The following is a 112942-nucleotide window of genomic DNA, read 5'->3' on the forward strand; positions in this document are numbered from 1 at the left end:
TGGCGCGGCCGCTCTCTTCATCTTGTTCGGCGTTTTCTTCGCGCTGATAGCGGCTTACGTCTGGGCTGCCGGCAGGTGGGGGGCGATCACTGCCGCGCTCATCTTTGCCGGAATATTCGTGGCGCTGGCGATCGTGACGGTCGTTTTCCAAAACGTCACCGCGAAAGCGCAGGCCCGCAGAATCGCCAGAAAGCGGGCCGTCGACACGAAAGCGCTCGCAGCAACCGCTGCGGTCGCAGCGTTGCCGGCGCTTCTGGCCAATCCCAGGTCGGCGGCGGCTTTGACAGTGCCGGTTCTGGGGGTCATCGGCTACCTGATCTTCAAGGAAAATACGGGATCGCGCGCAGCTCGCCGTCGCCCCCGCGATCACCTCAACAATCGATAGAAGGGCACTGGCCATGGACGACAAAGTCAAGGTTAACCCGACCGAGGCCCGACAGGGCCGCAAGGGTACCCATTTGCTCACGATCCTCATCGTCGCTCTCGTGCTTGCCGGCATCGTGGGCTGGGCGGTCGGCCTGTTCGGCGGGGCGATCGAGCCCGAGGACCCGGTCGGCGGCGCTCCCACGGAACAGCCGGTGGAAGCGCCCGGCGGCAACACGCCGGTCACTGAATAGGACGATCCTTGTGATCGTATCGATAAGAAAAGGGGGCGTCATCGACGCCCCCTTTTTATTTGTCCGGGTCGGGTATCGCAGGCCGCAAGACCTTAAGCGCGCCAGGGTGGATTTTCAGCTCCACCCTTTTTTCCAACTCGCACAGTTCGCCGTCGATGACGCAGCGAAACCGGCGATGCGCCGACAGGATTTCAAGGACAACCTCAGTCGTCTGGTAGATCGCGACCTGCTCGTTGCTGCGCCATTTTCCCATCGCCATCTTGGCCAGGAACGAAAACATTTCGCGGCGCGTGCGTGCCTTGGTGATGTAGATGCCGAGCACGCCTCCATCCGGCGTGTCGGTATAGGGTATGTGCCCTTCGCCATACAGATTGTTGGTGATGCCGATCGACGAGGTACGCGCCTCGATCTCGCTGCCGTCCGCCAGCTTCAGGTGCAACTTGATGCGCGGCGGATCGAGCACCGCGCGCAGCGCCGCCTGCGCCGACGCCCTGATTTTGCCCAGCCGCGATGCGAATTCGCGCTGTTCGCGCAGATGCACGAGTTTGGCGTGCATGCCAATGGAATATTGATGCACGAACGCACGCCCGTTCGCCGTTGCGATATCGACCTTTTCGACGGGCGCGGTCGCCAGCGCATCCAACGCCTCGGCAAGGTCGAGCGGGATGCGAAGGCTGCGGGCGAAAAGATTCATCGTGCCCGCCGGCAGCACTCCAAGGGCCTTGCCCGTGTCCATCAGCTTGCCCGCGGCACCCGACACACTGCCGTCACCGCCGCCGATCACGACCGCTTCCACATCCTTGTTCGCGACGGCACGGTCAAGTTCGGCTTCAAGCTCGCCGCCCTCCACCACCCTGATCTCGACGGAATGCCCGGCTGCCGCGAACCTGTCCCGGATATCGTTCGACAGTGCGTCGAGCTCGGTGGTGCGCAGCGTACCACCCTCGCCGTTCAAGATTACGCTGAAATTCACTGGACGCCCTTTTCCACAATCCGGCATGTGCCGACTGGATCAGGAAAGAGGCAACGCCTCCGCAAGTTCCGTTTGGCAACTCCGAAATCGACTGCAAGCAGCGATTTCAACGGAACCACTGCCAGAAAGTCGCGTTGTTTATCCGGAGGCCGCGACCCCGCCCTCTGCGAAAAGTTTGGTGTCGCGGCCGTGCACGGATGCACAAGGAGAGAATTACCATGATCCGCACCCTTTTGGCGACTACTGCAATCGCAGCTCTTTTGACGACGGGCGCAATGGCCCAGACGACGGCTCCGGCCGAACAGGATCCGGCCGCAGCGCCGATGACGGACACGGCCCCTGCCGAGGCTGTCGAGACACCCGGTCCCGAAGCGATCGAGGGCCATCTGGCTACCAACATCATCGGTGAAACCGTCTATAACGGCGTCGGCGACGATGCCGAAAACATCGGCACCATCAATGACATCGTCCTCGACACGGAAGGTCGTGCTGATCTGATCGTCGTCGGCGTCGGTGGCTTCCTTGGCCTCGGCCAGAAGGACGTCGCTCTCGAATATGCCGAGATCGAATGGGCGCAGCGCGATGATGGCTCCGTCTGGCTCGTCGTTCCGACGACCCGCGAACAGCTCGAGCAGCAGGAAGCGTTCGACCGCGATCTCTATGATCCGAGCGATCCGGCCAGCATGGCAGCAACTGGCGCAGCGGCAACCGCTCCGGCAGCAACTGACGACGCCGCGGCTCCGGCAGACGATGCCGCTGCAACGGATGGCATGGCCGCCGCTCCCGCTACGGATGACGCCGCCGGTGACGATGCTGCGACGGACAGCATGGCGACCGCTCCCGCCGAAGGGACCGAGACGGATGACATGGCTGCCGCGCCGACCACCGACGAAACGCAGACCGCAGCGATCGATCGTTCGACGCTCACTGAAGTCGATGCCGCAGGGCTCAGCGCCGACGAACTGATCGGCACAACGGTCTACGGTGCAAACGACGAGAATGTCGGCTCCATCAGCGATGTCATTCTCGATGGCGACGCCGTCGATGCGGTGACCATCGATGTTGGCGGCTTCCTCGGAATGGGAGCCAAGAACGTCGCTGTCGACATGGACAATCTGGCCTTCATGACGGACGAGGACGGCGAATACTATCTCTACACCTCGTTTACGGAAGAGCAGCTCGAAGCTCAGCCTGAATATGACGAGGCGACCTTCGCCGATCAGCGTGACGATCAGCTTCTGGTCAATCCGGCCAACTGATCGGTCGACATGATCTTCGAAAGGCCCGGGATTTTCCCGGGCCTTTTTCTTGGGCACGACATTTGTGTGAACAACATTATCGTATCGTTCACATATCGAGAACAGTGCATTCTGTGGAACGATCTTTCAATTCGTTGGGATGGTCTCAAATATGGACCATGGACAAGCGGACAAATCCGCGACGCAGAAAGGATTGGACATGATCGACCAGATCAAGGGACTCCACCACGTAACGGCGATGGCGCGCGATGCCCAGACGAATAATCGCTTCTATACGCACACGCTCGGACTTCGCCGCGTTAAGAAGACCGTCAATTTCGATGCGCCGGACGTCTACCACCTCTACTATGCCGACGGCGCGGGAACGCCCGGTACGGTGATGACCTATTTCCCGTTTCCCAATGCGGCGCGTGGTCGTCCAGGTACGGGTGAAGTCGGAACGACTGTCTTTTCGGTGCCGGAAGGTTCGCTCGGATTCTGGGAAAAGCGGTTTGCGGAACACGACGTCACAGGCGTGGCGAGATACGACCGTTTCGGGGAAAGCGGCCTGCGTTTCGAGGGGCCGGACGGGGACGGGCTCGCACTCGTCGAGACGGTCGATGATGCGCGCGCGCCATGGACAGGAAACGGCGTCGATGCCGATCATGCCATTCGCGGGTTCCGCTCGGTCGCCATGCGATTGCAGGACACCGAACGGCAGGCCGAATTGCTAGCCGCGATGGGCTACACCGAACACGGCAAGGAGGGAGCGGTTCGTCGCTTCAGGATTCACGGCGGCAACGATGCCAACATCGTTGACCTCGAAGCGCATCCCATGATGACGCATGCGCAGCAGGGCGCCGGCTCCGTCCACCATGTGGCGTTCGCCGTCGAGGATCGCGCCGCGCAGCTTGCGGTCCGCAAAGCCCTGCTGGAGACCGGACAGCAGATCACTCCGGTCATCGACCGCGATTATTTCTGGGCGATCTATTTCCGCACGCCGGGCGGCGTCCTGTTCGAGATCGCGACGAACGAACCGGGCTTTGCGCGCGATGAGGATGCGGCGCATCTGGGCGAAGCGCTCAAGCTGCCTTCGCAGCACGAGCATCTGCGCTCATATCTGGAGCAGAACCTGCAACCGATTACCGATTGAGGCCGTTCAATGTCCCTTCAAAGCTACAAATACCGGATCGACGAGGGTGGTGCCGGCGCGCCGCTTCTCTTCGCCTTTCACGGCACAGGCGGCGACGAGCATCAGTTCGCAGACCTCGCGCGCGAGTTGATGCCGTCGGCGACCATCGTGTCGCCGCGCGGGGACGTGTCGGAAGGCGGCGCGCTGCGCTTCTTTCGGCGAACCGCCGAAGGCGTCTACGACATGGACGACCTCGCCACGCGCACGCAGGCGATGGCCGGTTTCATCGAGACGCAGATCGCCGAGAGGAAGCCGTCCGCCGTGCTCGGCCTCGGCTATTCCAACGGCGCGAACATTCTTGCCTCGACGATCTTCGCACGCCCGACGCTCTTTGACGGTGCGGTTCTGATGCATCCCTTGATCCCCTTCCAGCCTGAAGTGGAGGGGTCGCTCGAGAAGACGGCAATCCTGATGACCGCCGGTCGCAAGGATCCGATCTGCCCGCCGCATCTGACCAACCGGCTCGAAAGCTATCTCGACGGTCTTGGCGCGGAACTGGAAACGGTTTGGCATGAGGGCGCGCACGAAGTCCGCCCGGTCGAAATCGACGCCGCGAGGCGTTTCCTGTCGCGATGGAACTGACCGTCAGGTTCTGACCAGGCGGGCCACCAATCGCGCGATCATCGGTCCCAGCAACAGAACGAACAGGAATCGCAACGCCTGCATGGTCATGACGAACGAGAGGTCGACGCTGTCGGTGGCCGCGGCGATGATGGCGATCGTATCCATTCCGCCGGGGCTCGTCGCCAGATAGGCGGTCAGCGGATCGATTCCCATCTCGTGCGCCAAAACGTATGCGATGCCGCCGCAAAATCCCATCAATACAAGGATCGACAGCACGACCTGCGGCAAGGCGCGCGCTGCGTGCCGCAGCGTGTCGCTCGTGAATTTCAGACCGATCGTCCAGCCCACCAGAGCAAAGGACAGCATCGTCAGCCAATGGGGAATTTGAAAATCCACCCCGAATCCCAGATGCACGACGGAGCCCAAAATGAAAGCGCCGAGGAAATAGGGAGAAGGAAGGCGGGTCAGAATTCCAAGTCCCGCGCCAAGGCCCGCAATGGCCAAGGTCATTGCGAATGAAGCCGTCTCGATCGGCGGGAACCACACAGGAGCCGGAAGATCGACGCCGCTCGTGTCGACCCATAGCCGAGCGACGAGCGCCGCGCCGATGCTGACCATGATCACCCGCAGATATTGCATAAAGGCGACGAGCCGCTGATCCGCTCCGAAAGCGCCTGCCATCAGGACCATGGCTGTCGAGGCACCGGGCGCCGAGCCCCACACGCCGACGGTTCCGGGCAGAACTTTCCATGTGCTGATGAGCCATCCAAGCGCACTGCTGGCGAAAATGGTCGCGAGCACCGAAAGCGCGAACAGGTGCCAGTTCGACACGAAGACCGGAAAGATCGCCGGTGTCAGCGAAGCGGCGATAAGGCAGCCGATGACCGCCTGCGCCCCGGCGAAAGCAACAGGGAGCACCGAAACATCGCCGCCCCGCACGCCGACGACGATGCCGGCGATCATGCAGCCGATCAGCATGGCCGCCGGCAGATCGGCAAATTCCATAAGAAGAAACAATGCGGCCGACAGCGCCAAAAGCGCGGTCCAGATGAAAAAGTGCTTCATCCGGCAGGGTGGGAAAGGATCATGCCTTCACTCCATCGTGGGCATCTTGCCCATGCCGCGATCCGGCCCGGTGCGATCATCCGCCTGACGCGTCAGGCATGGACCATCGAATTGGTGGTGATCCCGACTGGATTCGAACCAGTGACCCTCAGATTAGGAATCTGATGCTCTATCCTGCTGAGCTACGGGACCACGTCACGCGCAGACATAGACGCTTCGAAAGCCGGCGCCAAGTCCTTCATTCCCATTCGCATCAGGCCGCAAGCGCGGTTTCGGCAAGCCGCACCCAGTAGCTCACGCCGTGCGGAATGACCTCGTCGTTGAAGTCGTAGGCCGGGTTGTGAAGATTGGCCGAATCGCCGTTGCCGATGAAGATGAACGCGCCGGGGCGGGCCTCGAGCATGTAGGAGAAGTCCTCGCCGCCCATGACCGGGTTCACGTTGTCGTTGACATTGGGTTCGCCGGCAACGGCGCTTGCGATGCCAGTGGCGAACACGGTTTCCTCGGGATCGTTGAAGGTCACGGGGTAGTTCACGTCGATGTCGACATCGGCGACCGCGCCGCCGGCAAGCGCGAAGCCCTGGCATATCGCGCGCATGCGCTCGATCGCCTTGTCGGCCACTTCCCGTTTCAGCGTCCTGATCGTGCCGGCGAACTCGACCTCTTCGGGAATGACGTTGTAGGCGTCGCCGCCGTGGAACTTCGTCACCGACACGACGACCGATTCGATCGGATCGACCGAACGCGCGGCGATGGTCTGGAGGGCCATCACCATCTGGCTGGCGATGACGATCGGATCGACCGTGCCATGCGGCATGGCGGCGTGGCCGCCTTTGCCCTTGACCTTGATGGTGAATTCGGCCGTCGCCGCCATCAGCGGGCCGGGACGCAGCGCGAACTGGCCGACGGGAAGGCCCGGCATGTTGTGCATGCCGAAGACGCGCGAAATGTCGAAGCGCTCCATCATCCCGTCCTTGACCATTGCAAGCCCGCCGGCCCCGCCTTCCTCCGCCGGCTGGAAGATGACCGCGACCGAGCCCTTGAAATTGCGCGTGTCGGCCAGATATTTCGCCGCGCCGAGCAGCATCGCCGTGTGCCCGTCATGGCCGCAGGCATGCATCTTGCCCGCCACCTTGGACGCATAGGGCCGGCCGGTGATCTCGTCCAGCGGCAGCGCATCCATATCGGCGCGCATGCCGATCGTCGGCCCCTCGCCCAGATTGCCCTTGATAATGCCGACGACACCCGTCTGCCCGATACCGGTCGCGATTTCATCGACGCCGAACTCCTCGAGCCGTTCGGCAACGAATGAAGCGGTCTCGTGGCAATCGTAAAGCAGTTCCGGCCGGGCATGGATGTGACGCCGCCAGCCTGCGATCTCTTCCTGCATCTCGGCGGCTCGGTTCAGTATCGGCATTTTGATGGGTCCTTGTCCGCGCGGCCTGCCATTTTCGCGTCACATAGTCTAAATAGCTGAGAACGGCGCTGGCGGGCTCGCCGTTCCTTGATCCTGTCGGACAGGCGTTTCTTTACCCATCCGCCTGCAAGTTAATGAAGCGATGATGGCGACGGCAAGAGGCGAATTGGCTCGATGATGATGAACAGGCTTGTTCTTGCGACGATGTCGGCGGCGCTGACGGCACTGGTGGCTTTCCAACCGGATCATGCACGGGCCGGCCCAGCCATCCTGGTCGATCTGAATACCGGCCAGGTGCTTGCGCAGGAAGAGGCGTTCCAGCCCGTCTTTCCAGCTTCGCTGACCAAGCTGATGACGACCTATGTCGCGTTCCGGGCCGTCGAGGCGGGCGAGTTGCGGATGGACAGCCCGATCGAGATCACCAGCGAGGCGACCAAGGAACCGCCCTCGAAAATGGGCTATGCCGCCGGCTCGGTACTGACGCTCGACAACGCGATCAAGATTTTGATGGTGAAATCGGCCAATGACGTCGCCACCGCGATCGCCATCAATGTCGGCGGCTCCGAATCCGCATTCGCCGCGCGCATGAATGCGGAAGCGCAGCGCATCGGCATGACGCAGTCGCATTTCGTCAATGCCCACGGGTTGCACTCCGACCGGCAGCATACCTCGGCCCGCGACCTAGCCATCCTCGGCATCGCGCTGCGCCGCGATTTTCCGCAGCACGCCAGCTATTTCGAGCTCGACGCGCTCGCAGACGGCCAGAACATCATGGAAAACCACAATACGCTGATCGGCCGCTTCGAAGGCGCCGACGGCATGAAGACCGGCTACACATGCCCGTCCGGGTTCAATCTGGTTGCTACGGCGACGAAGCAGGGGCGCTCGCTGCTTGCCGTGGTGATCGGCGAGTTCTCGCCCGAAGAGCGCGCCGACAAGGCGGCCGATCTTCTCGGTAACGGCTTCCTGCACGCTGCCGGCGACGCACCACTTCTTGCGAACCTTCAGCCGGATGCAGCGGCGAACGCCGAACCGGCCAATCTGCGCCCGGTGGTCTGCACCGAGGAAGCATGGCGCGAACGCGCGAAGCGCCGCGACGAACAAGGCAATTCCATCTACGCGTCCCGGTTCATCACCGAGCGGACCAGCGATCCCGTCGCGATCGCGGTAAGCCTCGGCGGCGCGACCGGCCCGCGCTCGACGCAGCCCCGCTTTGCGAATGTTCCGGTGCCGACGCCCCGGCCCGATTATTCGCCGCAATCCATGCAGGCGCAGGGCGGCTAAGGCATATGCGCACTGAACCGATCGCGGTTTCGATCCTGACGGGCTTCCTCGGCTCCGGAAAGACGACGCTTCTCAACCGGCTTTTGAAAGACCCGGCGCTCAAGAACACGGCCGTGGTCATCAACGAGTTCGGGGAAGTCGGCATCGATCATCTCCTCGTCGAGCAATCCGGCGACGGCGTCATCGAGCTTTCCGACGGATGCCTGTGCTGCACGGTGCGCGGGGAACTCGTCGATACGCTCGCCGATCTGGTCGACCGGATGCAGACGGGCCGGATCGCCGCGCTCGACCGGATCGTCATCGAAACGACCGGCCTTGCCGATCCCGTGCCGGTGCTCCAGTCCGTCATGGGACACCCTGCCCTGATGCACGCATTGCGGCTGGACGGCGTGATCGCGCTCGTCGATGCGGTGAACGGCGCCGCGACGCTCACCGCGCATGAAGAAGCCCGCCGACAGGTCGCGGTCGCCGACCGGATCGTTTTGTCGAAGACCGACCTTTCGGACGACACGTCGGACCTTCTCGCACGCTTGCGCGCACTCAATCCCAATGCCGAAATCGTCGACGGCGCCGATCGCGCAAGCGCGAAACTCATCGCCTGCGGGCTTTACGATCCGGCGACGAAGACGGCCGATGTGGCGCGCTGGCTCGGACACGATCACCATGATCACCATCACGCGCATGATCATTCCCACGACCACGACCATTCGCATCACGATCCGCGCATCCGCACCTTCTCGCTCGTTCACGACAAGCCGGTCTCGTGGTCGACCATCGAGATGTTCCTGGATTTGTTGCGCTCGACGCAGGGCGAACAATTGTTGCGCATGAAGGGTATTATCGAAATCGCCGAGGATCCGGAGCGGCCGCTCGTCATCCACGGTGTCCAGAAGTTGCTCCACCCGCCAGCGCGCCTTCCTTCGTGGCCGGACGAGCAGCGCGGCACCCGGCTCGTGCTCATCACCTACGATCTGCCTGAAGACTACGTGCAGCGGCTCTTCGGCGCATTCGTCGGCAAGCCCGCGCTCGATGCGCCCGACCGGGCGGCGATGACCGAAAACCCGCTGGCGATTGCCGGGTTTCGGGCGCGGTAGGTCGTTTAAAGGGGTTTCGGGTCAAAGTACCATCGAGGCTTGGATTCCTGTGACAAGCACAGGAATGACGGTTTCGTAGATGCTCATGCCACAGTTACCGCTGACGGCTGGTTGTTTCACAATATGCCGTCATCTCTGTGCTCGCCTGCCCTCGTACTTGTTACGGGGTCACAGAGATTCATGTCTCTAAATATCCACTTCGAAAGTCTCAATACGTCGTGCGGCGTTCCTCGCTCGGCGGGCGGCCGAAGAGCTGGCGATAGCTTTGCGCGAAATAGGAATGCGAGGTGAAGCCGGTCGCGATCGCCACATCGAGGATCGGCAGATTGGTCTGGCGCAGGAGTTCGCGCGCGCGTTCCAGTCGAAGGCGCATGTAATAGCGGCCGGGCGTCACATTGAGATGGCGCAGGAACAGCCGCTCCACCTGACGGACCGAGAGCCCGGCCGATTTGGCGAGTTCCACCGCCGAAAAGGGTTCGTCCAGATTGTCGGCCATCAGCTCGACGATCTTCTTCAGCTTCGCCGACTTGCCCGTCAGATCCCGCTCGGGACCGATGCGCTGGCGGTCGCCGGCGGAGCGGATACGCTCATACTGGAACTGATTGGCGACCTCGTTGGCGAGGCCAGCACCGAAATCGGCACGGACGATCTCCAGCATCAGGTCGATCGACGTCGTCCCGCCCGCGCAGGTGAGCCGCTTGCGGTCGATCTCGAAGACGTTGCCGGTGCATTCGATCTCGGGAAACCGCTCCTGAAAGCCGGCCCGGTTTTCCCAATGGATGGTGCAGCGATGACCTTCGAGCTGGCCGGCTTCGGCCAGAAGATATGAGCCGACCGAGAGCGCGCCAAGCGTCGCGCCACGCCGGCCAAGGCTGCGAAGCGCCGCCAGCACCTTGCTCTTGCCGGAAAATTCCGTCGTCAGCCCGACGCAGACGAAGAAGATATCGGCCTGCGGCGCATCGGCGATGGCATAGTCGATCTTCAGCGGCAGACCGTTCGAGGCGATCACGGCTTCGCCATCGGCCGAGATCGTCGTCCACGAATAGAAGTCGTGTCCGACCAGGCGGTTTGCCGATCGCACCGTATCGATGGCCGCGGCAAGCGAAAACATCGAGAACTTGTCCACCAGCAGAAAGGCGAACTGGCGTCCGCCGGGCGACGGATCGGTCATCTGGTCAGAGCTTCGGCGGTTCGCGGCCTGCCGAGCGGCAGGCCGAGGCAAGCGTGTTGGCCATCAGCATGGCGATCGTCATCGGCCCGACGCCGCCGGGAACCGGCGTGATCGCGCCGGCATTTTGCTCCGCCTCCTCATAAGCGACGTCTCCGACGAGACGTGATTTGCCCTCGCCCTTTTCCGGCGCGGGAACGCGGTTGATGCCGACATCGACGACCGTCGCGCCATGCTTTACCCAGTCGCCCTTGACGATCTCGGGCCGGCCGACGGCGGCGACCAGAATATCGGCCGTCCTTGCCAGTGCGGCTATATCCCTGGTGCGGCTGTGAGCGATGGTCACCGTGCAGTTCGCCGCCAGAAGCAGGTTCGCCATCGGCTTGCCGACGATGTTCGACCGGCCGATCACCACCGCCGAAAGGCCCGACAGATCCTTGCCGCGCACGCGCTCGATCAGCAGCATCGAGCCGGCCGGCGTGCAGGGAACGAAGGCTGTGTCCAACTCGCCTGTGCCCAGCTTGCCGACATTGATGAAATGGAACCCGTCGACATCCTTTTCCGGTGCAATCGTCTGGATCACCTTGCCCGAGTCGATGTGAGCGGGAAGCGGAAGCTGGACGAGAATACCGTGGATGCGCTTATTGGCATTGAGTTTGGCGATCAGCGCCAGCAGATCGGCTTCGGAGGTGTCTTCCGGCAGCGTATGCTGATCTGAGAAAAAGCCGCACTCCTTCGCCTTTTTCGACTTCGAGGCGACATAAACCTGGCTTGCCGGGTCCTCGCCGACGATGACGACCGCAAGACCAGGCGTCACGCCGCTCTCGGCCAGAAGATCGGCGGCGCCCGCCTTCACCTTAGCCACGACATCCTCGGCGATCTGCTTGCCGTCGATTTTTTCGGCCATGCTCACTCCCATTCGCATTCTCGTTGCATCCGCATCGTCACCACCGGCGCGTGCGGTGCTTTCATAAGAGCGCCCTTCTTTGACGCGAAATGAGCAATCGCGCCAGCCTCTTGCCAAGCGGTTGCACGAAATCCGCAGCCGGTCCATGAGTCAACTCCAACGAACGGAGAGAGACGGCAATGGGTATAAGGGTCATTCTCGTCGGGTGCGGCAATATGGGCCATGCGATGCTTGTCGGCTGGCTGTCTTCCGGGCAGCTGAACGGCAGCGAAATCGCGGTCGTCGAACCCGACGCGGCATTGCGCGAGCGAGCGGCCAAGGCGGGCGTCGCAACGCACGAAACGGCAGAAGGGCCCGGTGCCGAAAAGCCCGATCTCGTGATCTTCGCGGTCAAGCCGCAGGTGATGGGCGACGTCGTGCCCGCCTATCGCCGCTTCGCGCCGAACGCGACGTTCCTTTCCGTCGCCGCAGGAACGCCGATCGCGACATTCGAAAAACTGCTTGGCACGGATGCGGCAATCGTGCGCTGCATGCCCAATACGCCCGCCGCCATCGGCAAGGGCATGATGGTGACCGTGGCGAACGGCAACGTGCCCGAAAAGACAAAAGCCTTCGTGGCGAACCTTCTTTCGGCGAGCGGCGAAGTCGCGGAAATTCCCGATGAAAACCTGATGGACGCGGTGACCGCCGTGTCGGGCTCGGGACCGGCCTATGTGTTCCACTTCATCGAATGTCTGGCGAAGGCGGGCGAAACGGCGGGGTTGCCGGTCGACGTTGCGAAGCTTCTCGCGATGCAGACCGTCTACGGTGCCGGATGTCTCGCGGCTGCGAGCGACGACGAGCCGGGCGAGTTGCGCCGGCAGGTGACCAGCCCGAACGGCACGACGGCGGCTGCGCTGTCTGTCTTCATGGATGAGGGCCGGCTGGAAACACTGGTGGCGGACGCCGTCGAAGCCGCTCGCGTGCGGTCGGCGGAGCTCGGGAAGGGCTAAAGCCCCGCGATCATCTCTTCCTGCTTCTTGCGCAGTGCCCACAGGCGGGTGGACGTGTCGGGTGCGGCGTTGTCGGCGGTAAGAAGTTCACCCTTCTTCACGGGCTTCAAAACCTTGCCGCCCTCCAGCAAGCCGACCGGAACGGCGCGGGCGGCAGCCGCCTCGCCAGCCGTCATCGTCCAGGAGCGATAGCAGGTCTCGCCGATGGCGTCGAAGGTCTCGCCCGGTGCCAGATCGCGCTTGGCCAGCGCGCAGACCTCCGCGACCGGGCGCGGCAGCGGCACCATGTCGGCCTTGCCATAGAGCACGGCGCGCGCGCAGGAGAGCGGCACTTCGAGGCTCGTCAGGTGATAGGGCCGGTGAAACGCGTAATACGGCCCCTTGCCGACATGGAGATCGTCCATGCGTTCGATGACGCGCGGATGCGTCGCCTCGACCACGACGAAGACGCCAGGTGCGACACCCTTGCCGATCGTGTAATCGACCACGCCCTTCTTCGACAGGACGCCGCCATCTGCGCGCGGAATGAGCACGCGGGCCAGATCGTCACGTCCGGCGTTCGGGCCGTGCATGCCCGGCCTGTCGGGCACGAGACCGGTGGCGTTGGCGATTGCCGCCATTTCGACCATGGTCTTCGAGCCGTCGACGAACTCGACCAGCATGCGCGGGTTCATGTTGCGCCGCTCGGCTTCCTCGCGCCAGTCGTCCGGCACGGCATCATGGTCGAGCGGATTGTTCTTGCCCTTGCCCGCAGACACGACCTTGAGGCCCAGCGCCGTCGCGAACTCGATCAGTTCCATGCAGGAGGACGGCTCGTCGCCCGCGCCGACCGTGTAGACGACGCCGAGCCGGTCGGCTTCGCGCTTCAGATACGCACCGATCGTCACGTCTGCCTCGACATTCATCATGACGAGATGCTTGCCGTGCTCCATCGCCATCAGATCGTAATCGGCCGCGACACCCGGCTTGCCGGTGGCGTCGATGATGACGTCGATCAGCGGGTTCGTCACCATGGTCTCGACGGAGGTGATCGCGATGCGGCCCGCCTCGATAGCGGTCGATACCTTCGACTGCGTGTCCGCTTCCGCCGCCCGGAACTCGTCGCCATAGGCGATGGAAATCGCCTGTCGCGCCGTCCAGGGACGCCGCGTCGCGATAGCCGCCACCTCGATGCCCGGCATCAGCATGCCCTGCGTGACGAGGTCGGTTCCCATCTCGCCCGAGCCGATGATCCCGATGCGCACCGGACGGCCAGCCTCGGCACGGTGCACGAGATCGCGGGCAAGCCCCGTCAGGGCGATATCAGTCATCGGGAAACCTCGGCCTTCAAAATCGCCGGCAGATAGAGCGGCTGGCCCATGGCTTGTCAATCGAACATGTCCTATCTACGGCCTGCCAACGAAAAGACGCGGGGAACGACGATGACGAAACCGGTGGTGCTGACGATCCTCGACGGCTGGGGCATCGCCCCCGACACCCACGGCAACGCGGTCACGCAGGCGAACACGCCGAATTTCGACCGGCTTTGGAGCGAATGGGGACACGCAACGCTCACCACCTTCGGCCCGAATGTCGGCCTGCCGGACGGGCAGATGGGCAATTCGGAAGTCGGCCATCTCAATATCGGTGCAGGCCGCATCGTCTTTCAGGATCTGCCGCGTATCAACAATGCCGCCGCAGACACCGAACTTGCCGAACGGGTTGCGGCCTCGGGCATCGTCGCCGCGCTGAAAGCATCGGGCGGCATCTGCCATCTGGCCGGCCTTCTATCGGATGGCGGCGTCCACGCGCATCAGGAACACGCGCTGGCCATCGCCCGCATCCTTGCCGATGCCGGCATTCCCGTCGCGCTCCACGCGTTCACCGACGGACGCGACACGGCGCCAAGTTCTGCCGCCGGTTTCCTGGCGGAGGTCGAGGCCCGGCTGCCGGCGAGCGCACAGATCGCCACGGTATCGGGGCGCTACTACGCCATGGACCGCGACCGTCGCTGGGAGCGGATCGAAAAAGCCTATGATGCGATGGTCGAGGCGACAGGCGAACATGCTGCGACCGTGCAGGACGCTGTGGCTGCGGCGTTGGCGCGTGGCGAAACGGACGAGTTCGTCCTGCCGACCGTCATTGGCGAATATTCGGGCATGAAGGACGGCGACGGGCTGCTCTTCTTCAACTTCCGATCCGACCGGGCGCGCGAAATTCTCACCGCGCTGGTCGATCCGGCTTTCGACGGGTTCCAGACAAGGCGGCGCGTTCAGTTCGCGAGCGCCGTCGGCATGGTGTCCTATGGCGATGCGCTCGACCCTTACCTTGCCAAACTGTTCGAGCCGCAGACGCTGGCGGACGGATTGAGCGAGACCGTCTCGAAAGCCGGGCTGCGTCAGGTGCATCTGGCCGAGACGGAGAAATATCCGCACGTCACCTATTTCCTCAACGGCGGCGAGGAAGCGCCCTTCCCCGGCGAGGACCGCGTCATGGTGCCATCGCCCAAGGTCGCGACCTACGATCTCAAGCCGGAGATGTCGGCGCCGGAACTGTGCGACAAGGTTCTGGAAGCGATCGCAAGCGACTTCTACGACCTCGTCGTCGTCAATTTCGCCAATCCGGACATGGTGGGGCATACGGGGATTCTCGAAGCAGCGATCGTAGCGGTCGAGACCGTGGACGCATCGCTCGGCCGCATCGCGGCATCCGTCGAAGCGCGGGGCGGCAGACTGATGGTCATCGCCGACCACGGCAATTGCGAAGAGATGATCGATCTCAAAACCGGCCTGCCGCACACCGCGCACACGACCAACCTCGTCCCGGTGATCGTCGGCCCCGGCATGTATCATGTTCGGGACGGCATCCTCGCGGACGTCGCGCCGACGCTTCTTCGATTGATGGAGCTTAAGCAGCACCCCGCGATGACCGGACAATCTCTCATCAAATGAATATAAGTAATTAGCCGCACATAGATTATATTTCTTCGAATGGCCAATGGGCTCCGGAGCATTGTCGAATTAACGTTACAATTCGTTTTTTTGTTTGATTGCCGGGAAAATTCGAATTTATTGACCTCAGAGCGTCGAACCCTATCGTTTCTCTCGCATCAGCCGAATGTACTGTCCAAGCGACTGGAGGTGGGACCGAATGCCGAAGATCATGACGCTGACCGGAAATGGGCGACAACCAGTTCGACGATCGGTGAATTGAGAATTCCCGATGCGCAGACCAACGAATTGCGCGCCGCCTATGTTCTGGAGCGCCCGGGCCCCGATACGATTCAGTCCGGCCGCCGGCTTCGTGTTCCCGAAGGCACGTTCAACCTGAAATGGCAGGGAACGACGATGTTGAGGGGTATCGAGAAATACCTTCCGGTGCCGTGGCTCCACAATGCGCAAGTCGCCGATAGCCGCTACATCTATATCCATAACGGAAACTATCCGCGGAATACCGATGGGTGCCTGCTCGTCGGCTCCTCGCGCAGCAAGGACATGGTCGGAAACAGTGGCGACACGCTGATCGCGCTGAAAGCCTATTTGAATCGTGTCGGCATCGAAAATGTTTTGCTGCGAATAGATTCCGCATATTCATAAGCGTTGCGAAAAACCCGCGGACAGAACGGAGCCCATGTCGGCATGAGACCATGTCTTCCCTTTCTCGGCTTTTTCGCCACCATTTACGCGCCGGTCGCCCTCGCGCAATCGAATGGCGACGTCAGCGTCGCCCTGCCGCCCGAAAGTCCTTTGACCTTCACACAGGAGACGGACGATCCGAACCGGGTTTCCTTCGAGGGGACCGTGCAACTCTCAGGGTTGCTGCTTGCATATTGGGAAGCGCAATCGTCCGCCGATGGCGAACCGGACCGCGAGATGAGCTTGCGTTTCTACCCCGACGCGCAATCGCGCGAGGCCCTGCCCCGTTTCGCATCCGACAATGACGACCCCGAACCGGCAGACCGCATCTTTCTTTATCGCGAACGCACGGCCGGATCGCCCTTCGATCGTTTCGAGACGATCTATTCGGCCGGTGAGACGGATGCGATCGAAGAAGCCCTTACAGGTTTCGAGACCGTGCCCGACGGATTTCTGGAGTACCAGGAAGGATATGCGATCCAGCCGGCGACAGTCACGCTCGACGGGCTCACAAGCTTCGTCGAAGGCAATGACCGCTTCCTCTACGCCCATGCCAGCAAAGTCGAGCCTGTGACGACTTCCGACTACCTCATCGAGCAAATTCCAGATTCAGACCCCGACCGCTACCTGGGCCGCCCATGGCTGGAAACCTTCCAGGTGGACGAAGCAGCAGAACTGCGCGCCGAACCCTCAGACAGCGCCAGAACAATCGCGCAGATCGAAGCTGGAACCATCGGCATCGAGAAAATCGCGACAGCTCCCGACGGCTGGACCGAAGTACTGGTTCGCGGCGAAGACGGCAACGAGACGGCGCGCGGTTTTATTCGAACTGCACAATTGATGAGCATCAATTAGGCGAGGCAGGCACGCTGTCTGCACGGCTCGTGATTCTCTGTCGCGCAAAGAGGGGAGAACTGGTGCTGCGAGAGAGGATTGAACTCTCGACCTCTCCCTTACCAAGGGAGTGCTCTACCACTGAGCTACCGCAGCTTCCGGATGCGGCGGACTTCTGCCATAGGAGGTTGGCGAGCGCAAGCACCCATCGGGGCTTTTCGAGACGCCGCTACGACAGGTGTTTCGCGATCCGGCGATGGAAGCTAAATTCGGCGACATGAACGACGAGACCAGACAGAATCCACCCGGGCGCGAGGCCGAGCGGCAGGCGCAAAGGCGCAAGGCGCGTCTTGCCGAGCGGCTGCGTGCCAATCTCCAGCGCCGCAAGGTCCAGTCGCGCGCGCGCCGGGCCGGGGACGAAGACCAGCGGCCCGAGGGACTGCTCAAGAACGACCCGTCCACTTGCGACGACGCGTGAGGCGGCGTTTCCTTGAACCTTGCCTCCCAATCGGATAAAGCCGCTCATCCCGTCGTCACACCGCCATCATTGAAGGCGATTGACGATTCTGCTCGGGCGCGGCGAACCTTCCTCATGCCTCGACCTGATTCGCGGACTTTCATGCCAACACCAGCCGCGTCCGGCCCCGGACCGGGAAAGAGAACAGAAGATGGATCGCATCCGCATCGTCGGCGGCAACGAACTTCGCGGCACCATTCCGATCTCCGGCGCCAAAAACGCCGCCCTCCCCCTGATGATCGCTTCACTCCTGACCGATGAGACGCTGATGCTGCACAACGTGCCGCATCTGGCCGATGTGGAGCAACTGATCCGCATCCTGGGCAATCACGGCGTCGATTATTCGGTGAACGGTCGTCGTTCCTCCCAGCAGGAAGGCTATTCACGCACGATCAATTTCACCGCCAAGGAAATCGTCGATACGACCGCGCCTTATGAACTCGTCTCCAAGATGCGGGCGAGCTTCTGGGTGATCGGGCCGCTTCTGGCGCGCATGGGCGAATGCCGCGTGTCGCTGCCGGGCGGCTGCGCGATCGGAACGCGGCCGGTCGATCTCTTTATCGATGGGTTGCGGGCACTTTCGGCCGAGATCGACATCGAGCAGGGCTATATCGTCGCCCGCGCGAAGAACGGCCTTGTCGGCGCGCGCTACGCATTCCCGAAAGTATCCGTCGGCGCGACGCATGTCCTGATGATGGCGGCGACGCTCGCAAAGGGTGAGACGATCCTCGAAAACGCCGCGCGCGAGCCGGAAGTCGTCAACCTTGCCGAATGTCTCAACGCGATGGGCGCGAAGGTTTCGGGTGCGGGCACCGGGACCATCGTGATCGAAGGCGTCGCGCGCTTGCACGGTGCGCGCGTCGAGGTCATTCCCGACCGCATCGAAACGGGCACCTATGCGATGGCCGTGGCGATGACCGGCGGCGACGTGATCCTCGAAGGCGCACGCGGCGATCTTCTGCAGAGTGCGCTGGATACGCTGGGTCTGGCCGGCGTCGAAATTTCCGAGACGAATTCGGGCCTGCGCGTTGCGCGCAACGGTGCCGGCATCGGGCCTGTGGAGGTGACGACGGAGCCCTTCCCCGGCTTCCCGACCGACCTTCAGGCCCAGTTGATGGGCCTCATGACGATGGCAAAGGGCCGCTCGAAGATCACCGAAACGATCTTCGAGAACCGCTTCATGCATGTTCAGGAACTCGCGCGACTCGGCGCGAACATTTCGCTGTCGGGCCAGTCGGCGATCATCGAGGGCGTCGACCGGTTGCGCGGTGCGCCCGTGATGGCGACGGACCTTCGTGCGTCCGTCTCTCTCGTCATTGCCGGCCTTGCGGCCGAGGGCGAGACGATCGTCAACCGGGTCTATCATCTCGATCGCGGTTTCGAGCGGCTTGAAACCAAGCTTTCGAATTGCGGCGCGGCGATCGAGCGGCTGTCGTCCTGATCGGAACCTGACTTGGCCTTTCCTGTTTTCGTTGCGCTGCAACTAAACTACTGTCTCCCGATACATCCGGAGACACAGGCAAAAATCGGGAAACGGAATGAGCGAATTGAGACTCGTGGCCTTCGACGAAGAGGACCTTAAGGTTCTCTCCGCCCATTGCCAGGACGCCGTCCTGAAGGCCAAGGATTTTTCTTTCGAGCCTGCACGCAAGCGGCTCGTCATCGCGATGAACCGTTTCGTGTGGGAAAAGAAGACGGGCTTCTTTCGCCGCAACTATGAGCGCCGCCGCGCGGTGCTGCATTTCGATGGCGTGACGTCCCTCAAGACAAGCGGCATCGACCGGGCGCGCTGCGAAGAGGTTCTAGAGCTTCTCACGATACGCTTCACGGCTGGCGACGCGCCGTCGGGAACCATTGAACTCGTCTTTGCCGGTCAGGCCGCGATCCGCCTCGATGTCGAATATGTCGAGGCCCGCCTTGCCGATCTCGGCGCGGCATGGGAAACGGGCGTGAGACCGCAGCACACGCTTTAGGACGCCTCGCCGACATGACCTTTCGCCTCGACACACGCGACACGGATTTCGAGAGCGCCTTTGCCGACTTCCTCGGCTCCAAGCGCGAAGCGTCGCAGGATGTCGACGACACCGTACGCGCCATCATCGCGGATGTGCGTGAGCGGGGCGACGCGGCGCTCATCGATTACACGAAGCAGTTCGACCGGACGGACGTCTCGGCCGGCGGCCTCGCCTTTTCGAAGGACGAGATCGAGGCGGCAATCGGCAAGGTCGATGCGCAGACGCTGGACGCGCTGCGGCTTGCGCATGACCGTATCGCCTCCCACCATAAGCGGCAATTGCCAAAGGACGACCGCTACACGGACCCCATCGGCGTCGAACTCGGTTCTCGCTGGACAGCGGTCGAATCGGTCGGCGTCTACGTGCCGGGCGGCATGGCGAGCTATCCAAGCTCAGTGCTTATGAACATCGTGCCGGCCCGCGTGGCGGGCGTGGAGCGCATCGCCATGGTGGTGCCGACGCCGGATGGCGCGATCAACCCGCTGGTACTGGCCGCCGCGCACATTGCGGGCGCGAGCGAAATCTACCGGGTCGGCGGATCGCAGGCGATAGCCGCCCTCGCCTATGGCACGGAAACCATTGCGCCGGTGGCGAAGATCGTCGGCCCGGGAAACGCTTATGTCGCGGCGGCTAAACGTCAGGTGTTCGGCACGGTCGGCATCGACATGATCGCCGGTCCGTCCGAGATTCTCGTCGTCGCCGATAGCGGCAACGATCCCGCGTGGATCGCGGCGGATCTCATCGCACAGGCCGAGCACGACACCGCCGCGCAGTCGATCCTGATCACGGACGACGCCGAATTCGGCGCGCGCGTGGAAACGGAAGTCGAACGGCAGATCGAGGCCCTCCCCCGCAGCGAGATCGCCGCGCAAAGCTGGCGCGATTTCGGTGCGATCATCCTCGTCAGCGATTTCGACGAAGCGGTTCCGCTCATCGACCGTATCGCCGCCGAGCATCTCGAACTCGCCGTCACTGACCCCGAAGCGCTTCTGTCGCGTATCCGCAATGCAGGCGCGGTCTTTCTTGGCCGGCACACGCCCGAGACCATCGGCGACTATGTCGGTGGCTCGAACCATGTCCTGCCGACCGCCCGCTCGGCACGGTTCTCGTCCGGCCTTTCGGTGCTGGAATTCATGAAGCGCACCTCGATCCTGAAATGCGGACCGGACCAGTTGCGCGCGCTCGGCCCCGCCGCCATCGCGCTTTCGGCCGCCGAAGGTCTCGAGGGCCATGGACGCGCCGTCTCCATCCGCCTCAACCTTTGAGCGATGCGATGGGCGAGGCTCCTTCCCACAACCGCCTGATCGACGTCGAACTCGACGAATCGATCGGCCGTTCGACACCGGATGTCGAACATGAACGCGCCGTCGCCATCTTCGACCTGATCGAAGACAATTCGTTTCGCCCGGTCGGCGACGACACCGGCGGCCCCTACAAGCTCAGGCTGTCGCTGGCCGAGGCGCGGCTCGTCTTTTCCATCGCGCGCGAAAGCGACGAGGCCGTGGTCACGCACATCCTCTCGCTGACGCCGTTCCGGCGGATCGTGAAGGATTATTTCCTGATCTGCGAAAGCTATTACGACGCGATCCGCACCTCCACGCCGAGCCAGATCGAGGCGATCGACATGGGACGGCGCGGCCTTCACAACGAGGGCTCGCAGACGCTGATGGACCGGCTCGCAGGCAAGATCGATGTCGATTTCGACACCGCGCGCCGTCTGTTCACGCTCGTCTGCGTGCTTCACTGGCGCGGCTAGGACCGATGGTGACGGGAGAACGCGCGCGCCCGAAGTCCATCCTCTTCCTGTGCGGGATGAACGCGATCCGCTCGCCGATGGCGGAGACGATCGCGCGCAAGATGCTGGACCGCGGCATTTTCGTTTCGTCGGCGGGCGTCAGGGCCGGCGAGCGCGATCCCTTCGTCGACGCGGTTCTGAACGAGGCCGGACTGCCCGAAGTTGCCCATGCGCCGCGCACGCTGGACGATCTGGAAGACGATTATTTCGACCTGATCGTGACGCTCGCGCCCGAGGCGCACCACGCAGCGCTTGAACTGACGCGCTCGATGTCCATTGACGTGGAATACTGGCCGACGGCCGATCCCTCCGTCGCAACCGGCACGCGTGAGCAGATCATGGCCGCCTATCGGGACGTGCGCGATCGTCTGGCGGCGCAAATCGGCAGAAGGTTCGGGAACGACGCGGATCACGGCGCATAATGCGTGTTCCCAAAATCGACAACTTCCTATAGGTTCCGCGCCGATCACGGCCTATATAGCCGAAACCAGCACAAACCAAAGGTTCCGAATGCCGAAGGAAGAAGTCCTCGAGTTCCCGGGCGTCGTCGTCGAATTGTTGCCGAATGCGATGTTCCGGGTCAAGCTTGAAAACGAACACGAGATCATCGCTCATACGGCGGGCCGCATGCGCAAGAACCGCATCCGCGTGCTCACCGGCGACAAGGTCCAGGTCGAAATGACGCCTTACGACCTGACCAAGGGTCGCATCACCTATCGCTTCAAGTAAACGCGCACCGCGCGGCGCAGGATTTCGATGAGCGTTCCCCAAAAGCTCGTGCTCGCATCGGGTTCGCCGCGGCGGATCGAGCTTCTCCAGCAGGCGGGGATCGAGCCCGACCGCGTCTTCGCCACCGACATCGACGAGACGCCCAACCGCGCCGAACACCCCCGCTCGCTCGCCAAACGGCTGGCGCAGACGAAGGCGGAGCGCGCGGCCGAAGGCCTGAAACGGCAGGGCGAGGAGCCGTCCTTCATCCTGGCGGCCGACACGGTCGTCGCCGTCGGGCGTCGCATCCTGCCGAAGGCGGAAACGCTCGAAGACGCGCAAGACTGCCTGAAGCTGCTCTCGGGCCGCGCGCACCGGGTCTATTCGGGTGTCTGCGTCATCACGCCGTCCGGCAAGAGCCGGATGCGGCTTGTCGAAACGCGCGTTCGCTTCAAGCGGCTGTCGCGCGCGGAGATCGACGCCTATCTCACCTCCGGGCAATGGCGCGGCAAGGCGGGCGGCTACGCCATCCAGGGCCTGGCGGGAATTTTTGTCGTCAAACTCGTCGGCTCCTACACCAACGTCGTCGGCCTGCCACTCTACGAGACGATCAGCCTTCTTGCCGGCGACGGCTTCAAGCCCGAATTGCAGTTTCAAACCGGAATGGCGGTCTGATGGCAATCGACGCCGAAAAAGTGACGCCCCTGCGCCCGCCGCGCCCCTGCCCCGAATGCGGCAAGCCCTCCCAGCGCGCGACATTTCCATTCTGTTCCGTGCGCTGCAAGAACGTCGATCTCAACCGGTGGCTGACCGGCTCTTACGTCATTCCGGCGACCGAAGACGAGGATGACGGCAGCGAGGACGAACGCCGCAGCGAGACGTGAAATTTTTCGCCGCCTTTCGCTGCGTCAGGCGCTGGACAGGGCGATTTCTCGTGTTATAACCCACGCGCTTCCGGCGGAAACCAAGCCCGCCAAGGCCTTGCGCCACATGCGAAGCAATTGCCTAGGTAGCTCAGTTGGTAGAGCATGCGACTGAAAATCGCAGTGTCGGCGGTTCGATCCCGTCCCTAGGCACCACTCTACCCTGCATTCACTTACCGAAATGGTGCCCGTCATGTGGCCAACCGCGTGCACTATTCAAATCGTTCGCCGGACAGGCTCGATCCGAAATTTCCTTGCGCCGTAAGGCATTGTTTCCGCTGCGGTACCGGATTGCCGCTTGCCCTTGGTTCTCCATTGCCCATAATCCGCTCACCCCGGTGGCGGGCAAAAAATATAAGGTGGAGAACAACAGATGATGCGTCACTTCGTGAATGCGGCGATGGTATCGACCGCGATCGTGCTGGCGGGAGGACTTGCGGCTTCGCAGGCCATGGCCCAGACCGTTTATAACCGCGGCAACGACACCGATCCCTCGACACTCGACCACCATTTGACCTCGACGGTGGCCGAAGGCCATCTGATGCGCGACCTTTATGAGAGCCTCGTCGTGCAGGACGCGAACGCGGAGATCGTGCCGGGCGTCGCCGAAAGCTGGGAAGTCTCCGACGATGGCCTCGTCTACACGTTCAAGCTGCGCGAGAACGCGCGCTGGTCGAACGGGGATCAGGTGAAGGCAAGCGATTTCGTCTTCGCCTATCGCCGCATCCAGAACCCGGAGACGGCCGCGCCCTACGCGAACATTCTTTACCCGATCAAGAATGCCGAGGCGATCAACACCGACGGCATGGCGCTTGAAGAGTTGGGAGCCGTTGCGATCGACGACACGACGCTCGAAATCACGCTCGAACAGTCGACACCCTATTTCCTCGAATTGCTCACCCACCAGACCGGCCTGCCGCTGCATGAGGCGTCCGTCACGGAGCATGGCGACCAGTTCACCCGTCCCGGCAACATGGTGACGAACGGCGCCTACATGCTGGAAAGCTTCACGCCGAACGACATGATCGTCATGCAGAAGAACCCCGAGTTCCATGACGCCGACAATGTCGCGATCGACACGGTGAACTACATCCCCTTTGAGGACCGGGCGACGTGCCTGCGCCGCTTCGAGGCGGGCGAGGTTCTGTCCTGTTCCGACGTTCCGCTGGAACAGATGTCCTACATGCAGGAAAATCTTGCCGACGAGCTGCACATCGTCCCGTATCTGGGAACCTACTATCTCCCCGTGAAGACAAACCGCGACGATGCGCTGGCTGACCCACGCGTGCGTCAGGCGATGTCCATGGTGATCGACCGTGACTTCCTCGCCGAGGAGATCTGGCAGGGCGCGATGGTGCCGACCTATTCCTTCGTGCCGGAAGGCATCGGCAATTACGGCGAGCCGGCGAAGCTGCCTTATGCGGGCGACGATTTGCTCGACCGCGAGGATGCGGCCCGCGAACTTCTGGAGGAAGCCGGTATCGAAGACGGCGAACTCACCGTGCGCCTTCTCTATAACACCTCGGAAAACAACCGGAACACGATGACCGCCATCGCCGACATGCTCGGCAATATCGGCATCAACGCCACGCCGGAGGAGATGGAAGGCGCGACCTATTTCAACTTCCTGCGCTCGGACGGCGATTACGACATGGCGCGCGCCGGCTGGATCGGCGATTATTCCGACCCGCAGAACTTCCTGTTTCTGCATGAGAGCGAAAATCTCGGCTTCAACTATTCGCGCTGGGCGAATGCCGACTACGATCAGTTGATGCGCAATGCCGCCGCCGAGAGCGACATCGACGCACGCGCCGAAATCCTGAAGCAGGCCGAAACGCTGCTTCTGGAGGAAGTACCGGTCATTCCGATCCTCTATTATACGGCCAACTCGCTCGTCTCGACCAAGCTGCAAGGCTGGGAGGACAATGTCATGAACGTCCATGGCACCCGCTGGATGTCCATTTCCGAATAATCGGAAGACACGTTTCCGGTGCGCGCGAATGCGCGCCGGATGCCGTGCGCTGCACGGCCCGGAGGGTTTTGACCGACATGCTTGGCTATGTTCTGCGCCGTCTCGCGGGCGCGATCCCGACGGTGTTCATCATCGTCACCATCGCCTTCTTCATGATCCGGCTGGCGCCGGGCGGACCGTTCGACCTCGAACGGCCGCTCGATCCGCTGATCATGGAAAACATCAACCGCGCCTACAATCTCGACAAGCCGCTTTGGCAGCAATATTTCCTCTATCTGGGGAATCTGGCGCAGGGCGACCTCGGGCCAAGCTTCACGCGGCGCGATTTCTCGGTCGTCGACCTTTTCCGTACCGGTCTTCCCGTCTCCATCCAGCTCGGCGGCACCGCGCTTGCCATCGCGCTTGTCGTCGGCGCGTTTCTCGGCGCGCTGGCCGCCCTTCGTCAAAACACATGGGTCGACTACATGGTGGTCGGCACGGCCACGCTCGGCATCACCATCCCGACCTTCGTCATCGCGCCGGTTCTTTCGCTGTTCTTCGGTGTCATGATGGGCTGGCTGCCGGCCGGCGGCTGGGGCGGCGGACGATGGCAATATCTCGTCCTGCCGGTCGCGACGCTCGCGCTGCCGCAGATCGCCATCATCGCGCGGCTGACGCGCGGGGCGACGATCGAGGCGCTGCGTTCCAACCATGTACGCACGGCCCGCGCCTACGGGCTGCCGTCCTACGTGGTGGTCGGCGTCCATGCTCTGCGCGCCGCGATCCTGCCCGTCGTCTCCTATCTCGGACCGACGGCTGCGGCGCTTCTGACCGGCTCGGTGGTGGTCGAGACCATCTTCGGCATACCCGGCATCGGCCGCTATTTCGTGCAAGGCGCTCTGGGCCGTGATTATACGCTCGTAATGGGAACGGTGATCGTGATCGCCATGTTCGTCATCCTTTTCAATTTGATCGTCGACATCCTCTATGCGGTGCTCGATCCGCGCGTTCGCTACGATTGAGGAAGGTGCGATGACCGATATCCCCGTCCCGGACAGCGACATCAGCAACATCGCCGGGCGCTCGCTCTGGCAGGATGCGTGGCTGCGCCTTCGCCGCAACCGCGCGGCCGTCGTCAGCGCAATGGTGCTCGTCGCGTTGGCGCTCGCCGGCATTTTCGGCCCTATGCTGTCTCAGCATCCCTATGACCGCATCTACCCGCAATATGTGCGCGCACCCGCAAGCCTCGAGGCTTATCCGCGCGCCGACGATATCGTGCCGGCCTTCGAGCGCGCAGTCACCAGAACGCGCGTCGAGGCTGGTGAGATCGAGGTGGACGGCCAGACCGTTCGCGTGCCGATTTCGTCGGACGAGCCGATCGATCCGCGCATCACGCGCTATATCGACCGCTCCGACCTGTTCTTCAACGCGCGCATCGAGGCGCTTTCGGCGGACGAATTGAGCGGGGAACTCGTCGCCAGCGTGAACCGCGTGAAATTCTATTTCGGCACCGACGCCAATGGCCGCGACGTGATGGCGCGCACCTTCATCGGCATCCGCATCTCGCTCGCGATCGGGCTGCTCGCCTCGATGATGGCGCTGGTGCTCGGCGTCACCTATGGCGCGCTGGCCGGCTATCTGGGCGGGCGTGTCGACAACGTCATGATGCGCGTCGTCGATATCCTCTATTCGCTGCCCTTCATCTTTTTCGTCATATTGCTCGTCGTCTTCTTCGGGCGAAGTTTCGTTTTGATCTTCATTGCCATCGGCATGACCGAATGGCTCGACATGGCGCGGATCGTGCGCGGACAGACACTGACGATCAAACGGCAGGAATATGTGGAAGCCGCTCAGGCGATGGGCGTGTCGAGCTGGGGCATTCTGCGCCGGCACGTCATCCCCAACACGCTCGGCCCAGTGATCGTGTTCGTTACGCTACTGGTGCCGAAGGCGATCCTTCTGGAAAGCCTTCTGTCCTTCCTCGGCCTTGGCGTGCAGGAACCGCTGACCTCGCTCGGCATGCTGATCTCGGACGGTGCGGCCAATATGCGCGGCGCTCCCTGGCTTCTGATCTTCCCCGCCGCGACGCTGACGGCGATCCTCTTCGCCCTCAATTTCCTGGGCGACGGCCTGCGCGACGCGCTCGACCCGAAGGACCGCTGACATGGCAGAAGAAACCATCCTCGCTGTCCGCGACCTTCATGTTGAATTCCAGACAAATGACGGCATGGTCAATGCCGTGAAGGGTATCGACCTTGACGTAAGGCGCGGCGAAACGGTCGCCATCGTGGGCGAATCCGGCTCGGGCAAGAGCCAGACCACAATGGCGATCATGGGGCTTCTGGCCTCCAACGGGCGCGCGCGCGGTTCGGCGACCTATCGGGGCCAGGAACTCGTCGGCCTGCCTGAGCGGCAACTGAACAGGATCCGCGGCAAGAAGATCACCATGATCTTTCAGGAGCCGATGACCTCGCTCGACCCGCTCTACAGGATCGGCCGGCAGATCGCCGAACCCTTGCGCTACCATGCCAGGATGTCTGGAAAGGCCGCACGCGCGCGCGTGATCGAGCTTCTCGATCTTGTCGGTATTCCAAATCCCGCAGAGCGCGTGGACGCCTACCCGCACGAGCTTTCAGGCGGCCAGCGTCAGCGCGTCATGATCGCCATGGCGCTCGCCAACGATCCCGACATGCTGATCGCGGACGAGCCGACCACCGCTCTCGACGTGACGATCCAGGCACAAATCCTCGCGCTGCTCGCCGATCTCCAGAAAAAGCTCGGCATGGCGATCGTTTTCATCACGCACGACCTCGGCATCGTGAAGCGGTTCGCCGACCGAGTCTATGTGATGCGCTCGGGCGAGGTGGTGGAGACCGGCGATACGCAAAAGCTGTTCGATGCACCGGAGCACCCTTATACGCAGATGCTGCTTGCGGCGGAGCCGACGGGCCGCAAGGACGCCGTTCCTTCGGATGCACCGATCCTGCTGGAAGGGCGCGACGTCGAGGTGGTCTTCAGCACCGGCGGCAGTTGGTTCGGCAAGGCAAACGGCGAAATCCGGGCGGTGGACGGCATCTCGGTCGCGCTGAGGGCGGGTCAGACCATCGGGATCGTCGGCGAGTCGGGCTCGGGCAAGTCCACTCTCGGACGCGCTCTCCTGCGACTGATGCCGGGAGACGGCACGTTCCGCTTCGAAGGAATGGACATCTCCCATGCCGACAAACGTGCGATGCGCCCGTTGCGCAAGCGGCTGCAACTGGTGTTCCAGGACCCGTTCGGCTCGCTCTCCCCGCGCATGACGGTTGGCCAGGTGGTCACCGAGGGGCTGAAGGTTCATGAGCCGAGCCTGAAAGCGAAGGAACGTGACCGGCGCGCGATCGAGGTTCTTGAGGAAGTCGGACTCGATCCTTCCATGCGCAACCGCTACCCGCATGAATTCTCGGGCGGCCAGCGACAGCGTATCGCTATCGCCCGCGCCATGATCCTGAAACCGCAGGTCGTGGTGCTTGACGAGCCGACCTCCGCGCTCGACCGCTCGGTGCAAAAGCAGATCGTCGATCTTCTGCGCGATCTCCAGAAGGCGCACGGGCTGTCCTATCTGTTCATCAGCCACGATCTGGCGGTGGTCCGCGCGATGGCCGACTACATCATCGTCATGCGGCGCGGTCAGATCGTCGAGGAAGGCCCGACCGAGACGATTTTCGACAATCCCGCCCAACCCTACACCCAAGCTCTAATGGCCGCTGCGATAGACGGCACTCCATTCCGGCGAACAGACATCGAGAATTAACCTTTCGTTAACCCTTCCGGCGCACTGTGGGTCAACAGCGCGTCGACCACGGATGTACTGGCGGCGCGCCGTAGAACAAAGCCGGGCCTCGCCCGGCTTTTTCGTTGCAGGACACGAAACTTTCGCCACATGGCCGGAACACTGGTCGAACCTGCCCGTTTCCCCGGGGACCAATCTTCCAACCGAGGAGACGACCATGGACCCGATGAGCAGCGACGACCGTGACGATGCAAAAGAAGGCCTGCAGCGCCAGATCGAGGATTTGCGCGAAGAGCTTGCATACCTCCAGCAGGCAGCAGGTGAACGAGCGCAGCAAGCCTATGAGGTGGTCAAGGAGCACCCCGGCACCTCCATCCTCGTCGCTTCGGTTGTCGCCGGCGTGATCGGATTTGTCATCGGACAGCAAACCGAGGCCGAAAAACACAGCCACTACCGCTTCCGCTGGTAGAATCTCCGACTTCCGCTTGAGAAAAGCCCGGCCAGGACGCCGGGCTTTTTCATGCGGAACGTTCAGTGCTGATCATCGGAGTGGGAGTGGATGTCCGGGTCGAACTCGGCCTGTTCGGCCTCTTCCATAGGCTGTTCGGTAAAGCCTTCGAGGCTCGACACTTCGGCCACGTCGCGCTCGATCTCGAGCGGGCTCGTCACATAGGCCGCGATCAGTTCCGCGATCGACAGAAGCGAATGAACGTGGATGCGTTCATAGCCATGCGAGGCGTCGATGCCGAAGGCGACGAGCGCCGTTCGCACGTCATGGCCCGCCTCGATGGCCGACGCCGAATCCGAACGGTAATAGCGGAAGATATCCTTCTGGTACTGAAGCCCGTTCTCACGGCACAGATCGACCAGCTTGCGCGTCAAATGATAGTCGAACGGGCCCGCCTGATCGGCCATTGCGATGGTCACGCCGAACTCCGACGAGTTCTGGCCGGGCGCGGTGGTGCCGTTGTCGATCGTCACCATGGACGCGATCTCGGGCGTGATGATCGCAGCCGCACCGACGCCGACTTCCTCGGCGATCGTGAAGAGCCAGTGGATATCGACCGGTGTGCGCGCGCCTTCATCCTCCAGCGCCTTGATGGCCGCAAGCGCGATGGCGACGCCCGCCTTGTCGTCCAGATGGCGCGAGTTGATGAAACCGTTGTCGAGGAATTCGGGCTGCGTGTCGATGGCGACGAAATCGCCAATGTCGACGCCGAGCGCCAGCGTTTCGTCGCGGTTCACGGTGCGCGCGTCGATGCGCAGTTCGACATAGTTCCAGCCGACGGGCATCGTGTCGACGCCCTCGTTGAACGTATGCCCGGATGCCTTCAAGGGCAGGATCGTGCCGCGATACGCACCCTGCTCGGTGTAGATCGTCACGCGCGCGCCTTCGGCGAAACGGGCAGACCAGTTTCCGATCGGCACGAGTTCGAGCCGCCCGTTCTCCTTGACGAACTTCACCTGCGCGCCGAGCGTATCGAGATGGGTGATGATGGCGCGCGCGCCGCGGCGGCGCGAGCCCTGCCGGACGGCGCGGATCGCGCCGCGGCGCGTCAGTTCGGGCGTCAGGCCGAGCCGTTCCAGTTCCTCGGAACAATAACGGACGATCTGATCCGTGTAGCCGGTCGGGCTGTTGATCGCGAGGAGGTTGTTCAGTTGTCGAGCGAGATAGGCTTCGTCGATCTTCAAGATGTACCTCGGTTAGCTTCGGCCGAGAGCTTGCGTGACCGAGCGCTGGCCTGACATGGGAAAGAGCAGGTCCACGAACCGCTCGGCCGTCGGCTGCGGCTCGTGATTGGCAAGACCCGGACGCTCATTAGCCTCGATGAAAACATAGTCCGGCTCGCTTGGCGAGCGCACCATGAAGTCGATGCCGACGACGGGAATGTCAATGGCTCGCGCAGCCTTGACGGCAGCGTCCACAAGCCGTGGGTGAACCTGCGCCGTCACGTCATGAATGGATCCGCCCGTGTGCAGATTCGCCGTCTTGCGCACGACGACTTCCTCGCCCTCGTCCGGCACATCGTCCAGCGTGAAGCCGTTTTCGGCGAGGCAGCGTTCGGTTTCGCCATCTACCGGGATCGTGCTTTCGCCGCCGGTGGCAGCGGCGCGGCGGCGGGACTGGCGCTCGATCAGCGACCGAATATCCGTGCGCCCGTCACCGACGACATAGGGCGGGCGGCGCATGGCGGCGGCCACGAGGCGGAAGTCGATCACCACGAGACGCAGATCGTCGCCGTCGAAGCAGGCCTCCAGCAGGACGCGATCGCAGATGTCGCGCGCAACGCCGATCGCGGCTTTCACGTCATTGATCGTGTCGAGCCCGACGGCGACGCCCTTGCCCTGCTCGCCGCGCGCCGGTTTCACGACGATCTTGCCGTGCTTTTCGATGAAGGCGGACAGCGCCTCGTCATCGTCGGAGGCGACGATCTGTTCGGGAACGATCAGCCCCGCCCCTTCGACCACGCGGCGCGTGACCGATTTGTCGTCGCAGATCGACATCGCGACAGCCGAGGTCATCTCGGAGAGGCTTTCGCGGCAATGGACGGAGCGTCCGCCATAGGACATGCGGAAGAAGCCGCCCTCGGCATCGGTGATCTCGACATGGACACCGCGCCGGCGCGCCTCGTCCACGATCAGCCGCGCATAAGGGTTGAGCGCGTCGTATTCGGCAAGCGGCGAGGCGAACAGCTTTTCGTTGATCGGGTTCTTGCGCTTGACCGCGAAGACCGGAACGCGGCGAAAGCCGAGCTTTTCATAAAGGCCGATCGCCTGATCGTTGTCGTGCAGCACCGACAAATCCATGAAGGACGAGCCCCGCGCGGCGAAATGCTCGGACAAGCGGCGCACCAGCATTTCGCCGATGCCGGGATGGCGCGCCTGCGGATCGACCGCGAGGCACCAGAGGGACGATCCAAGTTCGGGGTCGTTGAACAGGCGCTTGTGATCGACGCCCGTCACCGTGCCGATGATTTCGCCGGTGATCTCGTCCTCGGCGACCAGATAGGTCAATGAGCGGCTGTCGCGGTTGCGCCAGAAGAAGTCGGGACGAACCGGCACCATATTGCGCGAGGCGTAAATGGTGTTGACCGCATCCGCATCGGCTTCGGAGGAAAGTCGGCGGATGAAATAGCCCTTCGCCTGCTTGCGCGAGGGGCGGTAGGTCGAAAGATCCAGCCGGAAGGTGTGGGAGGGATCGAGGAATATCTCCTGCGGCGCCATGGCGAGCAGGACATGCGGATCGCGCACGTAAAACGCGATGTCGCGCCGCGCGGGACCTTCCTCGCGCAACGCGTCGATCAGCGCATCGTTGCTCTCATAGGTTTGGCAGAAATGAAGCTTGCCCCAGCCGCAATCGATGGACGCGTTGGGCTTGGGATCGGCCGCCGCCTGATCGTGCTGCGCGATGGGATTCATCGTTTCGTTTCGCATCCTTCTCAAGCGGTGACCGAGCGCCTTGTCCGTGCGGCCGCGCTCGGCGGCCACAGATCGGCGAGCCATCGTTAAATCTCGTGGGTCTGAAGCCAGAGTTCCAGAAGACCGACCTGCCAAAGCTCGGACCCCTGAAGCGGCGTGATGTGATCCGACGGATTTGCAAACAGCCGGTCGAGATAGTCGTCGCGGAAGATGCCCCGATCCTTCGCCGCCCGCGAGGTCAACGCATCGCGTACGAGATCGAGATAGGGACCATCGACATATTTGAGCTGCGGAACGGGAAAATAGCCCTTCTTGCGGTCAATCACCTCATGCGGCACGACGAGCCGCGCCGCTTCCTTCAACACGCCCTTGCCGTTCTGCTTCAACTTTTCGGCGGGCGGAATCTTGGCCGCGAGTTCGACCAGTTCATGGTCGAGGAACGGTACGCGTGCTTCGAGACCCCAGGCCATCGTCATGTTGTCGACCCGCTTGACCGGATCGTCGACGAGCATCACCTGGCTGTCGAGGCGCAAAGCGGCATCGACCGGCGTGTCGGCATTGGCCATCTTCAGATGACGCGAGACGAGGTCGAGGCTCGGATCGTGATCGGGCAACCAGTCCGGATTGACGTGCTCAGCCATCTTGGCGTGGTCGCGATCGAAGAAGACTTTCGCGTAGTCCGAGACCACATCGTTCGAATCTGCCAGCTGCGGATACCAGTGATAGCCGCCGAAGACCTCGTCGGCGCCCTGCCCCGACTGCACGACCTTGATGTGTTTCGAGACTTCCTTCGACAGGAGATAGAAACCGACATTGTCATAGGAGACCATCGGTTCGGACATCGCCGCAAAGGTGCCGGGCAGCGAATCCATCAGCTCGCTCGACGGCACGAAAATCTTGTGGTGATCGGTGTCGAAATGCTTGGCGATCAGGTCCGAATAGACGAATTCGTCGCCCTTCTCGCCATTCGCTTCCTCGAAGCCGACCGAAAAAGTCATCAAGCCGTGCTGGCCCTGTTCGGCAAGAAGCCCGACGATGACCGACGAATCCACGCCACCCGACAACAGCACGCCCACCGGCACGTCGGCGACCATGCGGCGCTTGACGGCAACCCGCAGCGCATCGAGCACGCGGTCCCGCCACTCGTCGGACGAGAGCGAATAGTCCGGGTCGCGCTGGTAAGGCGGCTGCCAGTAGACCGTGTCCTTGGACGTGCCGTCCGGCTCGATCACGCGGATCGTGGCCGGCGGCATCTTCTTCACGCCGTTGATGATGGTGCGCGGCGGCGGCACGACAGCATGGAACGAGAGGTAATGGTGAAGCGCGATGCGATCGATCGATGTGTCGATGTCGCCGCCTTTCAGGAGCGCGGGAAGCGACGAGGCAAAGCGTAGCGCCTTGGGCGTTTCGGCGATGTAGAGCGGCTTGATGCCGAACCGGTCGCGCGCCACGACAACGCGTCCCGTATCACGCTCATGGATGACGAAGGCGAACATGCCGAGGAAGCGCTCGACGCACTTCGTGCCCCATGCGTGATACGCCTTGAGGATGACTTCCGTGTCGCCGGTCGAGAAGAAGTCGTAGCCCTTTGCTTCAAGCTCCGTGCGCAATTCGGGATAGTTGTAGATACAGCCGTTGAACGCGATGGTGAGGCCGAGCTGGCCATCCACCATGGGCTGGCGGGCCTTTTGCGACAGATCGATGATCGATAGGCGGCGATGGGCGAGCGCTGCGTTGTTGTGCATCACCAGACCGGACCCGTCCGGGCCGCGCGGCGCGATGGCGTCCATCATCTTCGAAATGGCGAAAGCCGATGGCTGCGCGCCGTCGAACCTGATCTCTCCGCAAATTCCACACACGGTTGTTTTTCCAACCCTCCGTTGTCCAATTGAAATTGATCGTCCAATCATTTATAGCTCTAATGATTAGATGTCAAATAATGAGGTTGTCGTGGATGATGTCCGGACGAACGCGGAAGGCTTGCAGGAGTTCCTTGGCGCTGACCTGAAAACGGTGGAGAAGGGAATCCGCCGCATCGTCCGCGCGCATGATCTGCAATCCAAGGCGCTGACCAAGGCGGCCGGCCTCACTGCCGCACAGCTCGTGCTTTTGAAGGGGATTGCCGAACTCGGCGAAGTGACGACGACCGCGCTTTCGGCTCATGCCGATATCAGCCCGGCAACCGTCGTGACGATCCTCGACAATCTGGAAGAACGCGACTTGATCGAACGCTACCGCTCCGCGCATGACAGGCGCATCGTGCACACGCGCCTGACCTCCTCTGGCCTCGCCAAGGCGAACGCTGCGCCGGAGCCGCTCGGCAGCGCCTTCATCGATCGCTTCGCGGCATTGCCCGCCCACGAACGCAAGGCCCTCGTCGCGATGTTCACCAAAGCGGCCGATCTGCTTCTGCCGGTTCAGGTGACAGTCAAAAAAGGCGGCGTGGACCCTTGATATCGGTCGATATCTGACCGAAAACCTTCCTTAGAAGCGTTCCAGACGTGGCAATTTGTCGATTGGACGCTCCCGCGCGGTCGAACTATGTTGCGCGCGGCATACGGGACCGATCATGAATTACGACCGATTTTTCGAAGAAGCCATCGCGCAGCTCCATTCGGAGCGCCGTTATCGCGTGTTTGCGGACCTGGAGCGCATCGTGGGCAGGTTCCCCCGCGCGATCTGGCGCTCAAATGGCGAAGTACGCGAGATCACGGTCTGGTGCTCGAACGACTATCTCGGCATGGGCCAGAACGAACGTGTCATCGACGCGATGCGCGAGGCGGCCGGCAAGATGGGTTCGGGTGCCGGCGGCACGCGCAATATTTCGGGCACGAACCATCCGCTCGTCGAGCTTGAGGCTGAGCTTGCCGACCTCCATGGCAAGGAGGCGGGTCTCGTCTTCACCTCCGGCTTCGTCTCCAACGAGGCGGCGATCTCGACGATCGCGCGGCTTTTGCCAAACTGCCTCATCCTGTCCGACGAACTCAACCACGCCTCGATGATCGAGGGCGTGCGTCGGTCGGGCGTCGAGAAGAAGATTTTCCGTCACAACGATCTGGCGCATCTGGAAAGCCTGTTGCAGGCCGTCCCGCACGAGCGGGCCAAGCTGATCGCCTTCGAGAGCGTCTATTCGATGGACGGCGACATCGCGCCGATCGAGGCGATCTGCGACCTCGCCGACAAATACAACGCCATGACCTATATCGATGAGGTCCATGCCGTCGGCATGTATGGCGCGCGCGGCGGCGGCATCACCGAGCGCGACGGGCTCGCTCACCGCATCGACATCATCGAGGGCACTTTGGCGAAGGCGTTCGGTGTTCTGGGCGGCTATATCACCGGCAAGAGCGCGGTGATCGATGCTGTGCGCTCCTACGCGCCGGGCTTCATCTTCACGACTGCCCTGCCCCCCGCGCTCGCGGCCGCCGCGACCACCTCCATCCGGCACCTGAAGGTCAGCCAGGCGGAGCGCGATGCGCATCAGCGCCAGGCGCGGGCGACCAAGGACGCGCTTTCGGCCGCCGGACTGCCGGTCATGGCGTCCGAAACGCATATCGTGCCGCTGCTCGTGGGCGAGCCGGATTTGTGCAAACAGGCGAGCGACCGGCTTCTTGAAAAGCACGGTCTCTACATCCAGCCGATCAACTACCCGACCGTACCGCGCGGCACGGAACGGCTGCGCATCACGCCGACGCCCCTGCATTCCGACGCGCTGATCGCCGAATTGACGGGCGCGCTTCTGGAAACCTGGACGGCGCTCGGCATTCCGTTCCAGTCCGATGCGACCGACGCGCAGCACGAACGCTCGGAACGTGTCGTGTCGCTTGTCACCGCCAAGTCGGGCGGCTGACGCACAATTCCGCCCCTCTCCGTGCTCGAACAAAGCGTTTCCCGCTACTCGGGAGACGCGCTAGGTTTCTTCGAGACGAAAGTGGAAGGGGCGATGTTGTGAAGATATTCTGGAACGATTGCGGCCGCGAAGTACCCTCAGACACGCCGGTACCGGTCGATGTTCGCGAAGCTACCCGTATCTGGTCCGACGAAATTCGCGGCGTGCAGGGCAATTATCTGGGTCTGGTCGACGATGACGACAGGACGATCCAGTTCTATTACGACGCAGACATACAAGACGATGTCGAGGATGCGCGCCACTTGCAGATCGTCCTTCTCGACTTTCCGCAAATCGAGCAAAAAGGGTCCTACAACCGGCACGTGACGGTCGGCGAGGTCCATTCGCTCATCGAAAAAGTTTTCGAAGTCGGAATAGACCACCGCCAATTCGGTGCCTTGACCTTCGAGCCCTGGTAACGATCCCCGTCAGCGCTTCTCGATCCAGTTGGCGAGCCTGTCCGCCGCTTCCTCGACATGGTCGAGGCGGCGATGGAAGCAGAGTCTCAGGAATTCCTCGCCGCCCGGGCCGAAGGCCGTCCCCGGCGCAAGGCCGACATTCGCCTCGTCCACGATCTCGAAGGCGGCACGTCGCGTGTCTTTGATGCCGTCGATCCTGAAAAACAGATAGAATGCACCCTGCGGCACCGTCAGGTCGACGCGGCCGGTGGCGAGCAGCCGTTGCGAGATCGCGTCGCGCGCGATCCGTGCGGCCTCGACTTCGCCGGCGATGAAACCGTCGCCCTGATCGAGCGCCGCGACCGCACCTTTTTGCAGGAAAGCGGGCGTTCCCGACGTCGAATATTGAATCAGGTTCTCGAAGGTCTGCTGGAGGTCGGGATGGATTTTCAGCCAGCCGACACGCCAGCCGGTCATCGCCCAGTTCTTGGAGAAGGAGTTGACGAAGATGATCCGGTCGTCGGGCCGCATCACGTCCATGAAGGAGGGCGCGCGCGGGCCGTCATAGTAGAACAGCGAATAGATTTCGTCGGCGATGATCCACAAATTGCGCTCGCGCGCGATGTCCAGAATGTCCTCAAGCGTTTCGCGGTCGGCGGTCCAGCCGGTCGGATTCGAGGGTGTGTTGACGAAAATCGCCTTGGTGCGCTCGCTCACCGCTTCCTCGATGCCGTCCACGTCGCAGTGCCAGCCATTGTCCGAATGCGCGAGCCGCACAGGCACCGGCACTGCGCCGGCCACGCCAAGGGCTGCGGGAAAGTTCGGCCAGGACGGCGACAGATAGATCACCTCGTCGCCGGCACCCGCGACTGCGTCGATCGCCAGTTGGATCGCCTGCATGCCCGAGCCGGTGACGATGAACTCTTCATGGCTGAAAGCCGGTCCGAAATGACGCTGGTAATAACGGGCCAGCGCATGGCGAAGCTCGGGGATACCGCGCTGCCAGGTGTAAAACGTCTCGCCGGCCGTGAGCGCCTCGATCGCGGCATTGGAAATGAAGTCAGGCGTCTTCTTGTCGCCCTCCCCCGCCCAGAGAGGAATGAGGCCGGGCTTGGTCCGCCCGTGATTGACGACGGCAACGATACCGCTTTCGGGCGCAAGCCGGGCTTCGCCACGCAGATGATCGAGTATGGACATTCATGCATTCCGTTGGAAACGCCCGGCCGGGAGAGCCGGGCGCTGAAAAGGATCAGCTCGGCCGCCGGGCCAACAGATCGCGGATTTCGGTCAAAAGAGCAACGTCGGCGGGCGGGGCCGGCGGCACGTCGGACACCTGTTCCTGGCGCTCCAGCTTGCGGCGCATATTGTTCACCATCTTCACCATCAAAAAGATGATCCAGGCGAGAATCAGGAAGTTGATGAGGACGGTGATGAAATTGCCATAGGCGAGCACCGCGCCTTGTTCTCGTGCAGCCGCAAGCGTGTTGGCGGTGACGCCGCCCGAAAGCGGCAGGAAATAGTTCGAGAAATCGACGCCGCCGCGAAAGATCATGCCGACGATGGGCATGACGACGTCATCCACGAGCGACGAGACGATCAGGCCGAACGCGCCACCGATGATGACGCCGACGGCAAGGTCCATGACGTTGCCCCTGGCGATGAATTCCTGAAATTCCTTGATCATGACGGCCTCACTGTCCCCTTGAGCCTTACGACGAGTAGGTGCGGCGGGCTGCCGCAGCACGCGCCAAGATAGCAGATGACGCGCGCGGCAGAAGATGCAATTTCGCCTGGCCTCATGAACGCCCCCGATGAGCCTCAAGTCCGATGGACACGTCGGTCGGCATATGGTTGCGTAAAACTCAGGAGGACCATATCGAAATGCAGGGCTGGGTGGTCGTCATCATCGCCATCGGCTACGTCACGCTCCTGTTCGGCGTGGCGAGCCTCGGCGACCGCCGTTCGGCGCGCAACGGGCCGGGCAAGGCGCGCCCCTACATCTATTCCGCCAGCCTCGCGATCTATTGCACGTCCTGGACGTTCTTCGGTTCGGTCGGGCTCGCCAGCGAACGCGGTTTCGAGTTTCTGGCGATCTATATCGGGCCGATTCTCGTCTTCGTATTCGGCTTCCCGCTGCTGCGGCACATCATGCGGCTGGCGAAATCGGAAAAGATCACGTCGATCGCCGATTTCATCGGCGCGCGCTACGGCAAGAGCTTCGCCGTCGCCTCCATCGCCACGATGATCGCCGTTATGGGCACCGTGCCGTATATCGCGCTTCAGCTAAAGGCGATTTCCGGCAGCGTCAGCCTCATGGTCGAACATTATAACGGCGCGCCGCCCTCGATCGATTTCGTCATCGGCGACATATCGCTGATCGTCACCGCACTGCTCGCGATCTTCGCGATGCTGTTCGGCACGCGTCACGCCGACGCGACGGAGCATCAGGACGGGCTCGTTCTCGCCGTCGCGGTCGAATCGATCGTCAAGCTCGCGGCGTTCCTTGCCGTCGGTATCGCCGTCTCGTTCTTCTTCTTCGGCGGCGTCGACGGGCTGGTCTCCGAAATCCGGGACTCTGCGCAGGCGATGGCGGCCTACGACTATCAAACGCCGCTCTCGACCTGGATCGTAATGACAGGGCTGTCCGCCATCGCCATCATCATGCTGCCGCGCCAGTTCTACGTGACGATCGTGGAGAACCGCTCCGAAAGCGAGTTGCGCACGGCAAGCTGGCTCTTCCCGGCCTATCTCGTCACCATCAACCTGTTCGTCATCCCGATCGCCTTCGCCGGCATCGCCATCATGGGTCCGGAGGTCAATTCCGACCTCTACGTCGTCTCACTGCCCCTCCTCTTCGGTCAGGACTGGCTGGCGCTTCTGGCTTTCATCGGGGGCCTTTCGGCCGCAACCGCTATGGTGATCGTCGCCAGCGTGGCGCTGTCGATCATGATCTCCAACGATATCGTCCTGCCGCTCTTCCTGCGCCGCATGGCCAAGCAGTACATGGCGGAACACGAAGACCTGTCCCAGCTCATCCTCAACATCCGCCGCGCCGCGATCTTCTTCATCCTCGTCGCGGCCTTCCTCTACTATCGCGAGATCACCAACAATACGCGGCTTGCCTCGATCGGCCTGATATCGTTCGCCGCCGTCGCGCAGTTCGCGCCGGCCTTCTTCGGCGGGCTGGTGTGGCGCGGGGCCAATGCGCGCGGCGCCGTCATCGGCATGCTGTCGGGCATCACGATCTGGGCCTACACGCTGCTCCTGCCCTCGCTCGCGCCGCCCGACACGGCGATCGTCCAGTTCGGCCTTTTCGGGCTGGAGGCGTTGCGTCCGCAATCGCTGTTCGGAACCGAAGCCGAACCGCTCGTCCATGGCGTGTTGTGGAGCCTGTCGATCAATACGCTGTTCTTCATGCTCGGCTCGTTCTCGCGCGCGTCCAAGCCGCTGGAGCGCATTCAGGCCGCGCTGTTCGTGCCCCGCGACGCCAATCCGATGCCGAGCTTCCGCCGCTTCCGGACGACGGTGACGGTCGAGGATTTGAAGGACACGATCGCGCGCTATCTTGGCACCGAGCGAACCGAACGCTCGTTCCAGAATTTCGAGGCGAAGCAGAGCCGGCCGCTTGCGGGCAGCGACCCGGCGAACATGGACGTGGTGCGCTTTTCCGAACAGCTTTTGACGAGCGCGGTCGGTTCCTCGTCGTCGCGGCTCGTCCTGTCGCTTCTCTTCCAGCGTCACGACCGCAGCCCGCGCGAGGCGCTGCGACTTCTCGACGACGCATCCGAGGCGCTTCAGCACAATCGCGACCTGTTGCAGATCGCGCTCGACCAGATGGAACAGGGTATCACCGTCTTCGATCGCGACTTCCGGCTGATCTGCTGGAACCGGCAGTACCGCTCGCTTTTCTACCTTCCCGATTCGATGGGGCGCGTCGGCGTCTCGCTCGACGAGATTCTCAGCCATCTCGCCGATCGCGGCGACATTTCCTACGACACGATCCACCAGACGATCGACCGGCTCGCTGCTTTCCGCTCACCGTGGCAAATCGAACTCAAGAGCACGGGCCGCATCATCGAATTGCGTTCCAACCCGATGCCGGACGGTGGCATCGTCGCGACCTATGCCGACATCACGCAGCGCGTCGAGGCCGACCTTGCGCTGAAACGCGTCAACGAGACCCTCGAAAACCGCGTCGCGCGTCGCACGGCCGAACTCACCCACGTCAACGAGGAACTGGCGCAGGCACAAATGCTGGCCGAAGAGGCGAATCTGGGCAAGACTCGCTTCCTGGCCGCGACAGGCCACGACATTCTCCAGCCGCTCAACGCGGCGCGGCTCTACTGCGCGTCGCTTGCCGAAAGCGTCGGAGAGGGATCGGTCGGGGATTCGGTGGCGAACATCGAATCGTCGCTGGATTCGGTCGAAACGATCCTCGGAGCGGTCCTCGACATCTCACGCCTCGACACCGGCGCGATGCGTCCGGTGGATACGACCTTCCGGCTCGACGGACTGCTGCGCCAGATCCAGACCGACTTTCAACCGCTGGCGCAGGAAAAGAAGCTCGACCTGCGCATCGTTCCCTCGCAACTTGCCGTGCGCACCGATCGCAATCTCCTGCGCCGGCTGGTGCAGAATCTCGTCTCCAATGCGATCAAATACACACGTTCCGGCACGGTTCTCGTTGGCGTCAAAAAGCGCGGCGACCTGCTGGAAATCCAGGTCCACGACACCGGCATCGGCATCGATTCCGATGAACTGAAAACGGTCTTTCGCGAATTCCTTCGGCTTGCGGACGGCGCGCGCGAGGCACAGGGGCTGGGCCTCGGCCTGTCCATCGTCGACCGCATCGCGCGGGTGCTGCGGCTGGAAATCCGCATTCACTCGGTCAAGGGCAAGGGCTCGTGCTTTTCAACGCTTTTGCCGATCGCCCAAGCCCCGCAGATCACCCACGCCGGCGAGCCGCGGGTGCCGGTCGGCGTCAACGTGCCGCTCGAAGGCGTTTGCGTGCTGTGCATCGACAACGAGCCACGCATTCTCGACGGCATGCGCAAGCTGCTCGAAGGGTGGCGCTGCAAGGTCGCGACCGCATCCGGCTCGACTGCCTTCGACCTCACCATGCCGGTGCCGGACGTGATTTTGGCCGATTATCACCTCGACGGCGAAGACGGCTTTGCGGCCATCGCGCGGGCGCGCGAAGTTTGGAATAGCGAGGTGCCGGCGATCCTCGTCACGGCCGACCGCTCCAACGACGTGCGCGAGCGCGCCGCCGTGCTCGACATCCCCGTCCTTCACAAGCCGGTCAAGCCGGCCGCGCTGCGCATGATGCTCACGCGCTACCGTAAGCTGGCGCCGGCGGCGGAGTGATCAGGCACTTGGCTGCGGTTCCGAACCGATCCGCGACAGGCGGATGACGGCCTGCGTGCGGCTGTCGACGCCGAGCTTTTGCAGGATCGCCGAGACATGTGCCTTGATCGTCGCCTCGGACACGCTCAGCTCATAGGCGATCTGTTTGTTGAGCAAGCCTTCGGCAAGCATGGTCAGGACGCGCGATTGCTGGGGGGTGAGCGATTGCAGGCGATGGATCAGATCGGACACTTCCGGGTCGCGCTCTTCGCCGAGCTCGATGTCGTCGGGCAGCGCGACGCCGCCTTCGAGCACCGTGGTCACGGCGTGGCGGATCTGGTCCATGCCGGCCGACTTCGAAATGAAACCCGCCGCACCGAGTTCGAGCGCGCGGCGCACCGTTTCGGCATCGTCCCGCGCCGATACCACGACAACCGGCACATTGGCGGAAATGCCGCGCAGGACGATCAGGCCCGACAGGCCGCTCGATCCGGGCATTGTCAGGTCGAGCAGGAGAAGGTCGATATCGTCATTGGCGACGACGCATGCCTTGGCGGCCTCGAAATCCCCGACCTCGTCGATCGTGGCTCCCTCGAATGAAGACAGCGCCTGCCGAAGCGCTCCGCGAAAAAGCGGATGGTCGTCGGCAATGACGAAGCGATGGCGCTGACCCAAAAACCCCTCCTTATTCCGGCTCCCGCGGTTTCGAGTTTAGCCGGATTGGCAGGTCGCGCTAGCATTTTTTGATCTGCCGCTGCGTTCAGGTCCGATCGGGCTGCGGCGTGCGGGGATCGTTCTCCCACTCCCTGACGATGTCGAAGAAGCTCTGGAAGAACCGGCGCATATAGCCAAGCGACTGCTCGAACTCCTGCTCGGACGGCAATGCGTTCTGGGCGGTGCCTTGCGCGCTTTCGAGCGCTTCGACGCGCCGCTCCAAATCATCGATGCGGTCTTCATAGGCAAGGCGTTCGTCGGTCGCCGTACGGCAGACGAGCTGGCCGGACTGTTCCTGGCAGACCGACATCTGCCCGGTCGTCGTGTCCATACGCACGAAGCCATCCTCCGTGCGCTCCATGCGGTAGCGTTCGGTTTCCTGTGCCAGTGCGGGGGTTGCAAGCATCGCGGCGATGCCGGCGAGAAGAGGCAGAAGGCGCATGATGTGGTCCTCCGAAAGACGCGGGTTGCGGATAAATGACCCGAAGAACCCGGCACTTCCATGGCAGCGCTTTTCATCGCGCGCAGGCGGGGCTATAGCCGGCCCATGAGCACATTGATCTACAAGATCGTTCCGGCAGCACTGTGGCGGAAAGCCGAGGCACAGGGGCGTTTCGACGGCGCGCCCGTCGATCTCACCGACGGGTACATTCACTTTTCGACCGCCGCGCAGGTGCGCGAAACGGCGGCCAGGCACTTCGCCGGACAGGACGATCTGGTCCTCGTCGCGGTGGACGGTGAGACGCTGGGCCACGCGCTTCGCTACGAGGTTTCGCGCGGCGGCGACCTCTTCCCGCATCTTTATGCGCCGCTCGACCCGGCGCTTGCGGTCCGGGTCGTGCCCCTGCCGCTCGAAGCAAACGGCGCGCACCGCTTTCCGGATCTGTCCGCATGAACTCGTTCTATCGCAGTTTCGCCCGCCCGTTCCTGTTCGGGCTCGATGCCGAGCGCGCACACGGCCTGTCCATCGCAGGCTTGAAAAGCGGCGTTCCAGTCTGTGCCCCTCCCCCGGCGGACACACGGCTGCGCGTCACGATTGCGGGGCTTTCCTTTCCCAACCCGCTCGGCATGGCGGCCGGATACGACAAGAATGGCGAGGTTCCCGATGCGCTTCTGCGGCTCGGCTTCGGCTTTGCCGAAATCGGCACCGTGACGCCGAAGCCGCAGGCGGGAAATCCAAAGCCACGCATCTTCCGGCTGGTCGCGGACGAGGCCATCGTCAACCGGCTCGGCTTCAACAACGAGGGTCACGAAGCGTGCCTTGCCCGGCTCAAGGCGCGGCGAAACGCAAAAGGCATCGTCGGGGTCAATATCGGAGCCAACAAGGACAGCGCCGACCGAATCGCGGATTACGCGGCCGGGGTCGAGCGCTTCGCCGATGTCGCTTCGTATCTCACCGTCAACATTTCCTCCCCCAACACGCCCGGCCTGCGCGACCTGCAAACGCGCGCCAGCCTCGAGGAACTGCTCGGCGCCGTCGCCGCCGCGCGCGGAGCGCGCACGACACCGATCTTTCTGAAGATCGCGCCCGACCTTGCCGAAGGCGACCTCGAGGATATCGCGCAGACCGTTCTCGCGAAGGGGATCGACGGCATCATCGTTTCCAACACCACGCTGTCGCGCAACGGGTTGACCAGCGGCGAGGCACGGGAAGCCGGCGGCGTTTCGGGTCGGCCGCTCTTCGAACGCGCCACGATCATGCTTGCGAAGATGCGCCGGCTCGTCGGTCCGGACCTGCCGCTGATCGGGGTCGGCGGGGTCGATTCCGCAGATACGGCGATCGAGAAGATGAGGGCCGGTGCCGATCTCGTCCAGTTTTACACGGGCATGGTCTATGGCGGGCCGACGCTGCCGGGTGAAATCGTGCGCGGGATGAGCGCGTTCGCAGCGCGGGAGAAACTGACTTCCATCCGAGATATTCGCGACAGCCGGACCGATCATTGGGCGGGGCAAAATCCGGACTGAGGCTTTTCGCGGCCCGGATCGCACCTATCTCATGGCACGATGACCCTGCCTATCGTCCATCACCCCGACTACGACGCGCAGTTTTCCGCCGATCATCGCTTTCCGATGAGCAAATATGCGCGGCTGATCAAGGTGCTTCGCGACAAGGGCCTCGCCCGCCCAGACAATGAGCACCGGCCCGACCTTCCGGGCTTCGACATGCTCGCGCGGGCGCATGCGGGCGACTACGTTCAGGCCGTGCTCGATTGCACGGTGCCGCGCCCGATAGAGCGCGAGATCGGGTTTCCGGTCGACGCGCGCGTATCGCGCCGTGCACAGCTCGCCAGCGCCGGCACGCTGCTTGCAGCAAGGCTTGCACTCGACCACGGCCTTGCCTGCAACGCGGCCGGCGGCAGCCATCACGCAAGACGGGCGCAGGGGGCTGGCTTCTGCACCTTCAACGATGTCGCGGTGGCCGCGCTCGCGCTCCTCGCTGAAGGTGCCATCTCTCGCGCGCTCGTCGTCGATCTCGACGTGCATCAGGGTGACGGCACGGCCGAAATCCTGATGGGGGACAGCCGTGTCTTCACGTTTTCGATGCACGCGGCGAAGAACTATCCGCTGCGCAAGGCCGTGTCGGACCTCGACGTGGCGCTGGACGACGGCATCGAGGACGAGGCGTATCTGGCCGAGCTCGCGCGCATGCTGCCATTGATTGCCGATCACGCAAAACCGCAGATCGTCTTCTACAATGCCGGGGTCGACCCGCATCGCGACGATCGATTGGGGCGTCTTGCACTCTCGGATGAAGGCCTGCGTGCCCGTGATCGAGCCGTCATCGGCTACTTCCGGGAACGAAACATTCCGGTGTGCGGCGTCATCGGCGGCGGCTATTCGAAAGATGTCGACGCGCTCGCCGCGCGACATGCGATTCTGTTCGAGACAGCAGCCGAATTCGCCTGATCAGCCCTTGCGATAGCTCAAAAGCCTGATGATGAAAAAGGCCGGCACGACCAGCACCGCTCCGAGCAGGAAATAGTCGATAAACCGTCCAAACGCGGCAAAGCCGGTGTTGTAGAGGTGCAGGAAGAAATCGCGGACACCGTAGATGATGCCATAGGGCGACCAGCCCATGACGCTCATGACGATGCCGACCAGAAACGAAATCACGATCAGCTTGACCAGAACCCGCAAGGGGCTGTCGCCGAGAAAGCGGTTCACTGCCGACATGTCGCGTCTCCGTTGGTAGGGGTGCGCACATACGCATTGGCGGCCCCGCGTTCAAGCTATCGTGACGCGCCGCAGGCTGGCGGAAGCACTTTCTTAACCTCGATGAAACACGTTCCGGCGCATTCAATTAAACTTGTCCAAAGCCTGGAGCCTGAAATGACCCGACTTCTCGCCGCCGTTCTCGTCGCGACAACGCTGTCCGGTTGCGGATCGACGCCTGCCATGCGCACGGCGAGCGGTGCGATGATCGGTGCCGGCTCGGGTGCCGTTGCGGGATCGCTGATCGCAGGCTCCACGGGCGCAATCGTCGGCGGTCTCGGAGGTGCTGCCGCAGGCGCGGTCATCGGAGCCGGGCACTGATCGGCTGCTCGCTTGACTTATCCAGCTAAATTCCAATAAACGCTATCGGCTAACATGCTAATTGTCCGAATCGTCCTGTACCGGCGAAGCGTCTGGGAAGGAATTTCAGCTTGTCCTCGGCTTTTGCTACTGATGAACAGCTTGCGCATGCTCCCAGCCGCTATTTGACATATATGGCGGTCGCCGCTGCCGCGCTTGCGCTGCTCATCGTCATTCCGTTTTTTCTCAATTCTGAATTGCAGATATTCTACCTGAGCGAAGGTGGACCTGTTCAGGTCTTTTCGGCCGCCGCGTATCTGGTCGTCACGACGATGCTCATTCGGGAGATGGACGGCGCAGCCTTGCGCGAATATTGGTTCCTGCCAGTGATCCCGCTGGCCATGTGTCTTCGCGAGATGGACTTTCACGCGCATTTCACCACGTACAGCATAACGAAAACACTTCTTTACGTTTCCCCGGAAGTAGCGCTCGCGGAAAAAATATTCGGAGTGTTCGTTTTCGCCGTTCTCGGCGTGGCGGGTTATCTGCTCGTCGCCCGTTGCGGCAAGGCATTTTTGCACGGCCTGCGCAGCCTCGACATCGCCTGTCTGGCAGTGGCTGCGGCCATCATCAGCGCGGTTGCGTCGAAGGCACTCGACGGAGCCGCCAGCAATCTCGGATTCCTCGGCATCGACGTTCAGTCGACGCTGCTATCGGTGGTTTTCGAAGAAGTCCTCGAACTGGGAATCCCGGTTTTCCTCGCCATCGCGGTGTTCGCGTATTTCGATCGACGGCAGCCAGCCCCCCGGTCGTTCAACGCGCGGTAACGGCTTCGATCCAAGCATAACTTGGGCTTCACAATGCCAACCGATGATCGGTTTGGAGCGGGTGAAGGGAATCGAACCCTCGTATTCAGCTTGGGAAGCTGCTGCTCTACCATTGAGCTACACCCGCGACAGGCCCATTAATCTGCGAGGGCAAAGGCGCCGTCAAGCGCATTTGTGACCGATCGCAGGTTGACGCGGCGCGCGCGCTCGGCGAGTGGTGCGGCGAATTTCCTCCATTCAGGACGCCCGACGTGACCCGCCTAAAAATGCTCATCGAATCGCGCCGGTTCGAAATGCTCATCACGCTGCTGATCATCGTCAACGCGATCACGCTGGGGCTGGAAACTTCGGCGGCCGTGATGGCGCGGTTCGGACCTCTGCTGCTCCTGATCGACCGCCTCGTCCTCGTCATATTCGTGGCGGAGCTGGCGGCGCGCGCACTCGTCTACCGAAGCCGCTTCTTCAACGATCCATGGCGCGTCTTCGACCTGCTGGTGGTCGCCATCGCCCTGATGCCAGCGACGGGCAACCTGTCTGTCCTGCGCGCGCTGCGCATCCTGCGCGTCCTGCGTATCGTCAGTGTCGTGCCGTCGTTGCGCCGGGTCGTCGGCGGCCTCGTAGCCGCCCTGCCCGGCATGGGCTCGATCGTGCTCCTTCTGGCGCTGGTGTTCTACGTCTTCGCCGTGATGGCCACGAAGCTTTTCGCCGCATCGTTCCCCGAATGGTTCGGCAATATCGGCGAGAGCGCCTATACGCTGTTCCAGATCATGACGCTGGAAAGCTGGTCGATGGGCATCGTGCGGCCGGTAATGGAGGTTTATCCCTGGTCGTGGCTTTATTTCATTCCCTTCATCGTCACGACATCCTTCGCTGTCCTCAATCTCTTCATCGGTATCATCGTATCGGCCATGCAGGACGAACATGAATCGACCGCGTCAGAGGAGCGATCGCAGATGAAGGACGAGCAGGATATGATCCTGCAGGAAGTGCGCGCCATGCGCGAGGAAATCCGCGCCCTCAGGGCTGACGGAAATGCTTTGACAGTTTCAGGCCCTGCGCCTGATAGTTCGACTTGAGATCGGTGCCGTAAAGCGCGGCCGGCCGCTCCAGCATATGCTCATAGACCAGGCGGCCGACCGTCTGGCCATGTTCGAGGATGAACGGGACCTCGTGGCTGCGCACTTCAAGCACGGCGCGGCTGCCCGTGCCGCCGGCAGCCGAATGGCCGAAGCCGGGATCGAAGAAGCCGGCATAATGGACGCGAAATTCGCCGACGAGCGGATCGAACGGAGTCATCTCGGCTGCGTGGTTCGGCGGCACATGCACAGCCTCGCGGCTGACGAGGATGTAGAACTCGTCCGGGTCGAGGATCAGTTCCCTGGCTCCGCGATCGTGGATCGGCTCCCAGAAATCGAACAAATCCTGCGCGGCGCGCTTGTCGACATCGACGACGGCCGTGTGGTGCTTGCCGCGATAGCCGATCAGGCCCGCATCGTCGCCGGTCAGGTCGATCGACAGCGCGATGCCGCCGCCGGAAATATCGGGCGTTTCCGACGCGACCAGCGTTTCCGACGTGTGGAGATCGTGAAGCGCAGTCTCGTCAAGCAGCGCATTGCCGATGCGAAACCGGATCTGCGAGAGGCGCGAACCGGTGCGCACGACGATCGGGAAGGTGCGCGGGCTGATTTCGAGAAAGAGCGGACCGTTGTAGCCGGCGGGAATCTTGTCGAACTCGGCACCGTAATCGGTCATCACGCGGGTGAAGATGTCGAGCCGGCCGGTCGAGCTTTTCGGGTTCGCCGACGCCGCGACCTTGTCGGGCAGCGCGAGCGTTTCGAGGATCGGGACGATGTAGACGCAGCCCGTTTCGAGCACCGCGCCGGCCGTCAGGTCGAATTCGTGCAGCTTCAGGCGGTCGAGCTTGTCCGACACGCGGCTTGCCGCACCCGGCAGAAAGCTTGCGCGCACCCGGTAGGCTTTCGTGCCCAGACGCAAATCGAGGCTGGCGGGCTGAATCTGGTCGTCATCGAGCGCCCGGTCGCAGGCAAGCGCCCCGCTGTCGAACAATTCCCTGATCTGCCTGTCCGGCAATATTCCCGTCTGGCGCACGCCCGGCTCCCCACTCGACTGGGGCGAGGTTTAAACACGCCGCGAATTGACGCAAGGCGAGAAAGCCTATAGATGGCCTTTTATCCCGTGGTGATTTGCCGGTCGGCTTGCAGCCACGTAAAACAAGTCGCTAAAGGACCGTAAGCCCGTAAAGGGTGTGTGGACCGGCGCGACTTTTCGCGGCCGGTTTTTTTGTGTCTGGATGAAGCCTGATGACGAAATCGAACGAACAGAACTGGAAGCCCGCCACGCAACTCGTCCATGGCGGCACGATGCGCTCGCAGTTCGGCGAGACGTCCGAGGCGATCTATCTGACGCAGGGATTTCTTTACGACAGTTCGGAAGCTGCCGAAGCGCGCTTCAAGGGCGAAGAGCCGGGCTTCATCTATTCGCGCTATGCCAATCCCACCGTCGACATGTTCGAAAAGCGCATGTGCGCGCTTGAGGGCGCGGAAGATGCGCGCGCCACGGCATCGGGCATGGCGGCGATCTCGGCGGCGCTCCTGTGTTCGGTGAAAGCCGGCGACCATGTCGTTGCCGCCCGCGCGCTGTTCGGTTCGTGCCGCTGGGTGGTCGAGACGCTGATGCCCAAATACGGCATCGAGTCCACGCTCGTTGACGGGCGCGACCTGAAAGCCTGGGAGGACGCCGTGAGGCCGAACACCAAGCTGTTCTTCCTCGAAAGCCCGACCAATCCCACGCTGGAGGTGGTCGACATCGCAGCCGTCGCGAAAATCGCGGATGCGGCGGGTGCGCGGCTGGTGGTCGACAACGTCTTCGCAACGCCCTTGCAGCAAAAGCCGCTCGAGCTTGGCGCGCATGTCGTCGTCTATTCGGCGACCAAGCATATCGACGGTCAGGGACGGTGTCTGGGCGGCGTCATCCTTTCGGACAAGGAATGGATCGATGCGAACCTGCACGATTATTTCCGACATACCGGACCGAGCCTGTCGCCGTTCAACGCGTGGACGCTGCTGAAGGGACTGGAAACGCTGCCGATCCGCGTCAGGCAGCAGACCGAAAACGCCGCGCGCGTCGCGGACCATCTGGCCAGCCACCCGAAGATCGAGCGCGTCATCTATCCCGGCCGCAAGGATCACCCGCAGGCGGAAATCATCGCGCGCCAGATGAAGGGCGGCTCGACGCTCGTCTGCTTCGACGTGACAGGCGGCAAGGCCGGTGCGTTCGGATTCCAGAACGCGCTCGGGCTTGTCGGGCTTTCAAACAATCTGGGCGATGCGAAAAGCCTGATCACCCATCCGGGGACCACAACGCACAAGAACCTGACCGAGGAGGCGCGCGCCGATCTCGGCATCCGCCCATCTACGGTGCGGCTTTCGCTGGGGCTGGAAGACGCCGACGACATCATCGCGGACATCGACCGAGCGCTGGAGGCGATCTAGCGAAAAACCTGTCCAGCCAGGATGATACGCGACAGGGCGGTGTAGACGCAAAGCGCCGCGAACACATAGGCAAGCATCGGAAACCATACCGGAAACAGGCAGAAGGCGACGAAGAAGGCGATGGTTTCGCTTGCCTCCATCAGACCTGTCGTGAAGAAAAGCGATTTTTTGCCACGGGTCTCGGTCGACAATCCGCGCCGTTCGGCCATGACCGAATAGGCAAGGAAGCTCGAACCGTTGACGTAGAAGGACAGGATCAGGACGGCGCCGGCGACCGCGTTCGCGGATGGATCGGCCAGCACGAAGCCGAGCGGAATCGCGCCGTAGAAGGCGAAATCGAGAACGATATCCAGATAGCCGCCGAAATCGGTCTTTCGCGTCTGCCGCGCGATCGCGCCGTCGAGCCCGTCGCCGATCCGGCTGGCGAGCAACAGGACGAGGCCAAGGAGATAGGCTTCGAAAGCGATCGCCCCGGCGGCGGCGAGACCGACGGCGAAACCTGCCAGCGTCACCGCGTCCGCACTGACGCTGCGCTCGACGAGCATGCGCGCGACGCGATCCAGCAGCGGATCGATCGCCGGTTTCAGCCAGCCGTCCAGCATGCGTCGTTCTCCAATTGCCTAGCTTCACCTATCACAATTTCGCCAAGTGGGGTTCATGCGCCGTGAACTTACCGAAATGGCTCGCTATGAAGGCTGAAAGGCAACAGGCACATGTATCGCGCAACCACCCAAGGCATAGAAATCACCGTCGAGCCGTTCTATCTGGAAGAACGTTCGGAGCCTATGGAACAACGCTATTTCTGGGCTTATCGCGTGACTATCGCAAATCGCGGCGACAACGGCGTCAAGTTGGTGTCGCGCCATTGGCGGATCACCGACGCGACCGGCCACCTTGAAGAGGTTCGCGGCCCGGGCGTCGTCGGCGAACAGCCGGAACTCGAGCCGGGCGACACCTTTCAGTATACGTCGGGCTGTCCGCTTACGACATCTTCCGGGTTCATGGAGGGCGACTATACGATGCGCGACGAAACCGGGCAGGAGTTCGAGGTCGCCATCCCGCCATTTTCGCTCGATCTGCCCGGCGTGCATCGCTCGGTCAACTGATCTCGTTTTCTTCGGTCAGGGGAAACAGGTCGCGATCCACCAGAGCGCGACCGAACCGGTACATGATGTCCGCCGCCAGTGGGCGATCCGCGCCGAGAAAGCGATTGTAGGACATGCCTGCGGCGAAGTTCATCCGCTGCGCCGCTTCCGGGTCGATCTGGTGGATGGCCTGCGCCAGGAGAACGGCGATCTCGCAGACGGCCTGCGCAATTTCTTCCTCCTGGCCGGCGGAAGGAAGGGTCATCGCGGTTCCGATCGGCTTTTATGGTCGGACCATCCTGCCATCGGGACAGTTTCGGCTTTGCTAACTACCGAACGGACCCGCAGCGCCACTGCCGCAGTCGGGATTGGACCACTCGTCACACGGAGACCCTGCACCCTGGTCACGCCCGATCGTGTCGGAGGTGACGAGTTCAGCGAAGCCTACCGCGAAGCCCGCAACGACGAGCCAGATTATCGCCAATCTTAAAAGCATGTTCCATCCGGTAGCGTTGCCCCCCGCTTGCCGAATTCGAGGCCAGTGTGCAACCGCCAGCTTGATGAAGCTTTAATTCAACCGTTAACAAATACGGCGCAAATATGGCCTATTGCTCGACGCAAATCGCCAGCGGCTCGGCATCCGCGCCCGCCAGTTCATCGAACAGCGATGCCTCATTTCCCTTGTTCCACCACACGAACCGGTCGCCGACATAGCGAACTCCGGAGCCGGATATGGCGGCGGACGCGACATAACGCTCGCCCTCCCAGTCGAAGATCGCCAGGGAGGCGCTTGCGCCATTCACATAGCGCACATTCATCACCGGCCCGCCTTCGCAGGCGTAGCTGACGGTTTTATCTTCGATCTCGCCGGGCAAATCGAGCGTCACCTCGCCCGCATGCGCCGAACCTGCCAGAAGCATCAGACCGATCGCGATGACAAATTCGCGCATGCCAATCTCCTCAATTCGAAGCGGCGAACTCCGCTGGATCGAATTCGTATCGCGTCGAACAGAATTCGCACGATACGCTGATCTTGCCACCCTCGATGCTATCCGCGATTTCCTCCGCGGTGAACCCTTCGAGGATGTTCCGGATCTTGTCGCGCGAACAGGAGCAATCGTCGACGACTTCGGTGCCTTCGAAGACGCGTGCGCCATGCTCGTTGAACAGCCGGTAAAGCAGGCGCTCGGGCGCGACGGTCGGATCGGCCAGTTCGTCGGCTTCCACGGTGGAAACGAGCGCCTGAACCTCGGCCCAGGCGTCATCGATCATGTCGTCGACCTCTTCCAAGTCGCCGTCGCCGCCCGGAAGGTCGGGCATGCGAAGACGCTCCGGCGACTCGGGCAGGAACTGCGCGAGCAGCCCGCCGGAGCGCCAGTGACCGTCAAAACCGTTCTCGCCCTTAACCATTTGGCGCGCGACCGAGAGGCGAACCTCGGTCGGTATCTGCTCCGATTGACGGAAATAGGTGCGTGCGGCGTCCTCCAGCGAAGTCGCATCGAGTTGCACGATGCCCTGATAGCGCTGCATATCCTGGCCCTGATCGATAGTCAGCGCAAGGACGCCCTTGCCGAGAAGATCGGCGGAAGACGCCTTGCCCTCTTCCACCGCATCGGCGACCGCATCGGCATCGAAGCTCGCATAGGCGCGCAACGATCCCGGCGTCGTGAAATCGGCGACCAGCATGTCGACCGGACCGTCCGAACGGGTCTGCAGGATGAACTTGCCGTCGAACTTCAACGAAGTGCCCAGAAGAACCGTCAGCGTCATCGCCTCGGCGAGAAGGCGCGCGACGGCATCGGGATAGTCGTGCCGACCAAGTATTGTATCGAGGATCGGGCCAAGCTGGACCACGCGGCCGCGCGCATCGAGCGGGCCGACCTCGAAGGGAACGACTGTATCATCTCCGGCGAAACCGAAATCGCCGAGCCTCGTCTCATGTGCAGACACGGAAACAATCCTATTCTCAAGCCGCCGCTTCATGCGGACGGCTTCCTGAACGTCTCAGGGCTTTCTTTGCTTGCCCGCCACATAGGTGCGGCAGGCAGGCCGATCAAGCGTTGAAGCACCACGCCAATATCGCCTTTTGCGCGTGAAGCCGGTTTTCCGCTTCGTCGAAGACGACCGAGTTCGGGCCGTCGATGACCTCGTCGGTGACTTCCTCGCCCCGGTGGGCGGGCAGGCAGTGCATGAAGAGTGCGTCTGGCTTCGCCTTGGCCATCAATCCGGCGTTGACCTGATAGGGCTGGAAGACGTTGTGGCCGCGCGCGCGATGCTCCTGGTTCATCGAAACCCACGTATCGGTCACCACGCAGTCGGCGCCCTCGACGGCCGCCGCAGCGCTTGGATGGAAGGCGACGCGACCGCCATTCGCCGTCGCCCATTCGATGAACTTCGCGTCCGGCTCGCTTCCGCCGGGAACCGCGATGTTCAGCCGGAAGTCGAAGCGGGCAGACGCTTCCGCCAGCGAATGAAGCACATTGTTGCCGTCGCCCGTCCACGCGAACAGGCGATCCTTGACCGGGCCGCGATGCTCCTCATAGGTCAACAGGTCGGCCATGATCTGGCATGGATGGGTATCGTCCGTCAGCCCGTTGATGACCGGCACGCTGGCATGTTCGGTCATCTCGGCCAACCGCGCATGATCGGTCGTGCGCATCATGATGGCGTCGACGTAACGCGACAGGACGCGCGCGGTGTCCGCTATCGTCTCGGAGCGGCCAAGCTGCATTTCCGTTCCCGTCAGCATCAAGGTCTCGCCGCCGAGCTGTCGCATGCCGACGTCGAACGACACACGCGTACGCGTCGACGGTTTGTCGAAGATCATGGCGAGCACCTTGCCGTCCAGCGGACGTTCGCGCTCGCCGGATTTGAGACGCGTCTTGCGCGCGCGCGCGTCATCGAGGATCGCGCGCAGGTCGGCGCTCGAAACGGTGGAAAGGTCTGTGAAATGCCGGAAATTCGAAGTCATGATCCCGTTTCTCAAGCGGCCGAGCCGGTCTGTTGCGCCGTCTGCGCCGTCAAGTCCGACGCCGCCTCTCGAATGGCGTCGATACCGAGGCGGATTTCCTCGTCCGTAACGGTAAGCGGGGGCAAAAGACGAATGACGTTGTCGCCGGCCGGTACGGCGAGGAATTTACGGGCGCGCAGGGCTGCGGTCACGTCGGCATTCGGCAACCGGCATTTGATGCCGAGCATCAGGCCGGAACCGCGAACGGTTTCGAACACGTCCGGATATTCGTCGATGATCGATGCCAGCGCCTGCTTCATCAACAGCGCCTTGCGGCTCACTTCGTCGAGAAATCCGTCCTCGAGCACCACGTCGAGCACGGCGTTGCCGACCGCCATGGCCAGCGGATTGCCGCCGAACGTCGTGCCGTGCACGCCGGGCTTCATGCCCGCCGCCGCATCGTCGGTCGCGAGGCAGGCGCCCATCGGGAAGCCGCCGCCGATGCCCTTGGCGATCGCCATGATATCGGGCGCGGCACCCGACCACTCATAAGCAAAGAGCTTGCCGGTCCGGCCGATCCCGCTTTGCACCTCGTCGTAGATCAAAAGCAGTCCGTGCTTGTCGCAGAGCGCCCGCAGGCGGTTCAGCGCATCGGCTTCCATCGGCCGGATGCCGCCCTCGCCCTGCACGGGTTCGATCAGGATCGCGGCGGCCTCGTCGGTGATCGCCTTTTCTGCCGCGTCGAGATCGCCGAACGGGACCTGATCGAAGCCCTGCACCTTGGGGCCGAAACCTTCCAGATATTTCGGCTGGCCGCCAGCGGCGATGGTCGCGAGCGTGCGGCCGTGAAAAGCCCCCTCGAAGGTGATGACGCGATAGCGCTCCGGCTGGCCGTTGGCGAAATGATACCGGCGCGCCGTCTTCACGGCGCATTCCAGCGCTTCGGCGCCGGAATTGGTGAAAAACACCTTGTCGGCGAAGGTTGCCTCCACAAGTCGTTCGGCAAGCCGCGTCTGGCCGGGAATCTCATAGAGATTGGAAACGTGCCACAGCGTCCGGGCCTGCGACGTCAACGCCTCCACCAGATGCGGGTGGCAATGGCCGAGCGAATTGACGGCAATGCCGGCCGCAAAATCCAGGTAGCGCTCGCCCGTATCGGTGATCAGCCACGATCCCTCGCCGCGCTCGAAGGTCAGGGGCGCGCGGGCATATGTGGTATAAAGGGCGGAACCGCTCATGGCGTCACTCCGGGGTCAGGTGGCGATCAGAAATAAAAAATCCGCCTCAAGGGGCGGGTTTCAGTCAGCTTTATCGAGATTCAGAACGCGACTGTCAATTCTCCACAACGCAGCGTCATCTGAACCACGCATCTTGGGGGCAGCCGGCATCGAAACGGTCCCAAGTTGGGGAAAACCAAAAAAACAGAATCACTGTGTCCGGCCGACTCTTGTCACCGAGTCAGCGCATATTGTAGTTTCCGGGCAGATAAGAACTAGATTTCGTGCGGCGGATCTAATCACCAAGTTCAACGCGGTGCCCAACCGGCCATTGCCCGGGCGGGAATGGATTCGGATTCCGCACATCACTTAGGAGCGTGTCGCCATGAACTGGACCGACGAGCGGGTTGAACTTCTCAAGAAGCTATGGTCCGAGGGCCTCAGCGCCAGCCAGATCGCGACCCAACTCGGCGGCGTCAGCCGCAACGCGGTCATCGGCAAGGTGCACCGGCTGAAACTGTCGGGACGCGGACGCGCATCCTCCGCGACGCCGCGAGCCAAGAAGACGGCTCCTTCGGCACCGAAGGGTCCGCGGCCGAGCCGGCCGGTCACCACTTCGATCGGTGCGACGGCGCTTCAGGCGCGTTTCGACGCCGAGCCGGACGTGGCGCCCGCGCCGCGCCTTTCGAGCGTGGTCGTTCCTATCTCGCGCAATCTCACTTTGCTCGACCTCTCCGAACGCACCTGCAAATGGCCGAACGGCGACCCGCTGGCCGAGGAATTCTCCTTCTGCGGAAACGATGTCGGCGAAGCAGGCCCCTATTGCGGCTATCACTCGCGCGTCGCCTATCAGCCGGTCGCGGAGCGTCGGCGCAGCCGATAGAACCAGGTCAAGGAACCGCCCGACTATTCGTTAGCGCAGAGCCGCGTCCAGCATGACGCGGTGGCTTGCGTCCTCCTTCGGACGCTCTGCCGGCAATTGCCGTCCCGTCACGATGAAATAGACCGTCTCCACAATGTTCGTGGCGTGATCGCCGATCCGCTCGATGTTCTTGGCGCAGAACAGAAGATGCGTGCAGGCCGTAATGTTGCGCGGGTCTTCCATCATGTAGGTGAGGAGTTCGCGGAACAGCGACGTGTACATCTGGTCGATATGCTCGTCGCGGTCGCGGATGAAAGGGACGCGCTCGACCGAGCGGGTCGCGTAGAGATCCAGCACATCCTTCAATTGAGTGAGTGCGAGGTCCGAAAGCGCCTCCAGCCCGCGAAACAGGCGCGGCGGCTGGCGCGTTTCGGAGATCGCGGCGACGCGCTTGCCGATGTTCTTGCCCATGTCCCCGACGCGCTCGAGGTCCGCGGCGATCCGGATCGCGCTCAGGATTTCGCGCAGATCGCCGGCCATCGGCTGGCGACGGGCGATCAGTTGGACAGCCTTCTCGTCGATTTCACGATGGGCCTCGTCGAGCGCCTTGTCAGCCTCCACCACACGCCGCGCCAACGCCAGATCGGCATTGACCAGCGCGGCAACGGACTGCTCGACCATACGCTCCGCCTGCCCGCCCATTGCAGCGATGCGTGCTCCCAGCTTGGCAAGGTCTTCGTCGTATGCACGAACGATGTGGGCCGAATTCATTCAACCGCTCCGGAATCGATTTGCTCCAACCTATCGCTTACGCATGACGGAAAAAAGAACCCGCAACATCCGTAGCGCAAAGGCGCGCAAAACAGGTCAATAACAGCAACGACCGATCCTGTCGGGCATCTCCAGTTTCGAAACGGCGTTAATACAAATCACGGAAACATTTCGACTGGACATCCATTTCCACACAACCTTATGGTGCAATCGGTAAAGTTGCGGCAAGGGCGGGGGCCTGTCATGACAATCGAGTTGGAAGCTGCCTTGCGCAACCGTCCGAAGTAGTTCGAGCAACCGGCATGCTTCGGGAGCAGGATGCAGAGCGACACTGCGGCGATGTCGACGGTGATTTCGCAATTTTACCGGCGCGAGACGCCACAAGCAGACGCCTTGCACCCCATCCGTGGGAAAAGATCACGGACAGCCTCGGTATCGGGCGGGACGACCTTGGCGCCGCCCTCGACCGCGCGAGCGGCAACGGAACCAGCCTTCCCGAAGAACTTTTCGCCGCCCATCTGGTGACGCAGGAGCGCTATTGCCGCGCCCTGGCAGACCTGCTCGGACTTCGCTTCGAACACCAGATCCATCCGTCTCTCATCGTCATGAAGGACGCTGCCGGGCTCGAACTCCTGTCGCGATCATCCGACTTTCCTTACATTCGCTATTACGGCAACGACGCGCCGATCTTGTGGTCGCCTGTAAACATGCGACCGGCCGATGCGATCCGGCTCGTGTCGGGCAAGCCGGAACTAGCGGCACGGCTGCGCATCGTCACACCGGAGTCTTTGCGTCTGGCAATCCAGGCGCGCAGCCGGGCGTCGTTGATGAGTCTGGCCGTCGACGGGTTGGCGCGGACATTCCCGGACTTCTCCGCCCAGCGGGTCGTTTCCGGCTGGCAAGGCTTCGTTGCGGGTCTGCTGATCGCGGGCACGGCGACGTTCGCCTGGCTTGCTCCGGCATTGCTCTCGATCACCCTGCACGTCATGGGAAGCTTGGCTTTCCTCGCCTGCGTTGCGCTGCGAATTGCCGCCGCCTGCACGGCAAGGCCCCTGAAACTCGCACGCATATCGGAAGCCGATCCGAATGATCTGCCGGTTTATTCCGTGCTCGTCGCCTTGCGCAACGAGGCGCAGATCGTTCCGGAGCTTCTGGTTGCTCTTGGAAAGCTGGACTGGCCGCGCACGAAACTGGAAATCAAGCTGGTCTGCGAAAGCGACGATCCCACGACGCTCGCAGCTTTGCGCGCGCACGAATTGCATCCTTGTATCGAGATCATCGTGGTGCCGGCGGCCGATCCACGCACCAAGCCCAAGGCGCTGGCCTACGCCCTGCCCCAGTGCAAGGGCGAATTCGTGGTGCTTTACGATGCCGAGGATCGCCCCTCGCCCATGCAACTGCGCGAGGCATGGGACCGTTTCAGCCGCAGCGGGCCGGAACTCGCCTGCCTGCAAGCACCGCTCGTCGTTTCGCGTTCGCGCAAACTGCTGCCGAACCTCTTCGCCTTCGAATATGCGGCCCTGTTTCGCGGGCTTCTGCCAAAGCTCGCAGACTGGCAGGCTTTCATCCCGCTCGGCGGAACTTCCAACCATTTCCGCCGCGAGGCGCTGGACGCAGTCGGTGGGTGGGACCCGTTCAACGTGACCGAGGATGCGGATCTGGGCCTGCGGCTGACACGGTGCGGCTATCGGATCGGGATGATCTCGCATCCGACGCACGAAGACGCTCCGGCCGACTATGCGACATGGCTCCCGCAGCGCACGCGCTGGTTCAAAGGCTGGATGCAGTCCTGGTTGGTTCACATGCGCAGTCCGCGCTCCCTGCTGCGCGATCTCGGGACAGGAAATTTCGCCCTGATGCAAATCCTGTTCGCCGGCATGGTGCTTTCGGCGCTCGCGCATGTGTTCTTCGTCGCGACGATCGTCATTCTTGCTTTGCTTCTGGCAACCGGCGCGCCTTTGCCGACGCACCACGCGGCCATTTTGATGCTCGACATCTTCAACATCACCTGTGGCTATGCCGCCTTCCTCCTGCTTGGAAGGCGCACGCTTTCACCGGCGGAGCGCAAGGGATTCTGGAAGATTGCGCTGGCGACGCCAGTGTACTGGCTGGCGCTGTCCCATGGTGCGTGGCGGGCGGTCTGGCACCTCATTCGCCGCCCGCATCTCTGGGAGAAAACCTTCCATCCGCCCAAGCACCGTCTCGTGCCTGTGCGCGACAGGCTTTCGCACTGATCCGCAGCCTTCCGATTTGGCGAGGGCATGGTATAGCGGGCACGACGCAATCGGGTGAGCGAGGCGCGCAGTTGGTCAGCGACAATTCGGCATCGCCGTCATCCGCCCGGCGGCTGGCAGCGCGTTGGCGCGCCGGCCTTATGCGCAATGCAGCCGTTCTAACGGCGGCGCTCGGCGCGATCCTACTGCTTGCGCTGTTGGCCGGCCGGCCCTTGCTCGGCATCGGTCTCATAGTCGCGGTTTTGACTGTTGCGTTCGCTGGGTCGCGCCCGGCAGCGACGAGACGAACGGCCCCACCCGCACAGAAACTGCCTGCCCCGTCGTCCGCCGATGCCGGACGCCTGAGCGCGGCCGAGCTTTCCGAGGCGATCGGCGATCCGCTGATCCTGTGCAACGCCCTGGGTGTAGTGATGTCTGCCAACCGGGCCGCATCCGCCGCGTTTGGACAGTTCATGCCCGGCGACCTCATCGCGCTTCGCTTCAGAAGCCCGGAAATGCAGGCACTGATCGACTCGGCGCTTCGCGGCGCGCCGTCAGCGGCCATCGAGCATGCCGAGCGCGTGCCGATCGAGCGCAGCTTCAAGGTCGGTGCCACGATGGTCGGCGGCGACGGCCGGTTCGCCCTTTTCTTCCGCGACCAGAGCGAAACGCGGCGCATCGACAGGATGCGGGCCGACTTCATCGCCAATGCGAGCCACGAGTTGAGGACGCCGCTCGCATCGATCTCGGGGTTCATCGAAACGCTGGCCGGGCCTGCGAAGAACGATCCTCAGGCACGCGAGCGGTTCCTCGCCATCATGCAGAACCAGACAGGGCGAATGGCGCGGCTGATCGACGATCTCCTGTCGCTGTCCCGGCTCGAAATGAAGCCGCTGGCCGGCGCCGAATCGCGTGTCGATCTCGGCGATCTCGCCCGGCAGGTTACGGTTTCGCTCAGTCAGATGATCAGGGAAAACGGCATGGTTCTCGCGCTCGACCTGAAGGACGCGCCAGTTCCGATCGTCGCCAATCCGGACGAGATCGTACAGGTTCTGGAAAATCTCATCGAAAATGCCTGCAAATACGGCCAGTCGGGCAAGCGCCTCGACATTTCGCTGTCGACCGAACGAGACGAAGCGTCGTTGACGGTGCGCGATCATGGGCCGGGCATACCGACCGAGCATATTCCGCGTCTGACGGAGCGCTTCTACCGGGTTGACGTGGAGACCAGCCGCGCACAGAAGGGAACGGGACTGGGGCTTGCCATCGTGAAGCACATCTTGTCGCGTCATCAGGGTCGGCTGACCATCCGTTCCGCACCGGGCGAAGGCGCATCCTTCACCATCCATCTGCCGCTCGCAGAAGACAGCCAGACATGATCCGCGCCCTTGCTATTTTTCTCGCTGCTCTGGTTGTCGCAACGCCGGCCGTTGCGCAAAATGCGCAGATTCCGGGCTTCTGGGACACGCGCGAAAGACTTGAGCGCCCGCAAATTACCAATCTGCCGCGCCTGCGCTTCCTGACGACGGTCGATTTTCCACCATTCAACATGCTGGACGCCGACGGACAGCTTGTCGGCCTCCATGTCGAACTCGCGCGCGACATCTGCCGTCAACTGGCACTCGACGCCGTCTGCCAGATTCAGGCGCTGCCCTGGGACGAACTCATTCCGGCGCTGGAAAACGGCGAGGGAGAGGCCATCATCGCCGGACTTGCACCGACGATCGAATTGCGCGAGCAACTGGCGTTCTCGCGAGCCTATCTCAAATTCCCGGCGCGGTTCGTGGGTGCGCGGTCGTCGTCCCTGGCGGAGCCGATCTACCGTTCTGTCGCCGGCAAGCGCATCGGCGTCGTTCGCGGCTCGACCCATGAAGCGATGCTGCGCGACCTCTTCCCCGACGCGCAGCCCGTCGTCTTTTCGCGTTTCGAGGCCATGACCGCGAGTTTGCAGGCGGGCGAGATCGATGCTGCTTTTTCCGACGGGATGCAGCTCGCGTTCTGGCTGAACGGGGATGAACGCGGCGATTGCTGCGACTTTGCCGGCGGCCCCTACCTCGTACCCGAATACACCGGACAGGGACTTACGATCGCCGTCGAACTCGACAATGTCGCTCTGGCCAAGGCGATCGATGCTGCGCTGCGCGAGATCGACGCCAGCGGGCGGTTCGCCGAACTTTACCTGCGCTATTTCCCGGTAAGCTTTTTCTAAAAGCTCTTGTTTTTAGGCATGTCTTTACCCCGAAACCGGTTCCCACTTTCGGGAGACATGCGCTAGAACCGATGCCGGATCGCAGCCGCGCGCTCGATGGCGGCAGCGGCGAGCACATCCAGCCCGAAGCGCGCCTTGAGGATATCGAGAATGCGGTCTTCCTCGGCGCGAAGGGTCCGATCGGCGGCGGCGATATCTACCGCCAGCGCGTAACCGGTTTCGCGAAACTCCGGGCTCAGCGCATCGCGGATCCGGCCGAGCACGGATTCGAAGCCGCCATCTTCGGCCAGTTCCCTCTGGCAGTTCTGCGCGACGAACAGCGTTTGCGCCTGATCGAAGCCTCGAAACACCGGCAAGGTGCGCACGATCGCGCCGATGCGCGCCAGTTCCTCGTCACCCATGTCGCGGTCCGAGGCCGACATGATCACCATCAGGTAGACGAGCGCTTCCTGCGCCGACAGTTTCGTCATGGCCGAATATTCTCCTTTTCGATGCCCGCGACACTTAGGAACGGCAGAGCGCCCCTGCAACGAAAAGAGCGAGGCTGATTGACGCTTGGCGCGCGCGCGCATAGACCATGCCTGCCCGCAGCCTGCGGGTTTCCCAGAAACGGACCAACGAAGTCATGGCGACCACAGGATCGAACGCACTCCATTTGACCCCGGAAATTCTCGCAGCCGCACAGGGATCCAAAGCCTGGCCGTTCGAGGAAGCGCGCAAGATCCTCAAACGCTACGAGGGCAAAGACTGGCCGGAAACGATCCTGTTCGAGACGGGCTACGGGCCGTCCGGCCTGCCGCATATCGGCACATTCGGCGAGGTCGCGCGCACGACGATGGTGCGGCACGCCTTCCGTATCCTGACCGAAGACCAGGTGCCGACGAAGCTCCTGTGCTTCTCCGACGACATGGACGGGATGCGCAAGATTCCCGACAATGTGCCCGATCGCAGCGCGCTCGAGCCATACCTGCACATGCCGCTGACGGTGGTTCCGAACCCGTTCGGCGGCGACTTCACGAGCTTCGGCGACCATAACAATGCGATGCTGTGCCGCTTCCTCGACGCGTTCCGCTTCGACTACGAATTCGCCAGCGCGGCGGAGTATTACAAATCCGGCAAGCTCGACGCGATCCTGAAGCGGGTCGCTGAGCGCTACGACGACATCATGGCGATCATGCTGCCGACGCTGGGCGAGGAACGCCGCGCGACCTATTCGCCCTTCCTGCCGATCTCGCCGAAGAGCGGCCGCGTTCTCTATGTGCCGATGAAGAAGGTGGACGCTGAAAACGCGACCATCACCTTCGACGACGAGGACGGCGAGGAAACGACCCTGTCCGTCACCGGCGGCAAGGTGAAGTTGCAGTGGAAGCCGGATTTCGGCGCGCGCTGGGCAGCCCTCGGCGTCGATTTCGAAATGTTCGGCAAGGATCATGGTCCAAACATGGGCGTCTATGACGCGATCTGCGAAGCGCTTGGAGGCCGTGCACCGGAGCATTTCGTCTACGAACTCTTCCTCGACGAGAACGGCCAGAAGATATCGAAGTCCAAGGGCAACGGGCTGACCATCGACGAATGGCTGACCTATGCGCCGACGGAGAGCCTCGCGCTCTACATGTTCCAACGCCCCCGGCAGGCCAAGAAACTCTATTTCGACGTCATCCCGCGCGCGGTGGACGAATACTACCAGTTCCTCGCCGCCTATCCGCGTCAGGACTGGAAAGAGCGCCTCGGCAATCCGGTCTGGCACATTCATGACGGCAACCCGCCGCAGGTCGATCTGCCGGTGTCCTTCGCGCTGCTGCTCAACCTCGTTTCAGCGTCCAATGCCCATGACAAGGCGGTGCTGTGGGGTTTCATCTCGCGTCATGCTGAGGGCGTGACGCCCGAGAGCCATCCCGAACTCGACCGGCTCGTCGGCTACGCGATCCGCTATTTCGACGATTTCGTGAAGCCTTCGAAAGTGTTCCGCGCCCCCGACGAAGACGAACGCACGGCGCTTGCAGCCCTTTCGGAAAGGCTCGGCACATTGCCGGCCGGCGCGGATGGCGAAGCGATCCAGAACGCCGCGCTCGACGTGGCGCGCGGGATCGAGCGCTATCAGGATCACAAGAAGCAGAGCCCGACGGGCGGCCCCGGCGTGTCCGTCACCTTCTTCCAGATGATCTATCAGGTTCTGATCGGGCAGGAACGCGGTCCGCGCTTCGGCTCGTTCGCCGCGCTTTACGGCATCGACAACACCCGTGCCCTCATCGACAAGGCGCTCAAGGGCAAACTGAAATAATCAGTTCCCGGCGGGCGCGGCGTGGATGCCGCGCCGCGCGTCGAGCGCTTCGCGCTGCTGCTCCTCATACGGCCCGCCGGCAACCGCCCTCGCCCAGCCCTGGCTCACCAGCCACGAGGCGGGGTCGGCATTGCCGATCATGCAGCGACTGACCACTGTTTCCTCGCCGGGCATGCCTGGCACCGTGCAGGAAATCGACCGGCCACGAAGATAGTTGCGAAACGCCGTGCGGGCGTAAACCCCGCAGGGCCAGCTTCGCCCACTGCGCTCACACGCCTCCTGCGGTGAGACGACCTCGATCCCTTCCAGTGCGACGCGATGACCCTGCGCCTCGAACGCGCCGGCAGCGATCACGACCGGACGATGCAGCAGTGTTTCGCGTGGCGGACGTGTCGCCGGGTCCTCTGGCGCGCCGAGCGAAGACAACGGTTCGCGCGGGGCGATGCGCTCGAACTCTGTGATAGGCGCTTGTGGCGCGGTCACGTCTGGAACCGGCTGCGGGGTCGTCGGCGCGGCAGGTTCCTCGATCTGCTGCGTCTCTTCAGGCGGAAATTCTGTTTCCGGCATAGGGATCGCCATACGTTGGCTTTGCCCCCAACCGAACACGACCGCACTGACGAAAACAATGCCGCCGATGCCTGTGAGAAGGCCGGCAAGGCGCATTTTACTGGCTCGCCCAGACGATGCGCGCAATCCAGACGATGTCGTCGGCCGGAACCGTACGGTCCGGGTGGTCGGGGTTGAGCGACTGCAACTCAACGACCTTGCTGGTCTTGCGGGCGAGTATCTTGGCCGTCACCTCCCCCGTCGTCGTCTTGGCGACGACGCGGTCGCCTTTTCGCAACTGTGCCGCCGGATCGACGATCACCACGTCGCCGTCGCGGTAGAGCGGCAACATGGAATCGCCCTGCACCTGCAAGGCATAGGCGCCCTCGCCCGCCCCGGCCGGCAAAGGCACCTCGTCCCAACCATGGCCCGCCGGAAAGCCGGCATCGTCGAAATAACCACCGGCGCCCGCCTGCGCAAACCCCAGAAGAGGCACCGTGGCGGTGTCCCTGCGCTTCACCAGATCGAAGAAGTCGTCAAGCGACGCACCGGTCGCATCCATGATCTTGGCGATCGATTCCGTCGAGGGCCAGCGCGGACGGCCATCGGCCGATTGCCGTTTGGACTTGTTGAACGCCGTCGAATCCAGTCCCGCGCGCTTTGCGAGACCGGACGCCGAAAGCGCATTGCGCGCGGCAAGCGCGTCTATGGCGGCCCATACCTTTTCGTGCGACAGCATGATCGCCTTCGGCAAGAGGAAAAAATACCTTCGAAACTTAACGCGCCCGCGTTGCGGTGTCCACCATCAAGAGGTGAACGGTTCACGCTTCGTCTGAAGCATGCGATCGAGGAGATCGAGGAGATCCTGCCCCCAGAACGGCTCGCCCCGATACACATAGACCGGCGCGCCCACCGCATCGCCATTGGCCGCATCACGCGTGTTCGCCTGCCGGACTTTTTCGGCCCGGGGGCTTTGCGCGAAATCTATCAGCGGCTGCGCGTCTTGGCCCTCGGTTTCGAGATAGGCGGCGAGTTGCGCCGCGTCGGCGATGTTCTCCTCGTTTTCCCACACGCCGCGATGCGCGCGCCAGACGAAGCCTGCCGGATCGCGCCCCGCCTCGACCAGCGCGATGGCGACCTTGTCGGCCAGCGCCGAATCGACCGGAAAATGTTTCGGCTTCAGATTGAGCGGCAGACCGCGCCATTCGGCAAAGCGCTGGAGTTCGACGCGGCGGTAGCGCTGGCGCAAAGGCGTGCGCTCCCCTAGCGGAACCGAGCCGGAATTCGCCCATACGCCCCTGATATCGATCGGCCGGTAGCGGATTTCCGCGCCATGCCGCGCGGCCAGGTCGAGAAACGCCTTGTGGCCGAGATAGGCATAGGGTGAGGAACAGATGAAGTAGTAATCGATGGTGGGGGTCATAGTTTTTGTCGTTCGCTTTCACGGGCGTGATGAAGAATACGCGCGATCTCGATCGCGCTTTCCGTCACGCGATAATAGACGACGTATGGCGGCATGGTGGCCTTGCGCATGTCGATGAATTTGATCGAGGCTACAGCCGGTCCCATGAACGGGCGAGCGCGGATGAGATCCACAAGGTGATCGAATTGCTGGAAAAGACTGATCGCTGCTTGGGGATTTCTTTGAGCCAGATAGCGAGCGGCATTGTCGAGGTCGTCTCGTGCCGCCGGCGCGACGAAGATATCAAGCTCCATAGCGTCGCTTCAAGTCCGCCATCACTTCAGCAAGGGGCAAGCCTTCACCACGATCGAGTTGCTCTACTCCGATCGCCAGTTCGTCCTGCAGGGCGAGGATGCGGTGAACGGCATGCAACAGGTCCTCTCCCAGTTTCTCCTGAACGGCTGCCGGTAACTTGGCGGCATCTTTCACGGCCAGTTCGAGCTTTGTCATGTTACGCTCCTTCCTTCGAGGGCGCTTAATTCAACCCGTCTTCGCCAGTTCCCGCAAGCCCTGATGAGAGGCAAGGAAAGTATCTTCCTCAGGGATGAGCGGACGCGGGGTCGCGTCGATTCCGAGGCCGGCGATGACCTCGTCCATCGGCACGAAACGCTTGTTGCGGCGGTCGTAGACGCCGGCCGTGGTCATGATGACGGCCGCCGTCTGGCCGTCTTCGAGCAGGAAGCGGTGCCGGCCGATAAGTTGCCGGTCGGTCCATGTCTCGGCCGTGGAGACGACCTCGAAACGCTTCCACAGTTTGATCTCGCGGACATAAACCGATTGCAGGCCGCCCATCATCGGCCCCCAGCCCTTCTCGCGCGCGAGTTTCAGGAATCCCAACCGCAGAAAGATGTCGACGCGGCCGACATCGGCCAGCATCATATAACGCGCATTGTTCAGATGCATGTTGCGGTCGATGTCCGACGGCAGGCAGCGGAAATGCAGCCGACTTTCGTCGCCCGGCCTGAACGGTCCGCGCGATTTCGCCGTCGCCACCATGCGCGCAAGACGCCCCCAGACATACATCGCAATCCCCCGCATTTGTTTTACCGCAATCTCGGACGGAAAACGCTTCGCACTTTTCCTGAAATTGCTCAAAGAAAAGACCGGGCGAATGAACCGCCCGGCCGATTGTCGTCTCAAAGCGGATCAGGCCGCCTGCTTTTTGCTGTACGGGTCGAAGCGCTGGTAGAAGGTTTCGCCCTTGGCGGCCATGTCCTTCAACAGCTTCGGCACGTCGAACTCCTTGCCGTATTTGCCACCGAGCTTTTCGGCCAGCGCAACGAAGGTCTTCACGCCCATGCCGTCAATGTAGGACAGAGCGCCGCCGGTATAGGGCGCGAAGCCGAAGGCGAGGATCGAGCCGACATCGGCTTCGCGCGGGTCGGTGACGATGCCCTCTTCCATCACGCGCGCCGCTTCCAGCGCGATGACGACGAGGAAGCGCTGCTTCAACTCCTCGACATCGATGCTGTCGGCATCCTGCTGCTTGTAGAGCGTCTTCAACTCCGGCCACAGGTGCTTCTTGGCAGGCTTGGCCGGGTAGTCATAGAAGCCCTTGCCGTTCTTGCGGCCCTGGCGTCCATGCGTGTCGACCATGGTGTTGATGAGCTCGAACTGCTTGGGATCGACGGCCGCCTCACCCATGTCGCGGATCGTCTGCTTCATGATCTTTTGCGCAAGGTCGATCGCCGTTTCGTCGGTGAGCGCGAGCGGGCCGACCGGCATGCCGGCCATCTTTGCAGCATTCTCGATCATGGCCGGGGGCACGCCCTCGATCAGCATCTTGAACGCTTCCGACATGTAGCGCAGCACGCAGCGGTTGACGTAGAAGCCGCGCGTGTCGTTGACGACGATCGGCGTCTTCTTGATCGCGCGGACATAGTCGATCGCGGTGGCGAGCGCCTTGTCCTCGGTCTTTTCGCCGAGGATGATCTCGACGAGCATCATCTTGTCGACCGGCGAGAAGAAGTGGATGCCGATGAACTTGTCGGGACGCTTCGAGTTCTTCGCCAGGCCCGAGATCGGGATGGTCGAGGTGTTGGAGGCGAAGATCGCGCCGTCTGCAATGACCGCCTCGGTCTTCTCGGTCGCGCTTTTCTTGACTTCCGAATCCTCGAACACGGCCTCGATGACGAGGTCGCAGCCGTCGAGCTGCGCATAGTCGTCGGTCGGCGTGATCAGCGAGAGGAGCTTTTCCTTCTCGTCCTCGGTGGCGCGGCCCTTCTTGATCGCACCGTCCATCAGGCCGGCCGAATGCGCCTTGCCCTTTTCGGCAGAAGCCGTGTCGCGGTCGAGAAGCACGACCGGAATGCCCGCCTTGGCGGTGACGAAGGCAATGCCCGCGCCCATGAAGCCTGCGCCGAGAACGCCGATCTTGGAGAACTTCGTCGGTTTGACGCCTTCGGGGCGGCGCGCGCCCTTGTTCAGTTCCTGCAACGAGATGAACAGCGAGCGGATCATCATGGCCGCTTCGGTCGAGCGCAGGATTTCCGTGAAATAGCGCTGCTCGATCTTGAGTGCGGTGTCGAACGGCACCAGCAGCCCCTCATAGGCGCATTTCAGGATCGCGGCGGCGTTCGGATAATTGCCGTAGGTCTCGCGGCGCAGGATGGCAATCGCCGGGGGCCACAAATTCGCGCCCGCCGCCGAGTAGACCGGTCCGCCGGGAAGCTTGAAGCCCTTTTCGTCCCATGGTTGGACCGGCTTGAGGCCGTTCTTTATCAGGCCTTTGGCGGTTTCGATCAGCTTGTCGGGCGCGGCGATCTCGTGGATCAGATTCATGCCCTTCGCCTTTTTCGGCGACAGGTTCTGGCCCGAAGTCAGCATCTGGAGGGCAGACTGAGGATCGGCAAGGCGCGGGACGCGCTGCGTGCCGCCTGCGCCGGGGAAGATGCCGACCTTCACTTCGGGCAGGGCCATCTTGACCTTGGCGCTGTCGGCAGCGACGCGGCCATGGCAGGCGAGCGAAAGCTCGAACGCGCCGCCCATGCAGACGCCGTTGATCGCCGAAACCCAAGGCTTGCCGCAGGTTTCCAGCTTGCGCCACAGCCAGGACATGCGACCCGCGCCGTCGAACAGCATCTTCATGGCGGCTTCGGGATCGTTCGCCTGCTCCTTCTGGAAGATACCGAGCATCTTGTTGAGCATGGTGAGGTCCGCGCCACCGGAGAAAGTATCCTTGCCTGAGGTGATGACCGCGCCCTTGACCGCGTCGTCGGCGACGACCTGATCGATGATCTTGTCGAGCTCGTCCATCACCTCTTCGGTGAAGACGTTCATCGAGCGGTCGGGCATGTCCCAGGTGACGAGCGCGATGCCGTCCGCATCGGTTTCGACGGTGAAGTTCTTGTAGTCAGCCATTTTTTATCTCCTCCGTCCGCTCACACGCGCTCGATGATCGTTGCGGTGCCCATGCCCGCGCCAATGCACAAGGTCACGAGAGCCGTATTGAGATCGCGGCGCTCCAGTTCGTCCAGCACCGTGCCGAAGATCATCGCGCCGGTCGCACCCAGCGGGTGACCCATGGCGATCGCGCCGCCATTCACGTTGATCTTGTCGTGCGGAATGTCGAATGCCTGCATGTAGCGCAGGACGACCGAGGCGAAAGCTTCGTTGAGCTCGAACAGGTCAATGTCCGACAGTTGCATGCCGGCGCGCTCGAGCAGCTTTTCCGTCACATCGACAGGGCCGGTCAGCATGATCGCCGGCTCGGAGCCGATATTGGTGAAGGCCTTGATGCGCGCGCGCGGCTTCGCACCGATCTTCGCGCCGCCTTCCTTCGAGCCGAGCAGCACGGCCGCCGCGCCATCGACGATGCCGGACGAATTGCCCGCATGGTGCACATGGTTGATCGCTTCGACTTCCGGATGACGCTGGATGGCGACGGCGTTGAAGCCGCCCATCTCACCGGGCATGACGAAGGACGGGTTGAGCGAGGCCAGCGACTGCATGTCGGTCGACGGACGCATGTGCTCGTCATGGTCGAGGATGGTCAGGCCGTTCTGGTCCTTGATCGGCACGACCGAGTTCTTGAACCAGCCCTTCTCCCAGGCATTGGCCGCGCGCTTCTGGCTTTCGACCGCGTAGGCGTCCACATCGTCGCGCGAGAAGCCGTATTTCGTCGCGATCAGATCGGCCGAAACACCCTGCGGCACGAAATAGCCCGGCAGGCCGACCGAGGGGTCCATGAACCAGGCGCCGCCCGACATACCCATGCCGACGCGGCTCATCGATTCCACGCCGCCCGCGATGACGAGTTCGTCCGAACCGCCGGCGATCTTGGCTGCGCCAAGATTGATGGCGTCGAGGCCCGACGCACAAAAGCGCGAGAGTTGGATGCCGGGGGCCTTATTGTCGTAGCGCGCCTCGAACGCGGCCGAGCGCGGGATGACCGAACCCGCTTCACCTACAGGATCGACGCAGCCGAAAATAATGTCGTCGACATTGGCGGTGTTGATGTTGTTGCGGTCGCGCACGGCTTCCAGAACCTTTGCGCCGAGGCGCACGGCCGGCACTTCATGCAGCGAGCCGTCCTTCTTGCCGCGGCCGCGCGGCGTGCGCACGGCGTCATAGACGAATACGTCGGTCATCTGTTTCTCCTCTGATTCTCAGAATCGGTGTCGATCGTCACTTCGGTCGTGACCGAATTGGCGATAAAGCAGGCCTCGTGCGCCTTGTGATGAAGTTCATCCAGCGTCGCCGCCTCGGCGTCGCTGTCGACTATCGGGCGCAGCGTCACATGGGTGATCGCGATGCGGCCCTTGTCGTTCTTGCCCATCAAGCCTTCTGCCTGATCGCGATAGCTGTAGATGGTGACGCCCGCGCGACGGGCGAAATCCAGAAACCAGAGCATGTGGCAGGCAGACAGCGATGCCACGAACATCTCTTCAGGATCGACCGCCGCCCCGTCCGACCACGGTGCCGGCACGACACCCGGAGAAGGCGAGCCGGGGATCTCAGCGCCGCCGTCAAAACGGATCGTGTGGGCGCGCGAGTAGCGGCCCGCGAGGAAATCATCCTCGGCGCGCGCGGTCCAGGTTACGTCTGCGATATGCTTCGACATGTCTTCCTTAAAGGCTTCGGGCGATCAGGAGTTTCATGATTTCGTTCGTACCGCCGTAAATTCGCTGGACGCGCGCGTCGCGGAACATGCGGGCGATCGGATATTCGTTCATATAGCCATAGCCGCCGAAGAGTTGCAGGCATTCGTCGACGATCTTGTTCTGGAGGTCCGACAGCCAGTACTTCGCCATCGAAGCCGTGACGGGGTCCAGCCCGCCATTGATATGGCGCGTGACGCAATCATTGTAGAAGACGCGGCCGATGGTCGCCTCGGTCTTGAGTTCGGCCAGCTTGAACTGCGTGTTCTGGAAATCGATGACCGCCTTACCGAACGCCTTGCGCTCCTTGACGTAATCGATCGTCAGCGCCAGCGCCCGCTCGATCATGGCGATCGCGCCAGTGCCGATCTGCAACCGTTCCTGCGGCAATTGCTGCATCAACTGGATGAAGCCCTGCCCTTCCTCGGTGCCGAGCAGGTTCGAGGTCGGCACGCGAACGTCGTTGAAGAAGAGCTCGGACGTGTCGTTGGATTTCAGGCCGATCTTGTCGAGGTTTCGGCCGCGCTCGAAGCCCTCGACCTCGTCGGTCTCGACCACGATCAGCGACGTACCTTTCGCGCCCGCCGCCGGGTCTGTCTTGGTCACGACGATGACGAGATTGGCAAGCTGGCCGTTGGTTATGAACGTCTTGGAGCCGTTGATCCGGTAGTGGTTGCCGTCCTTCTCCGCGCGCGTCTTGACGCCCTGAAGGTCGGAGCCCGCGCCCGGCTCGGTCATGGCGATCGCGCCTATGAGTTCGCCGGTCGCCATCTTGGGCAGCCATTTCTTCTTCTGCTCCTCGGAGCCGTAGTGAAGGATGTAGGGGGCGACGATGGAATTGTGCAGCGAAATGCCGAACCCGTCGACGCCGACATGGCCGATCGCTTCGATGATCGCGCTCTCATGCGCGAAGGTGCCGCCCGAGCCGCCATATTCTTCCGGCATGGAGGCGCACAAAAGCCCGGCTTCGCCGGCCTTGCGCCAGCTTTCGCGGTCGAACATTTCGTTCTTCTCGAATTCCTCGTAGCGCGGCGCGATTTCGGCATCGAGAAACTTCTCGGCCATGTCGTAGAGCATGGCGACATCATCGCCGGCCCATTCGGGTTTCGGCAGACCGAGAATGCTTGAAGGGTGGGCGGTCATTCGGCAGCTCCGGATCGTTGGAGAGGTCGGCGCTCTGTCGCGCTCCCCTCTGGCCTGCCGGCCATCTCTCCCGCGAGGGGGGAGATCACGCAATGTCGGCGACGAGAATAATCTTCCCACTTGAGGGGGAGATGGCCGGCAGGCCAGAGGGGGGCAACATAGAGCACGGTCTTCGAAATCCGATACTGGCCGCTAGAATGCGTCTTGCGCAAGAGCCATCATTGAATCCGAGCCCGTCGAAATGCGCGCAAGATGTGCGGCGCTTTCCGGCATCACACGCTCGAAGTAGAAGCGTGCCGTCGCGATCTTGTTGTCGCAGAACTCGGACGAACCGTTCGCGCCTGCCGCAAGTTTGTCCTGCGCCGTCTTCGCCATCATGCCCCACATGTAGCCGAGCGACACGAGGCCGAAGAGGTGCATGTAGTCGGTCGACGCCGCGCCGGCATTGTCCGGCTTGCCCATGGCGTTCTGCATCAGCCACATGGTCGCGGCCTGCAGGTCGTTGAGACCCTTCTTCAGCGACTTCGTGAATGGGGCGAGCTTTTCGTCGTTACGATTTTCCTCGCAGAACGCGCCGACCTCGGCGAAGAAGGCCTGCACCGCACGGCCGCCATTGGCGCCGAGCTTGCGGCCGACGAGATCGAGCGCCTGAATGCCGTTCGCGCCTTCATAGATCTGCGCGATGCGGGCGTCGCGCACGAACTGGCTCATGCCCCATTCCTCGATATAGCCGTGGCCGCCATAGACCTGCTGCGCCATCACGGCATTGTCGAAGCCCTTGTCGGTCAGCACGCCCTTGATGACCGGCGTCATCAGGCTCATGTGGTCCTCGGCCTGCTGGCGCGCCTTCTCGTCATCCGAGCGATGCGCGACGTCCGACTTCAGCGCGGTCCACAGGATCAGCGCGCGGCCGGCCTCGTTGATGGCGCGCATGGTCATCAGCTTGCGGCGGATATCCGGGTGGACGATGATCGGATCGGCCTTCTTTTCCGGCTCCTTCGCACCCGAAAGCGAGCGGCCCTGCAGACGATCCTTCGCGTAGGTCACGGCGTTCTGATAGGCGATCTCGGAGATCGAAAGGCCCTGAAGGCCGACGCCGAGACGCGCCTCGTTCATCATGACGAACATGGCTTTCAAGCCGCCATGCTCCTGCCCGATGAGATAGCCCTCGGCCTCGTCGTAATTCATGACGCAGGTGGCGTTGCCGTGGATGCCCATCTTCTCCTCGATGGAGCCGCAGGACACGCCATTCTTCTCGCTTGGATTGCCATCGGCATCGAGTTTGAACTTCGGCACGATGAAGAGCGAAATGCCCTTTACGCCTTCCGGTGCGCCGTCGATGCGGGCCAGCACCAGATGGATGATGTTGTCCGACATATCGTGCTCGCCGGCCGAGATGAAAATCTTCTGGCCGGAAATCTTGTAGCTGCCATTCCCGTTCGGCACGGCGCGCGAGCGCAGGAGCCCGAGATCGGTGCCGCAATGCGGCTCAGTCAGGTTCATCGTGCCGGTCCACACGCCATCGACCATCTTCGGGACGTAGGTCTGCTTCTGTTCTTCGGAACCATGCGCCAGGATCGCGGCGACCGCCCCCTGCGTCAGGCCGGGATACATCATCAGCGCCATGTTGGCGGAGGACATGTATTCGCCGACCGCCGAGTGAACCGTATAGGGAAGCCCCTGCCCGCCATATTCGGCCGGCACGGCAAGACCCATCCAGCCGCCCTCGCGATACTGACCGTAGGCTTCCTTAAAGCCCTTCGGCGTCGTCACGGATGCGTCACTGTTTCGGGTGCAGCCTTCCTCGTCGCCGACGCGGTTCAGCGGGTGCAGCACGTTTTCGGCGAACTTGGCGCCTTCCTCGAGAATGGCTTCCAGAACGTCCGGCGTCGCATCGGCGAAACCGGCGAGGTTGCCGTAGCGCTCATATCCAAGAACGTCGTTGAGAACGAAGAGCGTGTCCGCGACGGGTGCCTTATAGGTCGGCATGGAAATCCTCCGAAAGAAGCTTTGGAACCCCTTTGATCGGACACGGCCGACGGGGCACTTGGTCGGAGGTGCTTTTATCAAACTTTGACGTTTGCGTAAACGTCAAAGTTTTTGAACCGCTTACGCAACGCAAAAGGCCGGCGACGAGGCCGGCCTTTCATCAAATTCGTTCAGCGGTTTCGCGCTCAGGCGGCGTTGCGCTGGCGCTCTTCCACGACGGAGCGGATGCCTTCGCGCATCTCTTCCAATTCCTGGATGGCGGCGTCGAGCTGGCGGCGCTGCTCTTCCAGGCGGCCGATCTGGCGCTCGGATTTGTCGAGGACGAAGCGATACTGGCGCATATTGGTGCCCGACGGATCGTAGAGATCCATCATCTGCTTGATCTCGCGCAGCGAGAAGCCGACGCGCGTGCCGAAGGTGATGAGCTTCAGGCGGGACAGGTCTCGCGCCGAATAAAGGCGCGTCATTCCCTCGCGCTTGGGCTGTATCAACCCCTTGTCTTCGTAAAAGCGCAGGGTACGCAGCGAAACGTCGAACATCTTGGCAACGTCGCCGATGCGCATGAGGTCGTTCTGATCTTCGGAAGCACTGTAAAAAGAGGCCGTGTCCGAGCCAGCCGGCATGGTGGTCATGTCAGTTCCCGTGATTTGATTCGAAACAGAATGTCGCGAGACTTTGTGGCGAGGCGAGGACGCCCCTGAAAAGTCGAAGGCCGCCTTCCGTAAGGCGACGGCATGGGGCGCGCATATAATCTGCGGCGCGCGATGCCGCAAGTGCGAAACGCACGCCTGCGCCACTTTGCGCACAGTCCTTACACGCCGGTAAGCTTGGTTAACGGCTTGTTTACCATGTGTGGGGAATGGTGACGCTCAACGATTCACCGTGATTTCAATCGTATCTCGTTCCTCACGGGTTCGACCAACCGGCGACCGGCGTCGCCGTGTTGTCAATGCATTCCGGCCGAGGGGGCCGGCGGAGGCAACGAGCGTCAGATGACCATCAAGCAAGCTTATCTCGATGCGTTGAACAGCGGCCGACGGCGCCGGCCCACGACCTCGATCGATGACCTGAACAGAACGCTCGCCGCGCTGGAAACGCACATAACGCAGCGCGGGGATGCGGATGACGTTCCGGCAGCAGGGATGGCTTCCGAACGCCTTGCGGCCGAATTCGAAACGCAGCGCCAGCGCGAGGAAAGCATCGAGGCCGCAGGCTCGATCGCCGGTGAGCTGAAGCTTTTGCGCGACGACCTCAACGCAAAGATCGCGGCCGGGATCGAGCGCGAATTCGCCGCCGTAAAATCGCAGATCGAGGATGCGCGCGCCGCACCGGCGGCCTGCCGCGCGGACGAATTGTCGGGCGAAGTCGAGCGGCTCGGCGGCATGATCGATGCGCTTGCCGCACGCGGCAGCGAGGACAATGCTGCGCGGCTTCAGGCCGAGATGGAAACGATCCGTCAGACATTGGCGGAGCTGGCGCGCGAATCGACCCTGAAATCTGTCGAAAAGCGCTGGGACGAGCTCGACCGCCGGCTCGATGCCTTCACCGGCGCGGAACCGGAACTGATCAAGGCGATCCAGGCACGACTGGAAGAGATAAGCACGAGCGTCGCCACGCTGCCGGAACCAGGCGCGATGCACGCGCTCGACGACAAGCTGAAAATCCTCACCGCCGCGATGGACCGCTTCGCGCAGAAGGAAGGCCCGCTCGGCGACGGGGCGCTGACGCTCATTGACGAACGCCTCGACGAGATTTCCCGTGCGATCGCCGCGTCGGCAGGCGCAGGGCGCGGCCTGATCGTCGACGGCAAGCCCTTCGAGCGAATCGAGGCACGCATCGGCTCGCTCGCCAAGCAGATCGAGGAACTTGTCGAGGATCGCCCCGCTGCCGATATCGGCGAGCAGATCGCCGCCATGAGCCGGCGCATCGACGAAATCGCCGAACGCGAAACGCTGCCCGCCGAGACGGTGATGCGCCTTGCCGAGCAGATGACCCTCATCGCCGGGAAGGTCGACGCGATACCGCCCTCGCCCGACCTCTCGGAGATTTTCACCGGCGTCGAAAAACGTTTTGCCGCTTTCTCGCAGATCATCGACGAACGCAACGAGGGAGATTCGAGCCGCAGCACGCAGCTTTTTGAAGAACTGGACCAGCGCCTGACCGCGCTCACCGAGCGCCTCGAGGCCGTTCAGGCCGGTCAGTCCACCGATGCGCTGATGGCGGCGATGGACGAGCGGTTCGCAAGCTTCGCGGGCACGTTCGAAATCCGTCTCGACGGCATCTCGCAACGGCTGGAAACGACGACGGCGACGCTCGCGGCGATCGATCCGGATCTGGTGCGCAGCCTTGAAACGCAGGTCAAGAACCTGTCCGAAACCATCCAGAGCCCATCGCATGCCGGCGGCGAATTCGAGGATGTGGCTCCGCGCCTGCAACGGCTCGAACAGATCATCGCGGACAATCACGCCGTCGTTCTCGACGCGGCACGCAGCGCCGCCGAAGACGCGGTCCGCTCGATCGGCACCTCGCCCGCGCGCGACAACGACGTCGTGCAGGGTCTCGCCGACGATCTGCGGGCGCTCGAAAACCTCGCGCGCCGCTCCGATGAGCGCAACACCAAGACGTTCGAGGCGATCCACGACACGCTCCTGAAGATCGTCGAGCGCCTCGGCGCCATGGAGCATGACGGCGTCGACGAGGAACCTGCCCGGCTGGGTATCGCGTCCGCACCGACCATGCAGGCCGATGTCGACGATCTGGCGCTCGATGCGGATCAGGCGGAAGGCGCAACTCCGCCGTCGATCACGCGCGAACCGCTGACGGCCCGTCAGGCCGCGCGTCAGGCCGTGGAGGCCACGAAGGCGGGTCGCGCCGGTCAGTCGACCGAGACGCGCTCCATGATCGCGCGCGTCCTCGGTCGCAAGGCTAAAAACAAGCCGGAATCCGGCATCCCGGACAGTTCGGCCGCCATCGCGCCGCTTCTCGACCTCGATGCGCCGATCGACCCGGCGCTTGCCAACCAGCCGATCGAGCCGGGCCAGGGCTCGCCCGACCTCAACGCGATCATGCGCCGGGTCCGCGACGAGCGTGAGACGCCCCATAAGGACGAAAAGCCTGCCGGCGACGGCGCCAAGGCCGACTTCATCGCGGCCGCACGACGGGCGGCGCAGGCAGCGGCGGCGGAAGCCGAAAACCTCAAATCGAACCGCTCCGGCGACGGACCGCAGCGTTTCAGCCTGTCGAAGCTTCTCAAGTCCAGAAACCGCGCATTGACGATGGGCGTCGTTGCGGTGTCGCTGGCACTCGCGGGCCTTCAGGCCGGCAGAACGTTGACCGCCGAGGACGCCATCGCGAGCGTCAATCCGGTCGAGCCTGCGGATCTTCAGACCGTAACAGAGACTGAGCCGGCCGCTGCGGAACCTGTCGCTACAAGCGTCGCAACGCCGCCGCCGGCACCCGCGAAGGCCGACGTCAAGGCATCGACCGCAAGACCCGGTCCAACTCTGGCGGCGTTGCCGCAAAATACCGGTCCGCTCGCCGCACCTTCTGCCCCGAAGCCAGCCGCGAGCCTTCTGGACTCCGACATATCCGAGCCTGTCGCCGACGAACCCGCGGCCGCGCCGCCGACGGTTCCGCAGGAAGCAGGCAATGCCGCTCTTCGCGCAGCAGCCGAGGCGGGCGACCCGAAGGCGTTTTTCGAGATCGGCAACCGTTACGCCGAAGGGCGCGGCGTCGCCGAAGATCTGAGCACCGCGGCGGTCTGGTACGAACACGCGGCCGAGACCGGCTTTGCACCCGCCCAGTACCGGCTCGCCAACATGCTCGAAAAGGCAACCGGGGTTGAACGCGACATTCCCCGCGCCATGGAGCTTTACGAGGAAGCCGCCGCCAAGGGCAATTCCAGCGCCATGCACAATCTGGCCGTCCTTCAGGCGATGGGCGCGAACGGACGGGCGGACAATGCCGCCGCCGCGCGCAATTTTTCGAGGGCCGCCGAACTCGGCATCCGCGACAGCCAGTTCAATCTGGCGATTCTGGCGGCGAAGGGCGTCGGCATGAGCCAGGATTTGGTCGCCGCCTATAAATGGCTGGCGATCGTGGCAGCGTCCGGCGATACCGACGCTGCGGCCAAACGCGACGAGATCGCCGCGCTTCTCTCGGAGACGGACCTCGAAAAGGCCAGAAAGACGGTCGATCTGTGGACGCCGAAGGCGACGGATCCCGAAGCCAATGTCGTCTCGATCCCTGCCGCGTGGGGCGAGGATATGCAGACGACCGCGAGCATCGACATGGGAGAGGCCGTCAAGCGGGTGCAGGCGATTCTCAACGCCAACGGCTATGATGCAGGCGCGGCCGACGGCATCATCGGCGCGCGCACCGTCTCGGCCATTTCCGCCTTCCAGAAAGACAATAAGATGCAACCGACCGGGCGGATCGACGAACCGCTCGTGCGTGCCCTTCTGGCTCTTTCCTAGGCCGTTCTTCCGGTCATTTCGCGCAATCTCCGCCCGTCGTTAACGGCGGGCGCATTTTTTCATGCGATTGTCGATCCTGCGGTTTGACTTCGCCTCATTCAAAGCGCAAGAACGACCATGCCGCGACCCTGAAATCCAAGGGAAATTTCCTTCCCGAAGCCTGAGAGATAAGCCGGTGGGCATCTATCTCCCGATCGCCGAACTGTCCGTAAACATGCTGGTTATTCTCGGCATGGGATGGGCGGTCGGATTCCTGTCGGGCATGTTCGGCGTCGGCGGCGGATTCCTGATCACGCCGCTCCTCATCTTCTACAATATCCCGCCCGCAATCGCGGTCGCGACCGGTGCAAATCAGGTCGTCGCGTCTTCCGTTTCAGGCGTGCTGGCGCATGTGAAAAAGGGCACGCTCGACTTCAAGCTGGGCACGGTGCTGCTGACCGGCGGCATTTTCGGATCGACGATCGGCGTCTTCGTGTTCTCGCTTTTGCGGAATGTCGGGCAGCTCGATCTGGTCGTGTCGCTGCTCTATGTCGGCCTGCTCGGCACCGTCGGCGGGCTAATGCTGATGGAGAGTGTGCGCGCATGGCGGCGCGCGGCCGGCGGACAGGCGCCATCCTTGCGCAAGCCCGGCCAGCACAACTGGATTCACCGCCTGCCGCTGAAGATGCGCTTTCGCACCTCCAAGCTCTTCGTCAGTGTCATTCCGGTGATCGGCCTGGGCGCGGGCATCGGCTTTCTCGCCTCGATCATGGGCGTTGGCGGCGGGTTCATCATGGTGCCGGCTCTGATTTATCTGTTGAAGGTGCCGACCAACGTCGTCATCGGCACCTCGCTGTTCCAGATCATCTTCGTCGCCGCCTATACGACGATCGTGCATGCGGCGACCAACCAGACGGTCGACATCGTCCTTGCCTTCCTGCTGATGGTAGGCGGCGTCGCCGGCGCGCAATACGGTGCGAAGGCGGGGCAAAGGCTGCGCGGCGAGCAATTGCGCGCTCTGCTCGCCCTGATGGTCCTGATGGTCGCTGGCCGTCTTGCCGTCGATCTCTTCGTGCCGCCGGCGAGCCCCTATTCGCTGGCGACGATGGGAGGGCTTTGAGATGAGGCGCTTCCTGCCGGTCCTGCTCTTGTTTTTCTGGATCGAAAACGTCCACGCGCAGGACGCCAACGCGCCGGAATCCTTCCAGATCGGCCTGTCCACAAACCGCGTGGCGATCTCATCGGATTTTTCGGGCGCGGACCTCACCATCTTCGGCGCGCTCGACAATGCCGATCAGGTGCTTGCGCGGCAGGGGCGCTACGACATCGTCGTCGTGCTCGAAGGCCCCGCCCGCCCCGTCACCGTGCGCAAGAAGACGCGGGTCCTCGGTGTCTGGATCAACACCCAGTCGCAAAGTTTTACCAGCGTGCCGATGTCCTACGCGGTCGCGACGACGCGGCCCATGCAGGACATCACCCAGCCGGTCATGTATCAGCGTCTGGCGCTGGGTTCCGAAAACATCTTCATGCGCGCCGTGGAAGAAGAGCAGCAGCGCAACCCCGAGAAGGTGGCCGAGTTCACCGCGGCGCTGCGCCAGCAAAAGCGCGCCACCGGCCTTTACAACGAGCGCATAGGCGGCGTGCAGTTCCTGTCACCGAGCCTTTTCCGCGCCACGCTCAGCCTTGCGCCCAACGTTCCCGTCGGCACGCACCGCGCGCGCGCTTTCCTGTTCCGCAACGGCGTCTTCGTCAAGGAAACATCGGCGCAGTTGACGATCGTGAAAGCCGGTCTCGAGCAGCGCATCTACCGAACGGCACAGGATAACGGGCTTCTCTTCGGCCTTGCCGCCGTGCTTTTGGCCATCATCACCGGTTGGCTCGGGCGAATGATCTTCAAACGCGACTGACGCTGCGTCTGCTTATTTGAATTGAATCGGCGGGGCCGGGCTGTAGTTTCTCTCCATCAAAGGAGAGGAAACGCACATGACCAAATCCCATCTTTCCGCCGTCACGCTGAAGGGCGCCGCGATCGGAATTCTGGCCGCCTGCCTGACGCCGTTTTCGGCAATGGCGCAAACCGACTATCCCAATCAGCCCGTTACCATGGTGGTACCCTTCCCGGCAGGCGGCACGACGGACATCCTTGGTCGAATCGTCGCCTCCGCGCTCGGCCAGCAGCTCGGCCAGAACGTCATCGTGGAGAACCGCCCCGGTGCGGGCGGCAACATCGGCAGCGCCGCGGCCTCTCAAGCGGCACCCGACGGCTACACGCTCCTGATGGGCACGGTGGGCACCCATGCGATCAATGCCAGCCTCTATCCCGACATGGCGTTCGACCCCGTTGCCGACTTCACGCCGCTGTCGCGCGTCGCCATGGTGCCGAACCTGCTCGTCGCCAATCCCGACCAGCCGTTCACGACCGTTGCCGAAATGGTCGCCTATGCGCAGGAGAATCCGGACGAGATATTCTACGCCTCGTCCGGTAACGGGACTTCCATCCATCTTGCCGCCGAACTGTTCAAGCAGCAGGCCGGTATCGAGATGGAACACATTCCATTCGCCGGCAGCGCCCAGGCCATGATCGGTCTCGTGGCGAACGAAGTCGGCGTCATGTTCGACAATCTGCCGTCGTCTATCCAGCATGTCAGGAGCGGCGCGCTGCGTCCCATCGCGGTGACGTCAGCGGAGCGTTCGCAGGCGCTTCCCGACATTCCGACAATCGCCGAAAGCGGATTTCCAGGCTTCGAGGCCGCATCGTGGTTCGGCCTGTTCGTTCCTGCAAATACCCCCGACCCGATCGTCGAACGTCTCAACGAAGCGATCGTGACGCTCCTCGAAGATCCCGCCGTCATCGAGCGCTTCGCCGAACAGGGCGCCGTCGCCCATTCCGAAACGTCGCAGGAATTCGCAACCTTCATCGAAAGCGAATCTGCGAAGTGGGGCGAAATCGTCGAGATTTCCGGCGCGACGGTCGACTGACACATGACAGGGCGGATCGAAAGATCCGCCCGTTCCATTTCAGTCTGCGTGAAGCAGCCGGCGGTTCATCGGATAAAGCCGACCGTCGCCCATCATGTAGGCGACGAGATTGTCCGGGCAGAACATGTCCGAAAAGGCACGATCGAGCACGTTGAGCGCGCCGGTGAATGCGCCGAATGCCGGCATGATCAGCCGTGCCCCGTCGCTGGCGAAGCAGCGGCGGCGCACCGAGCGGCCACGCTGGACGATGCGCGCACCGGGATGCAGGTGCCCGGCGATCTCGCCCGCAAGCCGCCCCTTCGATGGTTCATGACGGAAGACCAGTGGGCCGACGGCGAGTTCCGAAACGGTGCCGCCCGGAAGGTCCGCCGGCTTTTCCGGGTCGTGGTTGCCGGCCACCCAGATCCAGTCGCGACCGCGCATGAGTTCCAGAAGGCGGGTGCGATAAATGTCCGGCATCCGTGCCGCGCCGCCGACATCGTCGAAACTGTCGCCGAGCGAGACGACGATCTTCGGACGATAATCCTCGATCACGCCTGCCAGCTTTTCGAGTGTCGCACCCGTGTCATAAGGCGGAAGAAGCCAGCCGCGGCGTGCATGGCGCGAACCTTTTTCAAGGTGCAGATCGGAGACAGCGAGAAGGCCGATTTCTGGAAAATGGATCGCGCCGCGTACATCGCAGACCATGCGCTCGCCCGCGACCACGCTTTCGCTGGTTGCCGAAAAGCGGCTTGCGTGGTCTCGGGCAGTCGCAGTCATCGGGTTCCCATGGCTTCGTCGATCAGGCTTTCGGCGGTTTCACCCAGAAGCACGTCATCGGCTTCGCCCGGCACGCGCTCCTTTCCGATCTCCAGCATGATCGGGACGGCCAGCGGCGAAATGCGTTCGAGTTGCTTATGCACGATTCGTCCCCTGATGCGCGAGAGCATCTCGGCAAGCCTCCTGACATCGAGCAGCCCCGATGCCGCGTCGGTTCGCGTTGCCTGAAGGAGAATATGGTCAGGATCGTGGCTGCGCAGCACGTCGTAGATCAAATCGGCCGAGACGGTCACCTGCCGCCCGGTCTTCTCCTTGCCGGGGTGGCGACGCTCGATCAGACCCGCGATCACCGCACAATTGCGGAAGGTGCGCTTCAGAAGCCAGCTATCGGCAAGCCACGCGTCGAGATCGTCGCCCAGCATGTCCTCGTCGAACAGGTCGGCAAAGGTCAGTTCGCCCGAACGGTGCATCTCGCCCATGTCGCGCAGGCCCCATATCGCCATCGAATAGTCGGTCGCCACGAACCCCATCGGCCGTGCGCCGCCGCGTTCCATACGGCGGGTAAGCAACATGCCGAGCGTCTGGTGCGCAAGACGACCGGCGAAGGGATAGGCGACGAGATAGAAGCGTTTGCCGCGCGGAAACGTCTCGATCAGAAGATCGTCGCGGCCGGGCAGCAGCGATTTCAGCTTCTGAAGCGTCAGCCATTCGGCAACCTGCGGGGGCAGGCTCTTCCAGCGCCTGGGGTCCGCCAGAATCGCGCGTACCTCGCTTGCCAGATAGGTCGACAGCGGGAATTTCGATCCGCCATAGGCCGGCACGAAGGCGTCCGCACCCGGCGCGTGGGACACATAGGCTTCGTTCTCGCGGATGCCTTCGAAGCGGACCACCATTCCGGCGAAAATGAACGTGTCGCCCTGCTTGAGCGTCTCGATGAAATATTCCTCGACTTTGCCGAGCGCGCCACCGCCCATCAGCCGCCCCCTGCCCCTCTTGCCGACAAGGCGCAGATTGAGCATCGGCGCCTCGACGATGGTGCCGACATTGAGCCGGTATTGCTGCGCGACCGACGGGTGCGAGACGCGCCACCGGCCGTCCTTCGTCTGCCGGATGCGGGCAAAGCGCTCATAGGTTTTCAGCGCATAACCGCCGGTCGCTACGAAATCGACGACGCGGTCGAAGGTTTCGCGGGTCAACGCCGCATAGGGCGAGGCGGATATGATCTCCTCGTAAAGCTCGTCGGCGTCGAACGGTTCGGCGCAGGCCATGCCCATGACGTGCTGGGCAAGAACGTCCAGCCCGCCCTCGCCGATCGGCGGCGTATCCTGCGCACCCAGATAATTCGCTTCGAGCGCCGCGCGGCATTCGAGCACCTCGAAGCGGTTCGCCGGCACCAGAATGGCGCGGCTCGGCTCGTCCATACGGTGATTCGACCGGCCGATGCGCTGCGCCAGACGGCTCGCGCCCTTCGGCGCGCCGACATGAACGACGAGATCGACGTCGCCCCAGTCGATGCCGAGATCGAGCGTGGAGGTGGCGACGATGGCGCGCAGGCTGTTGGTCTCCATCGCCTTTTCCACGCGGCGGCGCTGGGCGACATCGAGCGAGCCGTGATGAAGCGCGATCGGCAGATTGTCTTCGTTGGCGTGCCACAGTTCCTGAAACAGGAATTCGGCCTGGCTGCGCGTGTTGACGAACAGAAGCGTCGTCTTGTGATCGAGGATCGACTGGTAGATTTCCGGCACCGAATAGCGCGCCGAATGCCCCGCCCATGGCACGCGCTCGACCGAATCCAGAATGGTAATTTCCGGCTTCGCGCCGCCTTCCACCGTGATGAGTTCTGCCATCCTACCGGGCGGGTTCTGATTGACCAGCCAGCGGCGCAACTGGTCCGGCTCGGCGACTGTGGCCGACAGGCCGATTGTGCGCAGATCCGGCACGAAGCGGCGAAGGCGCGCGAGCGCCAGCGACAGGAGCTGACCGCGCTTGGAGGTGACGAGCGAATGCAGTTCGTCAAAAACCACGAACCGCAGATCGGCAAAAAAGCGCTCTGCATCCTTCGAGGCCAGAAGCAGCGACAATTGCTCCGGCGTCGTCAGGAGGATGTCCGGCGGCATCTGGCGCTGACGCTGGCGCTTGGACGATGGCGTGTCGCCGGTGCGCGTCTCGATGGCGATTGGCAGCGCCATTTCCGTCACTGGCTTCGTCAGATTGCGCTCGATATCGACGGCCAGCGCTTTCAGCGGCGAGATGTAGAGCGTGTGGACGCCGCGCCCCGCTGCTCCGGGCTTGCGCTTTCCGCGCTGCGCCAGATCGACCAGCGAGGGCATGAAGCCGGCCAGCGTCTTGCCCGCGCCCGTCGGTGCGATCAGGAGAACCGAACTGCCGGCTTCCGTGCGCGCCAGAAGGTCGAGCTGATGGTCACGCGGTTGCCAGCCCCGCGCGGCGAACCAGCGCGAAAAGGCTTCGGGCAGTGCGGTCGCGCCATGGAGCGAGCGGTCGTCATGCGGCTTGTTCACGGCAAAGATGTAGCGCCGGGCAAGGCGATGGCCAAGCGGGCCGCCTTTCCGGCGCGGTGAAAATTCCTATCTGATAGCGTGCATGGACCCGCATCGCCTCCTCATGCCTCGCCCCGAAGGGCTCTATTGCCCGCCCGGCGGCTTCTTCATCGATCCCGTGCGCCCGGTCGCGCGGGCGCTGATCACGCATGGCCATTCGGATCACGCGCGTTCGGGCCATGAGCACGTTCTTGCGACGCTGCAGACGCTCGACATCATGGCGCTGCGCTACGGCGCGGATTTCGCCGGGTCCAGTCAGGCGATCGGCTTCGGCAAAAGCCTCGACGTCGATGGCGTGAAAGTCTCGTTTCATCCGGCGGGGCATGTGCTGGGTTCAGCTCAGATCGCGGTCGAGAAGGACGGTCTGCGCATCGTCGCCTCGGGCGATTATAAACGCCGACCCGACTCGACGGCGCAGGCTTTCGAGCCGGTCAAATGCGATGTGTTCATCACCGAAGCCACCTTCGCGCTGCCGGTCTTCCGTCACCCCGACGACAGGCTGGAAATCGCCCGCCTGTTGAAATCGGTGGGGCAGTTTCCCGAACGTGCGCATCTCGTCGGAGCCTACGCGCTCGGCAAGGCGCAGCGCGTCATCAAGCTCATTCGCGAGGCTGGATACGACAAGACAATCTATATCCACGGCGCTTTGCAAAAGCTGTGCGACTATTACAAAAGCGAGGGCATCGATCTCGGCGATTTGCAGCCTGCTACCATCGAGCGTGGATCGAAGGCGCAGTTCGCTGGTGCGATCGTCGTCGGAACGCCCTCCGCCTTCGCCGACCGCTGGGCGCGACGCTTTCCCGATCCCGTCGCGTCCTTCGCTTCGGGCTGGATGCGCATTCGCCAGCGCGTCAAGCAGCGCGGCGTCGAACTGCCGCTCATCATTTCCGACCATTCCGACTGGGACGAACTGATCGACACGATCCGCGAGGTGAAGGCCGGCGAAGTCTGGGTCACGCATGGCCGCGAGGAAGCGCTCGTGCGCTGGTGCGAGCTTCAGGGAATCAAGGCGCGGCCGCTTCATCTGGTCGGCTATGAGGATGAGGCGGAATAATGGACCGTTTTGCCGAACTTCTCGACCGCCTGCTCCTGACCTCCTCGCGCAATGCGAAGCTGACGCTGATGCAGGATTATTTTCGCGAAGCGCCTGACCCGGATCGCGGTTTGGCGCTTGCGGCGACCACCGGCAATCTCTCCTTCAATGCGGTCAAGCCCGGCGTCCTGCGCGCATTGATGGCCGACCGGATGGACGAGACGCTGTTTGCCTATTCCTACGATTATGTCGGCGATCTGGCCGAAACCGTCTCGCTCGTCTGGGGCATCGACGCCGAGACGGATACGATCCCCGGCGGCGTCTCGCTCGCCGAGGCCGTCGAGCGGCTGCACGCGGCCAGCCGCTCCGATGCGCCCAAGGTGCTGGCTTCGCTTCTCGACAGGATGGAGGCCGCCTCGCGCTTCGCCACGCTCAAGCTCGTGACAGGCGGCCTGCGCGTCGGCGTTTCGGCGCGGCTCGCCAAGCAGGCGCTGGCCGATTATGGCGGCGTCCACGTCCACGAGGTCGAGGAACTGTGGCACGGGCTGGAGCCGCCCTACGAAAACCTCTTCGCCTGGCTCGACGGCAAGGGCGAAAAGCCCGTCCACGCTGCGCTCGCCATGTTTCGGCCGGTGATGCTGTCGAACGCCGTCGAGGACAGTGATCTGGCGCGCATCGAGCCTGAAGACTACGCCGCCGAATGGAAATGGGACGGCATCCGCGTTCAAGCCGTTGCAGAGGAAGGCGTCGCGCGGCTTTATTCGCGCACCGGCGATGATATTTCCGGCACCTTTCCCGACCTTCTCGAAGCGATGGATTTCGACGCGGCCATCGACGGCGAATTGCTCGTCGGCGTGCCGGGCGATCATACGGGCACCTTTTCCGACCTTCAGCAGCGGCTGAACCGCAAGGTCGTGACGCCGAAAATCCAGAAGCAGTTTCCAGCCTTCGTGCGCGCTTACGATCTGTTGCAGGAAGGGCACGACGATCTTCGCCGTTTGCCGTTCGCCGAGCGACGAAAGCGGCTCGAAGCCTTCGTGGCAAAGCTCGATCCGGCGCGGTTCGATCTTTCGCCGCTCGTGCCGTTCGACGATTGGGCGCAACTGGAAGACATGCGGCGCGCGCCGCGGCACCCTGTCATCGAAGGCGTCATGCTGAAGCGGCTCGATTCTCCCTATGTGCCCGGCCGCCCCAAGGGGCCGTGGTTCAAGTGGAAGCGCGATCCGCACACTGTCGATGCGGTGCTGATGTATGCGCAACGCGGCCACGGCAAACGGTCGAGCTACTATTCCGACTATACATTCGGCGTGTGGACCGGGCCGGAAGACCAGCCCGAACTCGTGCCCGTCGGCAAAGCCTATTTCGGTTTCACCGATGAGGAACTGAAGCTGCTCGACAAATATATCCGCGACAACACAATCGACCGTTTTGGGCCGGTGCGCTCGGTGCGCGCTGAGCCGGACCATGGGCTCGTCATCGAAGTCGCGTTCGAAGGGCTGAACCGTTCGACCCGGCACAAATCCGGCGTTGCGATGCGATTCCCACGCGTCTCGCGCCTCAGATGGGACAAACCCGCACACGAGGCCGACCGCATCGAGACGCTCTATGCGATGCTTGACGCGTAATCAGTCCGCCGGACGCACGCGGATCGCGAAAACATCTATGCCGCGCCCCTCGCCCGCAATGTCGGTCGTGATCGAGATCGAGCCGCCGCGTCCCGGCGCGGTATTTGGCAATGCTATTTCGAACAGATAATTGTCCTGCGCGGTGCCGATGTCGTAGCGCGTGCGTCCGCAATCGCCCATGGCGGCGAAATCACACTCGACCGAAATCTGCGTGCTCTCTCCATCGATGCCGCGCGCCAGGATCGCGAAGACGACACGCTGACCGGCGAACCGCTGCAACAGGTCCTGCCCGACCGCAAAAGAGATCGGCGCACCCGACGCGCCCGAGCGGATTTGCATATAGGCTCCGGATTCGCCTTCCACCGCTTCGGCCGACGCGTCCTCGGCCGGCGAGACGAGTTGAATGTCCTGAGGCTGAAAGATACCGGTCCACCCGGCGTCCGGGTCGACGCCGTCGGCGGACAGCGGCGGCGTGCCGGTGCGGCCGCGACTTTCATTGATCGCCGCCTCGATCTGGCGCATGTCGCTGCCGATCAGATGACCGAAGCTGGAGAAGGCCCACAGCGCCCCGGCGATAATTACGAGCAGAATCACGAGACCGGTGACGAAGGACAGCATCCGCCCGCCGCCGCGCCGCTTTTTTCCGGCAGGCTTCGGCGTGTCGAGTTTTGCCGCGCGGCGGCGGGGGGCGGCACGCGGTTCGTCGAACGAATCAAGCGTTGGAGCTTCATCGCCGGCAGGCATGTGCCGTTCGGCGCGCAGGTCCGGCTCGAAACTTTCGACGGGGCGAACGGGTTCGACCGCAACCGGCGCGACGGCGACAGGCTCCGGCGGCAGGGCCGGCATATGTTCCGTCTCGATCGACTTGACCGTCGCCTGCAGCGCCTTGCGGCGCTTGATGGCGTTCTCGACCGTCAGTTCCGGCCGCTCCTTCAGCGAGCGGTCGAGCGCGGCAAAGGCTGAGCGGTAGACCTTCTCACGAAAGTCCCGATCTTCCGAATTTCCCTTGGCAAGGGCTCGTCTTATGGCTTGCTCGATCCCGTCCAAGCGGCACCCTTATGTTCTTAACCGATCATTGACCATGACCGTTGCGACATCCTTAGACCATTGATGCCGAAAAGTGGGAACCGGTTTTCGGACGATATCATGGTCTGACTCTTGAAATCGCCGCAAGTCTGCGACGCCGAGCGAATCCACCTGGAAAGCTCTAACGTCGCAATTGCCGCTCTTCAATGCGCGATGTGCGGCCAGTCCAGCTTCACTCAACTTGCCCCCGCGTCGCGCTTGGTAGTAATGACGTTTACGAAAACGTCAAACTGCGGAGGACCGAATGGCGCTGCCGGATATCCTGAAGACAAATGTTCGCCTTCCCGTCGTCGGCGCCCCGCTGTTCATCATCTCCCATCCGCCGCTGGTGCTGGCGCAGTGCAAGGCGGGGATCGTCGGCTCCTTCCCGGCGCTCAATGCACGGCCGGCTTCTCAGCTCGACGAATGGCTGGCTGAGATCACCGAGAACCTTGCCGCGCACGACGCCGCGAACCCCGATACCAAGGCCGCGCCCTTCGCCGTCAACCAGATCGTCCACAAGTCCAATGTGAGGCTGGAGGAAGACCTGGCGCTGTGCGTCAAATACAAGGTGCCGATCGTCATTTCCTCGCTCGGCGCTGTCGAGGAGCTCAATCAGGCCGTCCACTCCTATGGTGGCATCGTCCTGCACGATATCATCCACGACCGGCACGCCCGCAACGCCATCAAGCGCGGCGCGGACGGACTGATCGCCGTGGCAACAGGTGCTGGCGGCCATGCCGGCACGCTGTCGCCCTTCGCGCTGATCCAGGAAATCCGCCAGTGGTTCGACGGCCCGCTCTTGCTCTCGGGCGCGATCGCCAATGGCGGCGCGGTGCTCGCCGCGCAGGCGATGGGTGCGGACATGGCCTATATCGGCTCGCCCTTCATCGCCACGCGCGAGGCGCGCGCAAGCGACGGCTACAAGCAGATGATCGTCGATTCGAAAGCCGCCGACATCGTCTATTCGAACCTCTTCACCGGTATCCACGGCAACTACCTCAAGGGCTCGATCGTCGCGCAGGGAATGGATCCGGAGAACCTGCCCGAATCCGACCCGTCCAAGATGGATTTCGGCAGCGCAAAGGCATGGAAGGAAATATGGGGCTGCGGACAGGGCATCGGCGCGATCGACGGCGTGGTCGGCGCTGCGGAGCTGGTCGAAAGACTGAAGCGCGAATACGACGCCGCCCGTAAAAAGCTCGCCGCGTGACGTCGGCGAATATCGTTCGGCGGCCGAGCGACGCACTGACGGCGGTCCTTTGCATGATTGCGGCCTGCGCGCTCGTCGCCGGCACGACGCTGATCGCAAAAATCCTCGGACCGGCGGGCGGCAGTGAAACGCCTTTGCACCCATTCCAGATTTCGGCCGGCCGCTTCGTCTTCGCGGCGATCGCGCTGACGCCATTCCTGCTTGCATATCGACCCTCGCTCAAAGGGGCGCGCTGGTCGAACCACATATTGCGGGTGCTGTTCGGCTGGGCCACCGTCAGTTCGCTCTTCGCGGCGGCCGGCCTGATGCGGCTGGCCGACGCCAACGCGATCTCCTTCCTCAATCCCGTGGTGGCGATGATCCTGGCGATCCCGCTTCTGGGCGAACGCGTCGGCCCCTGGCGTTGGGCCGCGGCCGCTATCGCCTTTCTTGGAGTACTGGCAATCGTCCAGCCAGGTTCCAGCGCATTTCAGCCGGCGGCGCTGATCGCGCTGCTGGCAGCGTTGTTCGGCGGAGCAGAAGCGATCCTCATCAAGAAGCTCGCCGATTCCGAACCGCCGCTGCGCATCCTCGCCATCAACAATTTCATCGGAGCGGCGCTTGCCGTTTCGATCGCGAGTTTCGTCTGGGTCTGGCCGACGCCGGATCAGTGGCTCTTGATGGTGATGCTCGGCGCGACGATGATCTGCGTGCAGGCGCTTTTCATTCAGGCTCTGCGGCGCGGCGACGCCAGCTTCGTCATGCCGTTCTTCTATCTGTCGCTGATCTTTGCCGCGTTCTACGACTATCTGGTCTTCGCGCAGTCGCCGACGACAGCAAGCTGGATCGGCGCAGGGCTGATCATCGCGGGCGCGCTCACGATCGCATGGCGCGAGCGCATCAACCGAAGGGCTGCCGCTTCAATTCAGTGATCTTCGGCGCATAGATCGTGATCGGCCAGCGAGCGCAGGACATCGCACTCGCCGACAGTGTGTCCCGCGCAGTGCCGGGTCATGCGCACCAGTTCCCGCTCCAGTCTTTGCAGGCGCGCGATGCGCGCGCGCACGGCCGATAACTGCTCGGCGGCGATTTCGTCGGCGGCGTGGCATGTGCGTTCGGGATGGCCCGACAGGTCGAGCAGATCGCGGATGGCATCGATGGAGAAGCCGAGATCGCGCGCATGGCGGATGAAGGCGAGCCGGTCGAGTTCCGGGCGTCCGAAACGCCGTTGATTGCCCTCGCTGCGCTCCGCAGGCGTGATCAGGCCGACATCCTCGTAATAGCGGATCGTGGGCACCTTGACGCCGGTTCGCCGTGAAAGATCGCCAATCGAAAACATCTAAAACCCTCTTGAACCTCCAGCCACTAGAGAGATTATGTATTGGTCCTCGATCAATCAAGGGGATCAGCGATGAGCGCCTCCTGCGGCCAAACTCACGTTTTCGACGGCATGTCGGACAGCTACAAGCGGCGGCTCTGGGCCGTGCTGATCATCAACGCCGCGATGTTCGTGGTGGAAATGACCGCCGGCACGATGGCCGGGTCGCAGGCGCTGAAGGCCGACGCGCTCGACTTCTTCGCCGATGCGATGACCTACGGCATCTCGCTCGCGGTCATCGGCGCCTCGCTGCGCGTGCGCGCCACCGCCGCCTTCGCAAAGGGCACGAGCCTGATCGTCATTGGCCTGTGGGTGTTCGGTTCGACCGTTTACCGCGTCGTGTTTCAGGACATGCCGGATGCCGGCGTGATGGGCGTCATCGGCTTCATGGCTCTCAGCGCTAACCTCCTCAGCGTGGTCATCCTGATGGCCTACAAGGACGGCGACGCCAATGTGCGCTCGGTCTGGCTGTGCTCGCGCAACGACGCGATCGGCAACGTCGCCGTCATGATCGCCGCGCTCGGCGTATGGGGAAGCGCGACCGCTTGGCCCGATCTGATCGTCGCCGGGATCATGGCGGGGCTGTTCCTCTACTCGGCCTGGCAGATCCTGCATCAGGCGTGGGCCGAATGGAAATCAGGCGGCGCCATCGCACATGATCATGCTCACTGATAGAGACGGGGCGGCACGAAGCCGCCCCAGTCTGTCAGTGTCCCGCAGCCTTCGCCACCGCTCGTTTTGCCATGACCACCACGAGGTTTGCGCGGTATTCGGCCGAGGCGTGGATGTCCGACATCATGTTGCTGGGCGACACCGTCACGCCTTCAAGCGCGTCGGCCGAAAAGTTCGCGGCGAGCTTTTCTTCCATTTCCGTTTCGCGATAGACGCCGTTGTCGCCCGCGCCCGTGACGGCGACGCGCACGCCACCAGCGCCTTTGGCGACGAATACACCGGTCATCGCGTAGCGGGAGGCCGGGTTACGGAATTTTTCGTAGCCGCACTGGTCAGGCGCGGTGAAGCGCACCGCCTTGACGATCTCGCCTTCCTCCAGTGCCGTTTCGAACAGACCGGTGAAGAAGTCATCCGCCTTCATCTCGCGGCTGGTCGTGATAATGGTCGCATCGAGTGCCAACAGCGCCGCCGGATAGTCCTGCGCGGGATCGTTATTGGCCACGCAACCACCCATGGTGCCGAGATGACGCACCAGCGGATCGCCGACATGGTTCGCCATGTAATGCAGCGAATGGCATGCTTTTTCGAGTTCCTTCGATTGGGCAAGATCGGCATGGGTCGTCAGCGCACCGATCTCCACTTGCTGCCCGGAAATCCTGATGCCCTTCATGCCATCTATATGGCGAAGGTCGATCAGGTCGGACGGAGCGGAAAGACGCGTCTTCATCGCCGGAATGAGCGTCATTCCGCCTGCGACGAATTTCGGATCATCGCCCCCGGCGTGGAGCTTTGCCGCATCTTCGAGGGAAGAGGCACGGTGATAGGTGGTCTGGTACATGGTTCACCTCCGGTGAAGGGATGGGAAATGGGAGGAGGGAAAGCTGCCCTTCAGATCACTTTCCTTCATTCCCCCCCTCAATGTCTCGTTGCGCTCCTCAAAGCCGCCCACACCTTTTGCGGCGTGGCAGGCATGGTCAGTTCGTTCGTGCCGATCGCATCCGTGATGGCATTGATGACGGCCGGCGGAGAGCCGATCGCGCCCGCTTCCCCACACCCCTTGATGCCGAGCGGATTGCCGGGACAAGGTGTTGTCTGCGTCGAAATCCGGAACGACGGCAAATCGTCGGCGCGCGGCATGGTGTAGTCCATGAAGCTTGCCGTGATGAGCTGGCCGGTCGTCTCGTCGTATCGCGTGCCTTCCAGCAATGCCTGCCCGATGCCCTGCGCGACACCTCCATGCACCTGCCCTTCGACGATCATCGGATTGATGATGTTGCCGAAATCGTCGGCGGCGACGAACTGCACGATCTCCGTCCTGCCCGTGTCGGGATCGATCTCGACCTCGCAGATGTAGCAGCCGGCCGGGAAGGTGAAGTTGGTCGGATCGTAAAACGCGGTTTCCTTCAGGCCCGGCTCCATGCCCTGCGGCAGGTTGTGGGCGGTATAGGCGGCAAGCGCCAGTTGGAACCAGGGAACCGTCTTGTCGGTGCCGGCGACTTTCAGTTCGCCGTTCTCGATGACGATGTCGCCTTCGTCGGCCTCCATCAGATGCGCCGCGATCTTCTTCGCCTTGGCCTCGACCTTGTCGAGCGCCTTGACGATGGCCGACATGCCGACCGCGCCGGAGCGCGAGCCGTAGGTGCCCATGCCCATCTGCACCTTGTCGGTGTCGCCGTGCACGATATTGATCGTGTCGATCCCGACGCCGAGGCGCTGCGAGACGAGCTGTGCAAAGGTCGTCTCGTGACCCTGCCCATGGCTGTGCGATCCGGTCAGGACCTCGATCGTGCCGACCGCATTGACGCGCACTTCCGCCGATTCCCACAAGCCGACGCCTGCACCGAGCGAGCCGACGGCAGCGGACGGCGCGATGCCGCATGCCTCGATGTAGCAGCTCATGCCGATGCCGCGCAGCTTGCCGCGTCCCTTCGCTTCCTCGCGACGCTTCTCGAAACCGGCATAGTCGGCCTCCTTCAACGCCGCGTCCAGCGAGGCGGCGAAGTCGCCGGTGTCGTAGTTCATGATGACCGGCGTCTGGTGCGGGAAGGATTTGACGAAGTTCTTGCGCCGCAATTCGGCCGGCGAGACGCCGAGCTGACGCGCGGCCGTCTCCATCGTGCGCTCCAGCACATAGGTCGCTTCCGGCCGCCCTGCCCCGCGATAGGCGTCAACCGGAGCGGTGTTGGTATAAACCGCACGCACGTTTCCGTAGATCGCCGGAATGTCGTACTGGCCGGACAGCAGCGTGGCGTAGAGATAGGTCGGCGTTGCCGATGAGAACAGCGACATATAGGCGCCAAGATTGGCGATGGTGTCGACCTTCAGCCCGACGATCCTGTGGTCCGCGTCAAAGCCCATCTTCACCTTGGTATGGTGGTCGCGGCCATGCGCGTCGGTCAGGAAGCTCTCTGTGCGGTCGGCGACCCATTTGACCGGCACACCGGTCTTCTTCGACGCCCACAGGCAGACGATCTCTTCGGGATAGATATAAATCTTGGAGCCGAAGCCGCCGCCGACATCGGGTGCGATGACGCGCAGCTTGTTTTCCGGCGCGACATTGTAGAACGCGCTCATGACGAGGCGCGCGACATGCGGGTTCTGCGAGGTCGTCCAGCAAGTGTAGTGGTCTTCGGCCTTGTTGTAGTGCCCAAGCGCGGCGCGCGGCTCCATCGCGTTCGGCACCAGCCGGTTGTTGACGATCTCGAGTTCGACGGTATGCGCGGCAGAAGCCAGCGCCGTGTCGGTCGCCGCCTCGTCGCCCAAGCCCCAGTCGAAGATCAGATTGCCCTCGGCTTCGGGATGAAGCTGCGGCGCTCCACCTTCGAGCGCGGCCGGCGCTTCGGTCACCGCGTCGAGTTCGGCGTAGTCGACCTCGACGGCCTCGGCCGCATCGCGCGCCTGACCTTTCGTCTCGGCCACCACGATCGCGACCGCATCGCCGACATAGCGCACGCGATCGACGGCGAGCGGCGACCATGCGCCCATCTTCATGGGCGATCCGTCTTTGGAATGAACCATCCAGCCGCAAATGAGATTGCCGATGCCGTCGGCCTTGATCTGCTTGCCGACAAGGACGTCGATCACGCCCGGCATCGCCCGAGCCGCCTCGACGTCGATTCCCTTGATCTGCGCATGTGCGTGCGGCGAGCGCACGAAGGCGGCATGCTTCATGCCGGGAACGACCATGTCGTCGACATAGCGTCCCGCACCTGTGATGAATCGCTTGTCTTCCTTGCGCGCCACGCGGGCGCCGATGCCTTCGATACCCATGAACATTCTCCTCCCAGAGCGTTGCGATACGAGGCAGGGAACAAGGGAGAAGGGAAAGAGGGAAGATCAACCAGCGTTTAACGTGCCTTCCCTACTCCCTTTTCCCGTTTGCCCTTCCCTAAGCCGCTTTCGTTTCCGTCTTGCCCGACATCGCCTCGGCGCCGGCCAGCACCGACTTGACGATGTTGTGATAGCCGGTGCAGCGGCAGATATTGCCTTCGAGGTCGTTGCGGACGGTCTTTTCGTCCAGACCTCCGGGATGCCGGCGCACCATGTCCACGGCGGTCATGATCATGCCCGGCGTGCAGAAGCCGCATTGCAGCCCGTGATGCTCCTTGAACGCGGCCTGCATGGGATGGAGATCGGCATCAGGGGCGAGCCCCTCGATCGTGGTGACTTCGGAGCCGGACGCCTGAACCGCGAGGATCGAGCAGGACTTGATCGCCTTGCCGTCGAGATGGACGACGCATGCACCGCATTGCGAGGTGTCGCAACCGACATGCGTGCCGGTCAGTCCGAGATTTTCGCGAAGATACTGGACGAGCAGCGTTCGATCCTCGACGTTGCCCGTTACCTTTCGGCCATTCACGACCATTGAAACGTCCGACATGCGTGCTCCTCCGGTTATGCTTGTCGAGAGACAATCAAGGAAACTCTAACGCAGCTTGGCCAAGAGTCCATGCCGCTCATGACGACTGCCACCAAGGTCGCATCACTTCGTCGATATCGCGCCGGCGCGCGGGACGACGTTCCGTCAAACATTTGCGCGCGAAGACGCTTGAATTCGGAAACCGATAAAGCTATCAAGCGCTCGCTTACGGGAGTCGCCTGCCGACTGCCCGACGGGCCGCTTTAGCTCAGTTGGTAGAGCACATCATTCGTAATGATGGGGTCAGGTGTTCGAGTCACCTAAGCGGCACCACTTCCCAGCCAGGCGAAGTCAAAAATGCGCATGACCGGGCCACCGCCGGCCACGACTTTTTGGACAAGTTGGGGCCGAAGCCCCGAAGACCCCTATCTCAGATCACACTCCAGGAGGGCTTCCGGCAGGTTCTGATAGGCGACCGGGCGCGTGAAGCGGCGAATCGACAGCGTGCCCACCGACGTCGCGCCAAAATTCGTCGAAGCGGGATAGGGTCCGCCGTGAACCATGGAATCGACCACTTCGACGCCTGTGGGAAAACCGTTGACCAGCACGCGGCCGGCCTTGCGTTCGAGAATTGGAAGCAAGCGGCGGGCGGCAGGCAGGTCGCCGTCGTCCATATGCAGCGTCGCGGTGAGCTGGCCACTGAAATTGCGGGCAAGCGTCTCCATCTCGGCGAGAGAACCGACCCTGACGACGAGCCCGAGCGGTCCGAAAACTTCCTCTCCAAGTCCGTGGTCGGCAAGAAACGCTTCGCCCTTCACCTCGAGCAGGCTCGGCGAGACGATTCGTCCCTCGGTTTCGGTGACCAGAACCGGTTTCACCGCATTGCTGCCGGTGAAACGGGCCTGGCCGTCACGATAAGCCTGCGCAATGCCGTCCGTGAGCATCGTTTGCGGCGCGACTTTTTCAAGCGCCTTCGCGGTGGCCGAAACGAAACGGTCGGCGTCGGCGCCTTCGACGACGACCGCGACGCCCGGATTGGTGCAGAACTGCCCCGCCCCCATCGTCAGCGAACCGGCCCAACCCGCACCGAGACTGTCAGCCCGCGCGCCGATCGCATCGGGCAGCACGAACATCGGATTGACGGAACCCAGTTCTCCGAAAAACGGGATAGGCTCGGGCCGCGCCGCGCAAAGATCGAAGAGCGCGCGTCCACCGCGCAGGGATCCGGTAAAGCTGACCGCCTTGATAAAGGGATGCTTTACCAGCGCCTCGCCGACGCTGCGATCCCCGCCCTGGACGAGGCTGAACACACCGGCCGGCATGCCACAGGCGCTTCGCGCGGCGTCGATTGCTTCGGCGACGATCTCGCCGGTGCCGGGGTGGGCCGAATGCCCCTTCACGACGACCGGGCAGCCGGCCGCAAGCGCGGCTGCGGTATCGCCGCCGGCCGTGGAGAAAGCGAGCGGGAAGTTCGAAGCACCGAAAACGGCCACGGGGCCGATGGGACGCTGCATCATGCGAATCTCCGGGCGCGGCGCAGGCTGACGATCCGGCTCAGCTACATCCACGCGCCGATCGAGGTAGTCGCCTTTCAAAATGTGATCGGCGAACAGGCGAAGCTGGCCCGTGGTGCGTCCACGTTCGCCATTGAGCCGCGCTTCGGGAAGACCCGTTTCCTGCGTGCCGATTTCCGTGATCGACGCCGCCCGCACCTCGATCTCGTCGGCGATGGCGTTGAGGAAAGCCGCGCGCTGCTCGCGCGTGGTGGCAGCATAGGCCTCGAAGCTGGCTTCGGCGGCATCGCACGCCCGCGCGACCTGTTCGGGCGTCCCTACGCCGAAATTATGAGAGGGGCCGTGCGCGGGATCGGAGGTGAAGGTCGCATCGCTTGCAACCCATTCGCCGGCGATGAGGTGCCGGCCGGTGGGGGTGTAGCTCATTGGGTAACCTTTCGTTCGGGTGGCTCAGCGTCCAGCCTTTTCGCGCCATTCGGCGAATTTCTTCTGGTTGTCTTCCTTCGTCGATGGATAGAGGCCGATGATCGATGCGCCCGCCTGAACCTGTTCGAGAACGAAATCCTCGAAGCTCTCCATGCCGGTGCATTCGGCGGCGATCTCGTCTGCAAGATGGGCGGGGATGACCATCACCCCATCGCCGTCGCCGAGCATCACGTCGCCCGGAAACACCGGTGCGTCGCCGCAGGAGATCGGAACGTTGAGGTCGAGCGCCTCGTGCAATGTGAGATTGGTCGGCGCGCTCGGGCGCTGGTGGTAGGCCGGCATGTCGAGTTTGCCGATGCCTTCGGCGTCGCGGAACCCGCCGTCGGAGACGACGCCGGCGCATCCGCGCATCGCCAGTCGCGTGATCAGGATCGAGCCGGCCGACGCGGCGCGCGCATCCTTGCGGCTGTCCATCACCAGCACATGGCCGGGAGGGCACCGTTCCATCGCCACACGCTGCGGATGGTCGGCGTTGCGGAAAACTTCGATCGGGTTGCGGTCCTCGCGGGCGGGAATGTAGCGCAGGGTGAAGGCCTGACCGACCATGGTCGTGCCTTTCCAGTTGATCGGCGATACGCCCTGGATGAACTGGTTGCGCAGCCCGCGCTTGAACAGTGCCGTGGCAACGGAAGCGGTTGAAATCTTCGACAGCTTGGCGCGGGTTTCGTCGGAAAGCGTATAGTCGTTCATCTCGTCTCGCATCGGTTGGAAGGTGGAAAGGGCTGCGGCCTAGTTGATGACCGGCTCGTCGACCGGCCTGCCATATTCGGTGCGCAGGAAATCGAAGTCGCATCCTTTGTCGGCCTGTTCGATATGTTTGGTGAACATGAAGCCGTAGCCACGTTCGTAACGTGGCGGCGGGGCGACCCATTCCGCGCGTCGCCGCGCGATCTCGTCCTCGTCGACGCGCATGTCCAGACGGCGGGCCGGGATGTCGAGCTCGACCATATCGCCCGTCTTGAGCAAAGCCAGCGGCCCGCCGACATAGGCTTCCGGGGCCGCATGCAGCACGCACGCCCCGAACGACGTACCCGACATGCGCGCATCGGAAATACGCACCATGTCGCGCAGGCCGAGCTTGAGCAACGCTTTGGGCATCGGGATCATACCCCATTCGGGCATGCCCGGCCCGCCTTGCGGACCGGCATTACGCAGAACGAGCACGGTATCCGGCGTCATCGGGTAGTCGGGATCGTCGATGATCTTCTTCAGTTCGGCATAGCTGTCGGCGACGAGTGCCGGGCCTGTGTGCTTGTGGAATTTCGGATCGCACGCGGCTGGCTTGATGACCGCGCCGTCCGGGCACAGATTGCCCTTCAGAACCGCCAGCGAGCCCTCATGGTAGACCGGGTTCGAGAGTGGGCGGATGACGTCCTCGTTGAAGATCTTCACCTTGTCGAGCCCGTCGGTCAGCGGCTTGCCGGTCACGGTAATCGCGCTTTCGTCGAGCCGGTCGCCCAGTTGCTTCATCAGCGCGCGCAGACCGCCGGCATAGAAGAAATCTTCCATGAGGTAGGTCTGGCCGGACGGACGGATATTGGCGATGACCGGCGTGGCGCGTCCGACGCGGTCGAGGTCATCCAGTTCGAGTGGCACGCCTGCGCGCCGTGCCATGGCGATCAAGTGGATGATCGCGTTTGTCGAGCAGCCGGTCGCCATGGCGACCGTAACGGCATTGCGCACGGCGGCGGGCGTGATGATCTTGTCGGGCGTCAAATCCTCCCAGATCATCTCGATGATGCGCCGGCCGCATTGGGTGGACATGCGCTGATGGTTGGCGTCGGCGGCGGGAATGGACGACGCGCCGGGCAGCGTCAGTCCCATCGCCTCGGCAATGGCGGTCATGGTGGAGGCGGTTCCCATGGTCATGCAATGGCCATAGGAGCGCGCGATGCCGCCTTCGATGCCCTGCCATTCCTCCTGCGAGATGGTTCCGGCGCGTCGCTCGTCCCAATATTTGAAGCCGTCCGTACCCGAACCCAGCGCCTTGCCTGCATAATTGCCCCGCAGCATCGGCCCGGCCGGCAGGAAGACGAACGGCAGCCCCATCGAGACCGCGCCCATCACGAGGCCGGGCGTGGTCTTGTCGCAGCCGCCCATCAGAACGGCTCCGTCGACCGGGTGGCTGCGCAAAAGCTCCTCGGTCTCCATCGCCAGCATGTTGCGATAGAGCATGGTCGTCGGCTTGACGAAGTTCTCCGACAGCGACAGCGCCGGAAGCTCCATGGGAAATCCGCCGGCCTGCAAGACGCCGCGCTTGACCCATTCCACGCGGTCCTTGAAGTGCATGTGGCAGGGCTGGGCGTCCGACCAGGTGTTGAGGATGGCAACGATCGGCTTGCCTTCCCAATCCTCGGGATCATAGCCCATCTGCATGGTACGCGAGCGGTGTCCGAAGGAGCGCTGGTCGTCCGGAACCATCCAGCGCGCCGAGCGCAGCGACGCCGGGGATTTTCTTGTCATCGACATAATTATCCCTCCGGGCTCAGCCCTTCATGCCCCATTTGGCGATCGTCCTGCGCTCGATGGTCTGGAAGATCACGTTCTCCACGAAAAGACCGATGATGATGACCGTCAAAAGCCCCGCGAAGACATCCGGTATGCGAAGCAGGTTGCGGTTCTCGAAGATGAACCAGCCAAGGCCGCCCTGACCCGAAGAGACCCCGAAGACCAACTCGGCGGCGATCAATGTACGCCAGGCGAAGGCCCAGCCGATCTTGAGGCCGGTCAGGATCGAGGGGAACGCCGCTGGAATCAGGATTTTGATCACGTAGGGAATCCCGCGCAACTCGTAATTCGCCCCGACCATGCGCAATGTCTGCGAGACGCTGGTGAAGCCTGTATGGGTGTTGAGCGCCACGGCCCACAGCACCGAATGGATCAGCACGAAGACAAGCGATGCCGGTCCCAGGCCGAACCAGATCAGCGCCAGCGGCAAAAGCGAGATGGCCGGCAACGGATTGAACATGGCCGTCATCGTTTCCAGGAAGTCCGTTCCGATGCGGGTATTGATCGCCAGAACGGTGAGTACGGCCGCAAGAATCGTGCCGATCGCATAGCCGGTCAGCAGGATCTTGAGCGTCGTCCACATGCGGTTGGGCAGCGTGCCATCCATCGTGCGCCGGTACAGCGCCTGAAACGTATCGCTCAGGGTCGGGAACAGCAGCGGATTGTTGAGATAGGTCGCATAGAGTTGCCAGGCGATGGCCAGGACGAGGATGATCGCCGTCTTGCGCACCGCGCCGACGCGCCAGATCATCTCCACAGTGCCGAGCTGTCGTTCGACCTGTCCGAATTGCCCGGAACGGGCGGCGGCAGATTCGTCCGCCATGACGAACTCAACCTTGGACATGAGAATGCTCCTCGACGGCTTCGGAGAACAGGAGATCGTGAATGCGCTTTTCGAGCGCAGCGGCCTCTGTCGTATCGGATTTGGCCGCATCGACATTGCGCACCTCGGCCTTGACGCGGCCCGGATGGGGCGACAACAGCAGAATGCGATTGGAAATCTTGATCGCCTCGGCAATGGAGTGGGTGACGAAAATCACCGTGAACCGCGTCTCGTCCCACAATTGCAGCAATTCGTCCTGCATCTGCCGGCGGGTCAGCGCGTCGAGCGCGGCGAAAGGCTCGTCCATCAGGAGCACGTCGGGCTGCATGGCCATGCCGCGGGCGATCGCCACGCGCTGCTTCATGCCGCCCGAAAGCGTGTGCGGATAGCTGTCAATGGCGCGCGTCAGCTTGACCTTGTCGATATAGTGACGCGCTCGCTCCTCCGCTTCGCGGCGGCGCATCCGGCCCGTGGCGAGCAGCGGAAACATTACGTTCTCAAGCACCGTCTTCCATGGCGGGAGCTGGTCGAATTCCTGAAATACCATCATGCGATCCGCACCGGGACGCACGACCGGGCGGCCGGCCACGCGGATCGAGCCGCTCGTGGGCTTCATGTAACCGCCAATGGCTTTCAGGAGCGTTGATTTTCCACAGCCCGAAGGCCCCAGAAGGACAAAGCGGTCAGATTGCTCGACCGAAAAGCTGACGCTCTCGGTCGCCGTCACCAGAAGGCTCGACGTCTTGTACTGAAGAGTGACACTGTCGACATCGACGAGCGTCCCGGCGGGCGCGGACGCCTCATTCGCAATTTTGTTCAGTTCTGCCACCATTGTCCCGTCTCGCATGAGATTGAAAAACGGCCGGCGCGGGTCGCGCCAACCGCACTTGAGGTCTCAGTTTCCGTCCAGATCGGCGGATTCGGGCAGGTAGTAGTCGGTCCACGCCTCTGGCATGTTGTTCAGCGTGCCGATCTTGTGGAGATGCTCGGCAAAGCGCATCGTGCCCTGCGGCTGCATGAGGAAATCCATCATGTGCGGCTGGTCCATGATCGCGACCAGTTCGGCCAGATCGGTCTGGTCGCCGGAGATGTCCTTGTACATCTGGAGCGCCGCTTCCACATCCTCGTTGATGAAGTCGATGGCTTCGGCGGTGGCGTCGCGAATGGCTTTCACGATCACCGGATTGTCCTCGGCGAAGTCGACGGTCGTGAAGAAGGTCGCCTGCGTCAGCGGTCCGCCGATAATATCGCGCGAACTCGCCACCTGATGCGCGCCGTTCTCCAGGGCCAGATACTGAAAGGGTGGCGATGAGAAGTGGTTGCGCACCTCGTGCTGCGCGTTGGAAAGGGCAGCAAGCGCGTCCGGGTGGCCCATCTGCACCGTCAGGGGATCGAAGTGGCTGACCTGATCCTCACCCAACATTTCGGCCGCCGCCATCTGGAGCAGGATCGCCTGCGTCGACACGCCCACGGTGGGCACCGCGATGCGGTCGTCCGTGCCGAAATCCTCGAGCGACGTGATGTCGGGATCGACGGAAACGAGCAGCGCCGGCTGCGCCGAGCTGGCGGTGATGCCTTTGACATTGCCATTGGTGCGGTCCCAGAGCAAAAGCAAATTGCCGGTTCCCGTGTTGACGACATCCACCTGCCCGGCCAGCAATGCATCGGTCTGCGCGCCGCCACCGCTGAACATGCGCCACTCGACAGTGACGCCTTCGACGCCCGCTTCCGCAGCGTGCTTTTCGATCAGGTTCTCGGTCTCCATCACATGGCTGGCCAGGTAAAGGATACCGGGCTGGCGGGTGATCGAAATGTCGGTTTTGGCTTGGGCGAACGCGGCAGTGCTCATCGAAGCGAGCATCGCCGTTGCCAGCGCCGTCATGGTCGCTGTCTTCATCTCATTACCTCCCTTGGTCGTTCTTCTCCCTGAAAGAACGATGTGTAAAAAGCACTAATGTATTAGTGTGTCAAGCAAAGCGACGTGCTATGAAGCACTGGACCGCAGGAGAGATCGAAGACATGAGGGCACTCGACCGTACCCGCCAGGTGGCACCGCAGATCGCCGAAATTCTGCGCGATCGCATTCTCAAGCTTGAGCTCGCACCGCAGACGGTCTTGTCCCGCGCGGCGATCCAGCTCGAATTCGGCGTCAGCCAGACGCCGGTACGCGATGCGCTGCAGCAACTGGCCGATGAGGGCCTCGTTCAGATATTCCCGCAATCGAGCACCGTGGTATCTCCAATCGATACCGAACAGGCACGTCAGGCCCACTTCCTGCGCTCGGCTATCGAAATCGAGGCCGTACAAAAGCTCACCGTCGCCAGGGACGCGCAATTGCTGCGAGCCTTGCGTCGTACGATCGCCAACCAGAAAGAGTTCTGCGAGGCGGAGGATTTCGAATCCTTCGACAACGAGGATCGTCTGTTCCACAAGGCGCTATACGATGCCGCCGGCATCTCAACCCTGTGGGCGCTGGTGCGCCGACATTCCGTGCATATCGATCGGCTGAGACGGCTCAATCTTCCGCGGCCTGGAAAAATGCAGTCCGTACTGGCCGACCATGCTGCTATAACAGACGCAATGGAAATGGGTGACCCTGCGGCAGCGAGCGTTGCTCTGCGTAAGCATCTATCCGGCACGATCGCGCTGATATCGACGATGGCAAGCGAGAATCCCGGATTCGTCGACAAGTGACGGTTTCGTGGGGCGGATATTAGGGCTGCATCATGCACGCAAAAGGGCGGCCCGAAGACCGCCCTTTCGATTTCGCGTTCCCGCAATCCGGCTCAGCCGTAAGGCGACGAGCAGGCGCGGCGCGGGCCGTTATAAGGCTGGAACGTATTGTCCGAGGCCCGATACGAGCGATACTGGCTGTAGCACCAGTCGACATGCGCCTGCGACAAGCGTCCGGGCTGGACCACTACGCGGCGCGGGGGCTGCGCGATGGCACCGCCCGCGATCGCGCCGGCGATGAAGGCGGCGGCCGGGAACCAGTAGCCGTTGTACTGACGATAGCCCGCACGGCGGTCGCGATAGCCGCGATGGCCGTTATAGTAGCTGTAGCCGCGGTCGCGATAGAAACCGCGGCGCGCATCACGGCGATGTTCCCGCCGATCCCAGCGACGTTCCTGGCGACGGTCCCAGCGACGGTCGCCACCAAACTGAACATCCACTACATTGGCGTTCGTCGTTCCTACATCCACGCTGCGAGCCATGGCAGGTGCAGCGATGACAGGCGCACTCGTCGCGGCAATGCCGGTCAGCGCTATCGTCGATGCACAGATGATCGATAGAAATCTCTTCATTGCTCAACTCCTTTGTCTTCAAGACGCCTGGACACTTTGATGGTTCCCACATGAACTCAACGTGAACCGCGATCTGAAAATTCGTCAATGCCAGATAAACTGCGTCGTCGAGGAAAAGTTGCTAGCAACTGAAATCAGGCTTCCCGGCCTGGTCGCATTGCTTCCGGATAGACTTTTATACTCGATATTCCCCAAGGTCATTTACGCTGTCCGATCAAAGCGTTTTCGCCCGCTTCCCATTGGTGAAACCCTCTTTTATGGTACGCGCCAATCGTGGGAGGCGGAAAACCGTCACTGCGGGGACGCTCAAAACAAAAGCTGGGAGCAATCATGCGTAAACTTCTACTCACCGCCAGCATGCTGGCCATTGCGGCAAGCGCGCTGCCCGCGTCTGCCGAAACCCTTCGCTGGGCGCGTGGGGCCGATGCCCTGACCCTCGATCCGCATTCGCAGAACGAAGGCACGACCCATACTTTCGCCCACCACATCTACGAAACGCTCGTCGATCGCGACACAGAAGGCACGCTGACCCCGCGCCTGGCGACCGAATGGGCGCTCAAGGATGGCGACGACACGACCTGGGTATTCACCCTGCGTGAAGGCGTCACGTTCCATGACGGCGCCGAATTCACCGCCGAGGACGTCGTCTTCTCGCTCGACCGCGCCCGCTCCGAGCGCTCCAACATGCGCCAGCTTCACGCCGACGTGGAAAGCGTGACGGCCGTCGACGACTACACCGTCGAAGTGAAGATGAACGGACCGAGCCCGCTCTATCCGAACAATCTGACCAACACGTTCATGATGGACAAGACCTGGTCCGAAGAGAACGACGTCGTCGAGGTCCAGGACTATGCCGGCGGCGAAGACAACTACGCCGTTCGCAACACCAACGGCACCGGCCCCTACAAGCTCGTTTCGCGCGAAGTGGGCGTGCGCTCGGTTCTCGAAGTGAACGCGGACCACTGGGGCGATGCCCCGGCAGTCACCGAGATCATCTACACGCCGATCGCCGATCCGGCGACGCGCATCGCCGCGCTGCTTTCGGGCGAGGTCGACTTCGTGCAGGACGTTCCGGTGCAGGACATCGGCCGCCTTTCGGAGACCGACGGCATTTCGGTCACGAACGGCCCCGAGAACCGCATCATCTATTTCGGTTACAAGATGAGTGAGGAGCCGCTGACGAGCTCGGACGTGACGGACGTCAACCCGATCTCCAACCCGCTGGTTCGCGAAGCCATGGCGCTGGCCGTCGATCGCGATGCGATCAAGGAAGTCGTCATGCGCGGCAATTCGCTGCCGGCCGGCGTCGCCATGCCGCCCTTCGTCAACGGCTGGACCGAAGAGCTCGACGCTTACCCGGCCCCGGACATCGAGCGCGCTCGCGAACTGATGGCCGAAGCCGGATACGAAAACGGCTTCACCATCACGCTCGACACGCCGAACAACCGCTATGTCAACGACGAGGCGATCAGCCAGGCCGTCGTCGGCATGCTCGGCCAGATCGGCATCCGTGCGACGCTCGCATCCCGCCCGGTCGCCCAGCACTCCCCGCTGATCACCAGCGGCGAGACCGAATTCTACCTGCTCGGCTGGGGCGTTCCGACCTTCGATTCGGCTTATATCTTCAACGATCTGATCCACACGAAGGAAGGCAATTACGGCGCCTACAACCCGAGCGGCTACTCGAACACCGAACTGGACGAGAAGATCCAGTCGCTCGGCACGCAGACCGATCTGGAAGCCCGTGACGCCACCATCGCGGAAATCTGGGCGCAGGTTCAGGAAGATCGCGTTCTTCTTCCCATCCACAACCAGCTTCTTTCCTATGCGATGCAGTCGAAGTTCAATGTCGAGGTGCATCCGGAAAACCAGCCGAGCATGGCGGATGTGACGATTAGCGAGTAATCGACGCAACATTCTTAAAGTGCAGACCGCCGCGCAAGCAATTGCGCGGCGGATTGGCATTATGCGCTTGATTATCGCAAGATGGACAGTCTAAAGGGCCCGCTTTGCGGCATCTCGGAGGCTGGCGTGGTTCTTGCGTCAGTGGCCCGAAGCGCCGCCAACATTCTTACCGACCATCGGCAGGCGTGCATCCAACCATAGGGGGCGGCGCCGACCCGTTCCGGAGAAAAACCATGACAGCCTTTGTCATAAGGCGCCTGCTTCAATCCATCATCGTGATGCTGGCAGTGTCGCTCGTCGCCTTCGTCGTGTTTCGCTATGTCGGCGATCCCATCGAATCCATGGTCGGGCAGGACATGCGCCTGGCCGACCGGGAAGCGATGCGCGATCGCCTCGGCCTCAACGATCCGTTCTACGTCCAGTTCGCCACGTTTGTCGGAAATGCCGTGCAAGGCAATTTCGGCATTTCGTATCGCTTGCAGGAACCCGTCACCCGCCTCATCATGGAGCGGCTGCCAGCGACCATCGAACTGGCCGTGGCCTCCGCACTGATCGCGCTCATTTTCGGCGTCTTCTTCGGCGTCTACACTGCCTTGAAGCCGAAATCCCCGATCACTGCGACCGTCATGACATTGTCGCTTGCAGGCGTGTCGCTGCCGACCTTTTTGATCGGCATTGGCCTCATCTACATCTTCGCGGTGGAACTCGGCTGGTTGCCCTCCTTCGGGCGCGGCACGACGGTCATGGTCGGAGGCTGGCGAACCGGGCTTTTGACCGAATCCGGCCTGCGCTCGCTCATTCTTCCCGCGATCACGCTGTCGCTCTTCCAGTTGACGCTCATCATGCGCCTCGTGCGCGCGGAGATGCTGGAGGTGCTGAGGGCCGACTATATCCGCTTCGCGCGGGCGCGCGGCCTGACCGACAGGGCCATCAATTTCGGCCATGCTCTGAAGAACACGCTCGTTCCGGTCATCACGATCACCGGCCTTCAGCTCGGCTCGGTCATCGCGTTCGCGATCGTGACGGAAACGGTGTTCCAGTGGCCTGGCGTCGGCTCGCTCTTCATCCAGTCCGTGCAGGTCGTCGACGTGCCGGTGATGGCCGCCTATCTGATGTTCATCGCCTTCGTGTTCGTCGTCATCAACCTCATCGTCGATATCCTCTACTACACGGTCGACCCGCGCCTGCGCGTGGGCACCGGGAAACGGTGATCTCATGGCCAACACCCAACCAGATCTGAAACTGGCTGCCGCTTCGGAGGGCGTCGTCCTGCCGCCCAAGCCGCCCGGCCGGCTGTACCGCATGTGGGACAGCGACATCTTCTATTCCTGGCGTCGCTCGCCGGTGACGATCATCGCTTCGATCGTCGTCCTGGTGATCGTCGGCGCGGCGATTCTCGCGCCATGGATCGCGCCCTATAATCCGTTCAACCCGGCCTCGCTGAACCTGATGGACGGCTTCACGCCGCCCTTTTCGGAATCGCGCATGGGCAATTACTATCTGCTCGGCACCGACAATCAGGGGCGCGACGTCTTTTCGACCATCCTCTACGGCTCGCGCGTCTCGCTGTTCGTCGGCTTTTCGGCAACCGTCTTCGCGATGGTGATCGGCATTTCGCTCGGCCTCGTCGCGGGCTATCAGGGCGGCACGGCCGACGCCGTCATCATGCGCGTCGCCGACGTCCAGCTTTCCTTCCCGGCGATCCTGATCGCGCTTTTGATCTTCGGCATCGCGCGCGGCGTCATTCCGCCCTCGCAACAGGAAGGCATGGCCGTTTACGTGCTGATCATCGCCATCGGCCTTGCGAACTGGGCACAGTTCGCCCGTACGGTGCGCGGCGCGACGATGGTGGAGCGGCAGAAGGACTACGTTTCGGCCGCGCGCATCATGGGCGTGCATCCGATCGTGATTCTGGCGCGCCACGTTCTGCCCAACGTGACGGGACCGGTACTGGTCATCGCCACGATCGGGCTGGCGCTTGCGATCATCGAGGAGGCGACCTTGTCGTTCCTCGGCGTCGGCGTGCCGCCGACCCAGCCGTCGCTCGGAACGCTGATCCGCATCGGCCAGCAATATCTGTTCTCGGGCGAATGGTGGATCCTTCTGTTCCCCGCCGTCACGCTCGTTTTGCTCGCGCTGTCGGTCAACCTTCTGGGCGACTGGCTGCGCGACGCGCTCAACCCAAGGCTGAGGTAAGCGCATGGAACCCGTTCTTTCCGTCAAGAATCTCTCCGTCCAGTTTCCCACGCGCCGTGGGACACTGACGGCGGTCGACAACATTTCCTTCGACATCGCACCGGGCGAAGTTCTGGGCGTCGTGGGTGAATCCGGCGCCGGCAAATCGATGACCGGCTCCGCCATCATCGGCCTGATCGAACCGCCCGGACGCATCTCGTCCGGTGAAATCCTGCTCAAGGGCGAACGGATCGACAATCTGTCGACCGACAATTTGCGGCGCTATCGCGGCAAGCGCATCGGCATGGTCTTTCAGGACCCGCTGACTTCGCTCAACCCGCTCTATACGATCGCCGAACAGCTCGTCGAGACGATCCGCACGCATATGCCGTTGTCTCAGGCCGATGCGCGCAAACGTGCGATCAAGCTTCTCGACGATGTCGGCATTCCGGCGGCCGACCGGCGCATCGACGACTATCCGCACCAGTTCTCCGGCGGCATGCGCCAGCGCGTCGTCATCGCGCTTGCACTGTGCGCGGACCCGGACCTCGTCATCGCCGACGAGCCGACCACCGCGCTCGACGTGTCGGTGCAGGCGCAGATCATCGACGTGATGAAGAACATGTGCGCCGAATATGGCGCGGCGATCATGCTGATCACCCACGACATGGGCGTCATCGCCGAGACGGCCGACCGCGTTGCGGTCATGTATGCCGGGCGCATCGCCGAGATCGGACCGGTGCGCGACGTCATCCTCGACGCCAAGCACCCCTACACCGCCGGCCTGATGGGCTCGATCCCGACGCTGGCGACCAATTCGGACCGCCTGACGCAGATCCCCGGATCGATGCCGCGCCTTTCGGCGATTCCGCAGGGCTGCGCCTTCAACCCGCGCTGCCCGCATGTCTTCGACCGCTGCCGCGTCGAGCGCCCCGACCCGATCGCCTCGGGCACGCGCCGCGTCGCCTGCTGGCTGCATGCGCCCGAGGAGCAAGCCGCATGACCGAGACACCTCTGGTTGAAGTCAACAATCTGTCGCGACGCTTCGACGTGTCGAAGCCGTGGCTCAACCGTGTCATCGAGCGATCGGAAAAGGCTTATGTGCGGGCCGTCGACGACGTCACCTTCCGCATCGAGAAGGGCGAGACGCTGGCGCTGGTCGGCGAATCCGGTTCGGGCAAGTCGACCATCGCGCGGCTGATCGTCGGGCTGCTCGACCCGAGCGACGGCGATATCCATTTCGACGGAAAATCTCTCAAGAAGGGCCTCAAAGGCGGCGAAGCGCGCCGCCTGCGTCGCCGCTTCCAGATGATCTTCCAGGATCCGTTCGCGAGCCTCAATCCGCGCTGGCGCGTGACCGACATCATCGGCGAGCCGCTGAAGGTGTTCGAGGGCGGCAAGTCGTCGAAAGAGCGGCGCGCCCGCGTCGGTGAACTGCTTACCCTCGTCGGCCTTTCGCCGGAGGACGGCGTGAAGTTCCCGCACGAATTTTCGGGCGGCCAGCGACAGCGCGTCGCCATCGCGCGTGCGCTTGCGGCACGTCCTGACTTCATCGTCTGCGACGAGCCGACCTCGGCGCTCGACGTATCGGTGCAGGCGCAGATCCTCAACCTGATGAAGGATTTGCAGGACGAATTCGGCCTGACGTTCCTGTTCATCAGCCACGATCTGTCGGTCGTGCGGCACATGGCCAACCGGATCGGCGTTCTCTATCTCGGCCGTCTCGCCGAAGTCGCGGATTCCAAGACGCTTTTCGCCAGGCCGCGCCATCCCTATACGCGCATGCTGCTCGACGCGGTGCCCGATCTCGAAATGACCGGTCGCAAGCGCAAGAAGGTGGAAGGGGAAATCCCGAACCCGATCAACCCGCCATCCGGCTGCGCCTTTCATCCGCGCTGCCCTTTCGCCAATCAGCGGTGCAAGGCGGAAATTCCGCAACTCCTGTGGAACGGCGAAGGCGAGACGGCATGTCACGGGGTCGAGGAGGGCCGCATCTGACACTATATGTGTCACATGTTTATGCGAGGAGGGTGGCGCGCAGAAGCGCCGCTTTCCAAATATAAGGAGGAAAAACGCGATGCGGAACGGATGGCAAAACGAGATCTTGACCTTCTGGTTCGAGGAACTGACCGCGGAAGAGTGGTTTGCCGGCGGCTCCGAACTCGATGCAAAGATCAAGGACCGCTTCTCCGGCCTCTATGACGAACTCAAGGCGAACCTCGATCCGCGCTCGATCGAGGATGCGCGCACGGCGCTGGCCGCGATCATCGCTCTCGACCAGTTTCCCCGGAACATCTACCGTGGACAGCCGGCCGCCTTCGGCACCGATAATGTCGCGATCGAGATCGCCCGCAATGCCGTCGACAAAGGATTCGATCACGGATTGTCGAAAGACGAGAAGCAGTTTCTCTACATGCCGTTCATGCATTCCGAGATTTCCGCAGATCAGGAGCGCTGCGTCGACCTTTTCCGAGCGCTCGACAATGAAGACGGGCTGAAATACGCGATCGAGCATCGCGATATCGTTCAGCAGTTCGGTCGGTTTCCTCACCGCAACAAGGCGCTGGGTCGTGAAACGAGCGACGCGGAGCATAAATTCATGGAAGGTCACGCCGGTTACGGCCAGTAGACGTGCATTGCGCGCGCCGACGACTTGCACCATGACGAATTGTGGCCATAGATAGGCCCGGCAACAATTTTAAGGGGATGCGGGCGGGCATCCGCAACCTTGTGAGCGGCACGCATGAAGGCCGGCACATAGCGGATCGACCCGTAACCACCCCAAAATCTCAGGAGGACGATTTGGCCAAGGCGAGCGAAAAGACGACAAGCGCGGCGAAGAATGACAAGAAGCCGGCGGCGAAGAAGCCCACCGCCGCGAAGAAAGCCCCTGCCAAGGCCGCGGCGGTCGAGACGCCCAAAGCCGTCACCAAGGCAAAACCTGCCGCCACACCGAAAGCGCCCGCCGCTAAGGCCGCACCCGCCAAGAAGGCTCCGGCCAAGGCAAATGCTGCGAAAGCCACGACCGCCAAGACGACCCAGGCAGCGCCGGCAAGCGCTCCGAAGACACCTCCAGCCAAAGCAAAAGCCGCCCCTGCGAAGACAGCGGCAGCACCTGCCGCAAAGCCGACTGCGAAGAAGACCGTAACGAAAGCCGCCGCCGCGCCCAAGCCCGCCGAAACGATCGCTGCGGCACCGGCTGAGAAAAAGGCCGCGCCGAAAACGCCTGCCGCAAAGGCCAAGGCTCCGGCCAAGCAGAAGGCTGCCGCAGGCGCACCGGTCGCGACCGCGGTTTCGGCCGCACCGACGACCAAGGCGACGAAGGGCGACAAACCGTGGATCGCCAGCTATCCCGAAGGCATTCCCGGTGAGATCGCGCCGCTCGAATATCAGTCGCTCGGCGACCTGATGGTCGAGTCCTGCCGCAAATACGGCAACAAGCCGGCCTTCACCTCGATGGGCAAGTCGCTGACCTTCGCCGACCTCGAGAAGCAGTCGGCAGCGTTCGCCGCCTATCTCCAGTCGAAGGGCCTGTCGAAGGGCGCGCGCGTGGCGATCATGATGCCGAACGTGCTGCAATATCCCATCGCGATGATGGCGGTGCTGCGCGCCGGCTATACGGTCGTCAACGTCAATCCGCTCTATACGCCGCGCGAACTGGAGCATCAGCTCAACGATTCGGGCGCCGAAGCGATCATCATCCTCGAAAACTTCGCCGCCACGCTGCAAGCCGTTATCGGCCGCACCAAGGTCAAGCATGTGGTCGTCGCGTCGATGGGCGATCGGCTCGGCCTCAAGGGCTTCGTCGTCAACCTCGTCGTGCGCCGCGTGAAGAAGATGGTGCCGGCCTGGTCGCTGCCCGGTCACGTCGCGTTCAACGACGCGCTCAAGCAGGGTTCGTCGAAGACCTTCCGCAAGATCGACGTCGGCCAGGACGATATCGCCTTCCTGCAATATACGGGCGGGACGACGGGCGTTTCCAAGGGCGCGACGCTCACGCACAAGAACGTTCTCGCAAACGTCGCTCAAAACGCGCTGTGGGTGGAAGCGGCCTACAAGAAAAAGAAGAAGCCGGCGGATGTCGTCTACATCTGCGCGCTGCCGCTTTATCATATCTACGCGCTGACAGTGAACGCGCTGATGGGCATGCAGCAGGGCGCACAAAACCTGCTCATTCCCAATCCGCGCGACATTCCGGCCTTCGTGAAGGAGCTGCAGAAGACGCCGTTCCATGTCTTCCCCGGCCTCAACACGCTGTTCAATGCGCTCTTGAACAATGCCGATTTCCAGAAGCTCGATTTCAAGCCGCTGGTGCTGACCTTCGGCGGCGGTATGGCGGTGCAACGGCCGGTCGCCGATCGCTGGAAGAAGCTCACCGGCATCACCATCGCGGAAGGCTACGGCCTGTCGGAGACATCGCCGGTGGCGACCGCCAACCGCTTCGACGCGGACGAATTCTCGGGCACGATCGGCCTGCCGATCCCGTCCACCGAAGTCGTCATCCGCGACGAGGAAGGCAAGGACGTGCCGCTCGGCGAAGTCGGCGAGATCTGCATTCGCGGCCCGCAG

General features: G+C 62.7%; 108 protein-coding genes, 5 tRNA genes and 1 riboswitch (2 of these 114 running past the window's edge). Of the genes, 61 read left to right on the top strand and 52 right to left on the bottom strand.

From position 1 onward, the window contains the following. Both GTW25_RS01930 and GTW25_RS01935 read left to right on the top strand, forming a co-directional pair. Positions 1 to 385 carry the 3' portion of a hypothetical protein gene (locus GTW25_RS01930; protein ID WP_252910294.1) on the top strand. 83 nt of this gene lie to the left of the window's left edge, so only the last 385 of its 468 coding nucleotides appear in the window; its start codon lies beyond the left edge, outside the window; it ends in the stop codon at positions 383 to 385. 13 nt (positions 386 to 398) lie between these two features. Next, positions 399 to 617, top strand: a complete 219-nt coding sequence (locus GTW25_RS01935; protein ID WP_252910295.1) for a hypothetical protein — start codon at positions 399 to 401, stop codon at positions 615 to 617. A 55-nt stretch (positions 618 to 672) separates the two neighbouring features. On the opposite strand, the gene GTW25_RS01940 is transcribed toward GTW25_RS01935, so the two are convergent. Then, on the bottom strand, positions 673 to 1590 hold the full coding sequence (locus GTW25_RS01940; protein WP_252910296.1) for a diacylglycerol/lipid kinase family protein: 918 nt from the start codon (positions 1588 to 1590) through the stop codon (positions 673 to 675). A 218-nt stretch (positions 1591 to 1808) separates the two neighbouring features. Between GTW25_RS01940 and GTW25_RS01945 the strand changes: the two genes are divergently transcribed. The 3 genes from GTW25_RS01945 to GTW25_RS01955 all read left to right on the top strand — a co-directional run bounded on the left by GTW25_RS01945 (position 1809) and on the right by GTW25_RS01955 (position 4602). After that, complete coding sequence (locus GTW25_RS01945; protein ID WP_252910297.1) at positions 1809 to 2849, top strand: PRC-barrel domain-containing protein; 1041 nt, start codon at positions 1809 to 1811, stop codon at positions 2847 to 2849. Positions 2850 to 3048: 199 nt separating this feature from the next. After that, positions 3049 to 3981: a VOC family protein gene (locus GTW25_RS01950; RefSeq protein ID WP_252910298.1), complete on the top strand. Its 933-nt coding sequence runs from the start codon at positions 3049 to 3051 to the stop codon at positions 3979 to 3981. Between the two features lie 9 nt (positions 3982 to 3990). Next, positions 3991 to 4602, top strand: a complete 612-nt coding sequence (locus GTW25_RS01955; RefSeq protein ID WP_252910299.1) for an alpha/beta hydrolase — start codon at positions 3991 to 3993, stop codon at positions 4600 to 4602. 3 nt (positions 4603 to 4605) lie between these two features. On the opposite strand, the gene GTW25_RS01960 is transcribed toward GTW25_RS01955, so the two are convergent. The 3 genes from GTW25_RS01960 to GTW25_RS01970 form a co-directional block, all read right to left on the bottom strand. Continuing rightward, a complete protein-coding gene (locus GTW25_RS01960; RefSeq protein ID WP_252910300.1) occupies positions 4606 to 5649 on the bottom strand; it encodes an AbrB family transcriptional regulator in 1044 nt (347 codons plus the stop codon). Positions 5650 to 5764: 115 nt separating this feature from the next. Further along, positions 5765 to 5841 (bottom strand) — tRNA-Arg (locus GTW25_RS01965). Between the two features lie 61 nt (positions 5842 to 5902). Next, a complete protein-coding gene (locus tag GTW25_RS01970; protein ID WP_252910301.1) occupies positions 5903 to 7066 on the bottom strand; it encodes a M20 aminoacylase family protein in 1164 nt (387 codons plus the stop codon). A gap of 174 nt (positions 7067 to 7240) precedes the next feature. Here GTW25_RS01970 and GTW25_RS01975 point away from each other — a divergent pair, with 174 nt between their 5' ends. Further along, positions 7241 to 8350: a D-alanyl-D-alanine carboxypeptidase family protein gene (locus tag GTW25_RS01975; protein WP_252910302.1), complete on the top strand. Its 1110-nt coding sequence runs from the start codon at positions 7241 to 7243 to the stop codon at positions 8348 to 8350. A 5-nt stretch (positions 8351 to 8355) separates the two neighbouring features. After that, the gene (locus GTW25_RS01980; protein ID WP_252910303.1) at positions 8356 to 9444 is read left to right on the top strand and encodes a CobW family GTP-binding protein; all 1089 of its coding nucleotides are present in this window, start codon (positions 8356 to 8358) and stop codon (positions 9442 to 9444) included. A 208-nt stretch (positions 9445 to 9652) separates the two neighbouring features. Here GTW25_RS01980 and GTW25_RS01985 read toward each other — a convergent pair whose 3' ends face one another. Both GTW25_RS01985 and folD read right to left on the bottom strand, forming a co-directional pair. Then, positions 9653 to 10615 carry a GlxA family transcriptional regulator gene (locus GTW25_RS01985; protein WP_252910304.1) on the bottom strand — a complete coding sequence of 321 codons (963 nt, stop codon included), beginning with the start codon at positions 10613 to 10615 and terminating at the stop codon, positions 9653 to 9655. 4 nt (positions 10616 to 10619) lie between these two features. Beyond that, on the bottom strand, positions 10620 to 11519 hold the full coding sequence (gene folD / locus GTW25_RS01990) for a bifunctional methylenetetrahydrofolate dehydrogenase/methenyltetrahydrofolate cyclohydrolase FolD (protein WP_252910305.1): 900 nt from the start codon (positions 11517 to 11519) through the stop codon (positions 10620 to 10622). Between the two features lie 179 nt (positions 11520 to 11698). Here folD and proC point away from each other — a divergent pair, with 179 nt between their 5' ends. After that, positions 11699 to 12511, top strand: a complete 813-nt coding sequence (proC, locus tag GTW25_RS01995) for a pyrroline-5-carboxylate reductase (RefSeq protein ID WP_252910306.1) — start codon at positions 11699 to 11701, stop codon at positions 12509 to 12511. Here the strand turns inward: proC and GTW25_RS02000 are convergent. After that, positions 12508 to 13821: an NAD(P)H-dependent oxidoreductase gene (locus GTW25_RS02000; RefSeq protein ID WP_252910307.1), complete on the bottom strand. Its 1314-nt coding sequence runs from the start codon at positions 13819 to 13821 to the stop codon at positions 12508 to 12510. The two genes, proC and GTW25_RS02000, sit on opposite strands and share 4 nt — an antisense overlap. Before the next feature lie 111 nt (positions 13822 to 13932). Between GTW25_RS02000 and gpmI the strand changes: the two genes are divergently transcribed. Genes gpmI through GTW25_RS02015 form a run of 3 tightly spaced genes read left to right on the top strand, consistent with a single transcriptional unit; the run spans position 13933 to position 16980 of the window. Next, a complete protein-coding gene (gpmI, locus tag GTW25_RS02005; protein WP_252910308.1) occupies positions 13933 to 15441 on the top strand; it encodes a 2,3-bisphosphoglycerate-independent phosphoglycerate mutase in 1509 nt (502 codons plus the stop codon). A gap of 39 nt (positions 15442 to 15480) precedes the next feature. After that, a complete protein-coding gene (locus GTW25_RS02010; RefSeq protein ID WP_252910309.1) occupies positions 15481 to 16086 on the top strand; it encodes a DUF5675 family protein in 606 nt (201 codons plus the stop codon). A 42-nt stretch (positions 16087 to 16128) separates the two neighbouring features. Continuing rightward, positions 16129 to 16980, top strand: a complete 852-nt coding sequence (locus tag GTW25_RS02015) for a hypothetical protein (protein ID WP_252910310.1) — start codon at positions 16129 to 16131, stop codon at positions 16978 to 16980. A 60-nt stretch (positions 16981 to 17040) separates the two neighbouring features. Here the strand turns inward: GTW25_RS02015 and GTW25_RS02020 are convergent. Beyond that, a tRNA-Thr gene (locus GTW25_RS02020) sits at positions 17041 to 17115 on the bottom strand. A 100-nt stretch (positions 17116 to 17215) separates the two neighbouring features. On the opposite strand from GTW25_RS02020, the gene GTW25_RS02025 reads away from it, so the two are divergent. The 15 genes from GTW25_RS02025 to GTW25_RS02095 all read left to right on the top strand — a co-directional run bounded on the left by GTW25_RS02025 (position 17216) and on the right by GTW25_RS02095 (position 29106). After that, positions 17216 to 17437, top strand: a complete 222-nt coding sequence (locus GTW25_RS02025; protein WP_372493033.1) for a hypothetical protein — start codon at positions 17216 to 17218, stop codon at positions 17435 to 17437. 190 nt (positions 17438 to 17627) lie between these two features. After that, positions 17628 to 18917 carry a UDP-N-acetylglucosamine 1-carboxyvinyltransferase gene (murA, locus tag GTW25_RS02030; protein WP_252910311.1) on the top strand — a complete coding sequence of 430 codons (1290 nt, stop codon included), beginning with the start codon at positions 17628 to 17630 and terminating at the stop codon, positions 18915 to 18917. Positions 18918 to 19014: 97 nt separating this feature from the next. After that, complete coding sequence (locus GTW25_RS02035; RefSeq protein ID WP_252910312.1) at positions 19015 to 19449, top strand: DUF2948 family protein; 435 nt, start codon at positions 19015 to 19017, stop codon at positions 19447 to 19449. A gap of 14 nt (positions 19450 to 19463) precedes the next feature. After that, positions 19464 to 20756 (top strand): histidinol dehydrogenase, encoded by a 1293-nt coding sequence (gene hisD / locus GTW25_RS02040; protein ID WP_252910313.1) that lies wholly within the window; start codon positions 19464 to 19466, stop codon positions 20754 to 20756. Positions 20757 to 20764: 8 nt separating this feature from the next. Further along, the gene (locus GTW25_RS02045; RefSeq protein ID WP_252910314.1) at positions 20765 to 21247 is read left to right on the top strand and encodes a UPF0262 family protein; all 483 of its coding nucleotides are present in this window, start codon (positions 20765 to 20767) and stop codon (positions 21245 to 21247) included. 5 nt (positions 21248 to 21252) lie between these two features. Then, positions 21253 to 21708, top strand: coding sequence for an arsenate-mycothiol transferase ArsC (locus GTW25_RS02050; protein WP_252910315.1), 456 nt, complete (start codon positions 21253 to 21255; stop codon positions 21706 to 21708). Between the two features lie 88 nt (positions 21709 to 21796). After that, positions 21797 to 22015 (top strand): translation initiation factor IF-1, encoded by a 219-nt coding sequence (gene infA / locus GTW25_RS02055; protein ID WP_252910316.1) that lies wholly within the window; start codon positions 21797 to 21799, stop codon positions 22013 to 22015. 27 nt (positions 22016 to 22042) lie between these two features. Further along, the gene (locus GTW25_RS02060; protein ID WP_252910317.1) at positions 22043 to 22669 is read left to right on the top strand and encodes a Maf-like protein; all 627 of its coding nucleotides are present in this window, start codon (positions 22043 to 22045) and stop codon (positions 22667 to 22669) included. Then, entirely contained in the window at positions 22669 to 22878 is a 210-nt protein-coding gene (gene yacG / locus GTW25_RS02065) for a DNA gyrase inhibitor YacG (protein WP_252910318.1), read from the top strand. Before GTW25_RS02060 ends, yacG begins: the two co-directional genes overlap by 1 nt. A 119-nt stretch (positions 22879 to 22997) precedes the next feature. Further along, positions 22998 to 23073: transfer RNA gene (locus GTW25_RS02070), tRNA-Phe, on the top strand. A gap of 244 nt (positions 23074 to 23317) precedes the next feature. Further along, positions 23318 to 24889 carry a peptide ABC transporter substrate-binding protein gene (locus GTW25_RS02075; RefSeq protein ID WP_252910676.1) on the top strand — a complete coding sequence of 524 codons (1572 nt, stop codon included), beginning with the start codon at positions 23318 to 23320 and terminating at the stop codon, positions 24887 to 24889. A gap of 77 nt (positions 24890 to 24966) precedes the next feature. After that, a complete protein-coding gene (gene oppB / locus GTW25_RS02080) occupies positions 24967 to 25890 on the top strand; it encodes an oligopeptide ABC transporter permease OppB (protein WP_252910677.1) in 924 nt (307 codons plus the stop codon). A gap of 10 nt (positions 25891 to 25900) precedes the next feature. Continuing rightward, a complete protein-coding gene (locus GTW25_RS02085) occupies positions 25901 to 27031 on the top strand; it encodes an ABC transporter permease subunit (protein WP_252910319.1) in 1131 nt (376 codons plus the stop codon). A 1-nt stretch (position 27032) separates the two neighbouring features. Further along, positions 27033 to 28658: an ABC transporter ATP-binding protein gene (locus tag GTW25_RS02090; protein WP_252910320.1), complete on the top strand. Its 1626-nt coding sequence runs from the start codon at positions 27033 to 27035 to the stop codon at positions 28656 to 28658. A gap of 196 nt (positions 28659 to 28854) precedes the next feature. Beyond that, positions 28855 to 29106 carry a hypothetical protein gene (locus GTW25_RS02095; RefSeq protein ID WP_252910321.1) on the top strand — a complete coding sequence of 84 codons (252 nt, stop codon included), beginning with the start codon at positions 28855 to 28857 and terminating at the stop codon, positions 29104 to 29106. A 62-nt stretch (positions 29107 to 29168) separates the two neighbouring features. Here the strand turns inward: GTW25_RS02095 and GTW25_RS02100 are convergent, their stop codons facing one another. The 3 genes from GTW25_RS02100 to GTW25_RS02110 are packed head-to-tail and all read right to left on the bottom strand — an operon-like array spanning position 29169 to position 33916. Further along, complete coding sequence (locus GTW25_RS02100; RefSeq protein ID WP_252910679.1) at positions 29169 to 30332, bottom strand: osmoprotectant NAGGN system M42 family peptidase; 1164 nt, start codon at positions 30330 to 30332, stop codon at positions 29169 to 29171. A 9-nt stretch (positions 30333 to 30341) separates the two neighbouring features. Next, a complete protein-coding gene (gene ngg, locus GTW25_RS02105) occupies positions 30342 to 32141 on the bottom strand; it encodes an N-acetylglutaminylglutamine synthetase (RefSeq protein WP_252910322.1) in 1800 nt (599 codons plus the stop codon). 2 nt (positions 32142 to 32143) lie between these two features. After that, positions 32144 to 33916, bottom strand: a complete 1773-nt coding sequence (locus GTW25_RS02110; RefSeq protein WP_252910323.1) for an N-acetylglutaminylglutamine amidotransferase — start codon at positions 33914 to 33916, stop codon at positions 32144 to 32146. A 91-nt stretch (positions 33917 to 34007) separates the two neighbouring features. Between GTW25_RS02110 and GTW25_RS02115 the strand changes: the two genes are divergently transcribed. From GTW25_RS02115 to GTW25_RS02125, 3 genes are all read left to right on the top strand, one after another. Beyond that, complete coding sequence (locus GTW25_RS02115) at positions 34008 to 34511, top strand: MarR family winged helix-turn-helix transcriptional regulator (RefSeq protein ID WP_252910324.1); 504 nt, start codon at positions 34008 to 34010, stop codon at positions 34509 to 34511. 115 nt (positions 34512 to 34626) lie between these two features. Beyond that, positions 34627 to 35907: a 5-aminolevulinate synthase gene (gene hemA / locus GTW25_RS02120; protein ID WP_252910325.1), complete on the top strand. Its 1281-nt coding sequence runs from the start codon at positions 34627 to 34629 to the stop codon at positions 35905 to 35907. A 98-nt stretch (positions 35908 to 36005) separates the two neighbouring features. Beyond that, a complete protein-coding gene (locus GTW25_RS02125; protein WP_252910326.1) occupies positions 36006 to 36365 on the top strand; it encodes a hypothetical protein in 360 nt (119 codons plus the stop codon). Between the two features lie 9 nt (positions 36366 to 36374). On the opposite strand, the gene GTW25_RS02130 is transcribed toward GTW25_RS02125, so the two are convergent. Together GTW25_RS02130 and mscL are read right to left on the bottom strand one after the other, a co-directional pair. Then, positions 36375 to 37541, bottom strand: a complete 1167-nt coding sequence (locus GTW25_RS02130; protein ID WP_252910327.1) for a pyridoxal phosphate-dependent aminotransferase — start codon at positions 37539 to 37541, stop codon at positions 36375 to 36377. Between the two features lie 52 nt (positions 37542 to 37593). Continuing rightward, entirely contained in the window at positions 37594 to 38028 is a 435-nt protein-coding gene (gene mscL / locus GTW25_RS02135; protein ID WP_252910328.1) for a large conductance mechanosensitive channel protein MscL, read from the bottom strand. 197 nt (positions 38029 to 38225) lie between these two features. Between mscL and GTW25_RS02140 the strand changes: the two genes are divergently transcribed. Beyond that, a complete protein-coding gene (locus GTW25_RS02140; protein ID WP_252910329.1) occupies positions 38226 to 41711 on the top strand; it encodes a PAS domain-containing hybrid sensor histidine kinase/response regulator in 3486 nt (1161 codons plus the stop codon). On the opposite strand, the gene GTW25_RS02145 is transcribed toward GTW25_RS02140, so the two are convergent. Further along, positions 41712 to 42365: a response regulator transcription factor gene (locus GTW25_RS02145; protein ID WP_252910330.1), complete on the bottom strand. Its 654-nt coding sequence runs from the start codon at positions 42363 to 42365 to the stop codon at positions 41712 to 41714. An 85-nt stretch (positions 42366 to 42450) separates the two neighbouring features. Continuing rightward, positions 42451 to 42846 carry a hypothetical protein gene (locus GTW25_RS02150; protein ID WP_252910331.1) on the bottom strand — a complete coding sequence of 132 codons (396 nt, stop codon included), beginning with the start codon at positions 42844 to 42846 and terminating at the stop codon, positions 42451 to 42453. A gap of 105 nt (positions 42847 to 42951) precedes the next feature. Between GTW25_RS02150 and GTW25_RS02155 the strand changes: the two genes are divergently transcribed. The 3 genes from GTW25_RS02155 to GTW25_RS02165 are packed head-to-tail and all read left to right on the top strand — an operon-like array spanning position 42952 to position 45311. Then, positions 42952 to 43299 (top strand): DUF952 domain-containing protein, encoded by a 348-nt coding sequence (locus GTW25_RS02155; protein WP_252910332.1) that lies wholly within the window; start codon positions 42952 to 42954, stop codon positions 43297 to 43299. Continuing rightward, positions 43296 to 44369, top strand: coding sequence for a quinone-dependent dihydroorotate dehydrogenase (locus GTW25_RS02160; RefSeq protein ID WP_252910333.1), 1074 nt, complete (start codon positions 43296 to 43298; stop codon positions 44367 to 44369). The genes GTW25_RS02155 and GTW25_RS02160 overlap by 4 nt, the downstream gene beginning before the upstream one ends. 39 nt (positions 44370 to 44408) lie before the next feature. Then, positions 44409 to 45311: a histone deacetylase family protein gene (locus GTW25_RS02165; protein WP_252910334.1), complete on the top strand. Its 903-nt coding sequence runs from the start codon at positions 44409 to 44411 to the stop codon at positions 45309 to 45311. Here the strand turns inward: GTW25_RS02165 and GTW25_RS02170 are convergent, their stop codons facing one another. Beyond that, positions 45312 to 45578 carry a DUF6460 domain-containing protein gene (locus GTW25_RS02170; protein ID WP_252910335.1) on the bottom strand — a complete coding sequence of 89 codons (267 nt, stop codon included), beginning with the start codon at positions 45576 to 45578 and terminating at the stop codon, positions 45312 to 45314. A gap of 156 nt (positions 45579 to 45734) precedes the next feature. Between GTW25_RS02170 and GTW25_RS02175 the strand changes: the two genes are divergently transcribed. Both GTW25_RS02175 and GTW25_RS02180 read left to right on the top strand, forming a co-directional pair. Further along, positions 45735 to 45938: a YMGG-like glycine zipper-containing protein gene (locus GTW25_RS02175; protein ID WP_252910336.1), complete on the top strand. Its 204-nt coding sequence runs from the start codon at positions 45735 to 45737 to the stop codon at positions 45936 to 45938. Between the two features lie 326 nt (positions 45939 to 46264). Next, on the top strand, positions 46265 to 46744 hold the full coding sequence (locus tag GTW25_RS02180; protein ID WP_252910337.1) for a hypothetical protein: 480 nt from the start codon (positions 46265 to 46267) through the stop codon (positions 46742 to 46744). Positions 46745 to 46797: 53 nt separating this feature from the next. On the opposite strand, the gene GTW25_RS02185 is transcribed toward GTW25_RS02180, so the two are convergent. Continuing rightward, positions 46798 to 46871 (bottom strand) — tRNA-Gly (locus GTW25_RS02185). 124 nt (positions 46872 to 46995) lie between these two features. Here GTW25_RS02185 and GTW25_RS02190 point away from each other — a divergent pair. Beyond that, the gene (locus GTW25_RS02190; RefSeq protein ID WP_252910338.1) at positions 46996 to 47820 is read left to right on the top strand and encodes an ion transporter; all 825 of its coding nucleotides are present in this window, start codon (positions 46996 to 46998) and stop codon (positions 47818 to 47820) included. On the opposite strand, the gene GTW25_RS02195 is transcribed toward GTW25_RS02190, so the two are convergent. Next, the gene (locus tag GTW25_RS02195) at positions 47762 to 48853 is read right to left on the bottom strand and encodes a 2'-deoxycytidine 5'-triphosphate deaminase (RefSeq protein ID WP_252910339.1); all 1092 of its coding nucleotides are present in this window, start codon (positions 48851 to 48853) and stop codon (positions 47762 to 47764) included. The two genes, GTW25_RS02190 and GTW25_RS02195, sit on opposite strands and share 59 nt — an antisense overlap. Positions 48854 to 48930: 77 nt before the next feature. Beyond that, positions 48931 to 49007: riboswitch (SAM riboswitch) on the top strand. Positions 49008 to 49065: 58 nt separating this feature from the next. Between GTW25_RS02195 and GTW25_RS02200 the strand changes: the two genes are divergently transcribed. Continuing rightward, positions 49066 to 50256, top strand: a complete 1191-nt coding sequence (locus tag GTW25_RS02200) for an O-succinylhomoserine sulfhydrylase (RefSeq protein WP_252910340.1) — start codon at positions 49066 to 49068, stop codon at positions 50254 to 50256. Here the strand turns inward: GTW25_RS02200 and GTW25_RS02205 are convergent. Then, complete coding sequence (locus tag GTW25_RS02205; protein ID WP_252910341.1) at positions 50253 to 50858, bottom strand: CDP-alcohol phosphatidyltransferase family protein; 606 nt, start codon at positions 50856 to 50858, stop codon at positions 50253 to 50255. The genes GTW25_RS02200 and GTW25_RS02205 overlap by 4 nt on opposite strands. 111 nt (positions 50859 to 50969) lie before the next feature. Here GTW25_RS02205 and apaG point away from each other — a divergent pair, with 111 nt between their 5' ends. Next, the gene (gene apaG / locus GTW25_RS02210; protein WP_252910342.1) at positions 50970 to 51362 is read left to right on the top strand and encodes a Co2+/Mg2+ efflux facilitator ApaG/CorD; all 393 of its coding nucleotides are present in this window, start codon (positions 50970 to 50972) and stop codon (positions 51360 to 51362) included. On the opposite strand, the gene GTW25_RS02215 is transcribed toward apaG, so the two are convergent. From GTW25_RS02215 to GTW25_RS02235, 5 genes are all read right to left on the bottom strand, one after another. Beyond that, the gene (locus tag GTW25_RS02215; RefSeq protein WP_252910343.1) at positions 51355 to 51606 is read right to left on the bottom strand and encodes a hypothetical protein; all 252 of its coding nucleotides are present in this window, start codon (positions 51604 to 51606) and stop codon (positions 51355 to 51357) included. The two genes, apaG and GTW25_RS02215, sit on opposite strands and share 8 nt — an antisense overlap. A 340-nt stretch (positions 51607 to 51946) precedes the next feature. Continuing rightward, positions 51947 to 52291, bottom strand: coding sequence for an MliC family protein (locus GTW25_RS02220; protein WP_252910344.1), 345 nt, complete (start codon positions 52289 to 52291; stop codon positions 51947 to 51949). Between the two features lie 10 nt (positions 52292 to 52301). Beyond that, entirely contained in the window at positions 52302 to 53324 is a 1023-nt protein-coding gene (locus GTW25_RS02225; protein WP_252910345.1) for an Hsp33 family molecular chaperone, read from the bottom strand. Positions 53325 to 53394: 70 nt separating this feature from the next. Further along, positions 53395 to 54312 carry an ornithine carbamoyltransferase gene (argF, locus tag GTW25_RS02230; RefSeq protein WP_252910346.1) on the bottom strand — a complete coding sequence of 306 codons (918 nt, stop codon included), beginning with the start codon at positions 54310 to 54312 and terminating at the stop codon, positions 53395 to 53397. An 11-nt stretch (positions 54313 to 54323) separates the two neighbouring features. Further along, a complete protein-coding gene (locus GTW25_RS02235) occupies positions 54324 to 55529 on the bottom strand; it encodes an aspartate aminotransferase family protein (RefSeq protein ID WP_252910347.1) in 1206 nt (401 codons plus the stop codon). 364 nt (positions 55530 to 55893) lie between these two features. On the opposite strand from GTW25_RS02235, the gene GTW25_RS02240 reads away from it, so the two are divergent. Further along, a complete protein-coding gene (locus GTW25_RS02240; protein ID WP_252910348.1) occupies positions 55894 to 56391 on the top strand; it encodes a GcrA family cell cycle regulator in 498 nt (165 codons plus the stop codon). Between the two features lie 30 nt (positions 56392 to 56421). On the opposite strand, the gene phoU is transcribed toward GTW25_RS02240, so the two are convergent. After that, complete coding sequence (gene phoU / locus GTW25_RS02245) at positions 56422 to 57141, bottom strand: phosphate signaling complex protein PhoU (RefSeq protein ID WP_252910349.1); 720 nt, start codon at positions 57139 to 57141, stop codon at positions 56422 to 56424. Positions 57142 to 57443: 302 nt separating this feature from the next. Between phoU and GTW25_RS02250 the strand changes: the two genes are divergently transcribed. The 3 genes from GTW25_RS02250 to GTW25_RS02260 all read left to right on the top strand — a co-directional run bounded on the left by GTW25_RS02250 (position 57444) and on the right by GTW25_RS02260 (position 61563). Next, entirely contained in the window at positions 57444 to 59375 is a 1932-nt protein-coding gene (locus GTW25_RS02250; protein WP_252910350.1) for a glycosyltransferase family 2 protein, read from the top strand. Between the two features lie 71 nt (positions 59376 to 59446). After that, positions 59447 to 60733, top strand: coding sequence for an ATP-binding protein (locus tag GTW25_RS02255; protein ID WP_252910351.1), 1287 nt, complete (start codon positions 59447 to 59449; stop codon positions 60731 to 60733). After that, the gene (locus tag GTW25_RS02260) at positions 60730 to 61563 is read left to right on the top strand and encodes a transporter substrate-binding domain-containing protein (RefSeq protein WP_252910352.1); all 834 of its coding nucleotides are present in this window, start codon (positions 60730 to 60732) and stop codon (positions 61561 to 61563) included. The genes GTW25_RS02255 and GTW25_RS02260 overlap by 4 nt, the downstream gene beginning before the upstream one ends. Positions 61564 to 61625: 62 nt before the next feature. On the opposite strand, the gene GTW25_RS02265 is transcribed toward GTW25_RS02260, so the two are convergent. Then, complete coding sequence (locus tag GTW25_RS02265) at positions 61626 to 62033, bottom strand: tellurite resistance TerB family protein (RefSeq protein WP_252910353.1); 408 nt, start codon at positions 62031 to 62033, stop codon at positions 61626 to 61628. Between the two features lie 155 nt (positions 62034 to 62188). On the opposite strand from GTW25_RS02265, the gene GTW25_RS02270 reads away from it, so the two are divergent. Next, complete coding sequence (locus tag GTW25_RS02270; RefSeq protein ID WP_252910354.1) at positions 62189 to 63844, top strand: lysine--tRNA ligase; 1656 nt, start codon at positions 62189 to 62191, stop codon at positions 63842 to 63844. Here GTW25_RS02270 and GTW25_RS02275 read toward each other — a convergent pair whose 3' ends face one another. From GTW25_RS02275 to GTW25_RS02330, 12 genes are all read right to left on the bottom strand, one after another. Further along, entirely contained in the window at positions 63845 to 64411 is a 567-nt protein-coding gene (locus GTW25_RS02275) for a thermonuclease family protein (RefSeq protein WP_252910355.1), read from the bottom strand. Positions 64412 to 64508: 97 nt separating this feature from the next. Beyond that, positions 64509 to 65129, bottom strand: a complete 621-nt coding sequence (locus GTW25_RS02280; RefSeq protein WP_252910356.1) for a LexA family transcriptional regulator — start codon at positions 65127 to 65129, stop codon at positions 64509 to 64511. Between the two features lie 66 nt (positions 65130 to 65195). Next, entirely contained in the window at positions 65196 to 65813 is a 618-nt protein-coding gene (locus tag GTW25_RS02285) for a 2-hydroxychromene-2-carboxylate isomerase (protein ID WP_252910357.1), read from the bottom strand. Beyond that, the gene (locus tag GTW25_RS02290; RefSeq protein WP_252910358.1) at positions 65810 to 66106 is read right to left on the bottom strand and encodes a type II toxin-antitoxin system RelE/ParE family toxin; all 297 of its coding nucleotides are present in this window, start codon (positions 66104 to 66106) and stop codon (positions 65810 to 65812) included. Before GTW25_RS02290 ends, GTW25_RS02285 begins: the two co-directional genes overlap by 4 nt. Continuing rightward, positions 66096 to 66302 carry a hypothetical protein gene (locus GTW25_RS02295; RefSeq protein ID WP_252910359.1) on the bottom strand — a complete coding sequence of 69 codons (207 nt, stop codon included), beginning with the start codon at positions 66300 to 66302 and terminating at the stop codon, positions 66096 to 66098. Before GTW25_RS02295 ends, GTW25_RS02290 begins: the two co-directional genes overlap by 11 nt. Positions 66303 to 66332: 30 nt before the next feature. Then, positions 66333 to 66875 (bottom strand): thioesterase family protein, encoded by a 543-nt coding sequence (locus GTW25_RS02300; protein WP_252910681.1) that lies wholly within the window; start codon positions 66873 to 66875, stop codon positions 66333 to 66335. 123 nt (positions 66876 to 66998) lie between these two features. Beyond that, on the bottom strand, positions 66999 to 69212 hold the full coding sequence (locus tag GTW25_RS02305) for a 3-hydroxyacyl-CoA dehydrogenase NAD-binding domain-containing protein (RefSeq protein ID WP_252910360.1): 2214 nt from the start codon (positions 69210 to 69212) through the stop codon (positions 66999 to 67001). A gap of 20 nt (positions 69213 to 69232) precedes the next feature. Then, complete coding sequence (locus GTW25_RS02310) at positions 69233 to 70441, bottom strand: acetyl-CoA C-acetyltransferase (protein ID WP_252910361.1); 1209 nt, start codon at positions 70439 to 70441, stop codon at positions 69233 to 69235. After that, positions 70438 to 70914: an OsmC family protein gene (locus GTW25_RS02315; RefSeq protein WP_252910362.1), complete on the bottom strand. Its 477-nt coding sequence runs from the start codon at positions 70912 to 70914 to the stop codon at positions 70438 to 70440. Before GTW25_RS02315 ends, GTW25_RS02310 begins: the two co-directional genes overlap by 4 nt. A gap of 7 nt (positions 70915 to 70921) precedes the next feature. Next, complete coding sequence (locus tag GTW25_RS02320; protein ID WP_252910363.1) at positions 70922 to 72094, bottom strand: acyl-CoA dehydrogenase family protein; 1173 nt, start codon at positions 72092 to 72094, stop codon at positions 70922 to 70924. Between the two features lie 192 nt (positions 72095 to 72286). Next, positions 72287 to 74083 carry an acyl-CoA dehydrogenase C-terminal domain-containing protein gene (locus GTW25_RS02325; RefSeq protein WP_252910364.1) on the bottom strand — a complete coding sequence of 599 codons (1797 nt, stop codon included), beginning with the start codon at positions 74081 to 74083 and terminating at the stop codon, positions 72287 to 72289. A gap of 185 nt (positions 74084 to 74268) precedes the next feature. Continuing rightward, positions 74269 to 74715: a MerR family transcriptional regulator gene (locus GTW25_RS02330; protein ID WP_308206219.1), complete on the bottom strand. Its 447-nt coding sequence runs from the start codon at positions 74713 to 74715 to the stop codon at positions 74269 to 74271. Between the two features lie 360 nt (positions 74716 to 75075). Here GTW25_RS02330 and GTW25_RS02335 point away from each other — a divergent pair, with 360 nt between their 5' ends. From GTW25_RS02335 to GTW25_RS02350, 4 genes are all read left to right on the top strand, one after another. Beyond that, positions 75076 to 78558 (top strand): peptidoglycan-binding protein, encoded by a 3483-nt coding sequence (locus GTW25_RS02335; protein WP_252910365.1) that lies wholly within the window; start codon positions 75076 to 75078, stop codon positions 78556 to 78558. A 175-nt stretch (positions 78559 to 78733) separates the two neighbouring features. Continuing rightward, the gene (locus tag GTW25_RS02340) at positions 78734 to 79657 is read left to right on the top strand and encodes a sulfite exporter TauE/SafE family protein (protein WP_252910366.1); all 924 of its coding nucleotides are present in this window, start codon (positions 78734 to 78736) and stop codon (positions 79655 to 79657) included. 1 nt (position 79658) lies between these two features. Then, positions 79659 to 80444 (top strand): TIGR02186 family protein, encoded by a 786-nt coding sequence (locus GTW25_RS02345; RefSeq protein ID WP_252910367.1) that lies wholly within the window; start codon positions 79659 to 79661, stop codon positions 80442 to 80444. 76 nt (positions 80445 to 80520) lie between these two features. After that, positions 80521 to 81516 carry a Bug family tripartite tricarboxylate transporter substrate binding protein gene (locus GTW25_RS02350; RefSeq protein ID WP_252910368.1) on the top strand — a complete coding sequence of 332 codons (996 nt, stop codon included), beginning with the start codon at positions 80521 to 80523 and terminating at the stop codon, positions 81514 to 81516. A 39-nt stretch (positions 81517 to 81555) separates the two neighbouring features. Here the strand turns inward: GTW25_RS02350 and pdeM are convergent, their stop codons facing one another. Next, complete coding sequence (pdeM, locus tag GTW25_RS02355; RefSeq protein ID WP_290127850.1) at positions 81556 to 82275, bottom strand: ligase-associated DNA damage response endonuclease PdeM; 720 nt, start codon at positions 82273 to 82275, stop codon at positions 81556 to 81558. Continuing rightward, positions 82272 to 84794 (bottom strand): ligase-associated DNA damage response DEXH box helicase, encoded by a 2523-nt coding sequence (locus GTW25_RS02360; RefSeq protein WP_252910369.1) that lies wholly within the window; start codon positions 84792 to 84794, stop codon positions 82272 to 82274. Before GTW25_RS02360 ends, pdeM begins: the two co-directional genes overlap by 4 nt. Positions 84795 to 84876: 82 nt before the next feature. On the opposite strand from GTW25_RS02360, the gene GTW25_RS02365 reads away from it, so the two are divergent. Together GTW25_RS02365 and GTW25_RS02370 are read left to right on the top strand one after the other, a co-directional pair. Further along, positions 84877 to 85887, top strand: a complete 1011-nt coding sequence (locus tag GTW25_RS02365) for a ligase-associated DNA damage response exonuclease (RefSeq protein WP_252910370.1) — start codon at positions 84877 to 84879, stop codon at positions 85885 to 85887. Beyond that, positions 85887 to 87491 (top strand): cisplatin damage response ATP-dependent DNA ligase, encoded by a 1605-nt coding sequence (locus tag GTW25_RS02370; protein ID WP_252910371.1) that lies wholly within the window; start codon positions 85887 to 85889, stop codon positions 87489 to 87491. Before GTW25_RS02365 ends, GTW25_RS02370 begins: the two co-directional genes overlap by 1 nt. Here GTW25_RS02370 and GTW25_RS02375 read toward each other — a convergent pair whose 3' ends face one another. Beyond that, positions 87492 to 88538 carry a hypothetical protein gene (locus GTW25_RS02375; protein ID WP_252910372.1) on the bottom strand — a complete coding sequence of 349 codons (1047 nt, stop codon included), beginning with the start codon at positions 88536 to 88538 and terminating at the stop codon, positions 87492 to 87494. A 283-nt stretch (positions 88539 to 88821) separates the two neighbouring features. On the opposite strand from GTW25_RS02375, the gene GTW25_RS02380 reads away from it, so the two are divergent. Then, the gene (locus tag GTW25_RS02380; RefSeq protein WP_252910373.1) at positions 88822 to 89769 is read left to right on the top strand and encodes an NAD(P)H-dependent flavin oxidoreductase; all 948 of its coding nucleotides are present in this window, start codon (positions 88822 to 88824) and stop codon (positions 89767 to 89769) included. Beyond that, the gene (locus tag GTW25_RS02385) at positions 89766 to 90680 is read left to right on the top strand and encodes a DMT family transporter (protein ID WP_252910374.1); all 915 of its coding nucleotides are present in this window, start codon (positions 89766 to 89768) and stop codon (positions 90678 to 90680) included. Before GTW25_RS02380 ends, GTW25_RS02385 begins: the two co-directional genes overlap by 4 nt. Here the strand turns inward: GTW25_RS02385 and GTW25_RS02390 are convergent. After that, positions 90674 to 91087 carry a MerR family transcriptional regulator gene (locus tag GTW25_RS02390; RefSeq protein ID WP_252910375.1) on the bottom strand — a complete coding sequence of 138 codons (414 nt, stop codon included), beginning with the start codon at positions 91085 to 91087 and terminating at the stop codon, positions 90674 to 90676. The two genes, GTW25_RS02385 and GTW25_RS02390, sit on opposite strands and share 7 nt — an antisense overlap. Positions 91088 to 91159: 72 nt before the next feature. Between GTW25_RS02390 and GTW25_RS02395 the strand changes: the two genes are divergently transcribed. After that, on the top strand, positions 91160 to 91798 hold the full coding sequence (locus GTW25_RS02395; protein WP_252910376.1) for a cation efflux transmembrane domain-containing protein: 639 nt from the start codon (positions 91160 to 91162) through the stop codon (positions 91796 to 91798). A 34-nt stretch (positions 91799 to 91832) separates the two neighbouring features. Here GTW25_RS02395 and GTW25_RS02400 read toward each other — a convergent pair whose 3' ends face one another. From GTW25_RS02400 to GTW25_RS02410, 3 genes are all read right to left on the bottom strand, one after another. After that, complete coding sequence (locus GTW25_RS02400; protein ID WP_252910377.1) at positions 91833 to 92636, bottom strand: FAD binding domain-containing protein; 804 nt, start codon at positions 92634 to 92636, stop codon at positions 91833 to 91835. Positions 92637 to 92713: 77 nt separating this feature from the next. Continuing rightward, positions 92714 to 95068: a xanthine dehydrogenase family protein molybdopterin-binding subunit gene (locus GTW25_RS02405; RefSeq protein ID WP_252910378.1), complete on the bottom strand. Its 2355-nt coding sequence runs from the start codon at positions 95066 to 95068 to the stop codon at positions 92714 to 92716. A 118-nt stretch (positions 95069 to 95186) separates the two neighbouring features. Then, positions 95187 to 95678 carry a (2Fe-2S)-binding protein gene (locus GTW25_RS02410; protein WP_252910379.1) on the bottom strand — a complete coding sequence of 164 codons (492 nt, stop codon included), beginning with the start codon at positions 95676 to 95678 and terminating at the stop codon, positions 95187 to 95189. Between the two features lie 236 nt (positions 95679 to 95914). Here GTW25_RS02410 and GTW25_RS02415 point away from each other — a divergent pair. Then, positions 95915 to 95990, top strand: a tRNA-Thr gene (locus GTW25_RS02415). 92 nt (positions 95991 to 96082) lie between these two features. On the opposite strand, the gene GTW25_RS02420 is transcribed toward GTW25_RS02415, so the two are convergent. The 6 genes from GTW25_RS02420 to GTW25_RS02445 form a co-directional block, all read right to left on the bottom strand. Beyond that, positions 96083 to 97597, bottom strand: a complete 1515-nt coding sequence (locus tag GTW25_RS02420) for an aldehyde dehydrogenase (NADP(+)) (protein ID WP_252910380.1) — start codon at positions 97595 to 97597, stop codon at positions 96083 to 96085. 24 nt (positions 97598 to 97621) lie between these two features. After that, positions 97622 to 98347 carry a ribonuclease activity regulator RraA gene (locus tag GTW25_RS02425; protein WP_252910381.1) on the bottom strand — a complete coding sequence of 242 codons (726 nt, stop codon included), beginning with the start codon at positions 98345 to 98347 and terminating at the stop codon, positions 97622 to 97624. 39 nt (positions 98348 to 98386) lie between these two features. Next, positions 98387 to 100120 carry an L-arabinonate dehydratase gene (gene araD, locus GTW25_RS02430; protein WP_252910382.1) on the bottom strand — a complete coding sequence of 578 codons (1734 nt, stop codon included), beginning with the start codon at positions 100118 to 100120 and terminating at the stop codon, positions 98387 to 98389. Between the two features lie 22 nt (positions 100121 to 100142). After that, positions 100143 to 100988, bottom strand: a complete 846-nt coding sequence (locus GTW25_RS02435; RefSeq protein WP_252910687.1) for an ABC transporter permease — start codon at positions 100986 to 100988, stop codon at positions 100143 to 100145. A 7-nt stretch (positions 100989 to 100995) separates the two neighbouring features. Next, a complete protein-coding gene (locus tag GTW25_RS02440) occupies positions 100996 to 101820 on the bottom strand; it encodes an ABC transporter ATP-binding protein (RefSeq protein ID WP_252910383.1) in 825 nt (274 codons plus the stop codon). A gap of 63 nt (positions 101821 to 101883) precedes the next feature. Beyond that, a complete protein-coding gene (locus GTW25_RS02445) occupies positions 101884 to 102885 on the bottom strand; it encodes an ABC transporter substrate-binding protein (RefSeq protein WP_372493034.1) in 1002 nt (333 codons plus the stop codon). A 122-nt stretch (positions 102886 to 103007) separates the two neighbouring features. Between GTW25_RS02445 and GTW25_RS02450 the strand changes: the two genes are divergently transcribed. After that, a complete protein-coding gene (locus tag GTW25_RS02450) occupies positions 103008 to 103682 on the top strand; it encodes a GntR family transcriptional regulator (RefSeq protein ID WP_252910384.1) in 675 nt (224 codons plus the stop codon). 92 nt (positions 103683 to 103774) lie between these two features. Here GTW25_RS02450 and GTW25_RS02455 read toward each other — a convergent pair whose 3' ends face one another. After that, on the bottom strand, positions 103775 to 104293 hold the full coding sequence (locus tag GTW25_RS02455) for a BA14K family protein (RefSeq protein WP_252910385.1): 519 nt from the start codon (positions 104291 to 104293) through the stop codon (positions 103775 to 103777). Positions 104294 to 104623: 330 nt separating this feature from the next. Between GTW25_RS02455 and GTW25_RS02460 the strand changes: the two genes are divergently transcribed. The 7 genes from GTW25_RS02460 to GTW25_RS02490 all read left to right on the top strand — a co-directional run. Continuing rightward, on the top strand, positions 104624 to 106198 hold the full coding sequence (locus GTW25_RS02460; RefSeq protein WP_252910386.1) for an ABC transporter substrate-binding protein: 1575 nt from the start codon (positions 104624 to 104626) through the stop codon (positions 106196 to 106198). Positions 106199 to 106431: 233 nt separating this feature from the next. Next, positions 106432 to 107409 carry an ABC transporter permease gene (locus tag GTW25_RS02465; protein ID WP_252910387.1) on the top strand — a complete coding sequence of 326 codons (978 nt, stop codon included), beginning with the start codon at positions 106432 to 106434 and terminating at the stop codon, positions 107407 to 107409. 91 nt (positions 107410 to 107500) lie between these two features. Continuing rightward, the gene (locus GTW25_RS02470; protein WP_252910690.1) at positions 107501 to 108394 is read left to right on the top strand and encodes an ABC transporter permease; all 894 of its coding nucleotides are present in this window, start codon (positions 107501 to 107503) and stop codon (positions 108392 to 108394) included. Between the two features lie 4 nt (positions 108395 to 108398). Beyond that, positions 108399 to 109376: an ABC transporter ATP-binding protein gene (locus tag GTW25_RS02475; RefSeq protein ID WP_252910388.1), complete on the top strand. Its 978-nt coding sequence runs from the start codon at positions 108399 to 108401 to the stop codon at positions 109374 to 109376. Continuing rightward, positions 109373 to 110371 (top strand): ABC transporter ATP-binding protein, encoded by a 999-nt coding sequence (locus GTW25_RS02480; RefSeq protein WP_252910389.1) that lies wholly within the window; start codon positions 109373 to 109375, stop codon positions 110369 to 110371. Before GTW25_RS02475 ends, GTW25_RS02480 begins: the two co-directional genes overlap by 4 nt. A gap of 79 nt (positions 110372 to 110450) precedes the next feature. After that, positions 110451 to 111002: a DUF924 family protein gene (locus tag GTW25_RS02485; protein WP_252910390.1), complete on the top strand. Its 552-nt coding sequence runs from the start codon at positions 110451 to 110453 to the stop codon at positions 111000 to 111002. Positions 111003 to 111175: 173 nt separating this feature from the next. Beyond that, positions 111176 to 112942, top strand: partial view of a long-chain-fatty-acid--CoA ligase gene (locus tag GTW25_RS02490; protein ID WP_252910391.1) — the 5' portion only. It continues 417 nt past the right edge of the window; only the first 1767 of its 2184 coding nucleotides appear in the window; the start codon lies at positions 111176 to 111178; its stop codon lies beyond the right edge, outside the window.

It is taken from the genome of Aliihoeflea aestuarii, assembly GCF_024105665.1.
GTDB lineage: Bacteria > Pseudomonadota > Alphaproteobacteria > Rhizobiales > Rhizobiaceae > Aliihoeflea > Aliihoeflea aestuarii.

Excerpts from the sequence above, each read along its gene's own strand:
- GTW25_RS01935 (WP_252910295.1), top strand. The coding sequence starts at position 399 with ATGGACGACAAAGTCAAGGTTAACCCGACCGAGGCCCGACAGGGCCGC.
- GTW25_RS01945 (WP_252910297.1), top strand. The coding sequence starts at position 1,809 with ATGATCCGCACCCTTTTGGCGACTACTGCAATCGCAGCTCTTTTGACG.
- GTW25_RS01950 (WP_252910298.1), top strand. The coding sequence starts at position 3,049 with ATGATCGACCAGATCAAGGGACTCCACCACGTAACGGCGATGGCGCGC.
- GTW25_RS01955 (WP_252910299.1), top strand. The coding sequence starts at position 3,991 with ATGTCCCTTCAAAGCTACAAATACCGGATCGACGAGGGTGGTGCCGGC.
- GTW25_RS01960 (WP_252910300.1), bottom strand. The coding sequence starts at position 5,649 with ATGAAGCACTTTTTCATCTGGACCGCGCTTTTGGCGCTGTCGGCCGCA.
- GTW25_RS01970 (WP_252910301.1), bottom strand. The coding sequence starts at position 7,066 with ATGCCGATACTGAACCGAGCCGCCGAGATGCAGGAAGAGATCGCAGGC.
- GTW25_RS01975 (WP_252910302.1), top strand. The coding sequence starts at position 7,241 with ATGATGATGAACAGGCTTGTTCTTGCGACGATGTCGGCGGCGCTGACG.
- GTW25_RS01980 (WP_252910303.1), top strand. The coding sequence starts at position 8,356 with ATGCGCACTGAACCGATCGCGGTTTCGATCCTGACGGGCTTCCTCGGC.
- GTW25_RS01985 (WP_252910304.1), bottom strand. The coding sequence starts at position 10,615 with ATGACCGATCCGTCGCCCGGCGGACGCCAGTTCGCCTTTCTGCTGGTG.
- folD (WP_252910305.1), bottom strand. The coding sequence starts at position 11,519 with ATGGCCGAAAAAATCGACGGCAAGCAGATCGCCGAGGATGTCGTGGCT.
- proC (WP_252910306.1), top strand. The coding sequence starts at position 11,699 with ATGGGTATAAGGGTCATTCTCGTCGGGTGCGGCAATATGGGCCATGCG.
- GTW25_RS02000 (WP_252910307.1), bottom strand. The coding sequence starts at position 13,821 with ATGACTGATATCGCCCTGACGGGGCTTGCCCGCGATCTCGTGCACCGT.
- gpmI (WP_252910308.1), top strand. The coding sequence starts at position 13,933 with ATGACGAAACCGGTGGTGCTGACGATCCTCGACGGCTGGGGCATCGCC.
- GTW25_RS02010 (WP_252910309.1), top strand. The coding sequence starts at position 15,481 with ATGGCCAATGGGCTCCGGAGCATTGTCGAATTAACGTTACAATTCGTT.
- GTW25_RS02015 (WP_252910310.1), top strand. The coding sequence starts at position 16,129 with ATGAGACCATGTCTTCCCTTTCTCGGCTTTTTCGCCACCATTTACGCG.
- GTW25_RS02025 (WP_372493033.1), top strand. The coding sequence starts at position 17,216 with ATGGAAGCTAAATTCGGCGACATGAACGACGAGACCAGACAGAATCCA.
- murA (WP_252910311.1), top strand. The coding sequence starts at position 17,628 with ATGGATCGCATCCGCATCGTCGGCGGCAACGAACTTCGCGGCACCATT.
- GTW25_RS02035 (WP_252910312.1), top strand. The coding sequence starts at position 19,015 with ATGAGCGAATTGAGACTCGTGGCCTTCGACGAAGAGGACCTTAAGGTT.
- hisD (WP_252910313.1), top strand. The coding sequence starts at position 19,464 with ATGACCTTTCGCCTCGACACACGCGACACGGATTTCGAGAGCGCCTTT.
- GTW25_RS02045 (WP_252910314.1), top strand. The coding sequence starts at position 20,765 with ATGGGCGAGGCTCCTTCCCACAACCGCCTGATCGACGTCGAACTCGAC.
- GTW25_RS02050 (WP_252910315.1), top strand. The coding sequence starts at position 21,253 with ATGGTGACGGGAGAACGCGCGCGCCCGAAGTCCATCCTCTTCCTGTGC.
- infA (WP_252910316.1), top strand. The coding sequence starts at position 21,797 with ATGCCGAAGGAAGAAGTCCTCGAGTTCCCGGGCGTCGTCGTCGAATTG.
- GTW25_RS02060 (WP_252910317.1), top strand. The coding sequence starts at position 22,043 with ATGAGCGTTCCCCAAAAGCTCGTGCTCGCATCGGGTTCGCCGCGGCGG.
- yacG (WP_252910318.1), top strand. The coding sequence starts at position 22,669 with ATGGCAATCGACGCCGAAAAAGTGACGCCCCTGCGCCCGCCGCGCCCC.
- GTW25_RS02075 (WP_252910676.1), top strand. The coding sequence starts at position 23,318 with ATGGTATCGACCGCGATCGTGCTGGCGGGAGGACTTGCGGCTTCGCAG.
- oppB (WP_252910677.1), top strand. The coding sequence starts at position 24,967 with ATGCTTGGCTATGTTCTGCGCCGTCTCGCGGGCGCGATCCCGACGGTG.
- GTW25_RS02085 (WP_252910319.1), top strand. The coding sequence starts at position 25,901 with ATGACCGATATCCCCGTCCCGGACAGCGACATCAGCAACATCGCCGGG.
- GTW25_RS02090 (WP_252910320.1), top strand. The coding sequence starts at position 27,033 with ATGGCAGAAGAAACCATCCTCGCTGTCCGCGACCTTCATGTTGAATTC.
- GTW25_RS02095 (WP_252910321.1), top strand. The coding sequence starts at position 28,855 with ATGGACCCGATGAGCAGCGACGACCGTGACGATGCAAAAGAAGGCCTG.
- ngg (WP_252910322.1), bottom strand. The coding sequence starts at position 32,141 with ATGGCTCGCCGATCTGTGGCCGCCGAGCGCGGCCGCACGGACAAGGCG.
- hemA (WP_252910325.1), top strand. The coding sequence starts at position 34,627 with ATGAATTACGACCGATTTTTCGAAGAAGCCATCGCGCAGCTCCATTCG.
- GTW25_RS02130 (WP_252910327.1), bottom strand. The coding sequence starts at position 37,541 with ATGTCCATACTCGATCATCTGCGTGGCGAAGCCCGGCTTGCGCCCGAA.
- mscL (WP_252910328.1), bottom strand. The coding sequence starts at position 38,028 with ATGATCAAGGAATTTCAGGAATTCATCGCCAGGGGCAACGTCATGGAC.
- GTW25_RS02140 (WP_252910329.1), top strand. The coding sequence starts at position 38,226 with ATGCAGGGCTGGGTGGTCGTCATCATCGCCATCGGCTACGTCACGCTC.
- GTW25_RS02150 (WP_252910331.1), bottom strand. The coding sequence starts at position 42,846 with ATGCGCCTTCTGCCTCTTCTCGCCGGCATCGCCGCGATGCTTGCAACC.
- GTW25_RS02155 (WP_252910332.1), top strand. The coding sequence starts at position 42,952 with ATGAGCACATTGATCTACAAGATCGTTCCGGCAGCACTGTGGCGGAAA.
- GTW25_RS02160 (WP_252910333.1), top strand. The coding sequence starts at position 43,296 with ATGAACTCGTTCTATCGCAGTTTCGCCCGCCCGTTCCTGTTCGGGCTC.
- GTW25_RS02165 (WP_252910334.1), top strand. The coding sequence starts at position 44,409 with ATGACCCTGCCTATCGTCCATCACCCCGACTACGACGCGCAGTTTTCC.
- GTW25_RS02170 (WP_252910335.1), bottom strand. The coding sequence starts at position 45,578 with ATGTCGGCAGTGAACCGCTTTCTCGGCGACAGCCCCTTGCGGGTTCTG.
- GTW25_RS02175 (WP_252910336.1), top strand. The coding sequence starts at position 45,735 with ATGACCCGACTTCTCGCCGCCGTTCTCGTCGCGACAACGCTGTCCGGT.
- GTW25_RS02180 (WP_252910337.1), top strand. The coding sequence starts at position 46,265 with ATGGACGGCGCAGCCTTGCGCGAATATTGGTTCCTGCCAGTGATCCCG.
- GTW25_RS02200 (WP_252910340.1), top strand. The coding sequence starts at position 49,066 with ATGACGAAATCGAACGAACAGAACTGGAAGCCCGCCACGCAACTCGTC.
- GTW25_RS02205 (WP_252910341.1), bottom strand. The coding sequence starts at position 50,858 with ATGCTGGACGGCTGGCTGAAACCGGCGATCGATCCGCTGCTGGATCGC.
- apaG (WP_252910342.1), top strand. The coding sequence starts at position 50,970 with ATGTATCGCGCAACCACCCAAGGCATAGAAATCACCGTCGAGCCGTTC.
- GTW25_RS02215 (WP_252910343.1), bottom strand. The coding sequence starts at position 51,606 with ATGACCCTTCCTTCCGCCGGCCAGGAGGAAGAAATTGCGCAGGCCGTC.
- GTW25_RS02220 (WP_252910344.1), bottom strand. The coding sequence starts at position 52,291 with ATGCGCGAATTTGTCATCGCGATCGGTCTGATGCTTCTGGCAGGTTCG.
- GTW25_RS02225 (WP_252910345.1), bottom strand. The coding sequence starts at position 53,324 with ATGAAGCGGCGGCTTGAGAATAGGATTGTTTCCGTGTCTGCACATGAG.
- argF (WP_252910346.1), bottom strand. The coding sequence starts at position 54,312 with ATGACTTCGAATTTCCGGCATTTCACAGACCTTTCCACCGTTTCGAGC.
- GTW25_RS02235 (WP_252910347.1), bottom strand. The coding sequence starts at position 55,529 with ATGAGCGGTTCCGCCCTTTATACCACATATGCCCGCGCGCCCCTGACC.
- GTW25_RS02240 (WP_252910348.1), top strand. The coding sequence starts at position 55,894 with ATGAACTGGACCGACGAGCGGGTTGAACTTCTCAAGAAGCTATGGTCC.
- phoU (WP_252910349.1), bottom strand. The coding sequence starts at position 57,141 with ATGAATTCGGCCCACATCGTTCGTGCATACGACGAAGACCTTGCCAAG.
- GTW25_RS02250 (WP_252910350.1), top strand. The coding sequence starts at position 57,444 with ATGCTTCGGGAGCAGGATGCAGAGCGACACTGCGGCGATGTCGACGGT.
- GTW25_RS02260 (WP_252910352.1), top strand. The coding sequence starts at position 60,730 with ATGATCCGCGCCCTTGCTATTTTTCTCGCTGCTCTGGTTGTCGCAACG.
- GTW25_RS02265 (WP_252910353.1), bottom strand. The coding sequence starts at position 62,033 with ATGACGAAACTGTCGGCGCAGGAAGCGCTCGTCTACCTGATGGTGATC.
- GTW25_RS02270 (WP_252910354.1), top strand. The coding sequence starts at position 62,189 with ATGGCGACCACAGGATCGAACGCACTCCATTTGACCCCGGAAATTCTC.
- GTW25_RS02275 (WP_252910355.1), bottom strand. The coding sequence starts at position 64,411 with ATGCCGGAAACAGAATTTCCGCCTGAAGAGACGCAGCAGATCGAGGAA.
- GTW25_RS02280 (WP_252910356.1), bottom strand. The coding sequence starts at position 65,129 with ATGCTGTCGCACGAAAAGGTATGGGCCGCCATAGACGCGCTTGCCGCG.
- GTW25_RS02285 (WP_252910357.1), bottom strand. The coding sequence starts at position 65,813 with ATGACCCCCACCATCGATTACTACTTCATCTGTTCCTCACCCTATGCC.
- GTW25_RS02290 (WP_252910358.1), bottom strand. The coding sequence starts at position 66,106 with ATGGAGCTTGATATCTTCGTCGCGCCGGCGGCACGAGACGACCTCGAC.
- GTW25_RS02295 (WP_252910359.1), bottom strand. The coding sequence starts at position 66,302 with ATGACAAAGCTCGAACTGGCCGTGAAAGATGCCGCCAAGTTACCGGCA.
- GTW25_RS02300 (WP_252910681.1), bottom strand. The coding sequence starts at position 66,875 with ATGTATGTCTGGGGGCGTCTTGCGCGCATGGTGGCGACGGCGAAATCG.
- GTW25_RS02305 (WP_252910360.1), bottom strand. The coding sequence starts at position 69,212 with ATGGCTGACTACAAGAACTTCACCGTCGAAACCGATGCGGACGGCATC.
- GTW25_RS02310 (WP_252910361.1), bottom strand. The coding sequence starts at position 70,441 with ATGACCGACGTATTCGTCTATGACGCCGTGCGCACGCCGCGCGGCCGC.
- GTW25_RS02315 (WP_252910362.1), bottom strand. The coding sequence starts at position 70,914 with ATGTCGAAGCATATCGCAGACGTAACCTGGACCGCGCGCGCCGAGGAT.
- GTW25_RS02320 (WP_252910363.1), bottom strand. The coding sequence starts at position 72,094 with ATGACCGCCCACCCTTCAAGCATTCTCGGTCTGCCGAAACCCGAATGG.
- GTW25_RS02325 (WP_252910364.1), bottom strand. The coding sequence starts at position 74,083 with ATGCCGACCTATAAGGCACCCGTCGCGGACACGCTCTTCGTTCTCAAC.
- GTW25_RS02330 (WP_308206219.1), bottom strand. The coding sequence starts at position 74,715 with ATGACCACCATGCCGGCTGGCTCGGACACGGCCTCTTTTTACAGTGCT.
- GTW25_RS02335 (WP_252910365.1), top strand. The coding sequence starts at position 75,076 with ATGACCATCAAGCAAGCTTATCTCGATGCGTTGAACAGCGGCCGACGG.
- GTW25_RS02345 (WP_252910367.1), top strand. The coding sequence starts at position 79,659 with ATGAGGCGCTTCCTGCCGGTCCTGCTCTTGTTTTTCTGGATCGAAAAC.
- GTW25_RS02350 (WP_252910368.1), top strand. The coding sequence starts at position 80,521 with ATGACCAAATCCCATCTTTCCGCCGTCACGCTGAAGGGCGCCGCGATC.
- pdeM (WP_290127850.1), bottom strand. The coding sequence starts at position 82,275 with ATGACTGCGACTGCCCGAGACCACGCAAGCCGCTTTTCGGCAACCAGC.
- GTW25_RS02365 (WP_252910370.1), top strand. The coding sequence starts at position 84,877 with ATGGACCCGCATCGCCTCCTCATGCCTCGCCCCGAAGGGCTCTATTGC.
- GTW25_RS02370 (WP_252910371.1), top strand. The coding sequence starts at position 85,887 with ATGGACCGTTTTGCCGAACTTCTCGACCGCCTGCTCCTGACCTCCTCG.
- GTW25_RS02380 (WP_252910373.1), top strand. The coding sequence starts at position 88,822 with ATGGCGCTGCCGGATATCCTGAAGACAAATGTTCGCCTTCCCGTCGTC.
- GTW25_RS02390 (WP_252910375.1), bottom strand. The coding sequence starts at position 91,087 with ATGTTTTCGATTGGCGATCTTTCACGGCGAACCGGCGTCAAGGTGCCC.
- GTW25_RS02395 (WP_252910376.1), top strand. The coding sequence starts at position 91,160 with ATGAGCGCCTCCTGCGGCCAAACTCACGTTTTCGACGGCATGTCGGAC.
- GTW25_RS02400 (WP_252910377.1), bottom strand. The coding sequence starts at position 92,636 with ATGTACCAGACCACCTATCACCGTGCCTCTTCCCTCGAAGATGCGGCA.
- GTW25_RS02405 (WP_252910378.1), bottom strand. The coding sequence starts at position 95,068 with ATGGGTATCGAAGGCATCGGCGCCCGCGTGGCGCGCAAGGAAGACAAG.
- GTW25_RS02410 (WP_252910379.1), bottom strand. The coding sequence starts at position 95,678 with ATGTCGGACGTTTCAATGGTCGTGAATGGCCGAAAGGTAACGGGCAAC.
- GTW25_RS02420 (WP_252910380.1), bottom strand. The coding sequence starts at position 97,597 with ATGAGCTACACCCCCACCGGCCGGCACCTCATCGCCGGCGAATGGGTT.
- GTW25_RS02425 (WP_252910381.1), bottom strand. The coding sequence starts at position 98,347 with ATGAACGACTATACGCTTTCCGACGAAACCCGCGCCAAGCTGTCGAAG.
- araD (WP_252910382.1), bottom strand. The coding sequence starts at position 100,120 with ATGACAAGAAAATCCCCGGCGTCGCTGCGCTCGGCGCGCTGGATGGTT.
- GTW25_RS02435 (WP_252910687.1), bottom strand. The coding sequence starts at position 100,988 with ATGGCGGACGAATCTGCCGCCGCCCGTTCCGGGCAATTCGGACAGGTC.
- GTW25_RS02440 (WP_252910383.1), bottom strand. The coding sequence starts at position 101,820 with ATGGTGGCAGAACTGAACAAAATTGCGAATGAGGCGTCCGCGCCCGCC.
- GTW25_RS02445 (WP_372493034.1), bottom strand. The coding sequence starts at position 102,885 with ATGAAGACAGCGACCATGACGGCGCTGGCAACGGCGATGCTCGCTTCG.
- GTW25_RS02450 (WP_252910384.1), top strand. The coding sequence starts at position 103,008 with ATGAGGGCACTCGACCGTACCCGCCAGGTGGCACCGCAGATCGCCGAA.
- GTW25_RS02455 (WP_252910385.1), bottom strand. The coding sequence starts at position 104,293 with ATGAAGAGATTTCTATCGATCATCTGTGCATCGACGATAGCGCTGACC.
- GTW25_RS02460 (WP_252910386.1), top strand. The coding sequence starts at position 104,624 with ATGCGTAAACTTCTACTCACCGCCAGCATGCTGGCCATTGCGGCAAGC.
- GTW25_RS02465 (WP_252910387.1), top strand. The coding sequence starts at position 106,432 with ATGACAGCCTTTGTCATAAGGCGCCTGCTTCAATCCATCATCGTGATG.
- GTW25_RS02470 (WP_252910690.1), top strand. The coding sequence starts at position 107,501 with ATGTGGGACAGCGACATCTTCTATTCCTGGCGTCGCTCGCCGGTGACG.
- GTW25_RS02475 (WP_252910388.1), top strand. The coding sequence starts at position 108,399 with ATGGAACCCGTTCTTTCCGTCAAGAATCTCTCCGTCCAGTTTCCCACG.
- GTW25_RS02480 (WP_252910389.1), top strand. The coding sequence starts at position 109,373 with ATGACCGAGACACCTCTGGTTGAAGTCAACAATCTGTCGCGACGCTTC.
- GTW25_RS02485 (WP_252910390.1), top strand. The coding sequence starts at position 110,451 with ATGCGGAACGGATGGCAAAACGAGATCTTGACCTTCTGGTTCGAGGAA.